Origin of the sequence: Armatimonas rosea (assembly GCF_014202505.1) — a bacterium.
In the GTDB taxonomy this organism is placed as follows: domain Bacteria; phylum Armatimonadota; class Armatimonadia; order Armatimonadales; family Armatimonadaceae; genus Armatimonas; species Armatimonas rosea.
This window is the reverse complement of record NZ_JACHGW010000001.1, coordinates 1,353,790-1,467,356: the sequence shown is the minus strand read 5'-3', so window position 1 is coordinate 1,467,356 and position 113,567 is coordinate 1,353,790. Positions and strand designations below refer to the sequence as shown.

105 protein-coding genes and 1 tRNA gene (2 of these 106 only partly in view) are annotated in these 113,567 nt (G+C 62.9%); 49 read left to right on the top strand and 57 right to left on the bottom strand.

The genetic code is table 11. From position 1 onward, the window contains the following. Positions 1–645: the 5' portion of a PDZ domain-containing protein gene (locus HNQ39_RS06790; RefSeq protein WP_184193186.1), read on the bottom strand. It extends 441 nt beyond the left edge of the window; only the first 645 of its 1,086 coding nucleotides appear in the window; the start codon lies at positions 643–645; the stop codon falls past the left edge of the window. Beyond that, positions 642–1,406: a phytanoyl-CoA dioxygenase family protein gene (locus HNQ39_RS06785; RefSeq protein WP_184193185.1), complete on the bottom strand. Its 765-nt coding sequence runs from the start codon at positions 1,404–1,406 to the stop codon at positions 642–644. The genes HNQ39_RS06790 and HNQ39_RS06785 overlap by 4 nt, the downstream gene beginning before the upstream one ends. 192 nt (positions 1,407–1,598) lie before the next feature. Here HNQ39_RS06785 and HNQ39_RS06780 point away from each other — a divergent pair, with 192 nt between their 5' ends. From HNQ39_RS06780 to HNQ39_RS06755, 6 genes are read left to right on the top strand one after another with little or no spacing between them, the layout of a single operon-like run. Further along, entirely contained in the window at positions 1,599–2,216 is a 618-nt protein-coding gene (locus HNQ39_RS06780) for a winged helix-turn-helix domain-containing protein (RefSeq protein ID WP_184193184.1), read from the top strand. After that, positions 2,167–5,745 carry a hypothetical protein gene (locus HNQ39_RS06775; RefSeq protein WP_184193183.1) on the top strand — a complete coding sequence of 1,193 codons (3,579 nt, stop codon included), beginning with the start codon at positions 2,167–2,169 and terminating at the stop codon, positions 5,743–5,745. Before HNQ39_RS06780 ends, HNQ39_RS06775 begins: the two co-directional genes overlap by 50 nt. Then, the gene (locus HNQ39_RS06770; RefSeq protein ID WP_184193182.1) at positions 5,730–9,917 is read left to right on the top strand and encodes a fibronectin type III domain-containing protein; all 4,188 of its coding nucleotides are present in this window, start codon (positions 5,730–5,732) and stop codon (positions 9,915–9,917) included. Before HNQ39_RS06775 ends, HNQ39_RS06770 begins: the two co-directional genes overlap by 16 nt. Then, positions 9,914–10,558, top strand: a complete 645-nt coding sequence (locus HNQ39_RS06765) for a choice-of-anchor R domain-containing protein (RefSeq protein WP_184193181.1) — start codon at positions 9,914–9,916, stop codon at positions 10,556–10,558. Before HNQ39_RS06770 ends, HNQ39_RS06765 begins: the two co-directional genes overlap by 4 nt. Next, positions 10,555–11,655 carry a DUF4352 domain-containing protein gene (locus HNQ39_RS06760; RefSeq protein ID WP_184193180.1) on the top strand — a complete coding sequence of 367 codons (1,101 nt, stop codon included), beginning with the start codon at positions 10,555–10,557 and terminating at the stop codon, positions 11,653–11,655. Before HNQ39_RS06765 ends, HNQ39_RS06760 begins: the two co-directional genes overlap by 4 nt. A 28-nt stretch (positions 11,656–11,683) precedes the next feature. Then, positions 11,684–12,622 (top strand): phage tail protein, encoded by a 939-nt coding sequence (locus HNQ39_RS06755; protein WP_184193179.1) that lies wholly within the window; start codon positions 11,684–11,686, stop codon positions 12,620–12,622. Positions 12,623–12,628: 6 nt separating this feature from the next. On the opposite strand, the gene HNQ39_RS06750 is transcribed toward HNQ39_RS06755, so the two are convergent. Beyond that, entirely contained in the window at positions 12,629–14,752 is a 2,124-nt protein-coding gene (locus HNQ39_RS06750) for a glycoside hydrolase family 9 protein (protein ID WP_184193178.1), read from the bottom strand. Positions 14,753–14,888: 136 nt separating this feature from the next. Between HNQ39_RS06750 and ald the strand changes: the two genes are divergently transcribed. The 5 genes from ald (at position 14,889) to HNQ39_RS06725 (ending at position 18,956) form a co-directional block, all read left to right on the top strand. Then, positions 14,889–16,004: an alanine dehydrogenase gene (gene ald, locus HNQ39_RS06745; RefSeq protein WP_184193177.1), complete on the top strand. Its 1,116-nt coding sequence runs from the start codon at positions 14,889–14,891 to the stop codon at positions 16,002–16,004. A 164-nt stretch (positions 16,005–16,168) separates the two neighbouring features. Beyond that, positions 16,169–16,984: a sugar phosphate isomerase/epimerase family protein gene (locus tag HNQ39_RS06740; RefSeq protein WP_184193176.1), complete on the top strand. Its 816-nt coding sequence runs from the start codon at positions 16,169–16,171 to the stop codon at positions 16,982–16,984. Between the two features lie 258 nt (positions 16,985–17,242). Further along, a complete protein-coding gene (locus HNQ39_RS06735; RefSeq protein WP_184193175.1) occupies positions 17,243–17,788 on the top strand; it encodes an RNA polymerase sigma factor in 546 nt (181 codons plus the stop codon). After that, positions 17,785–18,210, top strand: a complete 426-nt coding sequence (locus tag HNQ39_RS06730) for a hypothetical protein (protein WP_184193174.1) — start codon at positions 17,785–17,787, stop codon at positions 18,208–18,210. The genes HNQ39_RS06735 and HNQ39_RS06730 overlap by 4 nt, the downstream gene beginning before the upstream one ends. Before the next feature lie 17 nt (positions 18,211–18,227). After that, positions 18,228–18,956, top strand: a complete 729-nt coding sequence (locus HNQ39_RS06725; protein WP_184193173.1) for an SDR family oxidoreductase — start codon at positions 18,228–18,230, stop codon at positions 18,954–18,956. Between the two features lie 63 nt (positions 18,957–19,019). Here the strand turns inward: HNQ39_RS06725 and HNQ39_RS06720 are convergent, their stop codons facing one another. Continuing rightward, complete coding sequence (locus HNQ39_RS06720; protein WP_184193172.1) at positions 19,020–20,228, bottom strand: hypothetical protein; 1,209 nt, start codon at positions 20,226–20,228, stop codon at positions 19,020–19,022. 55 nt (positions 20,229–20,283) lie between these two features. Between HNQ39_RS06720 and HNQ39_RS06715 the strand changes: the two genes are divergently transcribed. From HNQ39_RS06715 to cobA, 10 genes are all read left to right on the top strand, one after another. Then, positions 20,284–20,511 carry a hypothetical protein gene (locus HNQ39_RS06715; protein ID WP_184193171.1) on the top strand — a complete coding sequence of 76 codons (228 nt, stop codon included), beginning with the start codon at positions 20,284–20,286 and terminating at the stop codon, positions 20,509–20,511. Between the two features lie 3 nt (positions 20,512–20,514). After that, positions 20,515–20,934: an HNH endonuclease gene (locus HNQ39_RS06710; protein WP_184193170.1), complete on the top strand. Its 420-nt coding sequence runs from the start codon at positions 20,515–20,517 to the stop codon at positions 20,932–20,934. A gap of 34 nt (positions 20,935–20,968) precedes the next feature. After that, the gene (locus HNQ39_RS06705) at positions 20,969–23,221 is read left to right on the top strand and encodes a beta-galactosidase (RefSeq protein ID WP_184193169.1); all 2,253 of its coding nucleotides are present in this window, start codon (positions 20,969–20,971) and stop codon (positions 23,219–23,221) included. 137 nt (positions 23,222–23,358) lie between these two features. Further along, a complete protein-coding gene (locus HNQ39_RS06700; protein ID WP_184193168.1) occupies positions 23,359–23,640 on the top strand; it encodes a PQ-loop domain-containing transporter in 282 nt (93 codons plus the stop codon). Beyond that, positions 23,633–24,322, top strand: coding sequence for a phosphoadenylyl-sulfate reductase (locus tag HNQ39_RS06695; protein ID WP_184193167.1), 690 nt, complete (start codon positions 23,633–23,635; stop codon positions 24,320–24,322). The genes HNQ39_RS06700 and HNQ39_RS06695 overlap by 8 nt, the downstream gene beginning before the upstream one ends. 117 nt (positions 24,323–24,439) lie before the next feature. Then, positions 24,440–26,017, top strand: a complete 1,578-nt coding sequence (locus tag HNQ39_RS06690; protein ID WP_184193166.1) for a nitrite/sulfite reductase — start codon at positions 24,440–24,442, stop codon at positions 26,015–26,017. An 86-nt stretch (positions 26,018–26,103) separates the two neighbouring features. After that, entirely contained in the window at positions 26,104–27,012 is a 909-nt protein-coding gene (gene cysD, locus HNQ39_RS06685) for a sulfate adenylyltransferase subunit CysD (RefSeq protein WP_221289850.1), read from the top strand. Beyond that, complete coding sequence (locus tag HNQ39_RS06680; RefSeq protein ID WP_184193164.1) at positions 27,013–28,539, top strand: sulfate adenylyltransferase subunit 1; 1,527 nt, start codon at positions 27,013–27,015, stop codon at positions 28,537–28,539. A 16-nt stretch (positions 28,540–28,555) separates the two neighbouring features. Next, a complete protein-coding gene (locus HNQ39_RS06675; RefSeq protein WP_184193163.1) occupies positions 28,556–29,827 on the top strand; it encodes an NTP transferase domain-containing protein in 1,272 nt (423 codons plus the stop codon). Beyond that, positions 29,781–30,506, top strand: coding sequence for a uroporphyrinogen-III C-methyltransferase (cobA, locus tag HNQ39_RS06670; protein ID WP_184193162.1), 726 nt, complete (start codon positions 29,781–29,783; stop codon positions 30,504–30,506). Before HNQ39_RS06675 ends, cobA begins: the two co-directional genes overlap by 47 nt. Positions 30,507–30,508: 2 nt before the next feature. On the opposite strand, the gene HNQ39_RS06665 is transcribed toward cobA, so the two are convergent. The 4 genes from HNQ39_RS06665 to tsaD are packed head-to-tail and all read right to left on the bottom strand — an operon-like array spanning position 30,509 to position 36,053. Beyond that, positions 30,509–32,674 (bottom strand): putative bifunctional diguanylate cyclase/phosphodiesterase, encoded by a 2,166-nt coding sequence (locus HNQ39_RS06665; protein ID WP_184193161.1) that lies wholly within the window; start codon positions 32,672–32,674, stop codon positions 30,509–30,511. Then, positions 32,592–33,749: a tetraacyldisaccharide 4'-kinase gene (gene lpxK, locus HNQ39_RS06660; RefSeq protein WP_184193160.1), complete on the bottom strand. Its 1,158-nt coding sequence runs from the start codon at positions 33,747–33,749 to the stop codon at positions 32,592–32,594. Before lpxK ends, HNQ39_RS06665 begins: the two co-directional genes overlap by 83 nt. Next, entirely contained in the window at positions 33,739–35,019 is a 1,281-nt protein-coding gene (locus HNQ39_RS06655; protein WP_184193159.1) for a 3-deoxy-D-manno-octulosonic acid transferase, read from the bottom strand. Before HNQ39_RS06655 ends, lpxK begins: the two co-directional genes overlap by 11 nt. Further along, complete coding sequence (gene tsaD, locus HNQ39_RS06650) at positions 35,016–36,053, bottom strand: tRNA (adenosine(37)-N6)-threonylcarbamoyltransferase complex transferase subunit TsaD (protein WP_221289835.1); 1,038 nt, start codon at positions 36,051–36,053, stop codon at positions 35,016–35,018. Before tsaD ends, HNQ39_RS06655 begins: the two co-directional genes overlap by 4 nt. Positions 36,054–36,109: 56 nt before the next feature. Between tsaD and HNQ39_RS06645 the strand changes: the two genes are divergently transcribed. Then, a complete protein-coding gene (locus HNQ39_RS06645) occupies positions 36,110–36,694 on the top strand; it encodes an RNA polymerase sigma factor (RefSeq protein ID WP_184193157.1) in 585 nt (194 codons plus the stop codon). Beyond that, entirely contained in the window at positions 36,691–38,172 is a 1,482-nt protein-coding gene (locus HNQ39_RS06640; protein ID WP_184193156.1) for a hypothetical protein, read from the top strand. Before HNQ39_RS06645 ends, HNQ39_RS06640 begins: the two co-directional genes overlap by 4 nt. Positions 38,173–38,175: 3 nt before the next feature. Here HNQ39_RS06640 and HNQ39_RS06635 read toward each other — a convergent pair whose 3' ends face one another. The 8 genes from HNQ39_RS06635 to rimO form a co-directional block, all read right to left on the bottom strand. Next, on the bottom strand, positions 38,176–38,814 hold the full coding sequence (locus HNQ39_RS06635) for an EI24 domain-containing protein (RefSeq protein WP_184193155.1): 639 nt from the start codon (positions 38,812–38,814) through the stop codon (positions 38,176–38,178). A gap of 66 nt (positions 38,815–38,880) precedes the next feature. Further along, positions 38,881–39,579 carry an RNA polymerase sigma factor gene (locus HNQ39_RS06630; protein WP_184193154.1) on the bottom strand — a complete coding sequence of 233 codons (699 nt, stop codon included), beginning with the start codon at positions 39,577–39,579 and terminating at the stop codon, positions 38,881–38,883. 142 nt (positions 39,580–39,721) lie between these two features. Continuing rightward, positions 39,722–40,441 carry a tetratricopeptide repeat protein gene (locus tag HNQ39_RS06625; protein ID WP_184193153.1) on the bottom strand — a complete coding sequence of 240 codons (720 nt, stop codon included), beginning with the start codon at positions 40,439–40,441 and terminating at the stop codon, positions 39,722–39,724. A 57-nt stretch (positions 40,442–40,498) separates the two neighbouring features. Next, positions 40,499–42,472 (bottom strand): alpha-amylase family glycosyl hydrolase, encoded by a 1,974-nt coding sequence (locus HNQ39_RS06620; protein WP_184193152.1) that lies wholly within the window; start codon positions 42,470–42,472, stop codon positions 40,499–40,501. Beyond that, on the bottom strand, positions 42,469–44,553 hold the full coding sequence (locus tag HNQ39_RS06615) for a penicillin-binding transpeptidase domain-containing protein (RefSeq protein ID WP_184193151.1): 2,085 nt from the start codon (positions 44,551–44,553) through the stop codon (positions 42,469–42,471). The genes HNQ39_RS06620 and HNQ39_RS06615 overlap by 4 nt, the downstream gene beginning before the upstream one ends. Further along, on the bottom strand, positions 44,553–47,084 hold the full coding sequence (locus HNQ39_RS06610) for a transglycosylase domain-containing protein (protein ID WP_184193150.1): 2,532 nt from the start codon (positions 47,082–47,084) through the stop codon (positions 44,553–44,555). The genes HNQ39_RS06615 and HNQ39_RS06610 overlap by 1 nt, the downstream gene beginning before the upstream one ends. A gap of 18 nt (positions 47,085–47,102) precedes the next feature. Beyond that, positions 47,103–49,079, bottom strand: a complete 1,977-nt coding sequence (locus tag HNQ39_RS06605; protein WP_184193149.1) for a hypothetical protein — start codon at positions 49,077–49,079, stop codon at positions 47,103–47,105. 17 nt (positions 49,080–49,096) lie between these two features. Then, a complete protein-coding gene (gene rimO / locus HNQ39_RS06600) occupies positions 49,097–50,449 on the bottom strand; it encodes a 30S ribosomal protein S12 methylthiotransferase RimO (protein ID WP_343075955.1) in 1,353 nt (450 codons plus the stop codon). A gap of 180 nt (positions 50,450–50,629) precedes the next feature. Here rimO and HNQ39_RS06595 point away from each other — a divergent pair, with 180 nt between their 5' ends. After that, on the top strand, positions 50,630–51,892 hold the full coding sequence (locus HNQ39_RS06595; RefSeq protein WP_184193147.1) for a hypothetical protein: 1,263 nt from the start codon (positions 50,630–50,632) through the stop codon (positions 51,890–51,892). Here the strand turns inward: HNQ39_RS06595 and HNQ39_RS06590 are convergent. From HNQ39_RS06590 to HNQ39_RS06560, 7 genes are read right to left on the bottom strand one after another with little or no spacing between them, the layout of a single operon-like run. Further along, positions 51,889–52,836, bottom strand: a complete 948-nt coding sequence (locus HNQ39_RS06590) for an ABC transporter ATP-binding protein (protein WP_184193146.1) — start codon at positions 52,834–52,836, stop codon at positions 51,889–51,891. The two genes, HNQ39_RS06595 and HNQ39_RS06590, sit on opposite strands and share 4 nt — an antisense overlap. Then, positions 52,833–53,831: an ABC transporter permease gene (locus HNQ39_RS06585; RefSeq protein ID WP_184193145.1), complete on the bottom strand. Its 999-nt coding sequence runs from the start codon at positions 53,829–53,831 to the stop codon at positions 52,833–52,835. Before HNQ39_RS06585 ends, HNQ39_RS06590 begins: the two co-directional genes overlap by 4 nt. Then, positions 53,828–54,757 (bottom strand): ABC transporter ATP-binding protein, encoded by a 930-nt coding sequence (locus tag HNQ39_RS06580; RefSeq protein ID WP_184193144.1) that lies wholly within the window; start codon positions 54,755–54,757, stop codon positions 53,828–53,830. The genes HNQ39_RS06585 and HNQ39_RS06580 overlap by 4 nt, the downstream gene beginning before the upstream one ends. A 25-nt stretch (positions 54,758–54,782) precedes the next feature. Beyond that, positions 54,783–55,622: a signal peptidase I gene (gene lepB / locus HNQ39_RS06575; protein WP_184193143.1), complete on the bottom strand. Its 840-nt coding sequence runs from the start codon at positions 55,620–55,622 to the stop codon at positions 54,783–54,785. A gap of 39 nt (positions 55,623–55,661) precedes the next feature. Continuing rightward, positions 55,662–56,546: a signal peptidase I gene (gene lepB / locus HNQ39_RS29595; RefSeq protein WP_221289833.1), complete on the bottom strand. Its 885-nt coding sequence runs from the start codon at positions 56,544–56,546 to the stop codon at positions 55,662–55,664. 20 nt (positions 56,547–56,566) lie between these two features. Continuing rightward, positions 56,567–57,601: an ATP-binding protein gene (locus HNQ39_RS06565; protein ID WP_184193142.1), complete on the bottom strand. Its 1,035-nt coding sequence runs from the start codon at positions 57,599–57,601 to the stop codon at positions 56,567–56,569. Further along, positions 57,598–58,299, bottom strand: coding sequence for a response regulator (locus HNQ39_RS06560; RefSeq protein ID WP_184193141.1), 702 nt, complete (start codon positions 58,297–58,299; stop codon positions 57,598–57,600). The genes HNQ39_RS06565 and HNQ39_RS06560 overlap by 4 nt, the downstream gene beginning before the upstream one ends. A 109-nt stretch (positions 58,300–58,408) precedes the next feature. Here HNQ39_RS06560 and HNQ39_RS06555 point away from each other — a divergent pair, with 109 nt between their 5' ends. Genes HNQ39_RS06555 through HNQ39_RS06545 form a run of 3 tightly spaced genes read left to right on the top strand, consistent with a single transcriptional unit; the run spans position 58,409 to position 60,198 of the window. After that, complete coding sequence (locus tag HNQ39_RS06555) at positions 58,409–58,801, top strand: winged helix-turn-helix domain-containing protein (protein ID WP_184193140.1); 393 nt, start codon at positions 58,409–58,411, stop codon at positions 58,799–58,801. A 4-nt stretch (positions 58,802–58,805) separates the two neighbouring features. Beyond that, positions 58,806–59,519, top strand: a complete 714-nt coding sequence (locus HNQ39_RS06550) for a hypothetical protein (protein ID WP_184193139.1) — start codon at positions 58,806–58,808, stop codon at positions 59,517–59,519. A gap of 4 nt (positions 59,520–59,523) precedes the next feature. Then, positions 59,524–60,198, top strand: coding sequence for a hypothetical protein (locus tag HNQ39_RS06545; RefSeq protein ID WP_184193138.1), 675 nt, complete (start codon positions 59,524–59,526; stop codon positions 60,196–60,198). A 12-nt stretch (positions 60,199–60,210) separates the two neighbouring features. On the opposite strand, the gene HNQ39_RS06540 is transcribed toward HNQ39_RS06545, so the two are convergent. After that, the gene (locus tag HNQ39_RS06540) at positions 60,211–60,903 is read right to left on the bottom strand and encodes a hypothetical protein (protein WP_184193137.1); all 693 of its coding nucleotides are present in this window, start codon (positions 60,901–60,903) and stop codon (positions 60,211–60,213) included. A 95-nt stretch (positions 60,904–60,998) separates the two neighbouring features. Between HNQ39_RS06540 and HNQ39_RS06535 the strand changes: the two genes are divergently transcribed. Continuing rightward, positions 60,999–61,619: a hypothetical protein gene (locus HNQ39_RS06535; protein ID WP_184193136.1), complete on the top strand. Its 621-nt coding sequence runs from the start codon at positions 60,999–61,001 to the stop codon at positions 61,617–61,619. Here HNQ39_RS06535 and HNQ39_RS06530 read toward each other — a convergent pair. Genes HNQ39_RS06530 through HNQ39_RS06520 form a run of 3 tightly spaced genes read right to left on the bottom strand, consistent with a single transcriptional unit; the run spans position 61,616 to position 63,617 of the window. Beyond that, on the bottom strand, positions 61,616–62,053 hold the full coding sequence (locus HNQ39_RS06530; protein WP_184193135.1) for a hypothetical protein: 438 nt from the start codon (positions 62,051–62,053) through the stop codon (positions 61,616–61,618). The genes HNQ39_RS06535 and HNQ39_RS06530 overlap by 4 nt on opposite strands. Positions 62,054–62,064: 11 nt before the next feature. After that, complete coding sequence (locus HNQ39_RS06525) at positions 62,065–62,514, bottom strand: hypothetical protein (RefSeq protein ID WP_184193134.1); 450 nt, start codon at positions 62,512–62,514, stop codon at positions 62,065–62,067. Next, the gene (locus HNQ39_RS06520; protein WP_184193133.1) at positions 62,511–63,617 is read right to left on the bottom strand and encodes a hypothetical protein; all 1,107 of its coding nucleotides are present in this window, start codon (positions 63,615–63,617) and stop codon (positions 62,511–62,513) included. Before HNQ39_RS06520 ends, HNQ39_RS06525 begins: the two co-directional genes overlap by 4 nt. Positions 63,618–63,711: 94 nt before the next feature. Here HNQ39_RS06520 and HNQ39_RS06515 point away from each other — a divergent pair, with 94 nt between their 5' ends. Next, a complete protein-coding gene (locus tag HNQ39_RS06515; protein WP_184193132.1) occupies positions 63,712–64,953 on the top strand; it encodes a hypothetical protein in 1,242 nt (413 codons plus the stop codon). On the opposite strand, the gene HNQ39_RS06510 is transcribed toward HNQ39_RS06515, so the two are convergent. From HNQ39_RS06510 to HNQ39_RS06500, 3 genes are all read right to left on the bottom strand, one after another. Further along, a complete protein-coding gene (locus HNQ39_RS06510; RefSeq protein WP_184193131.1) occupies positions 64,950–65,600 on the bottom strand; it encodes a lysophospholipid acyltransferase family protein in 651 nt (216 codons plus the stop codon). The genes HNQ39_RS06515 and HNQ39_RS06510 overlap by 4 nt on opposite strands. 81 nt (positions 65,601–65,681) lie before the next feature. Further along, on the bottom strand, positions 65,682–66,344 hold the full coding sequence (locus tag HNQ39_RS06505; protein ID WP_184193130.1) for a prepilin-type N-terminal cleavage/methylation domain-containing protein: 663 nt from the start codon (positions 66,342–66,344) through the stop codon (positions 65,682–65,684). A gap of 86 nt (positions 66,345–66,430) precedes the next feature. Further along, a tRNA-Gln gene (locus HNQ39_RS06500) sits at positions 66,431–66,501 on the bottom strand. Positions 66,502–66,598: 97 nt separating this feature from the next. Here HNQ39_RS06500 and pdxS point away from each other — a divergent pair. The 4 genes from pdxS to HNQ39_RS06480 are packed head-to-tail and all read left to right on the top strand — an operon-like array spanning position 66,599 to position 70,277. Then, positions 66,599–67,492 carry a pyridoxal 5'-phosphate synthase lyase subunit PdxS gene (gene pdxS / locus HNQ39_RS06495; RefSeq protein WP_184193129.1) on the top strand — a complete coding sequence of 298 codons (894 nt, stop codon included), beginning with the start codon at positions 66,599–66,601 and terminating at the stop codon, positions 67,490–67,492. Between the two features lie 6 nt (positions 67,493–67,498). Continuing rightward, positions 67,499–68,065 (top strand): pyridoxal 5'-phosphate synthase glutaminase subunit PdxT, encoded by a 567-nt coding sequence (pdxT, locus tag HNQ39_RS06490; RefSeq protein WP_184193128.1) that lies wholly within the window; start codon positions 67,499–67,501, stop codon positions 68,063–68,065. Next, complete coding sequence (locus tag HNQ39_RS06485) at positions 68,065–69,270, top strand: WD40 repeat domain-containing protein (protein ID WP_184193127.1); 1,206 nt, start codon at positions 68,065–68,067, stop codon at positions 69,268–69,270. Before pdxT ends, HNQ39_RS06485 begins: the two co-directional genes overlap by 1 nt. Continuing rightward, complete coding sequence (locus HNQ39_RS06480; RefSeq protein ID WP_184193126.1) at positions 69,267–70,277, top strand: LuxE/PaaK family acyltransferase; 1,011 nt, start codon at positions 69,267–69,269, stop codon at positions 70,275–70,277. Before HNQ39_RS06485 ends, HNQ39_RS06480 begins: the two co-directional genes overlap by 4 nt. Positions 70,278–70,371: 94 nt before the next feature. Here the strand turns inward: HNQ39_RS06480 and ribD are convergent, their stop codons facing one another. The 16 genes from ribD to HNQ39_RS06400 all read right to left on the bottom strand — a co-directional run bounded on the left by ribD (position 70,372) and on the right by HNQ39_RS06400 (position 89,066). Further along, positions 70,372–71,496, bottom strand: a complete 1,125-nt coding sequence (ribD, locus tag HNQ39_RS06475; RefSeq protein WP_184193125.1) for a bifunctional diaminohydroxyphosphoribosylaminopyrimidine deaminase/5-amino-6-(5-phosphoribosylamino)uracil reductase RibD — start codon at positions 71,494–71,496, stop codon at positions 70,372–70,374. After that, the gene (locus HNQ39_RS06470; RefSeq protein ID WP_184193124.1) at positions 71,486–71,860 is read right to left on the bottom strand and encodes a hypothetical protein; all 375 of its coding nucleotides are present in this window, start codon (positions 71,858–71,860) and stop codon (positions 71,486–71,488) included. Before HNQ39_RS06470 ends, ribD begins: the two co-directional genes overlap by 11 nt. After that, positions 71,857–72,522 carry a ribulose-phosphate 3-epimerase gene (gene rpe, locus HNQ39_RS06465; protein WP_184193123.1) on the bottom strand — a complete coding sequence of 222 codons (666 nt, stop codon included), beginning with the start codon at positions 72,520–72,522 and terminating at the stop codon, positions 71,857–71,859. Before rpe ends, HNQ39_RS06470 begins: the two co-directional genes overlap by 4 nt. Positions 72,523–72,525: 3 nt before the next feature. After that, positions 72,526–74,502 carry a protein kinase domain-containing protein gene (locus HNQ39_RS06460; protein WP_184193122.1) on the bottom strand — a complete coding sequence of 659 codons (1,977 nt, stop codon included), beginning with the start codon at positions 74,500–74,502 and terminating at the stop codon, positions 72,526–72,528. Next, positions 74,492–74,695, bottom strand: coding sequence for a hypothetical protein (locus tag HNQ39_RS06455; RefSeq protein WP_184193121.1), 204 nt, complete (start codon positions 74,693–74,695; stop codon positions 74,492–74,494). The genes HNQ39_RS06460 and HNQ39_RS06455 overlap by 11 nt, the downstream gene beginning before the upstream one ends. Before the next feature lie 26 nt (positions 74,696–74,721). Then, complete coding sequence (gene aroB / locus HNQ39_RS06450) at positions 74,722–75,828, bottom strand: 3-dehydroquinate synthase (RefSeq protein WP_184193120.1); 1,107 nt, start codon at positions 75,826–75,828, stop codon at positions 74,722–74,724. Then, complete coding sequence (locus HNQ39_RS06445; RefSeq protein ID WP_184193119.1) at positions 75,825–76,355, bottom strand: shikimate kinase; 531 nt, start codon at positions 76,353–76,355, stop codon at positions 75,825–75,827. Before HNQ39_RS06445 ends, aroB begins: the two co-directional genes overlap by 4 nt. Positions 76,356–76,434: 79 nt before the next feature. Then, positions 76,435–77,919 (bottom strand): hypothetical protein, encoded by a 1,485-nt coding sequence (locus tag HNQ39_RS06440; protein ID WP_184193118.1) that lies wholly within the window; start codon positions 77,917–77,919, stop codon positions 76,435–76,437. Positions 77,920–78,217: 298 nt separating this feature from the next. After that, positions 78,218–78,874, bottom strand: coding sequence for a hypothetical protein (locus tag HNQ39_RS06435; RefSeq protein WP_184193117.1), 657 nt, complete (start codon positions 78,872–78,874; stop codon positions 78,218–78,220). Positions 78,875–78,990: 116 nt separating this feature from the next. Continuing rightward, positions 78,991–79,701 carry a hypothetical protein gene (locus HNQ39_RS06430; RefSeq protein WP_184193116.1) on the bottom strand — a complete coding sequence of 237 codons (711 nt, stop codon included), beginning with the start codon at positions 79,699–79,701 and terminating at the stop codon, positions 78,991–78,993. Between the two features lie 288 nt (positions 79,702–79,989). Continuing rightward, complete coding sequence (locus HNQ39_RS06425; protein ID WP_184193115.1) at positions 79,990–80,805, bottom strand: hypothetical protein; 816 nt, start codon at positions 80,803–80,805, stop codon at positions 79,990–79,992. 24 nt (positions 80,806–80,829) lie between these two features. After that, positions 80,830–81,492 carry a hypothetical protein gene (locus HNQ39_RS06420; RefSeq protein WP_184193114.1) on the bottom strand — a complete coding sequence of 221 codons (663 nt, stop codon included), beginning with the start codon at positions 81,490–81,492 and terminating at the stop codon, positions 80,830–80,832. A gap of 136 nt (positions 81,493–81,628) precedes the next feature. Beyond that, positions 81,629–83,095: a type IV pilus assembly protein PilM gene (gene pilM / locus HNQ39_RS06415; RefSeq protein ID WP_343075954.1), complete on the bottom strand. Its 1,467-nt coding sequence runs from the start codon at positions 83,093–83,095 to the stop codon at positions 81,629–81,631. A 114-nt stretch (positions 83,096–83,209) separates the two neighbouring features. Next, positions 83,210–86,356: a polysaccharide biosynthesis tyrosine autokinase gene (locus HNQ39_RS06410; protein WP_184193112.1), complete on the bottom strand. Its 3,147-nt coding sequence runs from the start codon at positions 86,354–86,356 to the stop codon at positions 83,210–83,212. 10 nt (positions 86,357–86,366) lie between these two features. Then, positions 86,367–87,701: a sigma-54-dependent transcriptional regulator gene (locus HNQ39_RS06405; RefSeq protein ID WP_184193111.1), complete on the bottom strand. Its 1,335-nt coding sequence runs from the start codon at positions 87,699–87,701 to the stop codon at positions 86,367–86,369. A 3-nt stretch (positions 87,702–87,704) separates the two neighbouring features. Then, entirely contained in the window at positions 87,705–89,066 is a 1,362-nt protein-coding gene (locus HNQ39_RS06400) for an ATP-binding protein (protein WP_184193110.1), read from the bottom strand. Positions 89,067–89,142: 76 nt separating this feature from the next. Between HNQ39_RS06400 and HNQ39_RS06395 the strand changes: the two genes are divergently transcribed. The 3 genes from HNQ39_RS06395 to HNQ39_RS06385 all read left to right on the top strand — a co-directional run bounded on the left by HNQ39_RS06395 (position 89,143) and on the right by HNQ39_RS06385 (position 91,199). Continuing rightward, positions 89,143–89,916: a methyltransferase domain-containing protein gene (locus HNQ39_RS06395; protein ID WP_184193109.1), complete on the top strand. Its 774-nt coding sequence runs from the start codon at positions 89,143–89,145 to the stop codon at positions 89,914–89,916. Between the two features lie 61 nt (positions 89,917–89,977). After that, positions 89,978–90,493, top strand: coding sequence for a RuvC family protein (locus tag HNQ39_RS06390; protein WP_184193108.1), 516 nt, complete (start codon positions 89,978–89,980; stop codon positions 90,491–90,493). Positions 90,494–90,635: 142 nt separating this feature from the next. Next, on the top strand, positions 90,636–91,199 hold the full coding sequence (locus HNQ39_RS06385) for a Uma2 family endonuclease (protein WP_184193107.1): 564 nt from the start codon (positions 90,636–90,638) through the stop codon (positions 91,197–91,199). Between the two features lie 20 nt (positions 91,200–91,219). Here HNQ39_RS06385 and HNQ39_RS06380 read toward each other — a convergent pair whose 3' ends face one another. After that, positions 91,220–92,437 (bottom strand): FAD-dependent oxidoreductase, encoded by a 1,218-nt coding sequence (locus tag HNQ39_RS06380; RefSeq protein WP_184193106.1) that lies wholly within the window; start codon positions 92,435–92,437, stop codon positions 91,220–91,222. Positions 92,438–92,474: 37 nt separating this feature from the next. Here HNQ39_RS06380 and HNQ39_RS06375 point away from each other — a divergent pair, with 37 nt between their 5' ends. The 7 genes from HNQ39_RS06375 (at position 92,475) to HNQ39_RS06345 (ending at position 97,974) form a co-directional block, all read left to right on the top strand. Further along, entirely contained in the window at positions 92,475–93,416 is a 942-nt protein-coding gene (locus tag HNQ39_RS06375; RefSeq protein WP_184193105.1) for a hypothetical protein, read from the top strand. Positions 93,417–93,519: 103 nt separating this feature from the next. Next, on the top strand, positions 93,520–94,725 hold the full coding sequence (locus HNQ39_RS06370; RefSeq protein WP_184193104.1) for a ParB/RepB/Spo0J family partition protein: 1,206 nt from the start codon (positions 93,520–93,522) through the stop codon (positions 94,723–94,725). A 10-nt stretch (positions 94,726–94,735) separates the two neighbouring features. Beyond that, positions 94,736–95,497 carry a hypothetical protein gene (locus HNQ39_RS06365; RefSeq protein ID WP_184193103.1) on the top strand — a complete coding sequence of 254 codons (762 nt, stop codon included), beginning with the start codon at positions 94,736–94,738 and terminating at the stop codon, positions 95,495–95,497. A 19-nt stretch (positions 95,498–95,516) separates the two neighbouring features. Beyond that, positions 95,517–95,852, top strand: a complete 336-nt coding sequence (locus tag HNQ39_RS06360; RefSeq protein ID WP_221289832.1) for a translation initiation factor Sui1 — start codon at positions 95,517–95,519, stop codon at positions 95,850–95,852. A gap of 141 nt (positions 95,853–95,993) precedes the next feature. Next, positions 95,994–96,515 carry a sigma-70 family RNA polymerase sigma factor gene (locus HNQ39_RS06355; RefSeq protein ID WP_184193102.1) on the top strand — a complete coding sequence of 174 codons (522 nt, stop codon included), beginning with the start codon at positions 95,994–95,996 and terminating at the stop codon, positions 96,513–96,515. Next, complete coding sequence (locus HNQ39_RS06350) at positions 96,505–97,131, top strand: anti-sigma factor family protein (protein WP_184193101.1); 627 nt, start codon at positions 96,505–96,507, stop codon at positions 97,129–97,131. The genes HNQ39_RS06355 and HNQ39_RS06350 overlap by 11 nt, the downstream gene beginning before the upstream one ends. Then, positions 97,132–97,974, top strand: a complete 843-nt coding sequence (locus tag HNQ39_RS06345) for a hypothetical protein (RefSeq protein ID WP_184193100.1) — start codon at positions 97,132–97,134, stop codon at positions 97,972–97,974. 33 nt (positions 97,975–98,007) lie between these two features. On the opposite strand, the gene HNQ39_RS06340 is transcribed toward HNQ39_RS06345, so the two are convergent. Genes HNQ39_RS06340 through HNQ39_RS06315 form a run of 6 tightly spaced genes read right to left on the bottom strand, consistent with a single transcriptional unit; the run spans position 98,008 to position 105,540 of the window. Beyond that, positions 98,008–99,363, bottom strand: coding sequence for a hypothetical protein (locus HNQ39_RS06340; protein ID WP_184193099.1), 1,356 nt, complete (start codon positions 99,361–99,363; stop codon positions 98,008–98,010). 4 nt (positions 99,364–99,367) lie between these two features. Then, on the bottom strand, positions 99,368–100,456 hold the full coding sequence (locus HNQ39_RS30505; protein WP_184193098.1) for a Gfo/Idh/MocA family oxidoreductase: 1,089 nt from the start codon (positions 100,454–100,456) through the stop codon (positions 99,368–99,370). A gap of 2 nt (positions 100,457–100,458) precedes the next feature. Then, a complete protein-coding gene (locus tag HNQ39_RS06330; protein WP_184193097.1) occupies positions 100,459–102,027 on the bottom strand; it encodes a DHA2 family efflux MFS transporter permease subunit in 1,569 nt (522 codons plus the stop codon). After that, on the bottom strand, positions 102,024–103,670 hold the full coding sequence (locus HNQ39_RS06325; RefSeq protein WP_184193096.1) for an HlyD family secretion protein: 1,647 nt from the start codon (positions 103,668–103,670) through the stop codon (positions 102,024–102,026). Before HNQ39_RS06325 ends, HNQ39_RS06330 begins: the two co-directional genes overlap by 4 nt. Then, entirely contained in the window at positions 103,667–104,935 is a 1,269-nt protein-coding gene (locus HNQ39_RS06320; protein WP_184193095.1) for a TolC family protein, read from the bottom strand. The genes HNQ39_RS06325 and HNQ39_RS06320 overlap by 4 nt, the downstream gene beginning before the upstream one ends. Next, positions 104,932–105,540 (bottom strand): TetR family transcriptional regulator, encoded by a 609-nt coding sequence (locus HNQ39_RS06315; protein WP_184193094.1) that lies wholly within the window; start codon positions 105,538–105,540, stop codon positions 104,932–104,934. The genes HNQ39_RS06320 and HNQ39_RS06315 overlap by 4 nt, the downstream gene beginning before the upstream one ends. 113 nt (positions 105,541–105,653) lie before the next feature. Here HNQ39_RS06315 and HNQ39_RS06310 point away from each other — a divergent pair, with 113 nt between their 5' ends. From HNQ39_RS06310 to HNQ39_RS06285, 6 genes are all read left to right on the top strand, one after another. After that, positions 105,654–106,679 carry a sugar kinase gene (locus tag HNQ39_RS06310; RefSeq protein WP_184193093.1) on the top strand — a complete coding sequence of 342 codons (1,026 nt, stop codon included), beginning with the start codon at positions 105,654–105,656 and terminating at the stop codon, positions 106,677–106,679. A gap of 3 nt (positions 106,680–106,682) precedes the next feature. After that, positions 106,683–107,738 carry a HEAT repeat domain-containing protein gene (locus HNQ39_RS06305; protein ID WP_184193092.1) on the top strand — a complete coding sequence of 352 codons (1,056 nt, stop codon included), beginning with the start codon at positions 106,683–106,685 and terminating at the stop codon, positions 107,736–107,738. After that, positions 107,728–108,282, top strand: a complete 555-nt coding sequence (locus HNQ39_RS06300) for a GNAT family N-acetyltransferase (RefSeq protein ID WP_184193091.1) — start codon at positions 107,728–107,730, stop codon at positions 108,280–108,282. Before HNQ39_RS06305 ends, HNQ39_RS06300 begins: the two co-directional genes overlap by 11 nt. A gap of 23 nt (positions 108,283–108,305) precedes the next feature. Then, positions 108,306–108,971: a hypothetical protein gene (locus tag HNQ39_RS06295; RefSeq protein ID WP_184193090.1), complete on the top strand. Its 666-nt coding sequence runs from the start codon at positions 108,306–108,308 to the stop codon at positions 108,969–108,971. Then, the gene (locus tag HNQ39_RS06290; RefSeq protein ID WP_184193089.1) at positions 108,972–109,403 is read left to right on the top strand and encodes a hypothetical protein; all 432 of its coding nucleotides are present in this window, start codon (positions 108,972–108,974) and stop codon (positions 109,401–109,403) included. A 120-nt stretch (positions 109,404–109,523) separates the two neighbouring features. After that, the gene (locus tag HNQ39_RS06285; protein ID WP_184193088.1) at positions 109,524–109,973 is read left to right on the top strand and encodes a hypothetical protein; all 450 of its coding nucleotides are present in this window, start codon (positions 109,524–109,526) and stop codon (positions 109,971–109,973) included. Between the two features lie 557 nt (positions 109,974–110,530). Here the strand turns inward: HNQ39_RS06285 and HNQ39_RS06280 are convergent. The 4 genes in view from HNQ39_RS06280 to HNQ39_RS06265 are tightly spaced (at most 6 nt apart) and all read right to left on the bottom strand, a layout consistent with a single transcriptional unit that may run on beyond the window. Beyond that, positions 110,531–111,070 (bottom strand): HD domain-containing protein, encoded by a 540-nt coding sequence (locus HNQ39_RS06280; protein ID WP_221289830.1) that lies wholly within the window; start codon positions 111,068–111,070, stop codon positions 110,531–110,533. Continuing rightward, complete coding sequence (locus HNQ39_RS06275) at positions 111,036–111,626, bottom strand: Uma2 family endonuclease (RefSeq protein WP_184193087.1); 591 nt, start codon at positions 111,624–111,626, stop codon at positions 111,036–111,038. The genes HNQ39_RS06280 and HNQ39_RS06275 overlap by 35 nt, the downstream gene beginning before the upstream one ends. Before the next feature lie 6 nt (positions 111,627–111,632). Further along, a complete protein-coding gene (locus HNQ39_RS06270; protein ID WP_184193086.1) occupies positions 111,633–113,363 on the bottom strand; it encodes a S1/P1 nuclease in 1,731 nt (576 codons plus the stop codon). Continuing rightward, positions 113,360–113,567: the 3' portion of a DUF6941 family protein gene (locus HNQ39_RS06265; protein ID WP_184193085.1), read on the bottom strand. The gene runs 188 nt beyond the window's last position; only the last 208 of its 396 coding nucleotides appear in the window; its start codon lies off the right edge, out of view — the gene reads right to left on this strand; the stop codon is at positions 113,360–113,362. The genes HNQ39_RS06270 and HNQ39_RS06265 overlap by 4 nt, the downstream gene beginning before the upstream one ends.

The following is a 113,567-nucleotide window of genomic DNA, read 5'->3' as shown; positions in this document are numbered from 1 at the left end:
GTTGAGCCGTGCGAGGCGCTCCCCGACATGCAGGCCCGCTTTCTGCGCGGGGGAGCCCGGAGCGAGCGCCAGAACCTGGTTGTCGTCGCCGAGGGTCAGGCCCAGCACGGAGGGCGGCGGATAGCGGTAGAGCGAGAGTTTCTGGAATGTCTTAGCGGCGAGCTGCTCCGTGATCGCGGCATCCTGGGCGTAGTGGCAGTGGTAGCAGGCCTCGGCGGCGCGAGGCGTGCGGGCAAAGCGTGGGTAGCGCTGGGCGATTGTCTGGCCTGGACGAGCGGGTGGGATTTCTTTGGGCCAGGGAATTGCTTGGACGCGTGTCAGAAACGCGACCAGCGAGGCGACCGAGCCCTGGTCGCGGCCGCCCCAGCGGGCGAGAGTCGTGCCCAAGGGAGTTAGCACGAGCCCCATGAGCTGCTGCTCGTAGTCAAAGGGAAAGAGGCTCAGGTCGATCCCCTTGAGGCTGCTGTAGTGGACCGAGAGAAAGCGCTCGGTGAGCAGGTGGGCCAGCGCGGGGCTCTCGGCACGCAGGATCGGGGCGGCGCGCTTCTCTTTGGGGCAGGCAAAGAGCACAAAGAGCGGCCGGTGCAGCGCCCTCGCCTCGACAAAGACCGCATCTTTCTCTGTGCGCCAGCTTACTTGCTTCATGCGAGCACGGAGGCGACTTGGGCGTCCCAGGCCGCGCCATCGGCGACTAGCGCGGGGCGCTTGCCAGGCTCAAAGCCACTGCGCGCCTCGCCATTTTGATCCGTGTTGAGGAAGTGTAGGGCGACTCCCGCGCGCTCGTGGTCGGTCGTGTTGGCACCGGTCGCGTGGGGCGTGCCGTAGCAGAAAAAGATCACTCCCCCCGCCTTTATCTCCACAGGAAGGGCCTTGGTTTCGTCGGGCCAGCACCGGATGTGGTGGTCGGAGAAGCCATCGCGCTCGTGGGGAAGCGGCTCGGCGAAGGCGCGGGGGATGACTTGAAGCGTGCCGTTCGCAAGAGTCGCATCGTGGACGGCGGTCCAGAGCGCGGTCCCCTTGAGCGGATCGGGGATCTGGAAGTAGGCATTGTCCTGGTGCCAGTTGGTCCCCGTCCCGTGCTTGCCCGGCTTGAGAAAGACCTGATCCAGGTGCAAGAGTGCGGGAGCGCCGATCAGCGCCTCGATCGCCGCGACCACCTTGGGAGCAAAGGGCATCGCCTTGAACAGCGCGGAGTGCGGCCACATCGGGCAGAGCTGGAGATTGACCTTCGTGGTCGAGTGTGTCTTGCCGTCGCCGTCGGTGGCGACATTGCGAAGCTTGCCCTCGGCCTTGAGGCGCTCCAGCTCGGTGCGCATCGCCGCGACCTCCGGTGCGCTCCAGAAATCCTCGACCGTGAGCCAGCCCTTGGCGCGGAAAAAGGCGACCTGTGTCTTGCTAAGTTCCATGCTCTCCAGCATACCCCAGAGGCCCACGCGCGGCTCCTTGAGAAATACTTCAGAAATTGCTTGACAAAAATATGTCGCCATATTATACTATGGCGACATACAAAACACTGCCGTTTAACTATTCTATGGCAAAGACGAAAGGAAATCGGATATACTTGGGGAAGCGCTAGCAAAAATAGCATCGGCAATTTAATGGCAGAAAACACCCCAGAGCGACCCATCATGGTGCTGGACACCCCAGCACGCCTCAAGGCGATCTCACATCCCTTGCGGCTGGGCATTCTCCGGGTTCTGGGCGAGGGCTCCCTCACCAATGAGGAGCTCGCCAAAGAGCTGAAGGTGGCATCGGGGAAGCTCTACTTCCACACGATGAAGCTCCTAGAGGTTGGCATGATCGAGCTGGCGGGGACACGGCAAAAAGGCCCCCTCACCGAGAAGCTCTACCGCGCCGCGATCGGGGGGTTTGTCGCTCCCGACGAAGACCGAAGCTCGGCCTACTTTTCTGCCCCGCTCCAGGCGGCGCTGGATCTCTACCGCAACACCTGGAATGAAGTTGGAGACCCTCACGGCGTGGTTGCCTACCACTATATTACAAACCACACTCCCGAGAATGAAGCGAAGCTGATCAAGCGCCTCTTCGAGCTCAGCGATGAGTTCCAGGCGCTCTCCGTTCCCGCCGAGACTCCCGGAAGCCGCCAGGTCTCGCTGATGTACTTAATGCACGGTCTCTCCCCCAAGCCAAATCACGAAACGGGGACCCATGAGAGCACTGAAACTCCTTCCGATAGCGCTGACGCTAAGCCTTCTTAGTGTCGCCCTGGCTCGTGCCGCCGACCCACCGCCCGAGCCCGATAAGATCCTGCTGAGTATCCCCGATGCCGGGGGGCTCCGGATGGTGGTCAAGACAGGCAACAAGCTCGCCGTCCATGTCGCCGGCCACGACCTCCCCGAGGTTCCCCTCGACTCGATCCCCAATGTCCCCGCCTTCAGCGCCGACTCCGCCGGGTATGTCAATGGCGGCTCCGAGACCCTCAACCGGGAGCACACGCTCCGCAATCTCTTTGGGACCGGCCTTGGGCTAAAAATTCAGGCAAGGACCAAGCTCACCGCCAACCCCTCTGGGATTGTCCTGGAGAAGGCGGGAACCTCGGGCTCGGGTGGGGTGGCGCTGGTGCTTCCCGTCAAAGACAAAGACGGCAACCCTATCGAGGTGGATGTCGCGCCGCTGACGATCCAGCGCAACGGGGCGATCAGCTTCACAGTGACATCGAACCTGCCCGCCAGCAAGCTCCCTATCAAGCTCCCCGGGGGGATTCTCCTCTCCGCCAGCAGTGTCAAGGTCAGCTACAGCCACACGCCGGGCAGCGACGACGACGATGCGAAGATGGAGCTGGGCGATGTCACGGTCCAGGCCCCGATTCCCGGCATGCTCACCGGCGACAACAACCCCGTCCCCCTCACCCTCTCCGTGGCGAGTGCCTCCGTCAACACCGATGGCCAAGTGAGCTTTAAGGGCGCTCAGCTCAAGACCGCCCCCGCGGGGCAGGCCCCAGCCCAAGTGGCCAGCACCCGCAGGCTGGTTCCCGCCGCCGTGGCGCGTGGCCGCCGCGACGGCATCAAGTTCCCCTACACCATCTCCCTGATGAAGCCCGCGGACTTTAATATCGTCCTCAAGAGCCCGTCGGCGGTGACTCTGGACATGGAGAACAATCTCCCCAAGGGCTTTACCCTCACCTGCGATATCGAGCTCCCGCAAGACTTCACCCGTGTCCCAAGCACACCGCCCAGCGCCGACGATAGCAAGCGGGTGACGGCGGAGGAGGTCAAGTTCGATCTCTCGACCAATGGCTTCCAGGCCGAGCTAAAGAAGCCCGTCACCGCACTCTTCAAGGGCTTCAAGGTCGCGATCACCGAGGCGACCCTTGACTTCTCAGAGGCGGGAAGCCCTGCGGGAGTCCCCGGTGGCCCCAGCTGGGAGGGGGTCTTTGTCAAGAAAGCAACCCTGACCCTACCCGAGACCATCCAGCAGGACCCGAGCGCCCCGGTCGATCCCAGCGCCGCTCCGGACCCCAGCGCGCCCAAGACGCCGGGTAGCTCGGTGCCGGTTACGGTGAAGGTCTCCAATGCCTGGATCGACAACAACGGCTTCACGGGCACGGCGGAGGTGAGCGGCGGCAAGCTCAGTATTGAGGACTTCCCTGTCGATCTGAAGAAGCTCAGTGTCAAGGTCCAGCGCAACAGCCTCAAGGAGTGTACGATCGCGGCCTCCCTGGCCCTCAACGGCCTTGGCGGCCCACCGGACCCGTCGGGGAAGGCGGCCGCCGCCCCCAAGCTCGATGTGGACGGCTCGGTGAGCAACACGGGGCTGGCCTCGCTCCATGTCAAGACCGGCAAGGTCTACCTGGATAGCTTCAACGCCATCTTAGAGATCGAGGATGGCACGGTTCTACACACCCCCGCCAGCGGCACCAAGCCCGCCGCGACAACCCTGGGGCTCTCAGGAAACTGGAGCTTCACCGAAAAGGCCCCCGAGTCGGTGCAGGGAGTGGCGGTTCAGGTCAAGGGCTTGCAGATCGACTCCCAGGGCAAGTTCGCCCTCGACTCGCTCTGGATCGACCTGCCCGCCTCCACAAAGCTCGATATCGGGCCGGTCTGCCTGGAGGCCGACCAGATCGGCTTTGGCGGGATCGGACCAGGCACCCAGCACGCCTGGGTGGGGCTAACTGGCAGTGTCGAGCTCAGCGGCGACCTCCCCGTGCAGGCCTCCGCGGACTTCGATGGGCTGACGATCTTCGACAACGGCGATATCAATATTGGCCGTATCGGGATCGACTGCGACGTCAAGAACATTGTCCATGTCAGCGGCTATATCGAGCAGACCGATGGCTACATCACCCGGACCGTCGCGGGGCGGTCGGGGGGTAAGGCCCTGAATGTCGGCGACAAGATTCCGCTGATGCTCAGTGGTAACAAGCCCCTCAAGGTGGTGGACGGCCAGGTCTCGATCTCCCTGCCCATCCTCGGGGGCGACCCCGACAGCGACTCCGGCCCCGGCGGCACGGTGGAGTTCCTGGTCGCGCGCAACTGCTGGTTTGTGATGGGCAGCTTCAGCAGCACCAGCCCGCTCATTCCCCTGGGGCAGTCCGGGCTCGCGCTCTACGGCTTCGGCGGCGGAGTCGGCTACAACATTACGTCCGAGGTGCCCGGAGCGGTCGGCATTCCGGGGCGCTCCTACCAAGTAGTCCCCGATCTCGCCGCGATTGACGGCAAGCCATCGGCGAGCGGCCTGCCCAATATCATTGCGCTCGCCAGTGTCCGGCTGGGCACCGTGGCGACTCCCGCACCGGTCTGGGGCGATATCACCCTGGTCGCCGATATCGGTAAGCTCACCTTCACCCTCCAGGGCGACTGCTACCTCGCCGACCCCATGCCCGCCGAGGTCCCCGCGAGCCCCGACAAGATGAACCGCGTGCTGAGCGCGGCGATCAGCTACGACGGCCTCAGTAACACCTTCCAGATCCGCGGGGTCGCCGATCTTTGTATCCCGAAAAAAGACGACAAAGACGCCATGGGCAAGCCCTACAAAGATGCCTCGGGCAAGGTGATCGACAAGACCCTGATGCGGCTCCACGCGCCGTTCCTCTTCAAGATCGGCAAGTACGACCCCAACACCGACAAGGGCTTTGAGCAGGACACCAACAGCCGGGTCTTCTTCGCCAAGCTGGGCGGGCCGATCAACCTGGGACCGGAGACCACCCAGAACGGAGTCACCGCGCACCGCAGTCTGTCCATCAGCGACCCGGTGACCCTCAAGATCCGCGGCCTCGAGCCCATCCAAGGCGCGATCAGCGTGGACCTGAACAAGGGCGAGTTCCTCGCGGGGCTCAAGATCCACCAGACCTTCCACGCCGACTCGGGCGGGGCACAGACCTACGATGCGACGATCGCGGATGTGCATGTGGCGACCATCAAGTACCAGTACACACTCGACGGGGAGTTCGATGCGCTAGGCTGGCTCAAAGTCGGCTTCGCCGGTCTGGGGAGTCCCAAGCCAGGGAGCCCGGCCCTCGACGATAACCTCAATGCCTCTGGGGAGTTCTATCTCTACGCCCTGCTCAAGGGCAAGGCATCGGGCATCCGTGTCGATCCCGCGTGGGGCTTTGCCTTCAATGTCCCCGATATCGGAATCTCTGCGGTGCTGGAGGCGGACCTGACAGGCTCGGCCACCAAAGACAAGCTCTCTATCCACGGTCAGGCCTACGCCGACCTCGGCTTCACGATCAAGGGGCACACGCTCTCGCTGCCCTTTGCAAAGGATATCGAATGGACCTACAACTAAAGACGCTCGCGCCTGTCTTTGCGCTCACGCTGGCGAGCGGGGCCTGGGCCCAGAACCAGCTTGAGCTCATGGCGGCGCGCACGGTGGTCAAAGAGCGCCCCCAGGTCCGGCTTCTCTGGATGGTCACACAGGGCTGGCTACCGGAGGGGGGAGTCAATCTCTACCGCTCCGACCAGCCCACCAAGCCCCTCAACGAGAGCCCGATCAAGCTGGATGCGAAGTTCAATCTCGATGCCAAGCTCGCGCCGGGCACCCGCTCGGGAGCCGCAAACAAGCTCTTTGGTCAGGCGATTGCGCGCACCAGCACCGAGACAACCCTCTCCAGCAAGGAGGCCTTTGCGGACTTCAAGCAAAAGCTCCAGGATGTCCAGTCCGAGCCCGGGGTGCGCGGCTCGCAGATGGCGGCGAAGGCTGCCGCACAGGCTCCCAAGGTGATTGCCTACCGCAAGCGCCTCGCCCCGCCCAAGGCCCCCGCGGACCTGAAGGGAGGTGTCCCGCTCACGGTGGAGGAGCAGATCAACAGCGCCCGCATCCAGGTGCTTCTCTCCGCCCTGACCAGCTACGAGGCGGCGCAGAAGTTTGGGCTGGCCTTTATCGACAAGACCGCCCGTGCCGGTGTCGCCTACACCTACACCCTCCGCGCCGTGGACAAGCAGGGCAAGGAGCTCCCCGGCGATATCGCCACGGTCCAAGTGCCCGCCTCAGGCAGCCTCACCCCACCCGCCCCTGCGGAGCTCAACGGCGTCCAGCTGAGCCAGACCAGTATCGCCCTGCACTGGGAGCCCCTCACCGCCACGGAGGAAGAGGCGCTGGTCGGGGCGACCTACGCGGTCTACCGCGAGGGCAAGAAGCTCAACGAGACCCCGCTGCGTATCGCCTTCCAGCCCACGGTAGACACGACCGGCAAGCTCGATGGGAAGCATATCGCGCCCATGGTGAGCTTTATCGACTCCACGGTTCCCCTTCCACAGACGGTCGGAGCGACCAATCTCAACTACAGCGTGATCCTCACCGATGCCTTTGGCCGCGAGAGCACCCCGGCCAAGCTCGCGGTCTCGCTGGAGGACCTGCGCACCCCTGGCCCCGTCACCAACGTGATCGCCGTTCCATCGCGGACCACCCCCGGAGCCCTGCGGGTTGTCTGGGCACCCCCCAGCGACGACACCGGAGATGCGCCCCTCAGCCCACTGAGCTTCGACCTCTACCGCACCGAGAGCAACCAGCCCGAGGTGGCCTTGACAACCCCGACCACCCGGATCGGCAATACCCCCATTAGCACGTCGCTCCTCCAGGCCCCCGAGCTCAAGGACATTACCCTGCGAGACTTCCTCAAGGTCATGCCCCAGTGGGAGGCGATGCTCACCACATCGGTGGACCTGAGCAGCTTAGGCAACCTGGGCGGCGGGATCATCCCGGCGATATTTAGCAAGGACGAGCTTACTGCCCTGCGCGACCAGCCCCTCACTGAGGTTCTACGTCGGCTCACCGACCTCCAGACCAGCACCACAGACACGGTGCGGGCCAATGCGGCAAAGAACTTCCTCACCGTCCATGCCCAAGACCCCAACGCCCTCCGCTTCTTCCTGGACACCACCGGGGTTCCCGATAAGAACTATAGCTACCGGGTCGCGGCGTGCTACACGACCAACCCGAGCCACCATGGGACGCCTGCCCAGTCCGCTGTCACCGCGCTTCCGAGCACGGCGGCTCCCGCGGCCCCTGCTGCGGGCTGGAGCCTGAGTGCGACCTTCGCCAAGGGGGCTGGGAGCTTTGGCTATCTCCAAGACGGCACCTCTCCCACCCTGCGCACCAGTGGGCGTGTGGGGGCGGAGACCATGACCTCTGTCTTGGCCGCAAAGCAGGCAAAGAGAGCCGGGGCAGGCAAGCCGGGGGGCTTCGTTGCAGGAAACGATGCCAAGGCCAAGTTCGGCCCCTCAGGCACGAAGCTCTTTAAACCCACGACGACCAAGGCGATCGCGGGCAAGGTGACGGTCAAGTGGCAGCCTGCGGTGTTCACCTCGCCGACCACCTACCGGGTCTACCGGGCCGTGGCGACCGGGCTCTTTCCCACGGCACCGATAGCCTCGGCGGGCCAAGTTCCCCAGCCCAAGGCCCCGCTCAATCCCAAGCTTGGCATGCCCCAGAAACCCGGCTTCAAGGACATTGTCCAGCAGCGCCTCGCACCCGTTAAGTACTTCGAGAACTACCCCAGTGTCCCACGGCAGAACTACGTGCTCCTGGGCGAGACCACCAAGACCGAGTTCACCGACACGCTCGGGGTCTCGCAGCGGACGCACTACCACTACCGGGTTGTCCCGGTCAGCCGCTGGGGAGTCGAGGGCCCGGAGACACCGGTCACCGATGTCTTGGTGCCGGCAACCCTCCCGCCCAGCACCCCGACACTCCTCAGCGCAGTGGTCGATGAGCTCCAGGACGACGGCCGGGTGCGGCTGGCGATCAGCCCGGGCCCGGCCAATGAGAACATCACCCGCTACGCGGTCTTCGCCAAAGCGGTAGATGCAGCCGCAAGAGTGGTGCAGCGCGAGCAGTCGCGCACCCATGTGGCCTCGACACAAAACCTACCGATCCGCCAAGCCCCTACGCTCTCGCAGAGCAGGCTACGCAACCTCAGCATGAAGGACCTGAAGGCCAATGGGGGGGCGCTCCTGAGGACCCTCCTAGACCCTCAGGGCTATGTCAAGATCGGTGAGGTGGCGGCATCGGCCAATCGGGAGCAGCCCCTGACCTTCGTGGACACCAAGACCCCACCGCGCGTCCCCATGGCCTATCGTGTCGTGGCGATCAACGAGGACCAGATCGGCTCACAGCCCTCCAATGTGCTGGATGGCACGGCGCTCAAAGTCCGCTGTGAGTCCCCGCGGAGCTTTACCAGCGTGCTGGCACACGACAGCACCACCGGCACTCCCCAGGCAGAGCTCCACTGGCAAGCCCCCGCCAGTGAGGTGCCAGCGAGCTATGTGCTGGAGCGTGCCACCCAGAAGCTCACCGACACCGCGGCCCCCAACTTTATCAAGCTCCCCTCCCCCACCGGGCTTCAGCTCCTGGATGGTGATGTCCGCAGTGGCCGCAAGTACACCTACCGCCTGCGCGCGGTCGATAGCGAGGGCCTCTTCTCCGAGCCCCTCACCGCCACCGTGGTGGTCCCCGCCCTCGCGGCTGCTAGCTTTGGCGACCCCGCCCCCAGCACCACCCCAGCACCGCCGCCGCCTGTCGCGCCGGTCAAGCCCAACCCCGTGGAGCCGACGGGCGAGCTACTGCCCCGCAGCAAGAGCGCCCAGTTTGGTAAGTGGTACCGCTACGACACCGACAACCGCTGGGCCTTCTCGATCCTGACGGCGGAGTACACCACAGCAGCCTTTGTCTGGGGCCCCAAAGACGACACCAGGCTCTTCTACCCTACTCCCCAGGAGAAGTTCATCAAGCTGACGCTCGCGGTCAAGAACATCGGCAAGGACTCCTACGAGTTTGGCTACCAGAGCCTGATCGGGCATGGGGTGAGCGCCGATGGCAACAACGGCCCGGACTTCCAGAACTTCAAGCGCACCGACAACGGCAACCAGAGCCAGCAGCTCCTGCCCGCCGGCAAGACCACGACAGTCGAGGCGATTGTCACGGTCAGCGCCACGGGAGCGGCCAAGGCGATCCATGTCGGCGAGACGGTCTTCCCGCTCGGTGAGGGCAACACGGTCGCCAGCCTGCCACCGTTCTTGTCCAAAGATGGTGTCACGGTCGCCGCGGAGGTTCCGGCCCAGCGCGGCCAGGCCTATCCCGGCGCACGCTTTGAGGCCGCCTTTGTCGGGATCACCCGCAGCTCGGCCATGTTTGGCGACCAGGCGCTCGAAGACGGCAAGGAGTTTGTGATTGTCACGCTCGCGCTCAAGAACAAGGCCATTGAAGAGTCTAAGGCGGAGTACCAGACCTTCACCTTGACGCTCTACGACACCGACGACGACAAGTACACCGCGGACAAGCCCTACAAGGAGACCAAGCCCGAGCCGGTCACCGCACCGCTGGCTCCCACCGGCACCGACGGCGACTCGCGCCTTGTCCGCTATCTCTTCACCGTCCCCAAGGGAGCGAGCTTCAAGCGCATGACCCTGCGCGAGGGAGATGCCCGCACCTATGTCTACCCACAAGGAGAACTAAAATGAAAGCTCAGCAGCTACTCACCGCTCTCGTCTTTGCCACACTCGCGGCTCCTCAGGCCCACGCCGATGTTATCTTCAATAACTTTGGGGCAGGCAATGCCTACAACCCAGGGGCTTGGGAGATTCGCGGCATCAACAATATCTCCCGCCAGGATCGGGCCAAGTCCTTTGTTCCCACCCAGACCTACAGCCTGACGAGTATCGAGCTGGCGCTCTACTACGAGACGGGCGATAACCGCTTCACGACCCTGATCTGCGCGGATAGTGGCGGTCAACCCGGAGCGGTTCTGGGCAGTGTCAGCCAGCCCGCCACGGCTGCCCCCGCGTTCACATCGGCGATCTACTCCTCCAGCTTCTCGGGGATCACGCTCAGTAGTGGCACGACCTACTGGGTGGTCCTTCAGGCCCTCACCCCCGCCACGGGCAATGGAGGGTTCTGGTGGGGCTCCAGCCCGACAGGCGATAAAGGGCACTCACTCTACGAGGCCGATGTCGTCTCAGGCATCTACTCCTGGAGCGCACAACCTAGCTCCTCGGCTCCCGTCGTGCGGGTCAATGGGACACTCGCCGCCACCCCCGAGCCGAGCGCACTGGCGCTTCTCTGCCTGGGAATCCCTGTGTTTTTAAGGAAACAAGCCAAATGAAAGCTCTCTCGCTCGCCGCGACACTGCTCTTGATCGCTCCTGCCCTTGCTCAGAAGCCCAAGCCAAAGGCTCCGCCCGCGAAGCCCCCTCAGGCGAAGCCCGCACCGAAAAACGAGACCAAGGGGCAAGGACAGCTCCAGGGGGTCAATGGGCAGTTTGGCGTGGTCTACTCCCTCCAGAACGAGCTCAACGTCTCGATTCTCTCGGCCAAGTACACGCTAGAGCCCTTTCGTTGCTACAGTGCTACCGCTCCCAAGACCGAGGAGAAGCTGGTCGTGCTCAACGTGGCACTGAAGAATGTCTCCCCGAAAGACAACTGGTTTAACTCGGATGGCTTCTTCACCCTGGTAGATGCTCAAGGCAATCTCTATCCCAACGCGAGCTGGGCACTCCAGAGCAACCCCGATGCGGAGTTCGCCCCCACGCTACGCCCGGGCCAAGGCCTGGGGCAGGCGACGCTCAACGATGCGGTGCAGGCAGCGTTTGTTGTCCCCGCCAAGGCACGCATCGTCAAGGTGATGATCAACCAGGGCCGCCTAGGCCGCGCCGATGAGAAGGTCTTCCGGTTCTTTGTTGCCGGTGCGACCAAGGAGGAAGCGGGCGAGGCGGGCGATCCGAAGAATACCGTGGCCGCGCTTCCGGCCAGCGCAGCTGACTCCAGCGACGCATCCGGAGCGACTCCGCTCGCGGAGGGCAAGGGCACTCCTGGGCAGTACGTGCCCTCAGGGAACTTTCTGCTACGCCTCGATAAGCTCGCCCTCTCCAGCGCGGAGCTGAACGGCAATCCCCCGGAGGAAGGCAAGCAGTTTGCGGTCGCGACAGTCACGGCCAAGTTTGCCAACAAGGGCACGGGCTCGGTCTTCGATATCACCGGCGGCGACTTCCCCCTCCATGCCCTCACCGATACCGATGGCGAGAGCTACAAGCCCACGGCCTACTACAAGGCCAGCCGCGACGAAGACGCCAGTAAGGAGTTTAAGTTCGGCGACGAGTACACCTTCCGGATTGTCTTCCAGGTTCCCAAGAGCGCCAAGCTCAAGAAGCTCACCCTAGGCTGTGGCGGCGCACACAAGTGGGCCTACGAAGGAATTTTTTAGAAGCGCGGATTCTGGGTAAGATAGAGCCATGAAACAGCTCCTTCTTCTGGTTTTGCTCTGTCTTACCCTGCCCACAGCCCACGCACAGAAAAGCCGAGACTTGTCATCGGGGCGTATCGGGCTTGAGATTGAGGGACAGTTTGTCGGCTGGGTCAAGTCCGCCGATGGGGGCGGCCCCGTGGCCGATGTGGTCCAGGAGAAGGCAGGCGGTGGCCAGGCCCCTAAGAAGCACCTTGCCGGAGTCCACTACGACCCCATCCACGTGGAGTGCTACATAGATGCCCTTCCCGCCCTCGCGGAGTGGCTACGCGATACCAAGACCCAGGGCAAGCCCCGCCGCAATGGCGCCCTGATCGTCGCTGACTTCAACTACAAGGCAGTCACGCGCCTCGAGTTTCAGAACGCGCTGCTCACAGAGTTTAGCCTTCCCGCACTGGATGCGACCTCGAAGGAAGCGGGACTCATCAGTGTCACTTTCCAGCCGGAGAACACACGGCCCGTTGACGGCAAGGGGGCCAGTACCGCTGCCCTCTCGGGAAAGACCAAGGCATTGCTTGCCAACAACTTCCGCCTGACGATCCCTGGGGTTGACTGCTCCCGTGTCAGCAAGATCAGCGCCATAACCTACCGTCAGAAAGTCGCCGCGGGTGGCGCTGGTGCCTACCGTGAGCTCTCCCAAGGGGGGCAGCTGGTCGAGATCCCAGACCTAACCCTGGCGGTCGCCGAGAGTGCCGCAGGTCCGTTCGCCAGCTGGCTCCAGGACTTTGTGGTCAAGGGCAATAACACCGACTCCCAGGAAAGAGAGGGCAAGCTAGAGCTGCTTGCCCCCGACCTTAAAGAGGTCCTCCTGACGATCAACCTGAAGCACCTGGGAATCTACCGAATCGCCGACGACAAGACCAGCACTACTTCCCAGCTGGTTCAGCTCTATCTTGAGGACTTTGAGCTTATCCTAGCAGGGAAGTAGTGCCGCTTACTGCCCCGCGTTGTAGAGGAAGCCGTGCATCACGACATTCCAGACCATGGTCTCCCAGGTCGTGAACTCGTTGCTATTAATCAGAGACCAGCCCTGGGCATAGCGCCGCTGGCCCGGTAGGTTGTCCCAGGTCGGGTAGAGCTTATCGGAGACCGCTTTCTGGTAGCCGACCGCGCTCCGGTTCATGGTGGGACCATAGACCAGAATCCCAGGGACATTCCCCTTGGGCTGGCCTTGGTGGCTAGCGTTCAGCCCGTCGCTGAGGCCCTCCTTCGTGAAGTAGGAGTCGCACTGGAGCGGGGAGTTGAGCTGGGAGCTCCCTAGCCCTGTGTAGTACGAGATCCCCAGCGGATTCAGCCCTAAAGCATAGTCGGCGTACTGGCTGACCGCATTGAAGTAGCGCTGCTTCTTGACCGGGTCGGTGGTGAAGAGCCAGGCGAAGGCATAGAGGTCGGCGTAGCGCCCCTGCGCTGTCCCCGAGCCCCAGCCCAGCGACTTGGTCACCCCCTGCGGGTAGGGCAGGTTCTCCGGGGGCGGGCCCATGTAGCCGCCGCGGTCGGCAAACTGGAGGATCTTCGCCCGGAGCGCGTAGGCAAAGGCACTGTCCACGGAGCGTCCGTGGGCGAGTAGATAGCTCACAAAGTGTGCGGTCTGGCAGAAGGCATTGCTATTTCCTGGCTGGTACTGCTCGGGCCAGACCCCCACGCTCAGCACAATCGCGTTCGCGGCGCTCTGGAAGAGGCTATGGTAGCTCAGCTCGCCCGTCGCCAGGTAGAGCTGGAGCGCGGCATAGAGGAAGCAGGTCTTGGGAGCGCCGACATTGGCACGCTGCAGGAGAAAGCCCCAGGCCAGCTCGGCGCGTGCCAGGAGCGCCTGGGCGCGTGTGGGGTCGTAGCGCTGGACCAGCCGCGCGGCCTGAGCGAAGATCCCCGCGCAGGTGGCGGTGTGCTCCACCTGGACCTCCCATGTGCCGTAGAGGCGACGGTCGTTGGCGGCGCTGTCGATCCCGTAGTTGACATTGGCAAAGGTCTCGGTGCCCACACAGACTCCCCCACAGTCCGGGTCGGCGACCTCGGTCACCTGGAGGTTCTCCCAGAGCCGCACGCCCCAGAGTGCCTCGCTCAGGAAGTCCGGCATGCCATCGCCCGACTCGGGGATGTTGTACTGGTTATCGACAAAGTTCCCCGGAAACGAGTCGAAGTACGAGAGCATCAGCACGGAGATAATCGTGTGAAAGGGCCGCCGATCAAAGTCGCCCGCATCGTGGTAGCCCCCCGAGATCGGCTTGCGCGGTGTCAGCGGCGAGGCGCTGATAAAGCCACTGCGGGACCAGATCGTCCGCGTATCGACCACCTCAGCATGACAGCACGGGCGCGTGTACTGCGTGTAGGGAGCCTCCAGCGCGATCCCACAGCGCTGGTGGTAGAGCCCCCGGGTGATCGTCCGCGCGAGCTGCCGGCTGTACTCGTCCCCGATCCCAAACGAGTAGGAGCGCCCACAGCCCGGCACGGAGATAAAGTACGGCCCGCCCGGCGGCACCGCATCGAGCCGGAGCCGATAGACCTGCTCCCCCGAGCTCACCGCTGTCCCCGAGACTGTCGTATCGTTGCCCACGTAGCTGCCCATGCCCTGGTAGACGACCGTCCCGGTGGGCTCATGAACCACCTCGTAGGGCGGCAGCGATGGTAGCAAGAGGGAGCCCCCATCGCCCAAGTAGACCCCGAAGTTGGCATAGCGCGACGTGCACCGCTGGTTGTAGCCCACCTGGTTGACCTTGATCGACTCACAGCGTGTCTCCCAGCTCCGAAAGGTCCAGGTGCGGGTGCCGTAGGGGGTGCTCAGAAAATAGGTCCTCCCCTCTTGGAAGGTCTGTGGGAGGCGCAGAAAGACCCAGTAGCGCATGGTCACGGGGTAGAGATTGGGCCGCCCAAAGATCGCCTTTTCTTCGTCCCAGGGCATGGCGTAGCAGCTCACCACCGAGGGCTGGCTGCCGTCCAAGCTCCAGGCGGCGGGGTTCTGATCCGGCAAGGAGACCGCCCCTGGGGCGTTGTGCAGTCCTGACTCTAGAATAACCACGAGAATATCCGGCGTTGCGGTGGAGAGATCGACGAGGCGAAACATATATAACTTTCCTACTATAGACTGTAATTTGTATCTACCTAAGTTATTCCATATCCCCAAGCCGCTTCCCGTATAAATTCCTCTCAGCCTTCTGCCTCAAAGTAGACTGTCCCAATTAATTGGGTATACTCTTGCTATGATAGTTGGAGTAATTCGCGAGATAAAAGACGACGAGAACCGGGTGGGGCTCCTACCCGCGGGCGTCGAGGCGCTGGTAACCGCAGGCCACACCGTTCTGGCCGAGACCTGCTGTGGCTCCGGGATCAACTTCGAGGACGAAGACTACGCCGCGGCCGGAGCGCAGATTGTCTCGTCGGCGGAGGAGGTCTTTGCCCGCTGCGAGATGGTGGTCAAGGTCAAGGAGCCCCTGCCGCAGGAGTGGCCGCTGATGCGCGCGGGGCAGATTCTCTTCACCTACTTCCACTTCGCCGCCAGCCGCGCCCTCACCGATGCCTGCCTGGAGTCCGGCGCGATCTGTATCGCCTATGAGACGGTCGAGACCCCCGATGGCCTGCTCCCGCTGCTCGCCCCGATGAGCGAGGTGGCGGGGCGCATGGCGGTGCAAGAGGGCGCCAAGTACCTGGAGCGCGCGATGGGTGGCCGTGGAATTTTGCTCGGTGGCGTCCCCGGTGTCGCGCCCGCCAATGTCGTGATTATCGGGGGCGGCATGGTCGGCACCGAGGCGGCGAAGATGGCAGCAGGCCTTGGGGCCAATGTGAGCCTCTTTGATGTCTCGATCCCGCGCCTGCGCTACCTCGACGATGTCATGCCTAAGAACGTGACGACCCTCTACTCCACCCTCGCCGCGATCCGCGAGAAAGCCCTCCAGGCCGATCTCCTCATCGGGGCCGTGCTGCTTAAGGGCGCAAAAGCCCCGACACTGGTCCCCCGCACCGTGGTCGCGCAGATGAAAAAAGGCGCCGTAATCGTAGACGTAGCCGTGGACCAAGGCGGCTGTATCGAGACGACCCACCCCACTACCCACCAGAACCCGACCTACTTCGTGGACGGTGTCCTGCACTACGGAGTCGCCAACATGCCCGGCGCGGTCCCGCACACGTCGACCGCCGCGCTCACCAACGCGACCCTCCCGTATGTTCTCTCCCTCGCCAAAAAAGGCTGGAAGAAGGCCCTCAAGGACGATGCCGGGCTCCGCAAGGGCCTCAATATTGTCGAAGGCAAGCTCACCTACGAGCCCCTCTCCGAGGAGTTCAATATCCCCTTTGTCGCCCCGGAGAGCCTACTGGGATAGTTAGGGCCATCTCCTCGGCTCGTTCCTCGTCTCCCCTCTTCCCGGGTGCCCTCTGGGCGTTGCTCCTTCGTCGCGGGAAGAGGGGCTAGCAAAGATGCTTCCAGGCCCATTCATGGGTCTTGCCGCAACGGCGGGCCGCTTTAGCCGCCCGTATAATAACCACCATGAGATTAGGTGGCCCCGTTTTCGGGGATATTTCGACACCCCAGAGATGGGTCGCCGCGGTGCAGGCGGCGGGCTACCGGGCGGCGTACTGCCCGGTGAAGAACGACGCATCCAAGACAACCATTGCAGCCTACGCCCAAGCGGCGCGAGAGGCCGATATTGTGATCGCGGAGGTCGGGGCGTGGAGCAATCCCCTCTCCCAAGACCCACAAACGCGGCGCGAGGCGCGGAAGTTTTGTAAGCGGCAGCTCGCGCTGGCGGACAAGATCGGGGCGGTGTGCTGTGTCAATATCGCGGGGTCATTGGGGGGAAAATGGGACGGACCCTGTGCCGAGGATTTAACCGAGGCGGCGTTTGCGCAGATTGTCGAGAGTGTCCAGGAGATCGTGGACGCAGTCCAGCCCGATCGGGCGGTCTACACGCTGGAGACCATGCCCTGGATGTACCCGGACTCGCCGCAGAGCTACCTAGACTTGATGCAGGCCATCGACCGCAAGAGTGTCGCGGTGCACCTTGATCCGGTGAACCTCATCAACTGCCCCGCGCGCTACTTCAACAATGCCACCCTCCTGCGCGAGTGCTTTGCGCTACTTGGGCCGCAGATTGTGGGAGTACATGCCAAAGATATCGCGCTGCGGGAGAACCTCACGGTGCATCTCGACGAAGTGCGCCCCGGCCTGGGCGAACTGGACTACAGCGTCTTTTTGGAGGAAATGAGTGCGCTCCCCCCCGACACGCCCTTTATGCTGGAGCACCTGCCCAACGAGGAGGAGTACCGGCTCGCGGCGGCGTTTGTGCGGGCACAGATGCCGTGACGGAGATCGTCCGGCTCACCCAGAGGGTACCCGGGCCTTCGGCCGCCTCCTCGTTCCTCGTCGGTACAAGATTTTTCCGAGCGAAGCGAGGCGGCGGAGGGACGACGCCCCATAGCCGGACGATCTCCGTCCTAGGCTCGCGGCGGCGTTTGTGCGAGGGTGTGCTAAAATTCTTTGATGAGGGCCAACTATTGGCGGCTCCTTCCCGATAGAAGCTTTACAGTGGAAGGAATTCGCAACGAAACGGAAAAGGGAAGTATGGCACTCCGCGCCTCATCGGAGCGTAGCCTGTTGCTCCGTGCCCAGCGCGGCGACCGTGCTGCCTTTGATGGCCTCGTCCAGCTCCATCAGACCCCGCTGCGTGGGTTCCTCCGACGCCGCCTTCCCAGCGACGCGGTCGAGGACGTGATCCAGGAGACCTTCTTGGCGGCTTGGTCTGCCCTCCCCGCCTTCGAGCCGCGGGTGCGCCTCAAGACCTGGCTCTACCGAATCGCGCTCCATAAAGTGGCCGACAGCATGCGCCGCTCGTCGCGCGAGGTCCCCTTCGACCAGCTTGCACAAGAGCCGGTGGACACAGGCTTGGCTGCCACAGAGAACGCGCTCTGGGCACGGGCGCTCCTCGCACAGCTCCCCGATGAGCAGCGTCTCCTCCTGGAGCTCTACTACTTTGATGACCTAACTCTCGCCGAGGTCGCTCTGGTCCTGGACCGTAACCTCAATACGGTAAAATACCACTTCTACCAAGCACACGCGCGCAGCCTCCGGCTCAGTGGAATGACAAATCAGGAAGAAGCACACCCATGAAAAATCTCTCCACGTGCAACGACGAGGCCCTGCTCTTGCTGGTGCACCGTGAGCTCCCCCTCACCGGACGACTCCGCCAGTACCTCCACCTCGCGGGCTGTCCTGCCTGCCGTGCGCAGCTCAAGGCCTACGCCCAGGTGTCTTCCCGGCTTGCCCAGGGCCTCACCCAGCCCGGCCAGCAGCCTCGGTTTGCGGCTCTCACCAGCGGCCCCGCCTACCCTGCGCCCCTTGGGATGCTCCTCGGGCTCATCGTGCTGATTGTTGGTGCGACCACGGCCTTTGTCGTGGAGTGGCGCTCCGCCAACCCTGTCCCCCGCCCCGCCGCTGCCTCGTCCCCGACCACCGCCGAAGAGTGCAACACCACACCCCCTGTCGCCGGTAGCCCTGCCGTCTCAGACCATCCCCCACGTAAGAAGCGCTGACGGGTATACTCTCCGTTATGGAGCGCATAGGAAACGTCGCCCTCATCACGGGGGCCTCGCGTGGCATTGGAGCGGCAACGGCTCTCTTGCTTGCGGAGCAGGGAGTCGATATTGTCATCAACTACCGGAGCAAGGGGCCGCGCGCCGAGGAGGTCGCCGCGCAGGTGCGGGCACTCGGGCGGCGTGCTCTGCTCGCGCAGGCCGATATCACCGAACCCGAGGAGCGCACTGCGATGGCGGAGCGTGTCCACCATGAGTTTGGGCGGCTAGACCTGCTGATCCTCAATGCCAGCGGTGGGATGGAGAAAGACAGAGACGCCGACTACGCGCTCCGGCTCAACCGGGACTCCCAGCTAGCCACGCTCGATGCCCTCTTGCCGCTGATGCCACCGGGAGGCCGCGTGGTCTTTGTCACCAGCCACTGGGCGCACTTCTACGGGACACACCCGGTCGCCCCCGCCTACGAGGCCGTGGCGGCGAGCAAGAAAGCGGGCGAGGACGCGCTCCGGGCCCGCATTCCGGCGCTGGAGGCCTTGGGCATCCGCCTCACGATTGTCAGCGGCGACGGCATTGAGGGGACCATCACGGTCAAGCTCCTGGAGCGCCTCCAGAAAGGCACTCTAGACAGCAGCCGCGATCTCCCGACAATCGCTGAGTTTGCTGCCGCCATTGTCGCCTCCGCCACCAACAACAACCTAGAGTCGGGGCACATCGACTTTATCGGCTCCACCGAGCCCACCCCCTAACCCCCGCCGGGCGGGGGGACAAATAGGAAGCAGATTCCTTGTATTCCCCCTGTTGCACGGGGGTTAGGGGGTAAGTCGCTGCCGAATCTGGGAGAGCGTCCCGCAGGTCAAGTAGAGCTCATAGGTGAAGACCATGCCGGGCGTGATCGCAAACTTGGTCAGCGGCGCAAAGTACGAGCAGCTCCCGTGCTCCGGCTTGCCGTCGCCGAAGCGGTAGCAGGTCAGCTCATCGGCGATAGGCACCTTCGCCCCCACCCCGAACTCATCTTTGTCCACGTAGGCCGCCCAGTGCTCGGGGAGCTTGCGGCCCTCGTTGGGCCAGCCGGGCTTGCTGCGCGCCGCTTCGTTGCCCCCAACCACCAGCGTGTCGAGGTCGGGCTCTAGAAAGATCGCGGGAATCTCGTGGTGACGGCTGGCGTGGGAGTGGGTCCCGGAGTAGGTCAGGCGGTACTTCACCTGCGCGAGCTCGCCCTTGAGTGTGATCCACTGCTCGAAGATCGCCTCGGGCAAGTCCGTACAGCCCGCCCAGTTGCGCCCCATGGTCTTGGCGTAGAGCTCGGTCTTGCCGATCTTGAGCGCCAGCACTTTCGCCGCCGTCCCTTTGTAGTCCCCGCCCTGCACCGGGTTCCAGCGCCACGGCTTGTTTCCCCAGATCGAGCCGTCGTCGTCGCCGTAGTAGCTCTGCTGCACCAGGCGCCCGTGGTCCCAGTGGTTGAGCAGGTTCCGCTCGGACTTGGAGAGCGAGAGCCAGCCAAGCGCCGCCCCCGACGACACTTTTACCCCGATTCTCAGCTTGCCGTTGTCGAGGTAGGCCCACTTCTCGGCGGGCGGCAGGACTCCGGCGGGCTCGGCGTCTTTGAGGTTCGTGAACCTCCACTCGCGCACCAGCTTGCCGGTGGCATCTTTGAGGCGGAGCCAGGAGAGCGCCAGCTCGCCTTGGCCCTGGCAGGGATCGAGACGGAGTGCCGTGAGCGCGCCCTGCACGGGCAGAGTCGCCTTTAGCTCCTGCCATGTCTCGCCGGGCGTGTAGCCCACTAGGACACTGCGCTCCGCCGCAAACCCACCGCGGGCATCGCCCCAGAACACCTCCGCCGAGCCGCGTGTCTTTGTCCGCTGCCGCCACTCCAGTGTCAGCGACCCGCTCACCGACGGCACCTCGCTCGCGATCAAGTACGGATCGCCGCCCGTGGTACGCACCACGAGATTGCCCTTCCGCGCCCCAAGATGGCACTCATGCGCCGCCTTCCAGCCCCCTAGCTCTTGCTGTCTCATACCAACGGGTTCCCCAAACCTACCAACTTTTCCTGCGAGTGCTATAATTTGAAGCATGAAACTACACGCCTATGATGAGCTTGTTGAGCTTCTCGCATCGGCTCCTGGTTTAGCAAGCTTCCACCTATCTGAAGAGTCTCGTACACGTGCTTGGGAGCTTGCGAAGCGCGAGCGTGACGGAAACCTCACGGAAGAAGAGCGCCAAGAGCTCGAGACATTTTCTCAGCTTGAGCATGTGGTAAGGCTCGCCAAAGCCCGTGCCCTATCCCCTATCGCCGCCTAGCTCATGAGTACCACCTACATTCCCACTGAGCTTCGCCGCCGCGTGCGTGAGCGGGCAGGTAACTGTTGTGAATATTGCAAAATCCGAGAGATCACAACCCTCCTCGGCTGTGAGGTGGATCATATCATTAGCGAAAAACATGGTGGCCTCACGATCGAGAGTAACCTAGCCCTTGCCTGTTTTGAGTGTAATCGCGCCAAGGGAAGTGATCTGGGTTCTTATCTTACTGCCGAGGCGACTCAGCTCACGCGATTTTTTCATCCTCGGTGGGACGACTGGACTGTACACTTTCTCTATCAGCCAACAGGTGAGCTCGTCGGCCTGACTCCTGAGGGTATTGTGACAGCCCGTCTCTTTGATTTTAATAGAAGCATTCGTGTGGCAGAGCGTGTCGCTCTCAACCTGCGAGGGCTCTATCCCTGAAGCTAGTTTTCTTGTACAGTGTATAATTCAGGCCATGTCTTCCCGCTTTGAGATCGGAAAAGCCGATTTTCTCCTCGATGGTAAACCGATTCGCCTCCTGTGTGGCGAGCTCCACTTCGCCCGGATTCCGCGTGAGTACTGGGCGCACCGCCTGAAGCTACTCCGTGCGATGGGCCTCAATACGGTGGCGGTCTATCTGTTCTGGAACCGCCACGAGCCCCACCCCGGCAAGTTCGACTGGTCGGGGATGGCCGATGCGGCGGCGTTTATCAAGCTCGCTCAGCAGGAGGGCTTTCTGGTCTGCCTGCGGCCGGGGCCGTATGTCTGTGCGGAGTGGGAGATGGGTGGCCTGCCCTGGTGGCTCCTCAAGAAGAAAGACATCCAGCTACGCTCGTCGGCGGATGCGGACTACCTCGCCGCGGTCGAGCGCTACTTAAAAGAGGTCGGGCGGGTGCTGGCACCTCTGCAGCTCCCCCATGGCGGCCCCATTGCCTTGGTCCAAGTCGAGAACGAGCTGGGGGCGTACGGAACCGACCGGCCCTACATGGAGGCGGTGCGCAAGTTCTTACTGGCAGCAGGCTTCACCGATGTCCCGCTCACCGCGTGTGACTGGTCGTCGAACTTTACGCAAAACGCGCTCCCGGGCGTCCTCTCCACCGTGAATTTCGGCAATAGCGCCGAGCGCAATGTCGCGGAGTTCAAGCGCAAGCGCACCGGGGATGGCCCAGTCTTTGTGAGCGAGTACTGGAGCGGCTGGTTCGACCACTGGGGCAAGCCCCACGAGACTCGGCCTATCGCGGGAGCGCTCCAGGACCTGGGCTGGATCCTCGACAACGGCGGCTCGTTCTCGCTCTACATGACCCACGGTGGGACGACTTTCGGGCCCTGGGCGGGCGCGGGTGGGCCACCCTACGATCCGATTGTCACCAGCTACGACTACAACGCGCCGCTCGATGAGGCTGCCAAGCCCACGGAAAAGTACCACGCGCTCCGGGCGCTGCTGGCCAAGTGGCAGCCCGACGGCAAGCCGCTCCCGGCGATCCCGGAGCCTCTTCCCGTGATCGCAATCCCCGAAGTAAGCCTGACCGAGCGAGCGCCGCTCTTTGCCAGCCTGCCCCGTGCGATCCGCGCCGAGAAGCCCGCCGCGATGGAGAGCTACGACCTTGGGTTTGGAGCCGTGCTCTACCGCACCACGCTCCCCGCTGGGCCTGAGGGCGTGCTCAAGCTTGCCGAGGCGCACGACTGGACTCAGGTCTTTGTGGACGGCGTGCGTGTGGGGGTCCTGGACCGGCGGCGCAACCAGTCCACCCTGCGCCTCCCCGCGCGCGAGAAGCCCGCCCAGCTCGATGTGCTGGTCGAGGCGATGGGGCGCATCAACTTCGGGCGCGGCATCCACGATAGAAAAGGTCTGGTCGGGGAGGCGAGCCTCGATGGCAAGCCGCTCATGGGCTGGGAGGTCTTCCCGCTCTCTTGGGGCGAGTCGCCGCTGGCAGGCCTGCGCTTCTCCGAGAAGGCTCCCACCGAGGGGCCGGCGTTCCATCGGGGGAGCTTCACCCTCACCCAGACCGGCGACACGTATCTCGAAATGAAGGGCTTCCGCAAGGGGATGGCCTGGATCAATGGCAACGCGCTCGGGCGGTTCTGGCATATCGGGCCACAGCAGACCCTCTACTGCCCCGGCTGCTGGCTCAAGAAGGGCAAGAACACACTAGTCGTGCTGGACCTGGAGACTCCCACTAGGGCCACAGTGGTAGGTAGGACGGCCCCGATTCTCGATGAGCTCGTGGTCGACCTGAGCCAGCGCCATCGCAAGCCAGGCCAGACCCTGCGGCTGGAGGGCCTCACCCCCACGCACACGGGCACCTTCGGCCCCGGCGGCGAGTGGCAGGAGGCACGCTTTGCCGCACCCGCCAAGGGACGCTACCTCTGCCTGGAGGCACTCAGCGCCCACGACAACAGTGTCTACACCACCCTCACCGAGCTAGAGCTCTTGGGGCCAGACGGCAAGCTCCTGCCACGCAGTGCCTGGAAGATCGCCTACGCCGACAGCGAGGAGCTGATTGGGGAGAGCGGGACGGCGGACAATGTCTTTGACCTCCAGCCGGTGACCTTCTGGCACACGGCCTGGAGCAGCGATAAGACCGCGCACCCGCACCAGCTCGTGGTCGATCTGGGGAGCGAGCAGACGGTCACCGGAATCCGCTGCCAGCCACGCCAGGACAACGACCACGGGCGTATCAAGGCCTACCGGGTCTTTCTCAGCACAACTCTCTTCCCCGGCCTCTGATCCCGGCTGACGTGGAGGTCAGGGGCACCGCTTCGCTCCTGGCCTCCGGCCTCGATGTCGCTCCGCGACTTGTGCCTTTATCAAATTCTACTTTTTTGATTGCATAAGTAGAATAATGCGAGTACACTGTCTCCAGTATGTCTTGGCCGATTGTTCTTGGGCTTGTCGCGACCTGGCTCGTGGAGGCGAGTGCGCTACCGCAGCTCTGGCGGCTCCACCAGCAAAACGACACCGACGGTGCGTCTCTTCTCTGGCTCTGTCTCCACCTCCTTGGGCGCTTGGTCGGGCTGAGCGCGGCAATTGTCGAACACAGCGAGCTCTTTATTGCCTTTTTTCTGGTGGGAACGCTTGTCCGTGGTGCGCTTCTAGCAAAGATACTCGCCTACCGCTCACAGCACCGGAGCCTGCAGCATGTCTGACCATCGCGTGGACGGAGAGTCGCTAGATGCAGCCGCGCTGCTCACCGAGGCGGTGGGACACTTCGGCGACGGCCTCAAGCTGGCCTGTAGCTTTGGCGCGGAAGATGTCGTGCTCCTAGACCTGATCGCGCAGAACAAGCTCCCGATCTCAGTCTTCGTGCTCGACACGGGCCGGCTCCACCAGGAGACCTACGACCTCTGGGAGCAGCTCAACCAGCGCTATGGTATTAAGATTGTCGCCTACACGCCCCAGACCGAGCCGCTCCAGCAGCTCCTCCAGCTCAAGGGCCCGGGGAGTTTTTATCACTCGATCGAGAACCGCCGCGAGTGCTGCCACCTCCGAAAAGTCGAGCCGCTCTCCCGCGCTCTCGCGGATGCAGCGGGCTGGATCACCGGACAGCGCCGCGAGCAGTCGGTCACCCGCGCGAGCCTCCCAAAGTGGGAAACAGACGCCACCCACGGCGGTATCGCCAAGCTCAACCCGCTGGCGGACTGGACCGAGGCGCAGGTCTGGGACTACATCAAGGCCCACCGCGTCCCCTACAACAAGCTCCACGACCAGGGCTTCCCCAGTATCGGCTGCGCCCCCTGCACCCGCGCCATCGAGCCGGGCGAGGACCTGCGCGCCGGACGCTGGTGGTGGGAAAACCCCGAACAGAAAGAGTGCGGCCTGCATAAATAATGCCGCCCATACCGCATCATGGCCGGAACGGCCTTTGTGTCGGAGCCTGCGACGATAGCAAGACGCCCCCGTTTATGGGGGCGAGACGCCCCCCTCCAACGGGGGCGGGAGAATATTATGAACGACGTTGAACGAATCAAGAAAGAAAAAGGCGGGCTGGAGGTCTGGAACGACCTGCAGCGGATCGCCGCCGAAGGCTACGCGGGAATCGATGCCGACGATATGTTCCGCCTGCGCTGGCTGGGGCTCTACGAGCAGAAGCCCAAGGACGGCTTTTTCATGCTACGGATTAAAGTACCCGGTGGCCAGCTCAACTACGACCAGCTGATCGCTGTCGCGGAAGTGACCCGGGACTACGCCCGCAATATCGCCGATATCACCACGCGCCAGAACTTCCAGTTCCACTGGATGGCCCCGCAGGACTTCCCCGCGATCTTTGCCAAGTTCAGCGCGGTCGGGATCAGCACGCTTGGAGCGTGCGGCGATATCCCACGCAACGTCACCGGCTGCCCCGTCGCGGGCCTCGATCCCAACGAGACCTTCGATGCCCAGCCCTACGCCCAGGCGGTCCATGAGTACTTCCTCGGCAACCCGGAGTTCGCCGACCTGCCGCGCAAGTACAAGATCTCTATCACCGGCTGCTGCGAGCACTGCTCCCAGCCGGAGATCAACGATATCGCGGCGACAGCCGTCATCAAGAACGGAGAGAAAGGCTTTCACATTCGGGTCGGGGGCGGTCTTTCCACGCGGCCGTTCCTCGCCCAGAAGCTCAACTTCTTTATTCCCGCCGACAAGCTGGTCGATGCCTTCCGCGCGGTCACCGAGGTCTACCGGGACTCGGGCTACCGGGAGAACCGTAAGAAGGCACGTATCAAGTTCCTCGTCGCCGACTGGGGCGCGGCCAAGTACGAAGAAGAGGTGCTCAAGCGCCTGAGCTGGGTTCCTGAGCCCGCCCTCACCGAGGCCGAGTGGCCCGAGCCGACCAACAACTTCCGCGACCATGTGGGGGTGCATCCACAGAGCCAGCCCGGGCTGTTCTGGGTCGGGGCCAATGTCCTGACGGGGCGCATGAACAGCGAGCAGCTCTTCGAGGTCGCACGCCTCGCCAAGGAGTACGGCACCGGCGATACCCGCACGACCAACCAGCAGAACCTGCTGATTGTCAATGTGAAGGAGGCCGATGTCCCCACTGTGGTCGCGGGCCTGGAGGCGATCGGCTTTCCCGTGGTGGCGTCCCCGATCCGCCGCGCCGCCGTGGCCTGCACGGGCAGTGAGTTCTGCAACCTCGCCCTCACGGAGACCAAGAACCTCATGTGGCAGATCGTCCGGCACCTCGACAAGACGGTCTCGCTCGATGAGCCCCTGCGGATCAACCTCAATGGCTGTCCCAACGGCTGCGGCCAGCACCATATCGGCGATATCGGCCTCCAGGGCTGTGTCGTCAAGCTCCCCGAGGGCGGTTCCGTGGACGGCTACGATATCTCGCTCGGCGGTCGCCTGGGCCGCGATGCGAAGTTTGTCCGCCCGATCTGGCGTAAGGTCCCCGCGACCGATGTCCCGGTCGCCCTGGAAAATCTGCTCAACGGCTACCTCAACGAGCGCGACGAGGACGAGGACTTTGGGAGCTTCGTTGACCGTGCCAGCGACGACGAGCTCGGTGCGCTGATGCGCACGGCGTTTGTGGAAGCGGCATGACAACCTCTCCCCCCCAGCCCCCCTCACCTAAAGGCAAGGGGGGAGCCAGAGGGGTCGCCGAAAGCCCCTTGCCTTTAGGTGAGGGGTTGGGGAGAGGTTCTCTAGAACCCGCCCTCGCCACCCTCGAATCCGAAGCCATCTATGTCCTGCGGGAGACCTACGGACAGTTTGAGCGCCCCGTGCTTCTCTTCTCCGGCGGCAAAGACTCTATCGTCCTGGCACACCTCGCCGCGCGGGCGTTTGCGCCTGCCCGGATTCCCTTCAAGCTCCTGCATATCGACACGGGGCATAACTTCGAGGAGACCCTGACATTCCGAGACAACCTCGCTCGGGAGCTACGCGCGGATCTGCTGGTGCGCTATGTCGAGGAGACGATCCGCGCCGGGCGAGTCACGGAAGAGAGCGGCCCCGAGGCGACACGCAACGCGCTCCAGACCCGGACACTTCTCGATGCGCTCGACGAGCTCCGGGCCGATGCGGCGCTAGGGGGAGCACGGCGCGACGAAGAAAAAGCGCGGGCAAAAGAGCGCTTCTTCTCCCACCGGGACCGCTACGGCCAGTGGGACCCGAAAAACCAGCGCCCCGAGCTCTGGAGCCTCTACAACGGGCGAAAAGCGCCCGGCGAGCACTTCCGGGTCTTTCCCCTCTCCAACTGGACGGAGCTCGATATCTGGCGCTACATCAAGGCCCGTGAGATCGCCCTGCCGTCGCTGTACTTTGCCCACGAGCGCCGGGTCTTCAACCGCCGGGGAACCTGGCTGGCAGAGTCCGAGCTGCTCCCCTTGCTTCCGGGCGAGAAAATCGAGACGCGCCGCGTCCGCTTTCGGACGATGGGCGATATCACGGTCACCGGCGCGGTCTTCTCCGATGCCAGCACACTCGACCAGATTATCGAGGAAGTGCGCACGTTTCGGGTGACCGAGCGCAGTGGTCGCGGCGACGACAAGCGCTCCGAGGCGGCGATGGAAGACCGCAAGCGCGCGGGGTATTTTTAGATGGAACTCTTGCGATTCTCCACCGCGGGGAGCGTGGACGACGGCAAATCGACACTGATCGGGCGGCTACTCTTCGACTCCAAGGCCATCCCCGATGACCAGTACGAAGCGATCCAGCGCGCCAGCCAGAGCGACGATGGCGGGGTCGATCTTGCCCTCCTCACCGATGGCCTGCGCGCCGAGCGGGAGCAGAAGATCACGATCGATGTGGCCTACCGCTACTTCGCCACTCCCAAGCGCCGCTTTATAATCGCTGATACGCCGGGGCACGCCCAGTACACGCGAAACATGGTCACGGGCGCCTCGACTGCACAGGCGGCGGTGATCTTGGTAGACGCGCGCAATGGGCTCTTAGAACAGTCGCGACGGCATGCGGCCCTCTCGGCGCTGCTACGCGTTCCCCACCTAGCCGTCGCGATCAATAAGATGGACCTGGTCGGCTTCGATGAGGGAGTCTTCCGCCAGATCGAGGCGGAGTTTGCGGCGTTTGCGGCCAAGCTGGGTGTCACCGCGACCGCGATTCCTCTCTCGGCGCTGGCGGGCGATAATGTCGTGGAGCGGAGCCAGAACACCCCCTACTATAGTGGGCCGTCGCTGCTGGAGTGGCTAGAGAGCCTGCCGGTCGCCGAGACCCGCGGCGATGAGCCGTTTCGTTTTCCCGTGCAGTGCGTGATTCGGCCCCACCAGAACTTCCGCGGCTTTGCCGGCCGTGTCGCGGGGGGCAGTGTCCGCCCGGGAGACTCCATTATCGCCCTGCCCTCGGGGAAGCGCTCCGTGGTGAAAGAGATTGTCACCGCCGACGGCAACCTCGCAGAGGCGAGCTCGGGTGAGTCGGTCGTGCTCACGCTCACCGATGAAGTCGATATCAGCCGCGGCGATCTCATCGCCTTGCCCGAGAACCCACCGACAGTTGCGCGGCGCTTCACGGCGACTGTCTGCGTGCTCAGTGAGGCGGGGCTTGCCCCCGGACGGCCCTATATCGCCACACACACCACGCGTCAGGCAACGGCAACAGTAGAAAAAATTGAGTACCGGCTCGCGGTCGAGACACTCGAACACGAGGAAGCACGCAGCCTGAGCCTCAATGAGCTGGGGCAAGTGACCATCGCCCTCGCGCAGCCGCTCCTGCTCGACCCCTACCAGCAGAGCCGCGAACTGGGAGGCTTTCTGCTCCTCGACCCCGCCACCAGTGTCCCGGTCGCGGCGGGCATGGTCACCGAGCTCCTCCCCGACTCCGCCCACGAAGCCGCCGCCGAGCCCTGGAGCCGCACCGAGCGGGAGCTGCGCCACGGCCACCGCGGTGGGCTAGTCGTGGTTCCCAGCCGCGCCGCTGCCGCCACCTTAGAGCGACGGCTCGCAGCGCAAGGCTGGCACACCGCATTTGTCGAGAGCGCCCCCGGCCCCGAGCTCGCGGAGAATGGGTTCGTGGTCCTAACTCTTGGCGAACCAAGCGCCTCAGTCGAGAGCCAGCTAGAGGCCCTCACTCTCCCGGGGAGCAACCTCATTGGCTTTGCCGAGGGAATCTAGCGATACACTAGCCATTATGTCTGAAGCCGTCATTCTCGCAGGAGGGAAGAGCCGTCGGATGGGAGCGGACAAAGCGCTCCTCAAGCTCGGCGACGAGACCTTGCTCACCCGCACGATCCGCCTGCTTCAGGAGAGTGGGCACACCCGCATCACGATTGTCGGGCGGGAGGCAGACCTGCAGAATGTCCACTTCCTCCCGGACAGCCTCCCCGATGCCGGGCCGCTCGCCGCGCTGGCAACGGCCTTGGCTCAGGCAGAGGGCCCCCTCCTTGTGGTTCCCTGCGACCTCCCCTTGCTCTCGGTGGAGGCGCTCCGCTGGCTCGGCACGCAAGAGACGGGTGAGCTTGGGGTGGTCGCGGTCACCCCCGACGGCATGCCGCAGCCGCTCTTTGCCCGCTACACCCCCGCGCTCCTCCCCACCCTCCAGCAGGCGCTAGAGCGGGGCGACCGCTCGTTCAAGCCACTTCTGGCCTCCGGGCTCCTGCGCCTTGCTCCCCTGCCCGCCGCCCTCGCCTCACACCTGGAGAGCGCCAACGACCCAGAGAGCTGGCAGCGCCTCACCCAGAGCCCCGAGCGTCCCAAGCCCAGCTACCAGCCGGTCTATCTCGACCTGCGTGGGAGGCTTGTGGTTGTCGTGGGCGGTGGTTATGTCGCGGGCGAGAAACTCTCCGTGCTCTTTGAGAGCGGGGCGGTGCTTCGGGTCGTCTCCCCGGAGCTCTCCCCGGAGCTCCAGCGCTGGCACGCGGAGGGGCGCTTTGAGTGGCACCCTAAGCGCTGGGAGCCCACCGATCAGGCCGAGGCCTTTGTCGCCATCGGGGCCACGAACGATAAGACCGTCAACCGAGCGGTCTTTCAGGAGGCGGATCGGCAGGGGCGGCTGGGGAACTCCGTGGACGATCCCAAGTTCTGCAACTTTATCCTCTCCGCTGTCGCGCGCTCCGGGCCGATGCAGGTCGCGATCTCGTCGGCGGGGTGCAGCCCCGCGCTGGCCCAGCGGGTGCGGCGGCGCATTGTCGAGGAGATCCTGACCCCCGAGCTGGGCGAGCTGGCGAGCTTTCTGGGGAGCTGGCGCCCCCGGGTAAAAGCAGCCCTGTCCACCTTTGAGGCCAAGCAGCAGTTCTGGGAGGCAGTCTTAGACTCGGAGATTCCGGCGCTCTTGGCAGCGGGCAACCTAGACGAGGCCAACCGGCGGATGGAGCTGAGGGTTGCCTGTCCCTTTCAAGCAGAGCGAGGAGCGTGTGATGAGCGGTTTTGTCTATCTGGTGGGTGCCGGGCCGGGCGACCCTGAGCTACTGACTCTCAAGGGCCTGAAGGCACTCCAGCAGGCCGATGTGGTCCTTTATGACCGGCTGATCGCCCCAGAGCTGCTGGACTATGCCCCTGCGGGTGCCGAGCGGCTCTATGTGGGCAAGGACCTCGGCTCACCGTCGCAGCCCCGCCAAGACGCGATCCACGAGGCGCTGGTCGCCCATGCCCAGCAGGGGAAGACAGTCGTGCGGCTCAAGGGCGGCGATCCCTTTGTCTTTGGGCGCGGCAGTGAAGAGGCGGCCTACCTACGGCAGCACGGCATCTCCTACGCCGTGGTCCCGGGAGTCTCCTCCGCGATTGCCGGTCCCGGCGCGGCAGGGATTCCCGTCACCCACCGTGGTATCTCCGCTGGGTTCTGTGTCTTTGCCGGGCAGGAGGGCGAGGCCAACCACCTCCCCGAGAGCCACTGGCAGGCGGCGGCCCTAATCGGCACAGCGGTCTTTCTGATGGGAGTGGCACGCCTGCCCAAGATCTTGGAAAAGCAGCGCCAGTACGGCAGGCCCGAGAGCACCCCGGTCGCGCTGATCGCCTCCGCAACGTGCCCCGAGCAGCGCGTGGTCACCGGAACCCTGGCTACCATCGAGAGCCTCGTCAGCGAGATCCTCCCCCCCGCGATTATTGTCATCGGGGACGTGGTCGGGGTGCGGGAGCTCCTCTAGGGCTACGCCGCCCGCTCGTGCAGGTTCGGCTTTAAGAAGCGCCGGCTCAGCTCCTCGGCGTCCACGGGCGGGCTGAAGAGGTAGCCCTGGAAGTGCCGACAGCCTAGCTGGTGGAGAATCTCGCACTGCGGTGCCGTCTCCACGCCCTCGGCCACGACCGTGATTCCCAGATCATGCGCGAGCTGGATCAGGGCCTTGACCACCATCTGGTCCCGCACGCTCCCCACGATCGACTTCACAAAGGAGCGGTCCACCTTCACCACCGTGAAGGGGTACTGACGCAGGTGCGAGAGCGACGAGTACCCGGCCCCGAAGTCATCGAGGGAGAGCGCGATCCCCATCTGCTTGAGCGCATTGAGGATCACCAAAGCGCCATTGGTATCGACAAGGAGCGCGGTCTCGGTGAGCTCCAGCTCCAGGAACTTGGCGGGAAGGTTGTGCTTTGCCAGCACCTCCCCGACTTGGTGCGGTAGCTCCCGGTTGCGGAGCTGCTGCGCCGAGAGGTTCACCGCCACACGGAGCGGGCAGCCCATCGCGGCCCACGCCGCGGCCTGCGCACAGGCCGCATTGAGCACAAAGTCGCCCAGGGGCTGGACCAGGCCGGTCTCCTCCGCGATCGGAACGAACTTTGCCGGCGAGACTAGGCCGCGCTTGGCATGGCGCCAGCGCACCAGGCTCTCCACCCCGATCATCCGACCTGTCCCCACATCCACCTGGGGCTGGAAGAACAGCGTGAAGTTCTCGCTGGGGGCCACACGGGTCAGGTCGTGGCGCAGGTCCGCCTCCAGCTCGAAGCGCTCCCGCGTGCTGCGGTTCATCTGCGGGGTAAAGAAGCGAAAATCGCCGCGTCCCTCTTCCTTGGCACGGTACATCGCCACATCGGCGTTCTTCACGAGGGTGTCCGCGTCCTGGGCATCGGTGGGGTAGCGGCTGATCCCAATACTGGTCGAGATCACCAGCTCCTGCCCTTCCAGCAAGATCGGCTCCGTGAGCGCCTTGAGCAGCGACTCAGCCATCTTAGCGGCCCCATTGACAATATCGGCGTGGTTCTCCTCGCACATGATCAGGACAAATTCATCGCCGCCCACACGGGCCAGCAGGTCTTTTTGCCCAATCGTGGTGAGCAGGCGCCGCCGCACGACGAACTGTAGAAAGCGGTCGCCAAAGGCATGCCCGAGCGTGTCGTTGATCTGCTTGAAGCGGTCCAGGTCCATGTAGACCGCCACCACCGAGGTATGGTTCTTCTGGGCGCGCTCGATCGCCAGCTCTAGCTGCTCGCGCAGGCGGCGGCGGTTCGAGAGGCCAGTCAGAGGATCATGGAGGGCTTGCTGGAGCGTGTTCTGCTCGGAGTTACGCCGGGTCTGCGCCCCCGTAATCGCCTCCGTGGCGATCTTGAGGTAGCCCTGCTCCTCCACAGACCACTCCCGCGGCTGACGTCGGCTCTCCAGCGCCAGGTACCCCCAGAGGTCACCGTCGATATTGATGGGAAGCACAAACAGCGTGAAGATGCCCTGGGTCTCCAGCACGCGGCGCTCTTCCTGTGGGAAGCTGCTCACCTGCCCCAACACGACCCCTTCGTCCCCGAGAACCTGCACCCAGCGCGGGAAGCTCTGCGAGAGCGGGACATCTTTACGGGCGGGGTTGTTGATCTGCCCGGTAGTCCCCGGGCCACACCACTCCGCGAGCAAGCGAGAAAATAGCTCGCCTTGGTCGGAGTAGCACTGGCTGAGGTAGATACGGTCCGCGCGGGTCGCCTCCCCAAGGAGGGGGAGAGCATCCTCCAGCGCCTTCCCACGTGAGTCGGCCAGGAGCAGGCGCTCCACCTCGACCAGCGCCTTGAGGTAGCCCTCACGTCGCTGAAAACCCTGCTTTTCTTGCTCGTGTGTGAGGCGCTCCTCGGCGACCTGACGCTGCGCTTTCTGTCCTTGCCCCTGCCACAGCGCGAGCCCCGTTCCCAGTCCCAGAGCAAGAACGGCCGGGGGAATCAGGCTCTTACTCACCAAGGGAAGGCGCAAGAGCAGGAACAAAAGAAAGAGGCCCAGCCCAACCAGAGGTGCCAGCACAAACGGCGAGACCCGAACCAGCTTATCCGTCGCCTCCACTTTCTTTGGCGGAGGGCTCGGGCTTGGTCGCTTTGTGCTGCTGCGTTTCTTCTCTTGGACGGCCATAAAACCAGTTTAACTTCCTGCGAAAACTCTCCTGGTCTGCCACCTGCATCTGAATCCGGAGTGCCCAGAGGGGCGGTCCCTCCACGGGCCAGAGCTGCAGCAAGCGAGTCAGGTCTTTCTCCGTCGTGACGAAGGTTCCCTGGGGGGCTTGGGCAATTAGAGCGAGAGTCTCTTCTTTATTGTAGGTATGATGGTCCCCAAACTCACAGGAAAATTTTAAAGAAAGTTGAAGCTGCTCTAGGGAATGGAGAAATGCCGCCCCATCGGCGATCCCAGAGAAGGCCACGACGTCCTGGCCGGCAAGGTTTTCCAGCGGCTTCTGCCCCCCTGTACGGCTCACCCAAGCGGTCGGTGCATGGGTGGCGGTAAAGAGCGCCGCTTGGGGAGCCAAGCGCTGGACGAGCTTCTTCGCCGACTCCAGTGCCTCGCCCGAGACCTGGTCCGCACGGGTGAGCACGACAATTCCCGCACGGCGCAGGTGAAACGGCGGCTCGCGCAGGAGCCCACGGGGGAGCATCCAGCCATTATCAAAGGGACGGCGGGCATCCAAAAGAACAATATCTAGGTCCCGGTGGAGCTGCCAGAACTGCAGGGCATCGTCGAGGAGGAGCACATCGGGGGCGAACTCCGCGCAGGCCAGCGCCCCCGAGACCCGCCGGTCCCGCCCGACAATCACGGGAACATCGGGGAGGAGCTGGGCCAGGAGGGTGGGCTCATCGCCCGCAACCTCGGCGCTCAGAAGGAGCGTGCCCTCGCCGCGGCTGACGATCTTTGCCCCGGGCTCTCTCTCATGGCTCCCCCCGTGCCCCCGCGAGAGCAGCACCACTCGCAAGCCTTCGTCGCGCAGTAGCCTCCCCACCAGCGCCGCCATCGGGGTCTTGCCGGTCCCCCCCGACGAGAGATTCCCGATGGCGATCACGGGCACGGGGAGCCTGTAGCGCTTACGAATCCCCAGGCGGTAGGGAAGCAGGTAGAGCTCCAGCCCCAGAAAGTGCAGGCCCGCAAGGGGAGCCATGGCAAGACAAAGCAGCCCTCCCCGCAGGCTCTTCTCCTCCAAGAGCTTCTCAGGCTTCAAGGAGCGCCTCCACCGCGTCTAGGCAGCGCACCGAGACCCCCTGGTTACGCTCGATCAGGCCACGCGCCTTTACGGCTGTCTCCGCCTTCTGCTCGGGCGAGAGCGCCAGCCAGTGGCAGACCGCAGCGGCCAGCCCCGCGGCCCCCTCCACCTGCTCTGCCACCCCTTCGGCGATCGCCAGCGCGGCGATATCCCGCTGGTTGTTCATGTGGGAGCCAAAGAGCGCCGGGACTCCCTGGGCCAGCGGCTGAAAGACACTCTGTCCACCCCACGGCGCGAGCGACCCGCCGATAAAGGCCACATCCGCCACGGCGTAGACCCGCCCGAGCTCCCCAAAGGTATCCAGGATCAGGGTTGGCCCCTGCTCTCGCTTGCTGCGCTGGACGGCTCCCGGCAGGTGCGCCTTCACCGTCTCCACACGCTCCAGGTGGCGAGGCGCAACAATGAGCTGCAGCTCGGGGAAGCGCTCCCGCACTTTTTGCGCCGCCTCCGCCACCAAAAGCTCTTCGTCGGGGATGCCGTCTTTGCCGTCGCGGGTTGAGCCACAGATCCAGACAGGAGCGCCCTCCGGGATTCCCAGCTCTGTACGGAGCGCCCTGCGCTCGTCGCTACTGAGCATGCTCACCGACTCATCGAACTTTGTGTTGCCAAAGGTCTGCGCTCGCTCGCTCGGCACCCCCACGAGCCCCGCTCGCCGCGTGTCTTCGTCGGACTGCATCGCAAAGAGATCTACCGCGCCAAGGCCGTCTTTGAGGAGCCCACGTGCCTTCAAGCCGCGCCGCAGCCCCTTGTCGGAGATGCGCCCATTGAGCACCGCGACCTTTGCTCCTTGACGCTTTGCGGCCAAGAGAAAGTTCGGCCAGATCTCCCACTCCATCAAGAGGACCGCATCGGGCTGCACGTGCTGTAGCGCCCGCCCCACCGCCCAAGGGAAGTCCAAGGGGAAGAACGCCACCGCAGACGCATCCGCGATCCCCTGCGCCACCTCCCGCCCCCCGCGCGTTGTCGTGGTCAAGAGCAAGAACGCCTCGGGGTAGCGCTTGCGTAGCTCGCGCAGGATCGGCTTGGCCGCCATCACCTCCCCCACCGAGACCGCATGCACCCAGAACCGCCTCGCCCCCTCGCCGCCAGCACGGGGCGGCACCGATGAGGGAAAATCCCCAAAGCGCTCACGCCAGTGCACCGGGTCCTCTTTGCCCGTTGCCAGCCGGAAGAGATAGTAGAGCAGCAGCAGCGGCGAGAGCAAGAATAGCAAGAGATTGTAGATCATGGCTGCCCCGACAGCGCCGCGAGCGGCTCCGAGGCGCGGGTCTCAAAATCGAGCGATGAGGTGCGGCCATTTTGCAGGTACCAGTAGCCCGCGCAGGCGATCATGGCGGCGTTGTCGGTGCAGAGGGCGACAGGCGGGTAGAACAGCGCCAGCCCGGCCTTGTCGCAGCGCTCCTGCATGACTTCCCGCAAGCGGGTGTTGGCGGAGACACCGCCGGCCAATAAAACATGCTCTACGCCGAGCTCTTTGGCGGCCGCGACGGTCTTCTTGCTGAGCACATCCACCACCGCCTCTTGAAAACTCGCCGCGATATCGGAGAGGGAGGGGAGGTTCTCGCCCTGCATGGCGTAGCGCACCGAGGTCTTGAGGCCAGAGAAGCTAAACTCATGGGTCCCGGGGAGCAGTGCTCGTGGAAAGGCGATCGCCTTGGGGTTCCCCCCCTCGGCGGCGCGCTGCATCGCGGGGCCGCCGGGATAGCCCAGCCCCATCAGCCGGGCGCACTTATCAAACGCCTCCCCCGCCGCATCATCGCGCGTGCGCCCCAGCAAGACATAGTCGCCGTGCCCGCGCAAGTGAAACAGATCCGTGTGGCCGCCACTCACGACGAGCGCCACCGCGGGATAGTCCGCCCCGCCCCTTTCTCCCCCATCCATGGGGGCGGGGGGGGCTACAAGCCAGTTGGCATAGAGATGCGCCTCGATATGGTGCACGGGCACGACCGGCTTTTTTAGCGCCATCCCGAGCGCCTTGGCCGCCGACGTTCCCACCAGAAGCGCCCCCAGCAAGCCTGGTCGGTTGGTCACTGCGATGGCATCGATCTCCGCCCAGGTGACACCCGCCTCCGAAAGGGCTTGGCGAAAGACCGGCAGAAGTGCCTCCACGTGGCGGCGGCTCGCCAGCTCGGGCACGACCCCGCCAAAGCGTGCGTGCTCCTCCATCTGCGAGGCCACGACATTAGACAGGAGCCTGCGCCCATCTTCTACGACAGCGGCGCTTGTCTCATCGCAGCTTGTCTCGATCCCAAAAATAATCACGGGTAAAATTATACGGGGCATTTGTCGGCTTTGCGCGAAGGAGAGAGTGAAAGGAAATGAAGAAGATGCCCCCTCCCCTTGCTGCTACCTGGAATGCGCTCTTCCCGCCCGCCTCCACGGTGAGCGCGACGGTGCTGGCGAATCGCTACCAGGCCGAGATCTTCCGTTATGCTGTCCGGCGCGTCACCGACTCCGCCGAGGCGGAAGACATCACCGCAGAGGTCTTTGCCGCCGTTGTCGCACACCCAAGCCGTGTCCCAAAACTCACGACAGACACAAGCGACGACCTCACACGCGCCTATCTCATCGGTATTGCACGGCGCAAAGTGACCGATAGCCTCCGCAAACGTAGCCGTCACCCCCAAGAGACACTCTCCCCTGAGCTAGCCCTGCCCCACTCCCTGGAAGAGAGCCTAGAGAAGCGTGAGGGCGCTCGCCAGCTCCGCAAGATCCTCGATGCCCTGCCTGCGGACTGGCGGGAAGTGCTCCTGCTCAAGTATGTCGAGGAGCTCAGCCTTAAAGAGATCGCAGTGTCTCTTGGACGCTCCGAAAAAGCCATCAATAGCCTGCTCCAGCGTGCCCGCACCGAAGCCCGCAAGCGTGGAGAGAGCTACTTTAACCTCTGGGAGGAAACGAAATGAAAGATGCCCTGAACGCCGCCTATCCTGATGCAGCCGTTACCGATACACTTGCCGCTCGTGTCGCCGCTCGCCTGGAGCACCCCGCCAAGCCGAACCGTCGCCGCTTTCTTGCCCCGGCTCTCGCTCTCGCTGCCGTGGCAGGCATCGGACTTTTCACAGTGCCACGCTGGCTGACCCCCAAGCCCGTCTATGCACTCGACAAAATTAGCAAGGCACTTCAAAATACCAAGAGTGTCCATATCAGAGTATTCAGCGGCAAGCAGCTTGTCAGCGAAGAGTGGCACAGTAACAACCGCCACCGCATTGATCATTGCTTTAGTGGCCCTTGCAAGCCCTACTCTCTGACTGTCGGCACGCAGTCGTATGGAATTAGCGATGAGAAAGATATAGTTGTTGAAAGTGAGATCATCCCTTATGAGTTCTCCGTGCCCACCCTTGCCTCGACTCTTAGAGCTCAAAATCTGAGCGATCTCCCGCCTGACTGGGTGACCTTTGAGGGAGTCCAGATTTTGGGTACACGTACCGTCCATGTCTACAAGATCACGCTCCCTGAGGGAGCTTACAATCTAGGGAGTTCGGTGAAGGAATCCTCCTACCTCCGGCTCTTTGTCTCTCCTGAGACAAACCTGCCCATTCGCTTGGAAGAGCATCGCACGCAAGCAGGCCACTGGAGCTCCAGCTACAAAGACCTTGAGTTTGACATTGACATTCCCAAGGCGACATTCAACACAAACTTCCCAGGTAAGAAGCTCGTCAAATCAAGCGACTATGCTACCGAGAACTTCTATAAGGAGATACATAAACCCAGCATAGGCAAAAGAGCCACGACCAGCAAAAATGGAGTAACCGTCCTGAGCTTTCCTTTAATGGAGGCTCTCGGACTGGTCGTCTGGTACACCGTGGATGACGAAAATTCGCTACCGGAGATCGCTCTCTCGGGTAAAGGTAATACCTGCCCCTTGCTTGCTCAAGGCGTTGTAGGAGATAGCATCCTCACACTGCGTGAGCGCTATAAGATCCAAGGCAAGCGTCTGCGCTGGGCCTATTTCCGCCAGACTTTTGTCGCACCAATGGGCAATGGCGACTGGCAGCTGCACTTTCAGTTCCCTGATGGCAATGTGACCGTCGTACCAGAGATTGCTGGATTTGGTAGCACCATTCCTACCGGGGATGTCGGCGATGAGATTGGCAAAGCATTCCCCACTCTCTCGGGAGAGCGGGCACGTGATCGAGCGGAGTACTTCCTAGACGGGCGTTGGAAAGACGATGCTCCTCTAGTCGAGTCCGTCATGCAGAGTGGTTTCGATCCACGCGATGGTGCCCTGCTCTGGCTAAAAGTAGCAATCCAGCAGGATGACAAGTGGCTCTCCTCCCCTAAGCACGCACGGGACTGGCGGCGCATGGCGGAGATACTTGATCAGCTCAAGCGCCACGACGAAGCCAAAGCCTACCGTGATAAGGCGGACGCTGAGCGCTAGCCGCTAGCTTAATTGTCGGCGAGCCAGCAGGGTTCCGCCGACAATGAGCCCTGGTGCGAGAAATAGGCCCACAAAGGGAATCAGCGAGAGCAGCCCAGCAACAATGGCAAACGAGACGATATGCGGGTCGGGCTTTTTGCGTAGCTTCTGCACCTGTGCGCCAAGTGTCAGTCCACGGCGCAGGAACGCGGGCGAGGTGTAGTCTAGCAGGCTAATCACTCCCGCCCCTAGGGCTCCCAAAACCGGCGCAAGCGGGCCGCTCACCGCCCCTAGGCCAAGGGCTACCAGCGCAATGGTCGCATTGAGGACAAGCCGCTTGCAGGTATCCCCAAAGAGCTGCCAGAAGCTCAGCGGGCACGTGGGAAGCGAGCCTCCCAGCAGCCGCTCTGTCTCCTTGCTCAGTGGGTCGAAGACAATCCCCAGAAAGCTGCTACTCAGCAGGTAGAAGGCAAAGGGAAAGAGCACCAGGTAGAGCAAAAACGCCGCCAGCCGCGCCCCCTCTTCCAGCCCCGCTCCATAGCGCTGCCAGCCCAGCACGCCCAGAACCAAGTACAGTACCGAGGCAATCAGCCCCGGAACCAGAGCCAGCGGCCAGAGGCGCGGGTGCTTGAGCAGAAAACCAATCCCTTTGAGTGCGTCCATAAAAACAAAGACAACCGCCACGGGGAGCGGTTGCCTTTGATTACTGTGAAAAAGTGGACGCGTGCCCTACGCGAAGGCGAACCGTCCCGCCTCGGCGTGCTCACGGAGCCGCTTGAGGCCACGCTCTGCCTGCTTGCGGACGCAAGCGGCGTTGGTTCCCAGCTCCTCCGCGATCTCATCGTGGCTGGCTCCTTCGGCGCGGCGCAGGACCACGAGTGCCTCATGGGGCTTGAGCAGGGTCAAGAGTGCCTCGCGGATCGCCCGCTGCTGGATACGCGCCAAGACGGTCTCCTCCACACGGGTCTCGGGGTCGGGCAGGTCCCGGGTCTCGCCCTCTTCGGTATCATCCAGGGAGACTGCCTGCTTATCTTGGCCGCGGCGCACCAGGTGGCGCTGTCGGTCGATCAGCAGGTTGGTGGCGATCCGTGCGATATAGGCTCCGGTCGGCTCGGTGCCCGCGGGGCTCTGGAGCAGGCGGATCACGACCTCTTGGGTCAGGTCCTCCAGCTCATTGGCCGCGAGCATGCGTGCCTGCCGTGCCAGTGTGGCCGCGCAGAGCGACTTGATCTGCCGTCGTAGCAGCTCCGCAGCCGTGTCGCGCTCACGCTTGGAGCTCTGGGCATCGCGGATCACCGCAAGAAGTTCTTTATTGGTCTGTCGCTTCGGTGCGGCAGAGACAGTGGTAGTGGGAGCGGGCTTGGGTGTGGCCTGATCGTGCCATGCCTTGAGCCCCTGGAGTGCTTGTAGCGCCTGTGCATTCATCATTTGGATTCTCCTCTCTAAGCAATCAAAAACAGCTAACCGCCGCCCTTCTCCTTACCAGGTGGGGGACCTTGTACCTGTGCTGTTGCCGGAAGAACCATCCCTGCAAGCAACAGTGCCGCAGTCAGTAAAAGCGTTAATTTCTTCATTGTTGTACTCCCAAGTGACTCTCCCATAATACCGCGAGCGGCGCGAACTTTCTGACAAATTCCACTAAAGTGTCCCTCGTTGGGGCAAATTTCACAGCACGCTCCCAGAGCCGCTGTGCGCTCTCCTTGTCTCCCCGCTCTAGCTTTACATACGCCCAGGAACAGAGCATATCTACCCTCTGGTGCTCCGCCAGGGCATCGGCGAGCTTGTACTCCGCATCTGCAAGCTCCAAGTAAATCTTGTCTCCCGTTCGGCGGTAGCGGACAATCCGGGTGTAGCCCAGGTTCTGCCGTAGCATGCTCGCCACCTCGCGCGTGAGCCACGCACCATCGGGCTCGATCGCACAGAGCTGGGCGAAGATTCCCTCGGCCTTCTCGATACTCTCTGCGGTATTGTCGGTCAGGGCGGCGATGGCCAGGTCCACCCAGGCGCGGAAGTAGAGAGGATCTAGCTCCAGTGCCTGCTCGTAGGCCCGCATCGCAGCGACGGCGTCCTGGTCCTCGTGGAGGGCTTTGTAGCCTTCCCGGTAGAGCTCGACCGCCGCCTTGTTCTCGGAGTGGTCCGGCCAGATCGTCCCCTGTGTCCGCCGTCCGATCAGCAACACGGGAAAGCGCTCATGAAAGGCGGCCGGGAGCGGCTCCTCCGCGACCTTACCCTCAGGGAGGAGTCGGGGGAGGGCGGCGAGGCTCTCGTCTACTTGTGCGGCGCTCTTCATTGCTTTCCTTATTTGGTTAGACGAGAGCCTGGTGAAGAATGTGACAATCCTGGAGATTTATTTTTTCTTCTCCAAGACCAGAGCCGCGCGGCTCGGCAAGTAGACCTGGATGCTCTGCGCCGCATGCCCCACCGCAACCGGCTCCCAGACATAGTTTCCCTCGGCTGCGATCCGCCCTTGCCCCCCAAACGTAGCCCGGTCGGTATCGAGAAGAAGGGTGTAGTCGCTGGGCTCGGGGATGGGAATCCGCAGGTCGGAGAGGCTCTGGGTGGGGTGAAGGTTGACCGCGATAACCAGCCCCGCACTCTGGTAGACCAAAAGCTGGCTCTCTTCGTGGAGCGCGAGAAGGCGCGGCGGCTCAGTGGGCTGTGGGAGGTGCATCAAGGCTGCATCGAAGGTGTTGAGGAACTGGTAGCGCAGAAACGGGCTCTCCACCAGGGACCACTGGCGACGGGCATAGTCGCCGCTCCAGCCGTTGCCCTCACGGGGAAAGTCCACCCACTCCGGGTGCCCGAACTCATTGCCGATAAAGCCTAGCCAGCCCTCGCCCGCCAGCGTGTAGGTAAGCAGGCGCAGGAGCTTGTGGAGCGCCATCCCACGGTCGATCACGACACTCTCGCGCCCAATCGCCATCTCCGTGTACATCTGCGCGCCCATCAGCCGAAAGGCCAGAGTCTGGTCTCCGACAATCGACTGGTCGTGGCTCTCGGCGTAGCCGATATGCTTCTCGTCCCAGCGGCGGTTGGTCAGTGTCCCCCAGAGCTCCCCCACCGACCAGGCCTCGTCGGGGAGGTCCTTGGTGAGCTTGATCCAGAAGTCCGGCACGCCCATCGCCAGACGGTAGTCAAAGCCCACGCCTCCCTCAGAGACCGGCCGACAGAGCCCCGGCATCCCCGAGACATCCTCCGCGACCGTGACCGCCGCAGGGTTGAGGGCATGCACCAGCGTGTTGGCCAGCTGCAAGTACCCCAGGGCTTCGTTGTCCACATTGGCACTGAAGTAGTCTGGGTAGCCCTCGAAGTCCCGGATTCCGTGGTCGAGGTAGAGCATGCTGGTCACACCGTCGAAGCGGAAGCCATCAAAGCCGTACTCCTCCAGCCAGTAGCGGACATTGGAGAGGAGGAACCGCAGCACCTCAAGCTTGCCGTAGTCGAAGCAGCGGGAGTCCCAGCCGGTGTGGTAGCCGCGTGGGCCATCGTGGAAGTACTGCCACTCGGTGCCATCGAAGCGACTCAGCCCCTCGAGGAGATTCTTCACAGCGTGGCTGTGCACCAAGTCCATCAGCACTCGTAGTCCCAGAGAGTGTGCCGTCGCGATCAGCTCCCGGAGCTCGTTGGGCGTCCCAAAGCGGCTGGAGACCCCAAAGAAGCTGCTGACATGGTAGCCAAAGGAGCCGTAGTACGGGTGCTCCTGGATGGCCATGAGCTGGACCGTGTTGTAGCCCAGCGCCGCGATCCGGGGGAGGATCTTCTCCGTAAACTCCGCAAAAGTCCCGACCTTGGGCTCTTCCTGCGCCATCCCCACGTGTGCCTCGTAGATACGCAGCCCCTCGCCAGCGACTCCTCTACTCATGGGGAGAGGGAGGGAAAGCGGGGCAAACCAGACCTCGCCACAGAAGTCTTTGGTCGTGGGGTCTTGGACCGCGCGGCGGATGTAGGCGGGAATGCGATCGAGGCGGCTGTCGTCGGCACCATGGACATGGACCTTTACCCGGCTTCCCTGCACAATCGCTCCGGGAGGAAGTGTCACACTCCAGGTCCCGTGCTCGTCTTGAGAGAGAGGGGTTGCCCCGCGGTCCCAGGCGTTGAAGTCCCCAATCAGCGCCAGGCTCTTTGCGGCGGGAGCCCACTCACGGTAGGTGACCGAGGTATCGGCGTTTTTGGTGAACCCGAAGTAGTGGTGCCCGCGGCTGATCGCCCCGGTCAGCGCTCCCAGGCGCGCTTGGGCCTGGGTGAAACGCTCCAAGCGTGCCTGGATGATCCCTGTGTAGGGTGCTAGCAAGGGGTCGCGTTGGACAAGCTCGGGTATCATCGGCGGCTGTGGCGACGGCGAGAGGGTCCGACCTCATCCTTTTCCTTCGCCTTATCCGTGGGCTTCTCGGCAGGCGGGGTGTCTTTACGGAAGTGTGCCTGGATCACCTCGCGTGCAATGGGGGCGGCGGCATCGCCTCCGTAGTAGTTCTCGCCCTTCGTGGGCTCTAGAAACACGCAGACCGCAATCGTCGCCGGCTCGCCGTGGCGCTGGGCATAGCAGGTAAACCAGCCGTAGTTGGCTCCCTTGCCCCCACCGCGCCCTCCCCGCTTCTCCGCGGAGCCGGACTTGCCCGCCACCTCGATCCCACCGCCAACTTGGGCCTTGGTCGAGGTCCCTGACTGCACACAGGCACGCATCCCTTGCCTTACCGCCTCCAGCACGGACGACTTGACCCCCAGGGTCGAGACCACCTTGGGCTGAACCTCATACAGCACTTGGGTAGGATCGTCGGCGTCCACGGCCTTCTTCACAAAGTGCGGCTCCCAGACCGTCCCTCCATTGGCGATTGTTGCGGCAACCGAGGCCATCTGAAGCGGGGTCGCATTGACATCCCCCTGGCCAATCGACATATTTGCCGTGTCGCCGCCCATCCACTGCGGCGACATTTTATTGGCAAACCGCCGGTTCCAGCCCGCCGCCTTCTTCTTTTTGTAGGTGGGATCGGGGACTATTCCCTGGCTCCAGCTATAGACGGGCATGTCCAGCGTGGGGGTCTCTCCCAGCCCAAACTTATGCCCCCAGGCAGCCAGCTTTGTCGGACCGAGGCGCTCGCCAACCGTGTAGAAGTAGGTGTCGCATGAGCGTGCAATCGCCCCTGTGAGCTCGATGCCGCCATGGGTTCCATCGCAGCGCTTCCACTGCTTGCCGATAAACTTCCCGCCCGCACAGGTAATGGTGGAGTAGGGCGTGATCTTCTCCTCGGCGAGCCCGGCAACCGAGGTAATCAGCTTGAAGGTCGAGCCGGGCGGAAAGGGGCTGATCGCGCGATTGGTCTCGCCGCCACCGACCTTGGTCTTGTACTCTTCGTTGGTCAGGCGCTGCGTGCGGAGATTGAGGTCGTAGGTCGGTGTGCTGGCCATGGCGAGCACGCTACCATCCCGTGGGTCCAGCGCGACCACGGCCCCTACCTTCCCTACAAGCATCTTCTCCGCAACATCCTGAACCTGCTTATCGAGCGCCAGGACCAGTGTCGCGCCGGCCTTTGCCGGCACCTTGCCAATCTCCTTACGCCGCCGCCCCTTGCCATCGACCTCAAAGGCCTCGTTGCCCAGGGTGCCTCGTAGGTAGAGATCGTAGAAGCGCTCCAGGCCTTGCTTGCCGATCAAGTCGCCGCTTCGGTACTTTTTCTCGGGTGGATAGGCAACGATCTTCTCGTCCTTGAGCTCATCGCTACTCACCGAGCCTGTAAAGCCCAGGATATGTGTCGCGAGATTGGGAAAGGGATAGGAGCGAATGGGCACGACCTCCACCGCCAGCCCCGGTAGATCGTCCTGGTGCTCGTAGAGGCGTGCCATGAGCCCCCGGTCGATATTCTCCCGGATAGGAATCGGATCATTGGGCATACCACGCTTCTTCTTGATCGTGGTAAAGAGCACCTCGACCGGGACCTCCACCAGCCGCGCTACCTGCTCCAGATAGGCCTTGGTCACAGGATCAAGGGGCTTGTCGGTCACGGGATTGAGCGGAACGTCCACGGTCGGCTCTGGAGATGCGGGAGTCTTTCCAGCCCCCTTTTTCCCCTTCGCTGTCTTCACTTTGGGAAGCTTTGCCGGACGCGGCATCTCGTCGGGGCGAAGAAAGACGGCAAACTGGGTGGCGTTGGCGACCAGAGTCCGGCCCTTGCTGTCCTTGATAATGCCACGTGGTGCGGTGGTGCGCATGGTGCGGCTACGGTTGAGCAGCGCCCGCTCACGGTACTCATCGCCGCGTACCATCTGCAGGAGCCACAGCCGCCCGATCAGCAGGGCAAAGAGGACCGCCAGCGTCCCCCCCATGCCCAGGACACGCCCCATGCTAATCTCCTCAGACGGCAAGGGGGCGGTGGGGAGAGGCGTGAAGCGGCGACGGCGCGATATCATCAGCGGTCCTCTTCCCCGGGTCGTGGCTTGTGGAGGGTACATGTGCGGAGACGGGTCCCTTTGGGGAAGCGCCTCGTGACACGCTCGGGGCAGTAGCTATTGGCGAGCTTACTGCTCTCTGTACAGATCGCGAGCTCGATCTCCGGGACAGGTGTCTCGGGCTTTCTCTCCTCCTCCACCCGCGAGCGCGGCTCGGGGGTTGGGGGCGGTGTCTCCCGCCGTCGCCGACGAGGCTCCGGAGTGGGAGTGGGAGTCGGTGCGGGAGTGGGAGCAGGCGTTACCAGCACAGGCCCGGGAGTCGCCAGTGCGGGAATCGGGGTGGAGTGGGTATCTGTCGTCCCCTCCGCCGTGAGCTCGCTCTCCGCTGGTGCCTTGTGCAGGCTACAAGGATTGATCTTGATTCCCTTGGGAAAGCTCTTCTCCACGACATCGGGGCAGTAAGGAGTCGCACGCTTGCTGGTCTCCTCACAGATCGAGATCACCACCTCGCCGTCCTCATTCAGACGATCCGCCTGGGGCGTGGGTGGGGGCTGCGGGGTTGCGCCACGCAGCTTCTGGAGCTCCTCGGGTAGCGGAATGGGCTCCAGTCCAGCGCTCTGCTGGATGGGGACGGCAGCCTCCATAAAGCGGCCCCAGATCGGGGCGCAGACATGCCCCCCGGTGGCGTCGCTGTCCATCTTGAGGTAGACCGGCCCCATCTTGGGCTTGCCATTCTCATCCAAGATGGGCTTGCGTGTCTTTGGATCGAGCTTGACTTTCTCTTGACGGTTACACGCCCAGACCGCGGTCACAAGCTCCTTGGTATAGCCCACAAACCACGTATCAAAGTTATCGGTGGTGGTTCCGGTCTTTCCCCGCGCCCCCGGAACGGTATTGGCCCCCTTACCGGTCCCACGCTCCACCACGGCCTCCAGGCAGCGGCCAATGCTTGCCGCCGTGGACTCGCGGATCACGGACTTGGCAATCTGGGGCTCGTTGCGCTCCAGGACATTGCCACGCCCATCGATCACCAGCCGGATCGCCATGGGCTCGGCATGATCGCCCGCGTTGGCAAAGGTCGAGAAGACACTGGCCATCTCCAAGGGAGTCGCCGACGATGTCCCGAGACAGATACTAAGGTCGTTTTGCGGGAACTTGGACTTGATCCCCATTCGCTCAGCCAGCTTGACCACGGTCTTCCAGCCAATACGCTGGATGAGCTGGGCAGGGATTGTATTGAGCGAGTGGGCCACGGCATGCTCGATCGTGACACTGTTGCCATGCCCGCCCGAGCCGCCGTAGTTCTTGGGCCAGACCTTCCTCCCCAGCTTCAGAGGCCTATCGATCATCTCCGAGTCGGGGCCGTACTTGCCCGTCTCAAAGGCCGCCGCATAGACAATCGGCTTGAAGGTGGAGCCGGGCTGCCGTCCCTTGCCGTAAGTCGTGAAGTTGACCTCGCTCTTCTCATCGACCCCGCCCGCCATGGCACGAATCCAGCCCGTGTGCGGCTCAAGACAGATCATCGCGCCATCGGTGACATTGCGTCCACGCTCCGCACGGATGCTACTACGGAGGATCGCATCGGCGCGCTGTTGCATCTCCCAGTTGAGGGTGGTGTAGATCTTCAGACCTCCCTGGAGCACGACCTCATTGCCATGACGGAGCTTGAGCTGGCGCAGGACATAGCGCACAAAGTGCGGTGCCTTGTACTCTTCCGAGACCACCTTGGGCTCGTTGGGGAGAACCTTGATCTCCTCGTGACGCGCTTTATCGTACTGCTCCTGGGTGATCTTCTTGAGCTCCAGCATCTTTCCCAGCACGACATTGCGTCGGTCAAGAGCGGCCTCCAGGTGGCGAAACGGGTAGGTCTTCGGAGGGCTCTGTACCAGCCCCGCGATCAGCGCCGCCTCGGAGATCGTGAGGTCCTTGAGCTCCTTGCCAAAGTAGAGCTTGGTGGCCATCTTGACCCCGTAGATCTGGCCGCCGTAGTTGACCTCGTTGAGGTAGCGCTCCAGGATCTGGTTCTTGGTCATGCTCCGCTCTACCTGGTAGGCGAGCAGTGCCTCCTGGAGCTTGCGCTCGACTGTCTTCTCCCGGTTACGCAAAATGACATTGCGCACGAGCTGCTGGGTGAGAGTGGAGGCTCCCTCGCCCCGCCGTGCCCCCGAGGCATTTTTATAGAGCGCACGGGCGATCCCCCGGAGGTCGATCCCGGGGTGCTCGTAGAAGCGCTGGTCCTCGATGGAGATCGTGGCATCCCGCAGGATCTGCGGGATCTGGTCGATATCGACTCGCTCCTGGAAGCGGGTGTAGATCTCCCCCAGGAGCACCTTGTCTGTGGAGTAGATCTGGGTGATCCCTCCCGCGGTTTCACGGCTCAGCGCGGTGGAGTCGGGCATGGCCTGGGCGACCTTGCGCACACGGACACCCGCATAGAGCACCCCGGAGATGATCGCCGCAAAAAGTAGTGCGGAGAGAACCCCCAGAAATGCTCCTAGCCGGCTAACCCAGAGGCGGAACCCGCCCCGACGTCTTCTGTGTGGCCGCCCCATCGAAACTCCTCCTGTAAACTAACGCTTCAGGTACTTGCGCTTGGTTCGATCCGTTCCCATATCGCGCTTCTTGGTATCGAAGCGCCACTGCCCTGTCCCCGCCTTCTGCACAAAACAGAAGTAGTTCGACAGAATCGAGGCCAGCTTACGGCGCGTCACACGACGAACCACATTGACCTCGGTGAGGAGCTGCAGGAAGTCGAGCCCCTTGGGGTACTCCTCCAAAAGCTCACAGACAATGTCAAAGGTCGCCACATCCCCGGACTCCTCGGCCTGCTCACGGGCGCTGAGAAGCTCGGCGTAGCGCTCCGGGCTCAGGTAGAGCTGAGGATCGGTCTCCTCCAGCACCTCAACACGGAACTCATAGGGACGCGTGGTCGCGCTCAGCCGCAGGCAGCCTCCGGAGTCGGCGGCGAGCTTCTCGTAGAGGCCAAAGAAGTTAAAGGCCAAGCGGTGCTCGTTGTTGACCCAGAGATCGTGTGTCGTGCCATCTTCCTCACGCAGAGTGACCTCGACCAGCGGGGCGTCCTCCGGGAAGAAGCCCGCAGGAATCTGGCAGAGCGGGAAGGTCCCGATCTCTTTATGGTGCGCCTTCACCACGAGCAGGACACCATCATCGGGGATGGGGCTGGTGTTGGGACCTTCGTCATCGCCCGCATCCTGTGCCAGCGGTGAGTAGATATCCTGCCGCAGGCTCCCCGCAAACCCTTCGTCCTCGATCTCCTCGTCCATGATCTCGCCGTCCATGGAGACAAACTGTAGCTCGGGGAAGGCCAGAAACTCAGGCAGATCGTAGATAAAGGGCGGGAGGGTCCCTGCCTCACGGAAGCGCCCCGCTCCCACATAGAGGAAGCGTGCATCGCTCTTAAGGCGGGCCTCAAGCAGCGTGACATCGTTCTTATACGACGGATCGCCGGGGACGACCTCGTACTGGAGAGCCAGGAGCTCGGAGACCTCAACCGGGACGCCGCGCTCGGAGACGACCGTGGCAATGGCAGCCAGGTCCTCCTCGCCAACCGTCAGGGGCTTGACTTCGTCTTCGACCACCACCGGCTCAGGGACTGCCTCAAGCACGGGCTCCTGAGCGGTCTCGGCCACAGGCTCTGCGACACTCTCCACCACGGGCTCGGCAACGGCAACAACCGGAGCTGGTGCCTCCTCGACCTCTTCGGCCAGGTGACTTGCACGATCGGCGAGCAGGCGCTCAAGCCGCTCGGCGGTCTCGCGGGTGATCCAGCGGCCACGCCCCTTCTCCGCGCTCAGCCAGACCAGGCGGCTATCGGCCAGACAGGCAGCCAGGTGCGCGGCGGGCTCGTAGTCCGCGCCCAGCACCGACCAGGCGAGAACGCCGAGCAGGCGGTGCGAGACCGGGCGTCCCTTGAGCGCGGCGACTGTCTTGTAGCTCGCCTCGGCATAGGCATTTTTAGCCCAGCCCACCTTGCTGGAGAGAGCCTGGTAGGGAGCGAGGCTCTCGGGCTTGAGCTTGTTGTCCAGCGCGACCTCATCGAGGTTCTCGCCATCAACCAGCGGGAGCCACTCGGCTAGGCCATAGGAGCTTCCGGGGCCTTTGACATAGAGGTGCTCGTTGCCCAAGACTTTTGAGAGGAGGCCAAAGTAGGTCTCGGAGGGGCGGTTGTAGATCACGGAGAGCTCGGTGGCAAGCTGTGCAGTCGAGAGCGGTCGGCCCGCAGCCCGGATGACGTCCATCAGGTTGCGCTCCAGCGAGCGGGTGACATCCATGTAGCGTGCGCTGAGGTTCCAGAGCCGTGCCATGTAGACAAAACGCGACGACTTATCCAGGGCCGTGCGCACGATCGCAAAGCCGATATTGGGGTTGTTGATCTCCTGTGCAATCTCGGAGATCTTCGATGCCTCCCCACGCTCAAGGAGCGCATCATAGACCAGATCCGAGAGATAGGAATCTGCCAGTAAGTTATCCCGCTCCACATCCGTGAGCGGCCGCACCGCAACCTCGACCTTATTGGCCGTAGGCATTTTTTTCGTAGCCAACGTTATCCTCCAGAAACTTCTGCGAATAAATCATAGGGCTCTGCCTGTGTGATCCGAACACGCACCCAGTCGCCTGGCTGCGCACTCGTTCCGACCACGCGAACAGTGCCATCAATCTCGGGGGCATCGCGCCAGGAGCGTGCGATCCGCACGTCCCCGTCGATTCCCTCCACCAAGACAGCGAGCTCTCTCCCCACCAGGGCCTGGTTTGCGGCCAGGGAGAGGGGCTGCTGCAGTGCCATCAGCGCTCGTCGCCGCTGCCGGGCGATGCGCTCAGGCACGCGCGGCCGTAGCTCAAAACCGGGGGTACCTTCCTCCGGGCTGTACTCAAAGACCCCCAGCCGGTCAAAGCGTGCCTCACGGACAAACCGGCTCAGGTTCTCAAATGCCGACGCGTCCTCGCCGGGGAATCCCACGAGGAAGGTCGTCCGCACCGCAATATCGGGCATCGCGCCCCGCAAGCGCTCCAGTAGACGATAGTACGACGAAACCGAGCCCCCGCGTTTCATCCGTTTTAACATTTGGTCGTCGCCGTGCTGCAGCGGAATATCGACATAGTGCGCCACATTGGGGGTATCGGCCATGGTCTGGATCAGCCGATCGGTCATCATGGTCGGGTAGCAGTAGAGCAGCCGCACCCACTTGAGGCCCTCGATCTTGCCCAGCTCGGTGAGCAGGCGCGGCAGGGCGAGCTCTTTGTAGAGGTCCATGCCATAGGCCGTGGTGTCTTGGGCGATCAGGTTCAGCTCCACCGCCCCACTATCGACCAGGCGCTTGGCCTCGGTGACGATACGCTCTAGCGGCTTGGAGCGGTGCTTGCCGCGGAAGCTGGGGATCGAGCAGAACGTACAGGCATGGTCGCAGCCCTCGGAGATCTTGAGGTAGGCGGTCCAGGGGGCCGTGGCACGCACACGCGATGGCGGAATCAAGGGGTACTTCTCGGTGAGCGGCTGCACCAGGTTGTTGGTGTCCAGCATCGGCAAGAGCCGCGCCCCCCGCTCCTTAAAGACCACATCGGCGATCTGCGACGCGCTCTGAATCCCTAGGAGAGCATCGGCATTGGGAAACTCTTGCGCAAGCGTGCTGGAGTAGCGCTGGGCCAGACAGCCCGCCACGACGACCTTGGAGATCTCCCCCCGCTCTTTTCGCCCGAGTGCCTCGCGAATCGCCGCAAGGCTCTCTTTCTTGGCGCTCTCGATGAAGGCACAGGTATTCACCACCACCACATCGGCAGCAGCATCCCCATCTACGAGCTGTCCACGCCCATTTTCGGTAAGTGCTCCAAGAAGCTCCTCGGAGTCCACTAAATTTTTTGGACAACCCAGACTAACCAGGCCGATCCGAACCTTCTCCACGTCTACGCCTCAACGTCCTCTAAAACATTAAAAAACCGCAACCACCCATTCAGGCACAAGCGGCGATTTTAATATTATACGTCCCGCAGACAATTCTGTCAATTATTAATAATTTTCAATAACTACCAGTGTAACACGATATTTACGCAGTCCTTGGCAGGGGGCGGTACAATGGGCATCGTGCTTCCCCTCTTGCGCCTCTACCTCCCCCTCGCCCTCAGCTTTGAGCTCATGATGCTGGAGGGGCCGTCGGTGCAGTGGGCGATCGGACGCCTGCCGCAGATTCCCACCAACCTCGCGGCCTGGGGGCTGACCATGCAGCTCTCCCTGCTGATCGAGAGCCCCGTGATCATGCTGCTAGCCACGGCCACAGCGCTGGTGAAAAACACCGACACTTTTCTGGCGCTCCGCACCTTCATGCTGCGAATCGCTCTGGGCTGCACGATCGTGACCGCGGCAATCGCCTTCACGCCGCTCCTAGACTTTATCTGCCTGAGCCTGCTGGGACAGCCCACCCCCATTGTGGAGGCCAGCCGCCTGCCGCTCCAGCTGATGCTCCTCTGGAGCGCGGCGATTGCCTGGCGACGCTTCCACCAGGGCGTGCTCGTGCGCCAGGGCCGCACCGCGCTCGTGACCTACGGCACCGCGATCCGCCTCGCCAGCGTGGTCCTGCCCGCTCTCGCTTTGGTTGCCTGGGGAAAGCTCTCCGGCGCGGCCACAGCGGCGATTGCGATCATGGTCGGGGTGCTCGCCGAGGCACTCTCGGCCAGCAGCTTTGCCCGCCCGGTGATCCGCTCGCTGCCCACACACACCGACGATGACCCGCTGAGCCAGAAGGCAATCGCGGCGTTTCACACCCCGCTGGCCATGACCACGCTCCTGACACTCGCGGCGCAGCCCCTCACGAGCGCGGCGATCGCACGCCTGCCCTTCGCCACCCAGACCCTCGCCGCCGCCCCTGTCATGTTCTCGGCGCTGCTCCTGCTCCGCGGCTGGGGCTTTGCCGTCCAGGAGATCACGGTGGCACAGCTCAAAAAAGGCACCACTCCTGAGGCGACTCTCTCCCGCTTCGCCAGCTTGATCGGGGTTAGCTCCACGCTTGCCACACTGCTTCTCGCGCTCACGCCCCTCTGCGAGCGCTACGCCAGCGCCCTGGGCGTTCCCGCAGACCTGCACAGCCTGGTGCGTCAAGGCATTCTCTGGGGCGCACTCCTGCCCCTCATCGCCGCGATTAGCTCGTTCGTGCGCGGGGTGCTGGTCGCCCGCCAGCACACCCAGCCCATCTACCGAGGAATGGCGCTAGGCTTGACAATCCAAGTGCTCGTGCTGGTTGCGGGTGTCGTTGCCAAGTTCCCCGCCCTCCCGCTCGCCGCGCTTGCCTTTACCCTCGGCGGTATCGCGGAGACGGCCTACTTGATGGCAGCACGCCGCCTCACCCGCTAGGCATCACCGACGAGATAACGGAAGACGGCTTCGAGGTTGTTGTCCGGGGAGTGGAAGCGCTCGATCTGGAAGTTGCCGGCCAGCGCGATCTTGGGAAGAGCCCCATAGAAGATGTCGGGCTGGTGGGTCTCAACCTCGATGAGCTTCTCGTCCTTGGGGTCCACACGCGCGGAGAGTACAAAGGGCTGGAAGATCAGGTTCGCGGCGAGCTCGCGGGGACGGTCCGTGATAATGCGAATGTGGTGGGGGTGCTTGTCGATCTGGTCGCGGATATCGTGGATATTGCCCTGAGCGAGCACGCGGCCCTTGAAGATCACGAGGATGCGGTCGGTGATCTGCTCCACTTCGTAGAGGATATGGCTAGAGACTAGGACACACTTGCCCCGCGCGGCAAAGCTCTGCATGAGCTCCACCATCTCGCGGCGCCCCACGGGGTCAAGGCCATTGAGGGGCTCGTCCATGACCAAGATATCCGGGTCGTGGACAATGGCCTGCGCCACCTTGATGCGCTGGCGCATTCCCTTGGAGTAGCCGCCAATCCGCCGGTCGCAGCGGTCCGCCATCCCGACCTGCTCCATGACCTCTTGGATCCGCTTCTTGGCGGTCGCCCCCTGAATCCCGTTCATCGCGGCAAGTAGGGTCACGAACTCGCGGCCGGTGAGCTCCTCGTAGAAGTTGTCGATCTCGGGGCAGTAGCCCAGGTGCGAGGCGAGCGTGGGGTTGGCAAAAGGCTCCATCCCCATAGCGATCACACGCCCGGTGTGCGGCTTGAGCTGCCCCGTGACCAGCTTGAGCAGGGTAGACTTCCCCGCGCCATTGGGGCCCAGCAGCGCTGTCAGCCCAGCGGGGAGCTGGAACGAGACATCGTTGAGGCCGATCACCTGCCCGTGCCAGCGGGAGACCCGCTCCAGGGCGATCATGGGAGCACTTGTCGGCTGGCTCATCCGCTGATAATCTCCACGGCACGTACCTTCTTGTAGGCGGCTGCCAGCGGCAGGAGCACAAACGCCCCGCCCAGCGCGACCAGCGGCCAGGTATGCGGCGGCATCAGGCGGCGCTTGTGTCCCCCCACCGCGGGAAAGGGATCGTCTTGGGGCTTCACGTGCAGGATATTCATCGCCAGCCCCTCCGTGATCCCCCCGACATTGGCATCCCGCAGGGTCATCGCCCACTGGACCGTTGTCTTCGCATTGGGATCGTCGTTGTCCTGGTTCAGGTAGGCATTGCGCGCCATCACCGAGCCCGCCACGAACGTGATGATTCCCACCACAAAGTAGAAGCCCGCGTAGGTCGCTCCCGCCATACGCCCGCTCTTAAACCACGACGAGATCCCAATCACCAGGCTTGCGTTCAGCACCGCCGGCACGAGCGATGCCAGGAGCAGCCGTGGCAGGAGATAGGGGTTTAGCTTCAGGAAGTCTTCGTCGGAGTAGTTGCTAAAGAGAAAGATATAGACCAGGAGCGCGGGGATGACGGTCGTGCACCAGAGGAGCAAGAACACCCCAAACCACTTCCCCACCAGATAGTCTATCTTGGTCAGGGGGCGCGAGAGGTAGACCAGGAGCGCATTGGCCTGGTTGTCCGCCGCGATTGCGCCTGCGCCGATCACGAGGGCCTGGATAAAGACCAGCAGCCCGCGGAGCCAGCCCTCCGAGATACAGAGCGCGATACAGCTTGCGTAGGTAAAGGTTGTCTGCTGGCGCCCGCTTCCCATGCCGGTCTCGCGCATGCCCTGGGCCAGGTTGTGGTTGAAGAAGAACACCAGCCCATAGAACAGGTGGATCAAGACAATCATCAGCACCGGCATCCAGAAGGCAATCTTGCGGATATTGGTGCGGATCACCGACTGCGCGATCACCCACCAGCCCGCCCGGACCGTGCGCATGGGGCCGTCGTAGTTGCGGTACGAGCGATCCGCAATTAGGTTCTGTGTACTCATCCCGAAACCGCCTCCAAAAAGACATCTTCCAGACTGCGCTCCGCCGGACGGAAGCCGCGCACCTGCGCCGCCGAGGCCACGGCGGCCTCGAAGATCAGGCGGTGGGGCGCGGGCTCGGTCTCGGGGAGGGCGAAGCGGCAGGAGCTCCCGAGCTGGGAGACCAGGCTCGCGCCCCGCTCCTGCATCGCGCCCACAAAGCCGTCGGAGAAGAGCCGTAGCTCCACATCAAACTGGACGCCGCCGGTCTGCTTGAGGGTGGCGATCGGCCCTTGGCGCACCACCTCGCCGCGGCGCATCACCACGACCGTGTCGCAGGTCTTCTCGATATCGGGGAGCAGGTGGGAGCAGACGACAACCGAGAGGCCCTTGCCATGGCTCACATCGCGCACCAGCTCCAGCATCTCGTCGCGGCCCGCGGGATCGAGGCCATTGGTCGGCTCATCGAGAAAGAGGAGCTTGGGACCGTGTACCAGCGCCTGTGCCAGCTTCACCCGCTGCCGCATCCCCGTGGAGTAGGTCTCGACATTGCGGTAGCGCGCCTCCCCCAGGCTACACCACTCCAGCACCTCGTGGGCGCGGCGGATCGCCTGCTCGGGGGGCATCCCTGCCATCTCCCCCGCGTAGGCCACGAAGGTCACAGCGTTCATTCCGGGGATATGGCAGTCCTGCTCCGGCATCAGCCCGATTTTTTGGCGGATACTCTTGCCCTGCGTGGCCACATCGAGCCCCATCACCTGGGCACGCCCCGCTTGGGGAGTCACAAATCCCAGGAGGGTCTTGATGAGGGTTGTCTTCCCCGCGCCATTGGGGCCAAGGAGCCCCACACAGCCCTCGGGAATCTCCAGAGAGAACTGGTCCAGCACGGTCTTGGCACCGTAGCGCACGGTCAGGTCCGAGACAGCGGCGATGGGGATGGTATCAGGCATACGTTGTGGGCTATTGTACCCGAGACTACGGCAGTTTCCGGGCGCGTCCCAGAGGAAAGTAGGTAAGCCGTGCAACCCCCACCATGCGCTCCCGCTCCAGCAGGCCCCAGTAGTGCGAGTCTGCGGAGTTATTGCGATTGTCGCCCATCATGAAGTAGTGGCCGGGGGGAATCTGTGTGACAGGCATGTCGTAGCCCGGGTCTTCGTTGAGATAGGGCTCGTCGAGGGGCTTGCCATTGATGCGCACCTCGCCGGGCTCCAGGACAAGCGCTCTCTCCGCAACACCAAGCTTGTGGGCCAGGGTCTTTCGGGGGAGCCAGCTGTGGTTGACAAAGGCACCGTCGCGGGTAAGCCGCACCGGGGTATCGGCGGCAAGCTCCAGGCGCTGGCGGAGGTAGTCGGCGGCGGGATGGACACGGGGGTCGGTGTTTTCGGGGCCGATTGTCTCGCCTCCCACCCGAAGCCGTGCGCCACGCACCTCGATCGTCTCGCCAGGAAGGCCAATGCAGCGCTTGATAAAGTCCGTCCCCTCTTTGTTGTCGTCGGTGGCGCGTGCCGGGGCGGCAAAGACAATCACATCGCCGCGCTGGGGGTCGTGCAGGCGGTAGCTGAGCTTATCCACGACTAGCTTATCCCCGACTCCCAGGGTGGGCACCATCGACGGCGACGGAATATAGAACGCTTGGGCTCCGAAGGGGCGGATCAGCAAGAAGAAGACCGCCAGCACCCAGCGGGCGGAGTCACAGCTCTCGCTAAGAAGGCGAAGAACGCGAGCCTTGCTTGGGCGCAGAGCGAGCTGAAGAAGGGTGACTGCCGCCAGCGCAAAGACCACCCCAACAAGATCAAGTTTAGCCAGAGCTTCCATAGCACTTGATACGCTACAGAAGCCCTGGGTGTTACACGACTAGAGCTTCCCGATACGGGTAATGGGCCAGAAGGTGACAATTCCCCGTCCGACAATGCGCCACTGTGCCAGCTTGCCCCAGACATGGGAGTCGGCGGAGTGGTTGCGGTTGTCGCCCATCATGAAGTAGTGGCCGGGGGGGATCACATTGTCTTCCTGGTTGGGGATCGTGGTCATGTTGTAGCCGGGGTCCTCGTTGATGTAGGGCTCGTCGAGCGGCTTGCCATTGATCAGCACCTCGCCGGGGGTGAGCTCCACTTTGGCCCCGGGCTGCCCAAACTGCCGGGCGATATCGGCGGGGAGAATCTTCTCTTTTTTGTCGACCAGCACATAGTCTTTGTAGAAGCGCACGGATTTTTTCTCGTCGATTCCCAGCTTATCGCGCAGGGTCTGCTGCGCCGTCCGCCCATTGGGATCGTCACCGGGCGACTCATAGACCTCGTCGCCGATCTTGAGCTTTGCCCCGTGCACCTCAACCCGCTCGCCGGGGAGGCCGATACAGCGCTTGATGTAGTCTTGCTCCAGGGTCGCGCTTCCGGTTGCCTCAGGGGGCGCGGCAAAGACCAGCACATCGCCGCGGTTGGGGTTATGGAGCCGAAACGAGACCTTATCGACAATCAGCCGGTCTCCGATCTCCAGGGTCGGCACCATGCTCTCGGACGGGATGTAGAACGCCTGGGCCACAAAGGGACGGATCAGCAGAAATGCCAGAGCGAGCACGAAGGTGACCGTATCGCAGGTCTCGGAGATCGTGCGTGCCCAGCCTTCCCGGAGGAGCTTCACGAGCATCAGTCGAAGGATCGTAAAGCCCGCGATCACCGCGACCACGATAGTCGGGCTAATATTGGCGAGCTGGTCAGTCAGGGGGACAGGTTGTTCATTCATAGCGATCAGGGGGGCTAAGCCTACTTAGCCAGCGGGAGTGTCACAGTAAAGCGAGACCCCTTCCCCAATTCGCTATCGGCGACAATGGTTCCTCCGTGGGCCTCGACAATATGCTTTACGATAGAAAGGCCTAGTCCGGTTCCCCCTGTTGCGGTTCCCGCCTCACCCGGGAAGCGGCGCGCACGGTCGGCGCGCCAGAACCGCTCAAAGATACGGGGTAGGTCCTCTTTCAAGATCCCAATCCCCGTATCCGCGATTGTCACCGTGATGCTCTCCTTCTCCCGTGTGACCGTGACATCGACCCTCCCACTGGAGGGCGTGTACTTAATCGCATTGTCTACCAAGTTAAAAAAGACCTGCTCCACCTCGCTCCGGTCCGCCTCGATCTCCAGAAACGGCATGGTCTCCGGCAGGTGAACCGTCACCTTTCGCTTGGCCGCGTAGGTAGCCAGGCGCTCTACGATATCTAGCAGGAGGTCGGCGAGGTCGAAGCGCTCTCGGGCGGGGGGCATGGTCTCGGCGCGGGCGAGAAAGGTCAGGTCCTCCGAGAGGCGCACCAAGCGGTCCACCTCGCGGATGATATTGCCCAAAAACTTCTCGCTTACCTCCGCATCGTTGAGGGCACCGTCTTGTAGGGTCTCCGCCATCGCCCGAATCGACGCCAGCGGGGTGCGCAGCTCATGGGAGACATTGATCACAAACTCCGTGCGTACCGTGCGCAAGCGGGTCAGCTCGGTCTGGTCGGAGAAGAGGACCATGGCTCCGCCCGCGGTGAGCCCTAGCGCACGGGCCTTGACAAAGCGCTCTTTACCGTTCACTAGCCGCACCTCGGTCTCCTGGGGTTGTTTCGTGGCGCGTGCCGTGTCCACAAGCTCCACGAGCGAGCGCTGGTGGGTCGCCTCTAAGAGGGAGCGCCCGACCACCCGCTTGGTATTGCCATCGGCGGTCAGGTAGCCCACGGCGGTGTCGTTGGCGTAGATGATCTTATTGCTCTCATTGACACGCAGGAGGCCATCGGGGACCAGGGCCGCGAGCTGCTCTAGGCGCTTACTCATGGCTGAAACTTGTATCCTACGCCGCGCACGGTGAGCAGATGCTCTGGGCTCGAGGGATTGGGCTCGATCTTCTCGCGGAGCCAGCGGATATGCACATCGACCGTGCGCTCCTCGACCACCTCGCCCGTTCCCCAGACCCGGTCCAGCAGTGTCGCCCGGTCAAAGACACGCCCCGGGTGTGCGGTGAGGAGCACCAGGAGATCGTACTCTTTGCGGGCGAGCTTCACGGGCTTGCTCTTGAGCGTGATCTCGTGCTTCTCCAGGTCCACGACCAGCTCCAGCGCGGCAGAGACCAGCTGCGGTCCCACCACACTGCTCTCCCCCTCGCCGCCGGAGCGCCGCAGGAGGGCCTTGATGCGGGCCACGAGCTCGCGCATTCCAAAGGGCTTGACCACGTAGTCATCCGCCCCGATCTCCAGCCCCTGCACCCGGTCGCTCTCCGCGATCCGAGCCGTGAGCATGAGGATCGGCACGCGCTCCCCCTGCTGCCGGATCAGGCGACAGATATCAAAGCCGCTCCCCGAGGGCAACATCACATCCAGCACGATAAGATCCGGGCGCTGGCTCCGAAAGAGCTGTAGCGCCTCGTCGGCATCCCCCGCGGTAAGGACATTGAATCCCTGCGCCTTTAAGTTATAACGGATCGCTTCGATAAGGGTTGGCTCATCGTCCACGACCAGGATCGTTTCTCCTGCCATTGCGTCTCTATTATCCCGCATTGCATCCCCCTGGCGTTAAGCCTCTGTTAAACTTATTTCTCGCCAAAAGGAATCTGGTAAAGAAAACAAAATCTGTTAAACTAGCTCCATGGCAGGCAAGGCAGGAAAAGAGAGTAAAAAAAGCAAGGGCGAGCTCGCCGAGGTGCTCGCCGAGCTCGCCTCGCTACGTCGGGAGATTGAGGCCCTGAAATCTCCCACAGTAGCGGCGCTCGGGGCCACGCGAACGGCAGAGCAGGTCGCCAAGCGCGCCAGTGCCTTCACCCCCGTCCAGCGCGCACGCCTGATCGAGGCACTCCTCCAGAGCGGCCCCCAGCCCCCCCCACAGCTCGGTGCCACCGTCGGGCTGGCCACCGGCTCGCTCTACCACCACCTGCGTGAGCTGGTCGCCGCCGGGATCGCCACCGTAGAGGACAAGACCTACTGCCTCACCCCCGATGGCCAGCAGCTCGCAGAGGCCCTCTTTGCTCTGCCCCACGAATGATGCCATGAAGCAGCGGCAGCGTGACTGGAAAGAGAACCTCCGTGCACAGCTTGGGACGCCGGAAGGGGAGGCTCGTCTGGCTCAGCTCACCCCCGATGAAGCCCGAGAGCTACTACGCGAGTGGATCCAGACACCTCCGCCACGCGAGTTTCGCCTTCGAAGCGTCCTGGCACTCCTCGGCGGACTGGCGGCGCTCGCCCTGGTTTGTTCGCTGACCGTCAGCAACCTGCCGCGGGAGATCATTGCCTTCCTGTTTGGCAGTGTTGCGTTCTGCGTCCTGATCTACAGGATGCTCAACAACGAAGGAGTACAGCTCGGAAACCCTAGACGTCGGCTCTTGGAGATACTCCGCCGGCTCGCCCTAGAGCCACGGGAGACACAGGACCTCTCCACCTTGCTCTTTCTGGCGCACCACTCGCCGCTCGATCCCCCGGCGCTGGTAGACAGAGAGCTCTGGGATGCGCTCACCCTGCGCCTCTCGATGATCACGCAGGCGGAGGCGCAGCAGCTCACCCAAGAGGAGCGGGACTTTCTCGTCCTGCGCCTGAACGCTCTGCGTGGGGTCGAGTGCCTGGAGAGCCAGGAGCGCTTTGTGATCGCCGCGCTCTTTACTCTGGCGGCGTCAGGAGACCGCCGTGCCCGCGTCCAGGCCCATGCCTACCGCTTCACCACCAGCTCACCGGAGGTGAAGGAGGCGGCCGACGATATACTGAGATGACCCTATGAGCCTCCAGAGCCTCAATACCCAGGTTCCCCTGCCCACCCTGCTCACCGACTATGTCCAGCAGACACGCCGCGAGGCACGGCGCCGCCAGGGCTTGTCAGCTCTGAGCGTTTTTTTCTTGGTGGGCACTCTTGGTGCGCTGAGCCTGATCGCCACGGACTTCTTCCCCCTGTTTCTGCTCGGCGGTGTCTGTCTTATCGCCCTGCGCCTGGAGAGCTACATCGCCCCCGCCTGGGTTCGCCAGGGAGCGCTTGTTTTAGAGGCGCTGACCGAGGTCCCCAAAGACGCGCTCCCGGAGCTCTTTGCGCTCGGGGAGGCGCTGGAGAGCCTGCCCAAGCTACGCAAGCGCACCCGCCGCCGCGATCCCAATGCCCAGCGCGCCAATCGCCTTGTGTTTGAGATCCAAGAGGCACTCTTTGTCGCGCTGACACGTCTTCTCGCCTACCGAAGTCCTGAGGAGCTCGAGACCCTGGGCACCGCACAGCGTGCGTTTCTCCGCCGTGCGATCTTTCGGACTGCGGATGCCAACTTTATTACCTGTGCACTTCTCGTCCTTGCGACCCTGCAAGACACCGAGCTTCGGGCACAGGCGGAGGAGTTCTCCGCCTGCCACCCTTCCGAGAGGATTCGCGAGGCCGCCAGCGAGTATCTTCTCTCCCTGGCAGCCCCTTAGGCCTACCAGAGCCTAGTTCCCACCGCGCCGTCCTTGCGGCTGGGGGTGGTCCTTGATGTACTTCTCGACCATGGCCTTCTGCTCCGCAGTCAGAATCGCCAGCGCCTTGGGATTGACTCCCCCATTGCCACGCATGGCCTGCATGAGCTCGCGCATCTTGTCCTGATCCTGGTTCTGGCGGGCTTCCTGCATCTCCTTCATCTTGGCCTCGCGATCCTTCTGAACCGCCGCCGCGACCTCCGCAAGAGACTTCTTCTGCACGTCGGTGAGCATCAGCGCCGAGCTGAGCTGGACCGGGATTCCCACGGTGCGCAGGAGCTGGAGCGCCTTGAGCACCTCGGGAAGGGCCTTCTTCTGGTCGTCGGTGAGCAGGGCGAGGATCTCGGTCTCGGCCTTCTTGCTATTTTCCTGGTTCTTCTTCTGCAGCTCCTGAAACGCCTCGGGACCGGCGCCACCGCTGTCGCGCAGCTCTTGCATGGCTGCCTGCATCTTGTCCTGAACCTTCTTCTGGATCGCCGCGATCTGCTTCTGAACCTCGGGGCTGAGCTTGAGCTCCGTGCCAAGCGCTTCCGCAGGGACAGTCGCGAGAGTTAGAGGCTGGTTACCACGCATCATCCCAAATCCACCACCGGGCGGCTGGGCGAAAGCACCAGTGCTTACGAGGGCCACGACGGCCAGTCCTGCTCCAAAACGATAGATACTCATGATAAAAGTACTCCTTGTCAGCCGCATCGTAACAAAGCTAAACCACCTTGTCAATAGCGTCCCTTTTCCCCCCATAAAGTGCGTATTAGAGAGGGATGATCCGCTTTAGAGATACCTCAGATTGGGCCTGTCAGAACCTCTCAGCAGAGCAGCAGCTCGTGCTTCTTCAAGGGCAAGCTCTCTCGTGTGCTCCCCAGCTCCGACACTGGCAGGCAGGCATCTGGCTCTTTCCTCTGGGGATGTTCTTGCTGGCAGTGGGCCAAGCTTTTTGGGGAGCTCTGGCACTGCTCTTGGCGACTCTCGGCTGGCTCCTCACCCTGCGTGCACGTCGGCTCTGGCGAACAACACGGCACCAGGTGGGAGTCCTAGCGGAGTCTGTGCGGGGGGTGGATGCGGTGGGGCCGCTCCTGGACTTTGCCCGGTGGCAGGGGCGAGAGGCAGTGGAGTGCCATGCGGCTCTGGAGCGCCTTCTCCCGCGGCTAGACACAGAGCGGGCACACCAGCTCACGGAAGAGCAGCGCCGCTACCTGCGCCAGAGTGCGGAGAACCAGGACCCGACCGTGGAGTTTACGGTTGCGGCGCTCTTGGTGCTAGCCTCCGCCGACGACACAGCAACGATTCCCATTGCCCGAAAGCTAGCGGTCTCGTCGTCGAGCCAGCGCATTCGGGATGCCGCCCATCTCAGCCTGGAAGAGCTGGGCGGCAAGGAGCCCTAGAAGATCACTTCTTCAGTGTCCCCTTCGATCCAGGTGAGCTTTGCGCTAGCCAGCCCGGGAGTAAAGACAACCCGCAGGCCCTTGACTCCCCGTACTTCGTCGCTGGTGCCATCCTCGCGGACCCCCAAGCCAAAGTAGAGCCCCTCGAGGCTTGTTGCACTTACCGCGGAGAGGGAGATGCGCTTGCCCTTAGCGATAATCTCCACGGAGCCGGGGAAGAGGCTGATATTGCCCCCCTCTTTTCGCACCAAAATCGCGGTGATAGTCCCCTTCTCCGAGTCGATATCCACCGAGAGGCTCTCAATCGAGCCCGTCAGGATCGCTTGGCCGTTGTGCAGGACATGAAGCCCATCGGCGCTATCCGACTCGTAGGCGATCCAGGTGAGGTTGGTGTCTAAGGAGGCTACCTGGGCGGCAGCAGGTCGAGTTGACATGTTCGTTCTTTCTACAAAATACTGTGTGTGATCACTTCGTCGCGCAGCAAGAAGCGGGACTTATAGACACTGGCATAGGCCTGGACAAAGTTATCGACCGCGTTGATATCCACAACAATATCCACCACACGGTCGGTGATGTCATCGCCGTTGAACCAGACACGCAGGTGGCGCATGTCCACCGCGGGGTGCAGGTTCTCCATGACAATGGTGTAGCCAGGGAACTCCATGGTGATGCGGCCGGGGAAGATATCAAAGGGCAGGTCCGGGTTATCCGCGGGGCGGATCAGGGCGGTGAGATCCGCCCCCTCCCAGATTCCCCCATGCACCTCATCGCCCCAGTCGTCGCGGCCGGCGCGAAGCTCGATATAGAGCTGGGCCGCCTCGACCGTGTAGCCGTTGTTGATCAGGCTGGTGGAGTCCCAGTCGCCGCCGGTTTGGAAGATCAGCTCATTTCTCAACGACGACGTCCTCCTCCAAAGCTGCTACGACCGCCGCCAAACGAGCTCCCGCTGGAGCGCCCAAAGCTCCCGCCAAAGCTGGGGCGGCTACTGGAGAACCCTGAGCTCCCACTGCCGAAGCTAGGGCGGCTTCCCGAGCTACTCCCCCCGAAGCTAGGGCGAGACCCCGACGAGCTCCCGCCCCCAAAGCTGGGCCGGGACCCCGATGAGCTCCCACTACCAAAGCTAGGGCGACTGGCAGAGCTTCCGCCCCCGAAGCTCCCCGTGGGCCGGGAGCCACTGCCAAAGCTCGGGCGGGAGGCGCTAAAGCCTCCGCCTGAGGTGCGGCCGGCAGAGGTGCGGCCAAAGGAGCCAGAGCCTCCCGACGAGCGCCCAAACGAGCTGCCCATCGAGGCACTGCGGCGCCCCACCGACGAGTAATTAAAGCTGTTGCGGTTGGTCACCAGCACACGGTTCACGGGGTTGGAACGGTAGTAGGAGTTGTAGCTATTCCAGCCGTAGTAGGGCCGTCCCCCGATATTGATCATCAGCCCCGGCATTGCTGCATAGGCAAGCCCCACACGCCACGGGCTGTAGCTGTAGTAGCCGCCGTAGTAGTGCATCCCCGGGTACCAACCCATCGCGACATAGTCGGTCCACGACGGTGCAATGCCCATGTAGACGGGGCGGGTGTAGGCATAGTTCTGCGGGAACGGGTACCAGAGCGCGCCCTGTGCCGCCGCATTTTGCAGCCCCTGGCCTTCACGGATGTACAGAGTGGGAGCCGTATTGCCATCATTAACAAAGTACATGTCGCCACTGGTTCGTCCGAACTTCATGACATACATGTTCTGGTTCTCAAACGGCACCACAATGGTCTCACCGGAGGCAGCATAGAGCTGGTAGCCCCCCTGGTCAAAGACAGCGCGGGTGATCGGCACTTGCTGACCCGCAGGCACGTCACGCCAGTTGTAGACCTCGTTGCTGTTGGGTGCCCCGGCGGTCATCGCGGGTGGGGCGGGCGGCGCAACCGGCGGAGCCATGGTCACGGGACGCGGTTGCGAGCAGCCTGCCAGACCCACGGTGGCCAGCCCTAGAACTCCAAAGCGCATTGAATTTGTCATCTTGTGAAACCTCATACTCTATACGTGTCAGTTTACCCCGAAAAGTTGCATCCCAAGCGTAACCCCCGCCCCCGAAACGACGTCCTGAAACACTATGAGAAACGCCACACTTGCCGCAAAAGTCGCCGTTGCCTTCCTGGCTCTGACGCCGCTCTCTGCCCACGCCTGCCTCAACGATAGAGACTCTGACGCCCTGGCCTTCGAGGCAAAGCAGCTCCCGATTGCACGCCCGGGAGCATCGCGCGAGGCACCCGATATCCCCGGAATCGTGGAGGTGATTGTCGGGCGCTTCCCCCGCAACCCGGCGCTCTACTACCAGCTTCGGATCGAGCGCTGCCAGAGAGAGCTGGCGACAGACCCCAAGCAACTTCCCCTCTATGATGATATCTCGGTTGCCTACGACAAGCTTGGCAAGAGTGGCGAGGCGCTGGCTTGGATCGAGAAGAAGCGCCCTCGCATCCCCGCCAGCGATACCGAGGCGCTCTACCGCTACTTCGCCAACGCGGGGACCTTTCGCGCCCACCGCTGGCTCCGCGACGGTGCCAAAGAGGAGCGGATCGGGGAGCTGGAGCAGGCGCGCGCCGAGATCGCCAAGGCCATTGCGCTCAAGCCCGATGCCCACTTTGGCCGCGAGGCCGCCCAGCTGCAGGCGATGGACTGGATTCTCAAAGAGCGCACGAAGCAGAGCCTGGCCTATTTTATCCACCGCAATGCCCCCTCCGGCAACCTGCGCGAGCCGGCAACCCTCACTAGTACACCAGACAAGACACTCCTGGGGCTGGCAGGGCTGGTGGTCCTGGGCAATGCCTGGGAGAGTGTCGATGTCTTTGGGGCGCTGGCCGGACAGCTCAACAAGCGCGGCGATGCCAAAGTCGCCTATCTCGCGGAGCTACGGTGCCGTGAGCTGATTCGCGTGGGGAAGAAGTCGCTCTTTGAGGGGGCCAAGCTCCCCGAGGCTCCCCACCGCAGTGGTGAGGATTATCTCATCACACCAGCCTCACGCCACTGGCTTGGCATTACCAACCAAGACAATGTCGCCACCAAGTTCAAGGAGCTGCGCGCCGCGGCGGAGACGTGGCAAGCCGCACGCACGGCGTTTATGGAGGCGCGCTTCAAAGCAGGCCGCCACCCGGACACCGACCCACACTTCTGGGACGGCTACCAAGACTCCCCGGCACCATCACTGGATATTCCCTGGCACAAGGAAGCCAGTGCCAACTTCGGAAACTGGCTGATGCGCTACGGAGCAATGGGAGTTTTTGTGCTTTTCTGGGGCAGCATCATCGGAGCTGTGATCTACCTCGTTCTCCCGACGAAGCGCCGCCGCAAGCGCTAGTCGTGCTTTTGGGGCTTGCCTTCGGGGACGGGCTGGCCTAGCATGGCCGCGAGGCGCTCGGTGAGGCGGCGGGTGGCCTCCTCGATCCCGCCTTTCTTGCCATAGAGGTCGGAGAGGTCGAGCGGCTCGCCAAAGATCACGGTGACCGGCACCGGGGACTTGCGCAGCTTGATGTGGCCGTAGGGGAGCACTTTGTTGGTGTTGATCAGCGCCACAGGAACCACAGGGACTTTTGCGCGCAGGGCCACCAGGAGCGCCCCCGGATGCAGCGGCTGGAGCGTCCCCGCCTCGTTGCCGCCGCCCTCGGGGAAGATCACGACCGCCTCGCCCGCCTTGAGGAGCTCCTCGGCGCGTGTGAGGGCAGCGCGGTCGGCGGAGTCGCGCTTGACCGGGAAGGCGTGCAGGCGCGGCAGGAGCCAGGAGAAGAAGCGCATCGAGAAGAGCTCGGACTTGGCCATGAACCACGCCGGACGCGTCGTCGCCACACCGACCGTCGGGGGATCGAGGTCACAGATATGGTTGGGGCACAGCAAGACCCCGCCCGTGCGCGGCACCCGCGCCGCGCCCTCCACCCGCAAGCCCCCATGGGTTGCCAGAATCAGGCGCACGATGCTCTGACAGAGCGCCAGCAAGAGCCGATATCCCATGAGCCAATTTTAGGGGGAGCACCCCTTTCTGACAAGGGGCCAGAAGTCTCATATTTTGGGACGATCTCCGTCGAGGCTTTCCTATTGAACCCGCAGGCTCCAGAGGTTGAGGTAGTCCGCATTGATCAGGCTCTTGGCATGGCCGTCGAGGAACGAGACATTATTGCGGTAGTTGGTCGTGTTCTCTCCTAGTAGCGGCTTGCTCCCGTGCCAGTAACCGACCGCATCGAAAAACAACCCGATCCCCGCGGAGCCGACCGTCTTGCCATCCGTGGTCACGGCCTCCATGCTGGAGATCGGCTTTTTCAATAAAATCAGCTCGGTGCGGGTGATGTAGCTGGAGCCCCACTTCTGATAGCTGCTCGGGTGCGACGGCAGGTAGGTCCCTTCGTAGGGGCCGCAAAAATCAAAACCTCCATCCGCGGGGCAGCGCCAGATCTCTTTGCTCTTCATGTAGGGCATCAGAACCTCGTGCTGGGGCCGCATGTTCGCCACATCCAAGTTTCCACTCCACGCATCGCCGTTGAGGTCGGGAGGATCGCCGCCCCAGACCGGAAAGTCGTCGTTGTCTTGGGCGTACATCAGGTTCGCCATCCCGATCTGCCGCAAGTTGGACAGACACGCCGTCTTGCGCGCCTGCCCGCGTGCCGTGGCAAAGACCGGGAAGAGAATGGCAGCCAGGATCGCGATAATGGCAATGACCACGAGAAGCTCAATGAGCGTGAAGGGGCGACGTGTGTTCATAGCTACTAAAACGTCATTGGGAACAGTTCCGTTACTGTGGGAGCCGATTTTTTTCCGAGGAGCTGGCAACAGTGCCAAAAGCGAAATTCCCGGGCAGGGATTCGAACCCCAATTAAAGGCACCAAAAACCTCTGTCCTGCCGTTGAACGACCCGGGAGTGCTCTCTGACTTTCTCAGGAAAGCGCTGGAATTATACCACGGTTGATTGTGTTGTATCCAGCGCGGTAGAATCAAGAACGAGGTTTTTAAAAATAATGGCAGAGATAACTGAGAAGTCCACCTGGAGTACAAAGGTCGGGCTGGCGGAGATGCTCAAGGGCGGCGTGATTATGGACGTCGTGAACGTGGAGCAGGCCGTGATCGCACAAGAGGCGGGCGCGGTGGCGGTGATGGCACTAGAGCGTGTCCCCGCCGATATCCGCAAAGACGGTGGCGTGGCGCGTATGAGCGACCCGCGCATGATCAAAGAGATCATGGCCGCTGTCACCATCCCCGTGATGGCAAAAGCACGTATCGGGCATATTATCGAGGCGCGCATCCTAGAGGCACTCGGCGTGGACTTTATCGACGAGTCCGAGGTGCTTACCCCCGCCGACGAGCAGTTCCATATCCACAAGCACGACTTCTCCGTGCCCTTTGTCTGTGGGTGCCGCAATCTAGGCGAGGCCCTGCGCCGTATCGGGGAGGGCGCGGCGATGATCCGCACCAAGGGCGAGGCCGGGACCGGCAACGTGGTCGAGGCCGTGCGCCACATGCGCTCGCTGATGGGCGGGATTCGCAAGATCGCCTCCATGGACGAAGCCGAGCTGATGACCGAGGCCAAGGAGCTCCAGGCCCCCTACGAGCTCGTGCTGCAAGTGGCAAAGACCGGGCGCCTTCCCGTGCCCAACTTCTCCGCGGGTGGAGTCGCCACCCCCGCCGATGCCGCTCTGATGATGCACCTGGGCGCGGAGACGGTCTTTGTGGGCAGCGGTATCTTCAAGTCTGGCGACCCCGCCGAGCGCGCCAAGCGCATTGTCGATGCGGTCACCTTCCACAAAGACTACGCCAAGCTCGCCGAGATCTCCGAGAACCTGGGAGAGCCGATGGTCGGGATCGATATCCGCACCCTCAAGGACAGCGAGCTGCTCGCGACGCGCGGCTGGTAGGTGTCTGTGGCAACCAAGCGAATCGGTGTCCTTGCCCTGCAAGGCGACTACGAAGCCCACCTCAAAGCGGTCCACGCGGCGGGTGGGCTGGGCTTTGAGGTACGTACCCCCGAGGAACTCGCGACCGCCGACGGCCTGATCATCCCCGGCGGCGAGAGCACCACCATGGGGCACCTCATGGCACGCTTTGGCATGGACACGGCTCTCAAGGCATTTGGCAAGCCGATCTGGGGAACCTGCGCGGGGATGATTGTCCTGGCGCAGCGCATCACCGCCGGGGAGAAACGGGGTGGCCAGCCCCTGCTGGGCCTGATGGATATCGCGGTCGAGCGCAATGCCTTCGGGCGGCAGATCGACTCGTTTGAGACCGATATCGAGACCAGCTTCGGCACCGTGCGCGGGGTATTTATCCGCGCTCCGTTTGTGAGCGAGGTGGGCGAGGGTGTCGAGGTGCTAGCCCGCTACCAAGACCGGGTCGTGCTCGTGCGGCAAGGCAAGCTCCTGGCATCGGCGTTCCACCCAGAGCTCACCGACGACCCAACACTCCACCGTGCCTTTATCGAGAGTACCTAATGCCTCTCCACGGTACGCCCTTGCGGTACCTGGCGACTCTCGCCCTGCTTGGTCTCGTGCTGGGGACAGGGATGGGACAGGGCCGCCAGCTCCCCAGCAAACCGCCCCTGCAGCCCCGTCCCTCCCCCATCCCGGCGCTGGACACCGAGCCGCTCGCCGGGGATAGCCGCCCGCGCTGGAAAGAGCGCTGGAGCCGCATGCTGCCGCGCCCCCTCGCGCTCAGCCTCTCCCCAGATGGCCAGGTCGCGCTCCTCGACTCGCTCCACCAAGTCCAGCTCCTCACGCCCCACAATGGGATGCGCCTCTGGAGTAGCCAGCCTCTCTTGCTGGCCAATACCGTGGTGGCGGTGCGGGGAGGGCGCGTGCTGGTCGGGGCGGTGCACAACCCGCAGGTGAAGAAGGCTTGGCTGCTCAATGCCCGCACGGGCCAGGCAGATGCCTTTGAGCTCCCCGGCACGCTCTGGAGTATCGCCGCCACCCCCGATGGGAGCCGCGCGTTCTTTGGGACGGGAGCCAACCTGATCCTCGCGACCTCCCTCCTGACCAGCCAGCCCCCGGTCACCTGGAAGCTCAGCGCCCTCCCCGAGACCCTGGCTCTCTCCACGGATGGCTCGTCCGCTGTCCTGGGAACGTGGCTCCCGGCCGGCGTGCGACGACTCGGGGGCTGGGCGTATGGCGACCCCAACCCCGCCCGCTGGCAAGAGGTCCAGGTCTCCGCCGACGGTGCCACCGCCATTAGTCTCTCCGGCCACGGTGCCCGGCGCTCCGAGCAAGACCTCCAGCTGGCGGGCTACGATATGGAGTCGGGGATGCGGCTCTGGGAGAAGCGCATTCCCGGCACCCGCGCACGGGCCCAGGTCTCCGCCGATGGCCAGCGGGTCGCGCTAACCTACCTCTCCACCACCCAGCGCGGCGGCGAGGCGCACCTGGTCCTGCTCAACCGCGATGGGTCGCCCCGCGGCGACGAGAAAGGCGGGCGCTTCTTCTCGCCTCAGCTCGCCGCGCTCTCGGCCCAGGGCGAGCGGGTGACCGTCCTCGATGGCGACCGGGCGCTCTTTGTCCTCGACGGCGACGGCAAGACCCGCTGGCGGCTCGCGCTGGAGAACCATGCCCCTATCGAGAAAGTCCTCACCAGCCCCGACGGTGCCTTCCTGCTCCTGGTTCGCACCGATGGCACGATCACCCTCTACGAGGCCCTCCCATGAGCCTAGCCCAAGATATCGCCGCGTTTATCGCCCCCTCCGCCCAAGCCCCCCCCGCCCCCACGAGTGGGGGAGCTGTCTTTGAATCTCTCGCGCTGCGGCTCTTTGCCTACCAGTACGCCCACAACCTTCCCTACCAGCGCTTCTGCAACGGCCGTGGTCAGACGCCCGCCACCGTTGAGCGCTGGCAGGACATCCCCGCCGCCCCCGCCGCCGCTTTCAAGCGCTTCGCCCTCACCTGCGTCCCCGAGAGCGAGTGCCCCGTTGTCTTTCACTCGTCGGGGACCACGGGTAGCGAGACCAGTCGGCACTTTATGAGCGCGGAGGCCCTGGAGCTCTACAAAACCTCACTGCTCGCAGGCTACGAGCGCCACTTCCCAAGCCAGCCGCTCCTTGCGCTCATGCCCCCGCCCGACCTGGCCCCCCACTCGTCGCTCTCGTTTATGCTAGAGACCCTCGGGGCCGAGTTTATCTGGGGGGAGAGTAGCACCTCGCAGCTGCAAAGCACGCTCTCAAGCCTCGCGACTCCCTGCACCGTCTTTGGGACTGCCTTCGCCTTTGTCAACTACTTCGATGCCACACCAGGCGAGCACTTTTCTCTCGACGAGAGCTCTCTGGTGATCGAGACGGGAGGCTTCAAGGGGCGGAGCCGAGAAGTCGAGAAATCCGAGCTCTACGCGCTCTTTGCGGAGCGCCTGGGCGTTGCGCCGGCGCACTGCTTCTCGGAGTACGGGATGAGCGAGCTGGCGAGCCAGTTCTACAGCCAGGGGGTCGATGGCCCCAAGCTCGCCCCGCCGTGGCTACGCACCCGCATCCTCGATCCCGTCACCGGCAACGACACCGCTCCGGGTCAGCCGGGTCTTCTGGCTCACTACGATCTGGCGAACTACAACTCCGTCCTTGCGATCCAGACCGAGGACATGGGAGTATGGGACGAGCGCGGAGGCTTTCAGCTCTTGGGCCGTGCACCTGGTGCCGTGTTGCGTGGGTGCTCCCTGCTGGCGGAGTAGCCCCCGCCCAGCGCTTTTAGCCTCCCCCAGCTCGCACCGCTCGCTACCCCCTCCGGCTTCGCGAAGGGGGTAAAACGCGCCGCTGGTCTCGTGACTACGTCCCCCTTCGCAGCGAGGAACGAGCGATTGCCGGAGGGGGTAGCGAGCGGTGCGAGCTGGGGGAGGCTAAAAGCGCCACATCCGGGCCGTAGCGGCGGACGCGGAGGTTCTGGAGCTCGATAGGCGCAGATAGACCGGGGCCGTCGAGCGGCGTTGGGGCGTGGGCACCGCCGATCAGCTTGGGGGCGATAAAAAACAGCGCTCGATCCACGGCTTGTGCTTGCCAGAAGGCCGCCGCGAGGGCACCGCCGGACTCCAGGAGGAGCTCCAGCAAGCCGCGCTCGGCGAGAAATTGCAGGGCGGGAAGAACGGCGACACGGCCCGAGCTATCGGCGGGAAGTGTGACCAGCTCGGCGTCCCAGCCCGGCTTTTGCGCTTGGCAGGTCAGAATCAGCGTGCCGGGGCGGTTGAGGCGCGCGGTCTTGGGCGTGCGGAGCTGAGAGTCGAAGATTACAGGGGTGGGGTTGGTACCGCGCACCAGGCGCACCGTCAGCTCGGGGTCGTCAGCGAGGACCGTTCCCACCCCCACGAGCACCGCATCGGCCTGAGCGCGGAGCTTGTGGACCACACGTCGGGCGGGTGCGCTGGTGATTGCCAGGGGCGCGGTGTGGCTTGCAGCGAGCTTGCCATCCAGGGTCATAGCCGCCTTGTGGGTCACAAAGGGCAGGCCCGTGCGCTGGTGCTTCAGAAACGCCCGGTGCGCGTCGATAGCTGCGTCCTCGCACACACCGATGGTCAGCTCGATCCCAGCGGCCTGGAGCTGGGCGAAACCGTCACCGCTCACCTGGGGGTTGGGATCGAGAGTTGCGGCGACGACCCGCGTGATTCCGGCCTCGATACAGTGGTGGGTGCAGGGGACGCGCGGGGAGCCATCGGGGCGCTGCCAGTGCGAGCAGGGCTCTAGAGTTGTGTAGAGAGTCGCGCCGCGTGCTCGCTCCCCCGCCCGTGCAAGCGCCATCGCCTCGGCATGGACTTTTTCGGTGTGGTAGGTCCAGCCCTCGCTGATCAGCGTACCGTCTTTGACGATCACCGCACCGACGGCGGGGCTGGGGTGGGTCTTCTCCCGATTAGTGAGGCGCAGGGCACGCCGCATCCAGAAAACATCGGGGTCACTGGGCATTGCGCTGCTTCTGCGCCTCTTCGGCGACATTGTCTATCACCTGCTGGATCACCTGGCGCTCCGCCTTGCGCATCGCCACAAACGACTCCAGTGCATCCAGAAGGGCGATACAGACCAGGCTCACCCCGAGCCCATAGAGCGAGATCAGGAGCATCAGCTTCTGGAGCGCACCCACCCGCCCCACAAAATCACGCCCCACAAAGATCAGCGCCAGCGCCAGGAGCAGGCAAAGCAGCGCCATTCCCGCCGTCCGAAAGAGCCGTGAGCGTGGCGAGAGCGCGCCATAGCCCTTGGAGTAGAAAAAGATCGTCAGCCCCACCGTGATCGCGAGGAGGACTCCAAAGACTAGGCTTACGCTTATCATGGCCCCAGCACCTCACGCAGCGCGGCCACACCGGCCGCCACGCCCTCGGGATGATTGAAGATCGCGGAGCCCGCGACCAGCACATCCGCCCCATCGCGGGCCAGCCCCGCCGCGGTCTTGACATTCACACTGCCATCCACACTGATCTTAAAGCTCGCCCCCGCCTCGGTGCGGAGCTGGGCCAGCTCCCCGACTTTTCGAGCGGCGCTAGGTAGAAATGCCTGCCCCCCAAAGCCCGGGTTGACCGTCATGACCAGCACCAGATCCAGATCGCCCAAGACATAGCGCAGGGTCTCCGGCGGGGTTGCGGGGTTGAGAGCGACTCCTGCCAGACAGCCCGCCTCACGGATCGCGGCGAGGGTGCGCTGGAGATGGGGAGTGGCCTCTTGGTGGACCGTGATCGCGTGGGCACCGGCGGCGACAAAGGGCTCGATATAGCGCTCCGGCTCGACCACCATCAGATGCACATCAAAGACCGCTTCCGGGCAGAGCGGCTTGAGCGCCCGGACTACCTCTGCTCCAAAAGTCAGGTTGGGCACAAAGCGGCCATCCATGACATCCACATGGAGCCAGTGCTCCCCGGTAGCCAGTGCCGCCTGGGCCTGCTCACCAAACCGGGCGTGGTCGGCGGCCAAGAGCGACGGTGCCAGTAAGACTCCCACGGGCTACTTCCCCTTGACCGGGGTTGTCTGCGCCCGGAGATCGTCGTTGTCGTAGAGCTTGATCGTGATGGGCCGCCCTATTCCGGTGACCTCCGCAGTCAGGCTCTGACCAGGCTCGTGGTTCTTCTCGTAGCCCGTGTGGGTCCCCTCGGAGTCCTCGATCTGGATCACGATATGGTGCGGCTGACCGTCTTGGGGCACCTTGTAGGGCACACGGAAGGTACGCTGGCGGGTGTCCTCTGGGTCGGGAAGCCCCACTCCGTCCCCGGTGCCTGTCGGAGTGCGCGGCTCAGGTGTCGGAGGCGGTGTCGGCTCAGGAGTGGGCTCGGGCTCGGGGCCTTTTGAGACCACAAGATCGATCTTGGTTCCGCGGGCACGCCGCTCGGAGCCATCCCCACGGGGGAGCTGCTGGAGAACAACCCCATTGGGCGTGATGGGATCAAAGCGCCGGGTTGTCTCCCCAATCTTCAGGCCGGCTTTCTCGAGGTCTTTCTGCGCCTTATCGAGGGTTGTCTCCTCCACATTGGGGACGAGCACCATCTCGGGGCCGCGGGAGACCTTCACGTAGATCTCTTTGCCCTCGACAATGCTCTTCTTACCGTCGGCGAGCTCTTTCTGGTCGTAGATAACCCCCGCCGGCTTGTCGTCGCGAAACTCCCCTTCCTCGGCAACCAGCTTGAAGCGCCGCTCATTGGCGATCGCCTTGGCCTCGGTGAGGGTCTTGCCACGAAGCTCCGGGATAATGACCTCGTTTGCGGGACTTAAGAACGGACGGATCCAGTTAAAGACCACTGCCCCGGACCCCACAAGCGCCAGGAGCAGGAGCAAGTTGATCGCCAAGAGCACCCCACCTGTGCGGCGTGGCGGGAGCGGGGCCTCGTCGTCGTCGGGAGCCACCTTTCGCAGCTTCTTGCCGGTAGGCGCAGGCGCTTCCGGAGAGACGGGCTTGGAGACACGAGGGCCTGTCTCCGGCTGAGGGGCCGCCGCAACCGGCATGACGCTCACCGGAGAAGCGGGTGCCTCCTCGGCAGAGCGAGGCTCTGGGGCCTGCTCCTGAACCTCCAGCGGTGACCAGGCAAGGGAGCGACCAAAGCGCAGCGCCTCTCGCACCTTGCGCAGGTCTTCCAGGAGCTCCGTGGCGCTGTGGTAGCGGTCCTGCGGGCGCTTGGCGAGGCCCTTGAGGATGATCCCCTCCAAGGCGCGCGGGATTGCTTGGTTGAGGGAGCGAGGCGCAGGCGGGGCCTCTTGGGCATGGCGCAGTGCGATGGTCACGGGATTGTCCCCACGGAAGGGAAGCTCACCGGTCAGCATCTCAAAGAGAACCACTGCCAGAGCGTAGAGATCGCCAGACGCGGTGGGCATGGTACTGGTCGCCAGATCGGGAGCGGCATAGGGAACGATCCGCATTAAGAGGCTGGTATCCTCGCCCACGAGCTGTGTGTAGGTAGGCGCGATCCCAAAGCCGGTGACCTTAACCTGTCCCTCGGGCCCAATTAAGATGTTCTGCGGACAGAGATCCCCGTGGGCGATCCCATGCCCATGGGAGTACTCCAGCGCCTCCGAGGCCGTGATAGCCACATCGACCGCGCTCGTGAGCTGGAAGGGTGCCGCTCGTCGAATGCGCTCTTTTAAGTCGATCCCACGCACAAACTCCTCCGCGTAGTACAGAGCAATCCCCTCGGAGTCGCTCCCCACATCGTAGGCACGCGTAATCGCGGCATGGTTTAGAGTGAGAACCTCGGAGAAGCCTGCCCGGAGAGCCTCAAGAAGCGCAGGACGATCCTGGAGCTCGGAGCGCAGAGTCTTGAGTGCGACAATCCGGTTGAGCTGCTGGTCACGGGAGCGAAAGGCGGTTAGAACCGGCCCCTCTCCCACACACTCCAGCACCTCGTAGCGTTTTCCAACGATACGGTTGATCAGGCGCACACGGTCTTTATCTTTGGAACGCCCCTCAGCGCCCAGCGGCTCTTCACTCGACACGGTTGTTCTTTCCCTTCTGGCGGGCAATAGGGAGCACCAGAGCAATGGTGCCTCCCATGAGGAGGATGCTATAGAGAGCGGTCAGTGCTCCCATCGGCAAGCGGAGCTGTAGAGCCGGGGCAAAAAAAGCCAGAGCTACCACGACAAACCAGCAAGCACAGGCCCCCTCTTTTACTCTCTGTTCTCTCGTCATTTGCGATTCACTCTGCATTGTACCCCTCACACCTCCTGTCGGTGGCGTACCAGCCCGGAGCGCACCAGCTCCAGGGGCACCGGGCAGAGACGCACGGCACCGAGTGCCTCGGCGAGCACAAAGCGCGCCTCCCCCACCACGGCCTTTTTATCCCGCGCGGTGAGTGCCAGGAGCGCCTCGTCGGAGATATCGGTGGGCAGGGCTTGAGGAAGTCCCAGAGCCTCCAGCGCCTCTCGAAGAGCGCCGGTCACCTCTCTGGGAGTCACGCCGGCCTCCTCACCAATGAGGGCCGCAGAGACCATGCCAATGGCAACCGCCTCCCCATGCTTGTAGCGCCGGTAGTGGGTCGCTCCCTCAAGGGCATGCCCGATCGTATGGCCAAAGTTCAAGATCGCCCGCAGGCCGGTCTCCTCCCGCTCATCGGCGGTCACGACCTCGGCCTTGAGCTGACAAGAGCGCGCCACGACATGGGCAATCGCCTCGGGATCGATCGCTTGGAGCGGTTTGGCATGGCGTGTAACATAGCCCAGCAGCTCGGGGTCTTGGATCACACCGTACTTGACTACCTCCGCGAGCCCCGCCCGTACCTCACGCCGTGGCAAGGTGGTGAGCACATTAGGGTCGATGACGACAGCACGGGGCTGGTGAAAGGCTCCTACCAGGTTCTTTCCCTCGCGAAAATCGACACCGGTCTTTCCGCCGACGGAGGAGTCCACCATGGCCAGGAGCGTGGTGGGTACCTGGAGATAGTCCAGGCCGCGCAGGTAGGTCGCCGCGACATACCCCACCATGTCCCCCACGACCCCGCCGCCCAGTGCTACAAGAAGTGTCTTGCGATCCAGCGCCGGCGTGAGCTCGTAGAGACCTTCGTACAGACGACCAATCATTCGGAGGTTCTTGTGGTGCTCACCCGCCGGGTAGCAGAGCGTGTCCACCTGCAACCCCACCTCCTCAAGACTGGCCTGAACCTGCTGTCCCCAGCGCCGAAAGATCCCAGGCTGGCTCAGGACCACCACACGTGAGGAGCGGGCGACTGCCTTCGCTTGCTCCCCCAAGGTGCTGAGCGCCCCCGAGCCGATCTGAATTTGGTAGTCGCGCCCCTCGGAGAGCGCCACGGGCACCACTTGGCTCATACCAAACCTCGCTGATGCTGGCGAATGATCTCATCTACCAGTGCTGCGGGTGGGCGTGACGAGGTATCGACAATGCAGTGGGCAGCGCTCTGGTAGAGAGGACCACGCTCTGCCAAGAGACTCAGAATACGCGCCAGAGGGGGCTCCGGCTGGCCGCTGGTCAGGAGAGGGCGCTCCCCTGGCCGACGGCTCACACGCTCCGCTAGCACCTCGGGCTGTGCCGTGAGATAGACCACGAGGCTCCGGGTCCGCAGAGCGGCGACATTCTCCTCACGCAGAATCGCCCCGCCGCCCGTGGCGATCACTTGGCGCTCCCCAAGGGTGATCCCAAGGAGGACAGAGGTCTCTTTATCGCGAAAGGCAGCCTCGCCGTCACGGGCAAATAACGTCGGGATCGAGCACCCTGCCACTCTCTCCACGAGAGCATCGGTATCTTGAAATCGCCAGCCTAGCCTCTGTGCGAGCAGGCGTCCCACGGTACTCTTCCCGCTCCCCATGAATCCTATTAGTGCAATGTTATCCAGCATTTTGTCTGACGCATTGTATCGCAAGCAAAAAACCGGGTGGCGAAGACGCCACCCGGTTCTGCGAACCCATCAGGCTAGCTTAGAGGTTGCTACCGGAACCCGCTCCTGTGTTGGTCTCCTCGATGATTCGGGGAGTTACAAAGATCAGAGTCTCAACACCGGTCACGGTCTTGGATTTCTGCTTGAACAGATCTCCAATGATCGGGAGGCTTCCCAGCAGAGGCATGCGAATCTCGCCGCCATCTTCCTGCTTGGTGATAAAGCCACCGAGCATCATGGTGTCACCACTCTTGATACGCCGGAAGGTCATCACACCTTGGGTCGTCTGCCGTGGGGGTGTCCCTGAGGTGATAGCCGAGGTGAAGGACTGCAGCTGTGGTGTCAGGAGCATACTAATCGTGCCGTCGCCGTTGATATGCGGGGTCACGCTAAAGAAGTTGCTCGACGAGATCGGGAACAGCTGATTCGCAACCACCGGCTGTCCACCAAACGGCGGCTGGATAACCGTCGACTGCTGGATGTAAGCAAGGTCGGTCACAAACACCGATGCAGGTGTATTGTTCGAGGTGCTGATGATAGGTGCTTGCAGGACGTTATTGGTCTGCTTGACATAGGCTGCCCGCAGGTTCGCGACTGCATTACCCGATGCATAGGCAACCGTCATCGTGGGCGAGCTTCCCGCCGCAGGTGCCATGCTCAGATCGAGGTTGTTGGCCGGGCTGAACTGCCACTGAATACCGAAGTTCTCGATATCCTGCATATTCACGGTCACAAACTCAGCACGAATCTCCACCTGCTTAGGAGCCACATCAAGAAGACGAATCAGCGCCTTGAGCTCATCGATATCAGCGGGGTCACCCTGAACAATCAGCGTGTTATCGGCATCGCTGGAGAGGATGTTATCGATCCCTGGAGGTCGCAGAGAGCGCTGCTGTTGTCCATTAGCGCCACCAGGACCACCTTGGCCCAGCCCACCCTGACCAAGTCCACCTTGGCCAAAGCCAGCACCACCACCCTGGGGTCCTCGGCCACCGAAGCCGCCGCCACCAAAGCCACCGCCGCCGAAGCCGCCGCCACGCTGACCAGCACCCAGAGCACCGGTTCCAGAACCCTCTGTGGGAAGACCCGTGACAGGCTTCTTATCGGACTCCATCAGCGACACATTGGGAGGCCCAACAGGCTGGGAGTTCTTGTTTGCTGCCATTGCCTCCGGAATAACCATCTTACTAACAATATAGTTGTAGGTCGGGTCATCCAGCATCTTGACAAAGTCAGAGGGGGGAAGGTACTTCAGCTCGATCTTAGTAAGCTGTGACTTACCGCGAACGGGTGCAGCCGGTACGACAACAGGAGCAGCCTCAGGCTTCTTCTCAACAGGCACTTCAGTCCCCGCAGGGCGGAGATAGTAGATACCATCGCTCTCTTCAACCGTAGCTCCCGCAGCCTTGGCAATCGCCCGCAACGTCGCCTCGACGCCCTTATCAGTCAGCTTGATCGTCACATTCTGGTACTTACCCGGAATGATAACGACATTCTCCAGCCCACTCTGCTGGGTCAAGACCACGACTGCATCTTCCAGACGTGCATTCCGGAGATTGACATCGATGTTCTTTGTGACATCTTTGCCCGTGGTTGTCTGTGCTCGAGCCGTAGTTACAGTTGTAGCCAGGGGAATCGAAAGCGCACATACCGTTAGCAAAGCGCTCCGTCGCCAGGAATTTTGCATACATATCCTCCAAATTTCAGCAGTACTCCGGCCTTAGCCTGATTTATTAGGAGCACTGCCAGGGGTAATTACTTACCCCTGGAAAACCACCTTGAGCTCATTAAGGGAAAGGCTCATTAACGAACAAGCACGAAGGTTAGCGCCCGAAGCCACCGAAGCCGCCCATGCCGCCGCCCATCATGCCGCCGCCCATGCCGCCCATCATGCCGCCGCCCATGCCGCCCATCATGCCGCCGCCCATGCCGCCCATGCCCATGCCGCCGCCCATGCCCATGCCGCCGCCCATGCCGCCCATGTTACCAAAGCGGGAGAAGAAGGAGATGGTCTGCACGCCACCAAGGACAAGCTGAAGATCCAAGGGATCAAGATAGGTGAGGTTGATACGCTCGAAAGCAGCCGGAGGCCGGACAGGGTTCGGATCTTCCGGGGGAGTCCCACCGAGATCCTGCGGATTCTGGGTAACCGTACGAGGCTTCACAATCCAGACATCGTTCTCTTTGGTGTAGGTGAGTGGTATGCTCGAAGCACGCATGATCAGCTTGAAAGCATTCTCAAAAGGCTGATCCGTGATCTTGAGGGTCACAAACCCAGCGACATTGTTATCAATAACATAGTTGTTGATATTGGCCTGCTTAAACATCGCCTCAAGAGCACCACGGAGACCTGCATCCTTCAAGTCGATGGTGATACGCGGCATGTCCTGCCCGGCCTTCTGTGCATAGGCACTTGTCGGGCTGAGGACAGCCACTGCGCCTAAAGAGAGTGTCAGAGCCAAAAATTGCATTTTGTTCATCTTATTTACCTGTCTTGCTTTACCCCGCAAATCAGTATGCACCGTCTATTTTGGTGCATTATACCTGCTTGATGCTTCAGCGCCAAGCAGGATTTTCACAATGTTCCAGAGAGCGCCTACTGGATCGGTGCTCCACTACCACCACCGCTGCCCTTAGCTCCTCCGCCAACGCCACCGGGACCACGTCCACCAAAGCCACCAGGCCCCATACCAGCAGGTCCCATGCTCCCAGAGCCCATGCCGCCCGGTCCCATACCCGAGCCTGCATTGGACCCAAATTGCTGACGTAGCGCATCGCGAACCGCTGGTGCCAGAGCAGAAAGTTTGACCTCGACCGTTCGCCCATCTCGAGCACGAAGAATCAGATTATCCATAGTAATCGACTCAACCACGAGGGGGGGAACGTTGGGAATCCCACTCTCGACCTCAGCGCCGGGCTGAACAATCGTAATATCCGAGTCCGGGGGGTTCCCTGACTCCAGAATTGCAGTGATACCACCGTTGTAGAAGACACCCGCAATTCGTCGAGGAACCGGCGGTAGCGGCGGCAGATCGATATCCGGATCGCCTGTCAAGGTCGTCGGGGGAACGTACTTTGGAGGTGCCTCGGTTCGATGGTTAATCACGTAGTCCCAGGCAGGCGTGATCTGAACCACCTGCTTGAAGATAGACTCAAAGGGGTCCTTACGGGATGCCAGTGCAACCATCCCCTCACGGATAGGAGCAGGTTTAGCTCCCGCCGCATCGCCTCCCCCCATACCGCCACCCGCACCGGGCATCGACATTGGGGCCATGCCACCACCACCCGCACCCCAAAGCTTCTTCATGCTCTCAGGTGCACTGTCAAACGAGCTCACACGTCCGCCCTTGCCGCCCCCCATAGCGGTAACTCCAGGCCCTCCCCCCGGCTTCGGGGCAATTCCTGGTGCCATCGGGTTACCAGGAGCCTGCATTCCACCAGCGACTGGTGCTGCAGCGCCAGGCGCTCCCGGAGCAGAAGAGGGCGGGGTGTCCCCACCCGAGGAGCCACTATTGCAGCCCATGAGAGCTACGCCCCCGAAGACTGTCAGGGTCAACGCGAATGTTGCGATTTTCATCTATTTCCTCATCGCCTCTTAATCTAGCGGCGCGCCGCCACCTGGGCCCGCCGTTCCGGCAGCACCGGCTCCCGACGGAGCACCGCCACCCGCCATAGGAGGCATACCACTACCACTCAGGCTTCCGCTCATCATTCCCGGAGGCATACCGCCCCCCATGCCCATGGCACCGCCGCCCATTCCACCACCGGCACCACCACTCGCCGCAGGGAAGGTCGGGCCAGCCTTATCTCCTTGGGTAAACTCAAACACCTGGAAGTTGTAGCTTCCCAGCAGGCGAGGAGAGTTCCCTTGCAGGCTAAAGCCCGTGACAAGCACAAGGCGATCAAAGTTATTCCAGCGCTCGACGTGGCGCAAGATGGCATCAAAGTTCCCCGAGACCGTCACTGCTCCCTTGTTATCCGCAAACAAGGGACTATTGGACTGGTTGGGATCATCGGGCGGGGAGTAGAGGCTGTAGTTGGCCTGGACGATCTGGACACCCTTATCCGCACGGATAAACTTATCAAGCTTGGGTCCTAGGACATAGAGCTGCTCTTTTTGAATCTGCTGCCAAGCCGTGTAGAGGTTCGAGATATTGATCGTCGGCATAAACCGGCGCTCGTAGCGTCCCCAGTCCGCCTTCGCTGCTGCAACCTTAACAAGAGCATCTTTGTAGCCCTTGTCCGCCATCGGCTTGCGATCCGCAACAGACTGGCGATCTTTATAGCGCGTGTCTTGGGTCGCAATTTCTTTGTTTTTCGGATCGTTGATGGTGAACCAGAGTGTCAGCGCAATAATCGCCGAGAGGACACCAGAGATGATCCAAATCTGAGGGATTGTAAGTTTGTTCATGTCGTTATTCCTGGCTCCTCACGCCTACTGGTCGACCGCGCCGCCCTTGCCACCCATACCACCAGGAGGCATACCACTACCACTCAGGCTTCCGCTCATCATTCCCGGAGGCATACCGCCCCCACCGGGGAAGCCTCCCATACCACCGCCAGCACCACCGGCAGGGGCCGAAGGCGGGGTGACATTATGAATCAGCTGAGCAGATACCTGAACGGGGAACCCACGTCGTGCATCCGGAGGCAGCTGCTTCATGGCCTGCATGGTCCGCCAGTCGGGCATGCCCTTGATACTCAGTGCCTTGATATCCGGGTTTCCAAACAAGGTGAGATAGAAGCGCCCGACATCCTCGAGCTTAGGTACGAAGGCATTGACACTCAGGCTATCTCCCTGCACCGCCATGCTGTTGTACTCCACACCACGGTAGGTATAGCGTGCGACATTGCGGTAGACCAAGCCGGGGAACTTGTTGTAGAACTGGATGTCCTTCACAAAGTCAACCTTCGCCTGAAGCGGAGCAATCTCGGCGAGCTTGTTCTTTGTGTTCTGCTCCGTGGTCTCGACCGCAGTCGCATCAAGATCGGCCTGATCGGCCTGAGCCTTGATGTCGTTGTAGGTCTTCTCTTGAATGGTAAAGCGATAGACCAGAGGTGCCGCAATACAGGTAGCCAGAAGAACACCCGCCCACACGAGGTTGGCTCTCTTCTTTTTCTGTTCCGCTATATAAGCTGGTAAGAGGTTGATGCGCAGCATCGTTTTCCTATCTTCCCGTTATCCGTTTGCTCAGTAAGACCGCTACCAAGGCAGCGGCCTTCAAAAATTCTTTTTACTCTTTGCCCAGGACGGCATCCCGCGCCGCGAGGCCCAGTGCAACCACCAGTGACGGTGCCAGCTCCATCCTCCGGGTCACGGAGACCTGCTTGGAGGCCACGTTGAGACCGGCAAAGGGATCGGCCACGGTTGTGGGGATTCCAAGGTCGTGCTCAATGTACTGGTCCAGGTTCTGCACCCGAGCAGACCCACCACACAGGACGATCAGGTCCATCGTGTCGTTGGGATACTTCGAGCGGAAGTAGTCCACCGAGCGACGCAGCTCCATCACAAACTCACCCAGCATGGGCAGGATCGCATTGAAGACCTCTTTGCGACGCTGGTAGTAAGGATCGTCGGGCTCCGATGGAACCACGGCACTCTCAACTGGGGGAGGAGGATCGCCCCCACCCGCTTCGGTCTCGGGTGTATCGAAGGGATTGGCAAAGGGATTCGCCGCCGAGGCAAAGGGGTTATCATCGGCGATGTCAAAAGGCGATGCCGCAGGCGCAGCAGGAGCCTCACCACCTCCAAAGAGGGGTGGAGGCAGCGGAGCGCTCATATCGACATCGAAGATGGAGGAGACCCCGCCATCGACATTGTTCGACGACTCGCCGTAGAGCATCTCTTCGGCTTGGCCACTCTTGACCAGGTCCATCAGGATGACCGCATGCGCTCGTTTTTCATCCTCGGCCGCATCCATGGAGAGCCCCATGCGATCCGCAATGGCGCGGGTCAGGTTGTCTCCCCCAAGCGGGATGGTTCGTGGGTAGCGCAGAGCCCCCGACTTGAACACCCCCACGTCGGTCTGGGATGCACCGATATTGACCACGACGACGTTCTTGCTCTGGAGACCCTCACGAGAGAGATCGATCAGCGCACGACCTGCGGCCAGCGGCTCGACATCGATCACCAAGGGGGTCATCCCCGAGGCGGAGACCGTATCGATATGATTGCGGATCATGTCGCGCTGGGCAACCGCCAGCAGGACTTCCATGTTGGGATTGTTAGGATCGTTGTCCGACTCAGGGTTATCGATCTTCTGGAAAGACATCTCCACATCGCTGGCAGCGAAGGGGATATGGCGCTCCACTTCCCACTTCATGGTCTCGGCCAGCTCGCTGGGAGTCATCTTGGGCACCTCGATCACACGAACCACCATCCCGGCGGCTCCTGCAACCGACGACACGCACTTGGTCGCCTTGATGCCATTTTTCGTACGCATCTGCTTGATCGCAGCCCCCAAGGTCTTAGGGTCGGCGATCACCCCCTGCTGGACCGTGCCCGGCGGGGTATTTTCGACAGCCATGGCCGTCACACGCAGGCTACTGCCCGCGCCGCTGACCTCGACCATCTTGATTGTCTGCGTCCCGATGTCCAGCCCAACGAACGATCCACCGCTCGGTTTGGCACGAACAACCGGTTTGGGGCGTGGAGCAGCCTTCGCTCCCCCGCCTGGTTTCCCTCCGCCCAATCTCGCCACTACGCTATTCCTTCCTTCTCTCTGAGACAGAACATGGGCAATTATACGGTGTTGCCTTTTTCCATGTCAAGCACAAATCACAAAGGGGCCGTCGAAACGGCCCCACAGAGAGTATTATCGCCCCCGCTTGAACCAGCCTAGAATTCCACCCAGGCCTGCCGTTTTCCTCTTTTGCCGTGGACTTTCTTCATCGTCTTCGTCAAAATCTTCGTCGGCGTCGTCGTAGTCCTCGTCGTAGCCATCGTCAAAGTCCTCCAGATAGTCCTCGTCGTCCTCGTCACTGTCGAACTCAAACGTGATCTCGTTGTCGTCCTTAACGGGCTCTTTGACGGGCTCTGGTGGCGTAGCCGGGGGTGACATCGGTGAGGTTCCCCAGTTGGTCTTCCGTGGCTCGGCGACACTCCGGGGAGCCTCTGGGAGCTTGATAGGCTCGAGGGGCTCGTCGCGCTCTGGGGTGCGTGCCGGCTCCATCGGGGCACTGGCAAACGTGATCGGAGGCGGCTGCGGAGCAGGCGTGGTTGTCCTTGCGGGAGTAGCCACGGCATGGGGTAGCTCGACCACGACCGCACGGGGCGACTCCACCACCGGCGCGGCAACCGGCGCCGGGGCGGTGACAACCGACATCACCGGCGTGCTCGGCTCAGGGGCCACAGGAGCCGCCACCACAATGGGTGCGGCCTGGGCCACAGGCGCACTCGGAGCAGCGGCAGGAGCCGACACAACCGGAGCAGGCGCCGGGGGAGGCGTGCCCACCCCTGGGTTCTTGAGCGACGGCATGGGAGCGGGTGCGAGTGCCTCGGGCTCCTCGTCTTCATCGTCGTAGTCGTCGTCGTCCATGCCCTCGGACATGAGCTGCTCGAAGCGATCTTCTTCGTCAATGGCTGCGGCCGCCTCGTCAGGCACACCACCCATCGCACCGGCCGCCTTGAGACGCGGGTAGTACTGGTTGTGGTAGTGCACCGAGTCCACGCTCTCGCTCGGCGCGGCATTGAGGACGACCCCGATCAGGTTGGCGCGGGCCTTGGTGAGCATGCCCTTGACCTGCTCGACCGCCCCACGCGGGACATCGCCGGCGCGGATCACCAACATGGTCGCGTCCACAAACGAGGCCAGCACCGAGGTGTCCGAGAAGGCAATGGCGGAGGGCGCATCGACAATCACGATATCGGCGACCGCCTTGAGGCGCTCATGGAGCTCGCGCATCTGGGCCGAGCCCACCAGCTCACTGGGGTTGAGCGGCAGCGGCCCTGAGGTCAGCACGAGCAGCGACTCGATCTCGGTGCGCTGGAGTGCTTCGTCGATCGCCTGGCTCGTCCCTGCCAGCAGCGTGGTCAGTCCCTTCTCATTGGGGAGCGAGAAGACCTGGTGCAGGCTGGGGTGGCGCAGATCGCCATCGACCAGGATCACCTTCTTGCCCGCCTGTGCCATCGTGATCGCCAGGTTGGTCGCGGTGGTGGTCGCGCCCTGGCCCGGCTTGACTGTCGCGATCAGGAGCGACTTAAACGGGTGCTCCAGCTGGCTAAAAAGGATATCGGTGCGCAGCAGCCGGTAGGCCTCCGCGGTGGGCGAGAGCGGGTCGAGGTAGGTGACCCGCGGGGCGCGCCGTGGGTCGGGGAGCTGCGCGGGAATCTCTCCCGCCACGGGCAGCCCCAGGACATCCTCGGCGTCTTTCTTGGTACGCACGGAGTTGTCGAGGGCATCTAGGCCGATCACCAGCGCAATCCCGAGGAGCAGCGCCAGGGTCGTGGCGTAGACCAGGAGCTTGATGCCATTGGCCCAGGTATTCTTCGACGGGAGCACATAGGCCCGTGTGATCTGGATCGTCCCCGAGCGGCTCGACTGGATATTCTCCATGGTCGCGCTCTGGAGCTCCTGGTTGATCCGGGCCAGGTTCTTGTCCAGCCCCTCGATCTCCCGAGCGAGCTTGCTGTACTCCGCCTGAAGCGCAGGGGAGCGTCCCAGGCGAACCCGTAGCTTCTGGAACTGGGCCTCCGGTGCGGCAAGCTGTGCCCGCGCGCCCTCAAAGTTGGCCCGCGCGGTCGCCAGAGCGTTCTGCGCCGTGAGGTAGTTCGGGTTGGGCTGCGACTGGGTAAAGTTTTTGTGGTTCGCCTTGGCCTGTGCCTGTGCTGTCGTGAGGGCCGCGCGTGCCGTCAGAAGCTCCGGGTCGCTCTCACCCTTGGTGGCGGAGAGGCGCTGCACCTCGACAGAGAGCCTCTCCACATCGGCCTTGGCGCGCTTGTACTCCAGGTTCTCGTCGGCGGGGAGGTTCACCGTGATGGTCTTGGGCGTGCTGGCGGCGTTGGCGACCGCGGCATTGAAGGCCTGCTCGGCGCTATCACGGATTCCCTTGAGCTCAGAGATGCGGCTCTCCAGGGTCTGGTAGGACTGGCCGGTGACATCTTGCCCCAAGAGGGCCGTGAACTCGTCCTGGTTTTTAAACGCCGCCATCCGCCGAACCGCATCTTGGCGAGCGAGCTCTGCGGCGTCTTTCTGCTTGACCAGCCGTGCGATCGCGACTCGGGTGGCACCCTGGGCGTTGGTGGCGTAGTAGTCCAGAAACGCGACCGAGAGCATGTTCAGGTAGAGCAGTGCCTCGCTCTCCTGCTGGAAGTTGCCCATCACCTGGATCTGGTTGTCGAACTGGCGGGAGTTCTCCGTGTCCATCAGGCTGATAATGGGCTTGACATCCACCTGCTGGCGGTAGATATCCGCGAGCTCGCCGGCCTCTTTCTTGACCCCCTCAGGGAAGTAGGCACCGTGGCGGTCGCGGGGGGCGGCGAGGCGTGCCACTTCGTCCTGGCGGAACTTGCGGCGCTGCGCGGCGATCGTGGCATCGCGCTGATTCTCGGGGAGCTCGCCATCGCTGACCAGCTGGCTCACTTTATCGGCGATCTGGGCATCGTAGGGCGCGAAGTACTGGTTGCGCTCCAGGATGCTATAGACCTCTTTCTTGCGCGACTCTTCGTCCTTGCGCAAGAGCTCGGCGGCCTGCGTGTAGATATTGTTGTTGCCGCTCAGCTGGGTCGCGAGCTCCGAGATACGCTTGCTCGTATCGGTCTGCACCATTGTGGTCTCGCCATTGTTTCCCATGGCAACACTCGGCCCGGCCTGCTGCAGGGTGAGGCGTGCATCCGCGACCACGCCGGCCCGCTGGTTCTGGATAAAGATCCCAATCACCACCAGAACCGCCGCCACGAGCGCCAGCCCGATCACCAGGTAGATACGACGGTTAATCAGCCGCCAGATTCGCCAGAAATCCATTGTTTCGTTCTTATCCGTTCACCACTTTGAGCTGCGGCTGTCCCTCTTGCCGGTGCTGGGGCTCCGTCTCCTGCACCAGGGCCTCGGGGAGGGCATCGAGCTCGATCCGTTGCGCATCGGGGGCCGACATCACCACGGCATACTCCACGACATTTTGTAGCTCGCGGATATTGCCGGGCCAGTGCTGCCGCGCCAGACACGCCAGCGCCTCGGGGGAGAAGCCCAGCGGAAAGGCCTTGCCGTTGTCGCGCGCGATCTTCTCCAAAAAGTGCAGTGCCAGCGCCGGGATATCGTCGCCGCGCTCCCGCAGAGGCGGAAGCCAGACCGGGACGACATGCAGCCGGAAGTAGAGATCCAGGCGGAAGCTGCCGTCTTGAACCGCCTGCCAGAGATCGCGGTTGGTTGCCGCAACTACCCGGACATCCACCTTGACGTTCTTCACGCCCCCGATTCGGCAGATCTCCCGCTCTTGCAGGGCCCGCAGTAGCTTTACTTGTGTCAGGTGCGGAATGTCCCCGATCTCATCCAAAAAGAGGGTTCCCCCATCGGCGAGCTCGAACTTTCCGGGCTTGGCCGCGGCGGCACCGGTGAAGGCGCTCTTCTCGTGGCCAAAGAGCTCGGACTCCAGGAGCGTGTCGGGGAGAGCGGCGCAGGAGATCGCCATGAAGGGGCCTTTTTTGCGCGGGCTTGCCTCATGGACCAGCCGCGCGGCCACCTCTTTCCCGGTCCCAGACTCCCCTAGCAGGAGGACGGTCGCCTTGCTTGCGCCCGCCGCCTTGAGCAGCTGGCTCGCCATCTTCTGGGTCGCGGGTGCGGAGCCGATCAGCGAGACATTGGGGATATTGACCAAGCTGGGGAGCGGAGCCGGGTTGGGCGCACTGGCCAGCACCGAGGCGGTCTTGCCCGTCCCGGGGGCGGAGCGGGTGATCGCCTCCAGGCTCACATCGGGGCCTGCGGCGAGGGCACGGTCCACGGCATCGCGCACCTGCTCCACATCAAAGGGCTTGGTAATGAAGTCAAACGCGCCCAGGCGCATCGCCTCGACCGCGGAGCGCACGGTCCCATGCCCGGAGATAATCAGCGCCCGGAGCCCCGGGTGGTGCTTGCGCACCGACTCCAGGACCTCCAGGCCGTTCATGTCCGGCATGAGGTAGTCCGTGATCAGCAGGTCTAGCTTGTGCTGCGCCTTGGCCTTGCGAATGGCGTCCCGGCCCCCGTCGGCCACGAGGACCTCGTGGCCATCCCGGGCTAGGACTGCGGATAGGACACGCCGCAGGTTGGGCTCGTCGTCCACGACCAGCACGGTCGCGCCGCTGGGTTTTATCTCGTCGTTCTCAGCTGCCATTCTCTATTGATCCTCAGTTTTTTGGGCATGGGGAAGACAGATCTCAAAGCACGCGCCACCCGCTGCATGGTTCTCCGCACGAACTGTCCCCCCTTGTGCCTCGATCGTCTTGCGTACCTGCGCCAGCCCTAGGCCCGTCCCACGGGCCTTGGTCGTGAAAAACGGCTCCCAGAGGTGCTCGATCACATCGCTGGGCAGGCCGGGGCCATTGTCCTCGACACGGAGCAACCAGCTCGCCTCTCTCGCCTCTAGGGTGAGGGTGATGCGGCTATCGATGCGTGTGTTTCCGACACTGGCCATCGCCTGGGCGGCGTTGATCAGCAGGTTACGGAGCGCCCGCCCGAGCTGCGCGGCATCCACCTGCACCGGGGCTTCGTCGATTTTATAAAACTCCTGCACCTGGGAGCAGCCAAGGCGTGCCAGCTCCTCGCGCAGGAAGCTCACCTCGCTCCGGACAATATCGACGAGGTTGTGCTCGTAGAGTGCAGGCGGGGTTGGCCGCGCAAACTCCAGCAGATCCGTGGTGAGCTTGCCGAGCCCATTGACTTCTTCCACAACGATGTTCAGAAAATCACGAACGGTTTCATCTTTGCTGTCTTGGAGGAGAAACTGTGCCGCGCCCTTGATCGAGCCGAGCGGGTTGCGCAGCTCATGGGCGATGGTCGCAGCGAACTGCCCCATCGCGGCCAGTGCCCGTGAGCGCTCCATCTCGCGCTCCAGCTTGGCCTGGTCTTTCGCCGCCTGCGTGAGATCGTCGATTGTCTGGCGCTGGGCGATCACGGCCCCGGCTTGGGCGGCAAAGAGGGAGAAGACCCGCAGGTCGCTCTCGGTGTACTGGGTGGCGGGGGCGTGGCGGGAGACACATAGGACCCCAAGCGCCTCGTTGGTGACTCCCAGCAGCGGCGCACAGAGCGCGCTCTCCACCTCGGGGCGCTTGGCGATATCGCCCTCGGCGAGGAGGGGGTGGGTGTGGGGATCGCGGTTGACCAAGATCGGCTGGCGTGTCTCCGCGACCCGCCCGGCGATCCGCTCCCCTACCAGAAGGGTGACAGAGTCCGAGACATCGTTGGGCAGCCCGACCGAGGAGACCATGTGCAGCAGATCGGTCCCCCGCTCGCGCAGGAAGACCGAGCCGGTGTGGGCATCCAGTGCCGCCACAGCCCGCTCGGTGACATTTTTCAGGAGCCGCTCCAGGTCGGTGTGGGCGGCGGAGCGCCAGAGCTCGTAGAGGGCCGCCAGCTGCCGCTCCCGTCGCTCCAGCTCCGCCACAGCGGGGGAGGGCTGGAGCGGGTGGGTCGCGACCATCCCCACGGGACGGCGGGTCTTGACGCGTACAGTTGTCTGTCTTTTTACTATCTCGGCCATCGGTGAAATTGCCTGTCTCTCTGGTAGTTTCGGCAGGTTTGCCGCAAGAATGGAGAGGAGGGCGTATAATTTAGCCGTGTCTCAGGTAAATCAGTACCAGTCTCTCCCCGCGATCTACGATGCGCTCATGGCCGGGGTCCCCTACAGCGTCTGGCTCTCTCGGATGGAGCGTGCGGTGCGCGAGCGGGATCGAAGCCCAAAGTCTGTGCTCGATGTCGCGTGTGGCACGGGGGCGATCACCGAGCTCCTCTACCGGCGCGGGTACCGGCCGCTCGCCGGCTTTGATATTGCCCCGGAGATGATCCAGATCGCCCAGACCAAGGCCAGCTCCAAGCGCTACGAGATCCCCTACCATGTCGCCGACCTCGCCGAGCTGGACTTGGGCGGGCAGCAGTTCGACTGGCTGGTGAGTGTCTTCGACTCCCTCAACTATGTCACGGAGCCCACGCGCCTGCGCGAGGGGCTCCAGCGCCTCTTTGCCCACACCGCTCCGGGGGGAGTCTTCACCTTCGATATGAACGCCGCCTACGCCCTGCGCCATGGGCTCTTCACCCAGCACGAGAAGAACGGCCCGATCGAGCACGACTGGAAGTCGCACTGGGACGAAGAGACAAAGCTCTGTCGGGTGGAGATGGACTTCTGGGTGACCGATCCGCACACCAACACCCGCCGCTACTTCCACGAGACCCACCAGCAGCGGGGCTACACCCTGGCGGAGATGCGGCTCTGGCTCACGGAGGCGGGCTGGACACAGATCGAGGTCTTTGGCAACTACGGCGATAAAGCCCCCAACTCCCGCTCCGACCGCTGGCTCTTCGTTTGCGAGAAATCAAGATTGGAATCGTTATAGTGACCGCTACGGTAGAAATGCAGTTCGCCACAAAAAATTTGTAGAAACGAAATGCCCACAAATGATTGAATTCGCAGATGAACATATGGTTAAGGGGCGTGCAACTGAGGCGCTCGCAGCTTATCAAGAAGCTTGGTCGCACATGGCTGGCCAACTTGACGTTATACAACAAGTGTGGTTATTGCTTTCGATCGCAAATTCGGCCATTCGTGCAGGAGACTTTGAAGAAGCGTTCGATGCGCTATCTGCTCTTCTGGAAGATTACTCCACATCAGGTGTCGTTATTGGCAACCCGCTTTTTCACTTACTGGTTGGCCTATGCTGTCACGGGCTCCAGGAGGATCCCGATGCTGAAGTTGACAATTTTGCTCGCGCACTGATATGTGGTGGGCAGGAGATGTTTGTACAAGAAGACCCCAAGCATCTACATAAAATTAAGACAGTTTTAGAACCACCTGCTGAAACGGGGACATGGGATGGGTACAATGGCTGCTCTCGTGACTTGTTGAATGGCGCGACGGGCTATCTTCGAAAGATGCTCACGGAGAAAATTGGTACGCCTCCCCCTTATCAATGATGAGATTAGCGAGCTGACCACCCAACGGAGCACTACATTTCAGAATACGAGCTGTTGCACGCAGGGCCACAAGCAGCGCAGCGGAGACCGTCAGCACCACTACCGGCAGGGAGATGGCAGTTTAGGGAGGTACAATACCGCCATGGCTGGACAGAAAGTCCCCCTCCTCCAACCCGACGAGTACCTTGCCTGGGAGAAGACCCAGAAAGAAAAACACGAGTACATCTCAGGCGAGATACTGGCAATGGCCGGTGCCAGCTACCCTCACAATGTCTTGGTCGCCGAAGCGGTTCGCCTGCTAGGAAACGCTCTGGCAGCGAGCGCGTGTGTCACCCTATCCTCGGATCAGAGAGTGCGGATTCGAGAGGCGGGGCCGTTCTTCTACCCCGATGTGAGCGTCGCCTGTGAGCCCTTTCTGGACGACGAGAGCTGTCTGCGAAATCCGGTGGTGATTATCGAGGTGCTCTCAGACTCGACCGACCACTACGACCGGGGAGAGAAGTGGAGCCACTACCGCCAGCTTCCTTCCCTGCGGCACTACGTCCTGCTATCCCAGAAAGAGACGCTGGCGGAGCACTACAGCCGCGCATCTGGGGAGCAAGCGATCTGGCAGTTTGTCGAGCTCCGTGGCCCGGAGGCGCTCCTTGACTTGGTCGCCCTGGACACACAGCTCCCCCTCGGTGCGCTCTACCGCCGCCTGGAGTAGCGTGGGGCCGGCGGGTAGGCTTATCCGTGGGCAGCGAGGATCACCCTCGCCGCACTCTCTCCCGAGCGCAGCGCGCCCTCGATACTACTCGCCTCGGTGAACTCTGCGGCAAAGTAGGTATGGGGCAACGCGGTGACAGTGCCGGGGAGAGTCGTGGCCACGCCCCGCGGCTGCGCAAACTGGGCGTAGGGAGTCCGGTAGGCACGCAGGGGCCGGTAGGTCGCCAGCGCCGACTGTGCCGATCGATCCCCCATAAACATGCGGTGCAGGTCCGCCAGAGCAGCGGCAAAGAGCGCCTCGTCGTCTTGCTCGGGCACGCCTAGCACCACGGCCGCCAGCAGGCACTCGCCGTTGGGGGCGTACTCGGGGATGGTGTTGGTCAGAAGGGCAGCATGGTTGACAACGGGGTCCTGGTTGGCGTGGAGCAGGAGCCGCTTTCCCTGCCAGAGGGGAACTTTGCCCGCAAAGTAGAGCGTGGTCACCCCCACCGCGCCCGTCGGGGTCGACAGCCCGGTCAGTCGCGCTGCCTCGGGTGCCTCGGTCGCCACGACCAGCGCATCGGCATCCAGCGACGAGAGACTGCTAACGGGGGACTCAAGGCGAATCTCCAGGCCGTCGGCGAGCTGCTGGGCGAGGGCACCCATGCCCCGTGCCGGAAGCGACGCCTCACCCTCTGCCAGCATCTTCCAGCAAAACTGAAACACCCGCGCCGAGGTCTGGAGGCTCCGGTCCAGGAAGATTCCCCCAAAGAACGGGCGGATAAAGTTCTCCACAAAGAGCGGCGAGAACCCACGGCGCTTAAGAAACCGCTCCGTGGTCTCATCGGGGCCGTCGAGGAGCGCGGAGAGTGGCTTGGCCCCGACCTCGCCTGAGAGCCGCCAGGTCCGCCACTTATCGAGCGGTGTGACAATCCCGGTGAGCACCGACGGCAAGAGTGCCTCGGGGTCGCGGGCGGGGTCGGCGAGGGTGTGGCGGCGGTCTCCCTGGGCGATCAGCGCCCCTGGAGCGAACGCCCGCAGGTCCAGCGCGTCGTAGCGCAGCTGGCGCTGCGCCGCGGGGTAGGCAGTAAAGAACACCTGGAAGCCCCGGTCGAGCGTGAAGCCCTCCACGGTATCGGAGCGCACCCGCCCCCCGATCCCATCGGACTTCTCATAGACCACGACCTCCACCCCCGCCTCTTGGAGCAGGCGTGCACTTGTCAGCCCCGCCAGCCCCGCCCCCACGACAATCACTTTCACGGCGTTATTGTACCGGGGCTTTAGGTACAATCCCGCTATGTTCCCCCTCCCCCCTGGCCCCCCCGCGTTTTTCGGCCCTCTGCCGGTTCGGCTCCAGACCGCCCTGAGCGGTGCGGCCACGCAGCTAGAGCCCGAGGTTACCGCGCCCCTCGCTGCGGGAGCCCGGCAGGTGCGTGTGCGGCTCGATATCGGCAACAATGCCATCTACCATGGGACGGTCAGCCGCTCGATCTACGACGACTCCGAGGTGCAGAACCTGCGGTTTGGCGAGGCCTTTGGCACGAGCTGGGGTGAGTGGAGCTGGCAGGCGAGCGTGGTCCAGCGCACCGGGGGGATCCTGGATCCCCTTATCCGTTTCTGGCATGAGAATGTTGTCCCCTTCAATGACCCGTACTTTAAGAATGTCCCCAATGGCCAGGTCAAGGGCGAGGTCTACGACAGTGCGTCACTCTTTTCCTACAGTGGCTCGGCGGCGGCGCTAACCCAGGTGACCCTTGCGGCAAAGCGCCCCCTGGCTCCGGGCATCTCGGGGCGGGTGGTGGTCAAGCTTCCCGTGAGCGGGCGGAGCCTCTTTCTCGATAGTGGCACTCTCGACCTGGGAGCGGGTCTGCTGGGGGAGCGTGCGCTCACCCGGCGCTGGCGGCTCCATGGGAACCTCAACCTCGTGCGGGCGGGCGCGACTACCTTTGGGACGCTCACCGGGGGCTCGCGCTGGCTCACGGGGAGCACCCTCGCGGCGGAGTTTGCGAGCTCGCCCCGCACCAATCTCGTGGTTCAGCTAGAGGACACAGCCTTCCCCTACGAGCGTGATCTTCGTGGCAGGAGTGGGCGGCGCCAGCAGACAAGCTTTGGTGCCTGGGTCCAGCAAGACGCCAGCACGCGCTGGCATGTCTCGTTCTCGGAGAATATCTACCCCTTCCTGGTGACAAGCTACACCCCCGATGTCATGGTCTCGCTGGGATTTATTCGAGTGCGCTAAGCAATCCCCGTGAAAATTACGGAAATCAGCCTAAGGATTCTTGCTGTATACCCGACCATATAAGACCAGATGGACTGCAAAGTCCACGGGGAGCCTTGCTTCTATGTCGTTTCAGTTTCTGCCATTAGAGAAAATACGTGCAGCGGAGGATCAGCCGCGCAAGACATTCTTCCAGGAATCTCTGGAAGAGCTCGCTGCCTCGATCAAGGAACGCGGTGTCCTTGAGCCCATTGTCGTCCGGCCTCACAAAAAGTACCCCGGCTTCTATGAGATCATCATGGGAGAGCGTCGTTTCCGCGCCAGCCAGCTGGCCAAGATGGAGACGATCCCGGCGGTCATTCGTGAGATGAACGATGAGGACGCCGCTGCGGATGCGCTTCTGGAGAACTTCCAGCGGGAAGACCTGAACGCCATTGAGAAAGCCCGAGCGATTCAGGGCCTGCTCAAGTTCATGTCCTACGAGAAGACCGCACGGACCTTGGGGGTCTCGGACACCACCATTCGCCGCTTGCTGGACCTCCTGGAGCTTCCCGAGGCGATCCAAGCGGAGCTCATCACCCGCCCCGGCACCCTACCGGTCTTTGGGGAGGGGCACGCCCGTGCTCTCCTAGCGCTCAACAGCGACCCCCAGACCCAGATGCGCCTTGTCGAGAAGATCAAGTCCGAGAAGATGGGAGTTGGAGCGCTGGATCAGATCATCCGCGCCATCCAGCAGTACCCCACCAAGAAAGAGATCTTCCTGCGGGTCTCCGGCTCGGTCGCCGACCAGATGATCCGCTCGTTCCGTGCAGGAGAAGAGAAGGCCAAGCCCTACAAGGGGCAGACCGCCAAGGATCACATCAAGGGGATCGACCGCAAGATCAATGACCTCTCCGATACCCTCGATGCCCGCGTTGTCGACTTTATCTCGGTGGAGGAGATGAACCACTTGCTGGCCTCCCTCACCCAGATGACCAAGCAGATCGAGTCGTTCTCGGGCAAGGTTCGCCAGGCCCTGGAGAAAAAAGACTACGGCTTCCGCGAGGTCTATATCCACTGCCCGCTCTGTGGCCGAATCGAGCTGGTGGGCGCGGTGCGCTGCTCCATCTGCTGGACCGTGCTACGGCGCTGTACAGACTGCGGCAACTACGATGCTGCCAATGGTCGCTGCTCTGTCTTTACCAAGGAAGTGAGTGCGGATGAAGCGGAGGCTCCCCGGGAGTCGTCGCTCTCCTACCGCTGTGTCGAGTATCGCCCCAAGTTCGCTCCCAAGGGTCTCCCTGTTGTTGGGGAGAGCCGTGGGGGTGGTGCAGGGCTTAGAAAGTTCTAGGTAGAGTTCGATGCGAATTGGACAGAAGCTCCGTGAGGCCATCACCTCCAGCTTTATTGAAGTGCGGCTGGACGAGGACACCCCCGCGCCTGTCGTGCCCGTGGCAGCGACACCGGTCGCCCTGCCCGAGCTCGTGCCCCAGCAAGTCGTCGCTCCCGAACCGGAGCCCGTGCGGGAACCCGAGCCCGATCCGCTCGCGCCCCCGGATATCTCTGCCACCATCACGCCCGACGGTAACCTCAACGATCAGGTGATCTACGGGAGCGCCAACCTCTCTCAGGCCCCCTTCACGGCGGAGCAGGCGATCGAGGTGCTGATCGAGATGCCCTACGGGGTCACGGCGCGTGGGCGCTGCCAGGCGATGGAGCAGGCGATCTCCGTGACCACCAATGATCCGTCGAGCGCCGGCCACCTGGTGGTGAGCGATGCCGCCCAGAAGATGGTCGCCCTCAACCAGTACCTGACCCGCAACCGCGAGCAGCTCAAGACCTTCCGCCGCAATATCGCTGAGGAGATGGAGCGCCTCCACGAGCGCCTCAACCAGCTTCGCATCCTGGTCGATGAGACCAACGCCAACCACCAGGCCCTCGAAGAGGCAGCTCGTGTCCGGGTGGATAACCTGACCGGTGTGATCGCCTTCTTCGATGAGTTCCAGGCCTACCTGCGCCAGCAAGAGGAAGAGAACAATCCCCAGGAGACCGGTGAGTTGCCTGCCTACCTGCGTGAGGACACGGCGCGCAAGCTCCTGAAGATCGACAAAGAAGCCGCCTGAGTGTGATATAGTTCCCCCTGTGGGACTTGTCTACTCCACCGAAAAAGGCCGCCTCTGCCCCGACTGCGGCGAGGCGGTGTGTGTCTGTAAAAACAACCCCGTCCGTCCCCTCGGCGACGGGGTTGTTCGCGTGGGGCGGGAGACCAAGGGCCGCAAGGGCGCGGGCGTGACCACGATCTCCGGGCTCCCCCTCGACGATACCGCGCTGGCGGGGGTCTGCACCCAGCTCAAGAAGCGCTGCGGCACGGGTGGGACCGTCAAAGACGGCATCATCGAGATCCAGGGCGACCACCGAGACCGTATCGTCGCGGAGCTAACCACACAGGGCTACCGGGTGAAACGCGTCGGGGGGTAGCCAGTTTGGGAGCGTCTCCCCGCGCCCACGGGGCGCTCTCTCCTATTGTGCCGGGGACTTTCAGCCCCCGCACAAAAATAAAAAGCTCCTGCCCGAATAAACTCCGCGCCGCGCGTATCTAAGCTTGCGATGGAGTGTGATGTGGCCTGGAGTCCCCAGAATGCAAGAGAGACGCAGCGGCAGGCGGCGTTTGCTCGGCTCTGGGAGCAGGAGCGGGAGCGGGTCTGGCGGCTGAGTGTGGCGCTCTCGGGGAGCCGCGACGATGCCGATGACCTGACCCAGGAGGTGGGAGTGCGGGCTCTAGAGGGCTTTGGCCGCTTCCGCGGGCTCTCGTCGGCCTCCACCTGGCTCCATCGCATCACCGTCAATGTCGCCCTGCGCCATCGTGAGCGGCGGCGAGAGAGTGTGGCTCTGGACACAGACGCCGCCTCCGGAGAGGTCGGCCCCGAGCGGCAGGCTGTCCACGCCGACACGCTCCAGCGCACCCAGGCCGCTATCGAGCGCCTCCCCGATGAGCTCCGCACGCCTTTGGTGCTGGTCGCTTGGGAAGGGCTCAGCTACAAGGAGATCGCAACCCTCATGGAGATTCCGATAGGGACGGTCATGTCGCGCTTGCACACCGCGCGGCAGCGACTGAGAAAGGAGCTCGGCGATGCGCTGTAGTCCCGTCCTCGTAGGTGCCCTCGCCGATGGCGAGCTGCGCGGCTGGCGTGCCTGGCGCGTGCGCCGCCACCTAGCGCACTGTCCCGCCTGCCAGCAAGAGCTCACGGCACTGGAGGGCCTCAACCAGACCCTCGGCCAGGTATCCCCGCTACCGGCACGCCAGCCGATCCCTCGTCCCATTGGAACTGTCCGGCCCACCCTCGCGGCGCTCGCGCTGGCCTGTACGGCAGCGGCTCTTGTCGTGCGCCTGCAGGTCCCCTTGGAGGCCGAGCTCCCCCAGGAGACGCCTCGGCCTGTTGCGGTGCCGGTGCGCCCGTCCCCGCCCTCCCCCCGCCAAGTGGCCCTCGTGCCGCCCCACGCGGTTGTCTCCAAGATGCCGTCCTCCGCGCCGCGCCACGTGCGGCGCAAGCGGTACCGCCGGCCAATTGCCGTAGCCAAGGCGACGCCCCCGCCTAAGCCCGAGACCGAGCAGATCATCGTGATCGCCACAGTCATGCCCCCGCCGGAGCCTGTCACGGTTGTTCTTGACAACAACGACGACGACGGCGGGACAATCCATATTGAATCCACCATCCCTGCGGCCTACGTGGTCGCGATGCAGAAAGAACAAAACTAAATGCGAACCTTTCCTCTTCTTTTTCTGGGGCTTGCCCTCCTTGCCCCGCTGACCGCCTCTGCACAGGAAGCACCCGCCGAGGCTCCTGCAGTTCTCCTCGGCCAGCGCGCCGCTGCCCCTGCCAAGAACCCAAACCTTCCTGTCTCCGTAAAGGATAAAACCACCAAGCAAGCCCGTGAGGCGCTGGAGAAGACCAAGATCGACCTGGAGCTCCGAAATGCAGAGCCCGAGCAAGCCTTCCAGCAGCTCATCAAGCAGATCGGGGTGGACTACGATATCGACACCGCGTTCTACCCGTTTGGCGGAACCGAGATGGACCTGCCCGAGCGCGCTCTGAACATGAAGCTCACCAAGGCATCGGCGGCGCGTGCCCTCGACTCGTTCTGCCAGGCACTCGGGATCGGCTGGTGGGCGGAGAAAGTCGACGATACCGTGATGGTGCATGTCGTCAAGCTCCAGGGGACGATGGGCAAGATGGACATGCTCGCCACCCTCGGGGTCAATGTCCCCATGATCGCCGCGCAGGCCGCACGTGGTGCGGAGCTTGGCATCGCGATGGCGGGGCTGGACATGGGGCTCTTGCCTAGCAAGCTGGTCAAGGCCGATGCAACCTCACCGCGTGATGTCAAGACCCTGATCGAGGACCTGTGCAAGCAAGCGGGCTTGGTCTTTGCGATCGACAGCGACGTTCCCAGCGCCAGCAAGGTCCTCGCCTTTGAGAATGTCCCGATCAAGACCGCTCTAGAGACACTCTGCGCCACGGCCAACCTGAGCATGAGTGTCTCGAAAAAAGGCGAGAAGACCGTTGTCACGTTCTCCAAGGCGGAGGGGCACAAGGAGTAGCCTTCCACGCCCCCTTCCCCCCACGTGTGGGGGCTAGGGGGCGAGCCGGGCGTCGGTGTCGCGGATGATGCTACTGACCGCGGTTTTATTGAAGCCCTTGAAGCCTTCCCAGCGCTGGAGAATCTCCAGGTGGCTGCCCAGAGCGCCGGTCGTGGCGAACTTCTCGGCCTGCTCGCTCGTGAGGTGCCCTGCGGCAACCAGCGGCGCGAGGCGCTCGTGGGGAACGAGCCAGGGCTCCCCGACCGTGAAGGCTTGCCAGAGCATCGGCAGGTCGGTGAAGGGGGCCATGACACCAAACCCCGCGACAAGGGCATCGTCTTTGACTTTTTGGCAGAGAAACTCACACTCGATATGGTGCATCCCCGCCCGCGCAATCGACGAGCCATGGAGCGCGCACCAGAGACCGATGGTTCCCAGGGTCGTGCGGGGGGCCAGCTCCACGGCAGCGAAGTCCAGGTCCAGCTCCTCCGGGGCGATATCGACATCGGCGAAGATCACGACCCGGCTCTCGGGGTGCTCTAGGACCTGTGCCCCCCACCCCGCCTCGGCACCCGCGTAGAAGCGCTCGCGGCAGAGAAAGCCCATCGCCACAAAGAGCCGGATCAGCGCGGGAAAGGCGGCGCGGGAGCAGCGGTAGGTGTGGTGGTCGTGGTTGGCCCAGCCGATCCCCACGGCCTCCTGCCGGGCATACTGCCAGCGCGCCGCGGCGTTGCGTGCCAGGTAGTAGACCCGCTCCGCCGCAAAGAACTCCTCGGTCGCCCGGCCACGGCCCAGCACGGCGGCATGTTTCTCAAACAGTGCTTGGGCTGCCGCAATCGTGGCGAGCTCGTCGTCGGTGCGGGGCCGCTGCGCAAAGTCAGTGCGGGCGGCGTCAAGGCCATCAGGGGCAGGCTGCGGCGCAAAGCCGCGGTAGCCAACACGGACAATCGGCATGAGCTCCCCATGGGGCAGAGTGAGGTGGGCACACTGGTAGCCCGAGTCGTTGTCGCCGTGGCAGGCCTCGATGGCGAGGTCATTCTTCGCCGCAAACGCCGCGATACTCTCGACACCAAGAGCCAAACACGGCGTCGTCCGCTTGGCCTTCACCCGGAGCCGCGGCAGGCGTGCGCCCGGATGCTCCCAGACCTCATCGCCCTCGGGGAGCGTCGTTTTCACCAGCCCCAGCGCCTCCCAGTGCTCCGTCAGGCCCTCACTTGGCGGCAGAATCCAGTGATCCACTAAGGCAAGAATATCCACCCCAGCATCCTCGGCGAGGCGCTGGGCCAGCTGCGCGACAAGCGGGTTCTGGTCGGCGAAGCGGGTAAAGAGCTCCTGGAAATACGCGGCTGCCTCGGGGCAGCGCGGCCAAGGGCCAGCGGTGTTTTCGGTTGGTGTCGAGGGCGTACTCATGGGTTTAGTGTACCCAGATGTGCCCCCTGCGTATCGCCTCGGCGGCTTCTTGGTAGCGGACGCCATCATGGAAAGTCAGGTACGGGGCGTGTGGCTCTCCGCGAATGTCGGCGACAAAGTCTTGGGCAAGGGCGGCCCAGCGGTCCTGGCAGCCGCCGTCGAGGGCGGGGAGAGCGGCGGTGAGGCGCGACGGGATGGGAAGCTCTTTTCCATCCAAGAAGATACGAAAAGCGGCCTCGCCGTCGGCGATCAGGGTACCTCGCTCACCGACAAGACGGAGCTGTCCCGCGGTGACCGAGGGGCCCGAGACCAGCGCGACCGAGACCTCTCCAGTGGGGGTATCGAAGCGCAGCTGGGCTTCGTACGATGTATCCGCATCGCACTCTCGCCACTCGGCCTGCGCGAGCTCATCGGGAGTGAGCGTGTCGGCGCGAGCGCCCCAGTCGCGGAAGTCGTGGATGCCGGGGAGAACCGGGGCTTGGGAGATGGCAAAGGCGGCCTTGCCGGTCGCGGCGCAGACGGGACCGGCGAGGACACGCTCTAAGATCGAGAGCAGGTGAGGGAAATGCCCATTGAGGAGCCCACCGCCCTGCTCCAGCGAGAGCGCCCACGACCAGGGCAGGGGCGGCGCAAGGTGAGCACGAACCTGGTAGGTTGCCTTTGTGATCGCCCCGATGGTCCCCTGCGCCACGAGCTCGGCCAGCCAGACAACACTGGGATCGTAGCGCCGGGTTGCGGCAAAGGCATGGCGTAGGCTGGTGCTCTCCACAAGAGAGCAGAGCGCCCGTGCCTCCGCGGTGGTGGTCGCCAGCGGCTTGTCGCAGTAGAGGTGGCAATCAAGCGCCACAGCGGCTTCTATCACGTCGCGGCGGAGGGCAGCGGGGGTGGCGAGGGCGATAATCTCGGGGCGCAGGCGCTCCAGGGTCGCGCACCAGTCCGTGGAGGCATGTGGCACGCCCAGTGCGGTGGCACGTGCCTCCACAACGGGCAGCTCTCGCCCACAGAGCGCGACCACCTCGACACCCGCGTGTTGCAGGGCGCGGGTGTGCCCCTCCCCCGCAAAGCCCGCTCCGATCACCACCGCCCGTAACACAGCTAGTGGCCTCCGCCCCCACCGCCGCGGCCCGTCTGGGCCGGGACGGGACGTTTGAATCGTAGCACGATAGGTGCAGCGGCGGCAAAGCTAAGCAGGATCAGGAAGAAGCCATCGTTGAAGCCCATGGTCTGTGCCTGAAGCCCGACCTGCCGCGCGATCCCGCCCAGTGCGGCCCCCTTGGCGAGCACGGGGCTCATCCCATGGGCCACCAAGTTCGCGGCAAGGGCCGACTGGCGCTCGGCGAGGGCGGCGTTTCCCGCGTGGAGCGACTCGGAGAGCATGGCCTGGTGGAAGCGGGTCTGGTTGGTCAGGTAGGTGCCAAGGATCGCGATCCCCAGCGAGCCGCCGAGCTGGCGTGTCAGCGAGATCAGCCCCGCCGCCTGCTGCACTTCCTGGGGCTTGAGCACGGAGAAGGCGATCTGGTTGATCGGGGTGAAGAGAAAGCCTAGCCCAAAGCCGCGGATAATCAACGTGAAGGTCAGGCTGTCGGTGCCGATCAGGGTCGAGAGGTGCCCTAGGTTCCACATCGAGAAGCAGAACAGGATCATCCCAATCCAGATCAAGACCCGCGGGTCGGCCTTGCCTTGGAGACGTCCACAGATCAGCGCGGAGACCATGGTCGCAAAGCCGCCGGGCATGAGCGAGAGCCCGCTGGCCGTGGGAGTCAGCCCGAGCACGAGCTGGGTGAAAAGCGGGTAGAGGAAGATCCCGCCGTAGAGCCCAAAGCCCAGCACCAGAAAGAGCACGAGTGTGGCGCGGAGCTGCTGGTTCTGGAGCACCTTGAAGTCCACGACCGGCGCGGTGTTCTTGGGCGAGAGCTGCCAGAAGACCAGCGCGACCAAGGCGATAGTCCCAATCGCGGTGAGCTTGACGATCAGCTCGCTCTGGAACCAGTCGTCCTTGTTGCCCTCTTCCAGGACATACTGCAGGCACCCCAGCCCCACGGTCAGCAGGCCAATCCCCAGCCAGTCCGCCGGCCGCTTGCCACGGCCAAACGGCGAGTCCTCCAGAAACGCGGTCACGGGGAGCAGTGCCAGCAAGCCGAGGGGAATGTTGATGTAGAAGATCCAGTTCCAGTTGTAGTTGTCGGTGATCCAGCCTCCGAGGGTCGGGCCGACTGTCGGGGCGACCACGATCCCGATCAGAAAGATCGCCTGGACAAGGCCTTGCTCTTGCGGGGGAAAGATCTCCCGGAGGGTCGCCTGCGCGGTCGAGAGGAGCGCGGCGCCGCCCGCCCCTTGGAGGATGCGGAAGAGGATCATCTGCCCCAGCGTGGTCGAGGTCCCACAGAAGAACGAGGCGACAATAAAGAGCACGATAGACGCGATGAGGTAGTTGCGCCGCCCAAAGCGCCCCGCCAGGAACGCCGTCATGGGCAGCACGACCACGTTGGAGAGGATGTAGCCGGTAGCCACCCACGCGATCTCCTGTGTGGTCGCGTTGAGGTTCCCTGCCATCTGGGGCAGCGAGACATTGACAATGGTGGTGTCGAGCACCTCCATCACCGCCGATGCCCAAAGCCCCAGCAGAATCCACCACCGGTACGGGCTAACCGTGCTTGGCATCATTTCTTGCCGTCCCAGCCCTTGAGGATGCGCTCGGAGTGCTCGGTTTTATCCGCGGTATCGACCACAGCGACACAGCTCATGCCCTGGGAGAGGCCGTCGAGGTCCCCATCGAGGGCGATTCTGACGGGGATGCGCTGGACCACCTTAGTGAAGTTGCCGGTCGCGTTGTCGGGGGGGAGCAGGCTCATGGTTGCGCCGGTCGCGGCCCCGATCACCGCGACATGGCCGATAATGGTCTTGTTGGGTAGCGCGTCTACGTGGACCGTCACCGGCTGCCCGATCCGAAGGTCGCGCACCTGGGTCTCCTTGAAGTTCGCGGTCAGCCAGACAGTCTTGCCCTGGGTCAGGGTGAGGATGGTCTGGCCTGGCGCGAGTGCCGCCCCGACATTGGCCGTCTTCTTCACGACAATCCCAGCCGTGGGCGAGCTGAGGGTGGTGTTGGCGAGTGCCTTGCGTGCACTGGCGACCTGCGCGGCGGCCTGGTCCACCTGGGTCTTGGCGGCGTTGACTGCCTCGCGCTTGGCGGTTACCTGGGACTGTCCCGCGTTGGCCGTGGCGAGCTCGGCGGCGAGCTGAGGATTTTGTGCGGTGGTCGCGGCGAGGTTTCCGGCCTGCACCGCCACTTGGCCGCCGCCTGCCCGCGCCAGCCCGACTCCGGCCTCCGCCACCTTCGCCTGCTCCTTCGCGGCCTGCGCGGCCTGGGTTGCAGCGGCGTGGGCGGCGCGTGCTTGGAGAACCTGAGACTCGACACTCTTCACCTGCGACGCGGCCTGCTCCACCTGGGACTCAGCCTGTGCCACCTGCGACTGCGCCTGCGCCACTTGCTCCTTTAGCGCCGCGAGGTTGGACCGTGCCCCCTCGGCCTGGGAGTGGATCGCCTCGAACTGCTGGCGCGTCACGGCGTCTTTTTCCAGCAGCCCCTTGTAGCGTGCCTCGTCGCGGCTGGTCTTCTCGACATCGGCCTCGGCACCCGAGAGGCGCGCGGCGATCACGTCCACGCCCTTTCGCGCGGTCTCGACTGCTCTCTTTGCTCCGGCCAGCCCGGCACGGGCGGTATCGGCCTGTGCCTCCAGCTGGTGGACCGTTGCGGCGGCCGCCTCGGCCTGCAGCCCGACCTGCGCGGCCTGGGCCTTTGCGGCGGCGAGCTGCCGCTGCGCTTGAGTGAGCTGGCTGGTACTGGTCTTGTCCGCGAGGGCGACCTGGGCCTGCGCGCTCTGGGTACGGGCTTGCTGGATCGCCTCGGCGGAGCGGGCACGCTGGATCGCGGCATCGGTCGAGCGGCTCTGGAACTCCAAATTCGCAATGGCCTGTGGCACCTGGCTCTTCATCGCCGCGAGCGCTGCCTCCGCCTGAGCGAGCGCGGCCTTTTGCGAGTCACTGTCCAGGGTTGCCAGGAGCTGCCCCTCTTTCACTTCATCGCCCTCCGAGACCGTGATCGCCGAGAGCGTGCCACCGATCACCGGGCTGACATTTACCAGGTTCCCCGTGAGGTAGGCATCGTCGGTCTGGACATGCGTCCGGCCCCAGACGTACTGCTGCGCGCCATAGACCGCGCCACTGCCCAGCACGAGGACCAGCAGAATCAGCGGCACGGGCGAGCGGCGCTTGGGGGTCTCTGGGGTAGGAACGGGTGCTTGACTCATCTTGTTTTCTCTCCTATGGCGCTCTCAAAGCGGGCGCGGGCGCTGTGGTAGTCGTAGAGGGCATCGACTGCGGCGTTCTCGGCACGGACAAGCGCGGCCTGGGCATCGCTGAGCTCTAGAAAGAGCCCCACTTGCCCGGCGTAGCGCACCTGGGCCAGATCGCGGGCGGCGCGTGCCTGCTCGGCGGCGGCGCGTGCGGTCTCGATCTGCTTCAGGGCGGTGCGTAGGTTCAGGTAGGCCTGCCGGGCCTCCAGCGCGGCGTTGCCCTTGGTGATCCCCACCAGCCCCTGCGCGCTCTCCGCCCGCAGCCGGGCTTCGTCGGTGCGAGCCCGGGTGAGCCCCCCATCGCTGAGCGGGATGTTCAGCGAGATTCCCACCGCCGCAGTGCGCTGGCGGGGGTACTGGAACGATGTGGTTGGGTAGTAGTTCCCCGTTGCCTGGAGCGCGACACTGGGCTTGTCAGCCACCCGCGCCAGGGTCACGCCGAGCTCGGTCGCACGGGCCAGGGTCTCCGCCTGCAAGACATCGTCGCGGCTCTCGGCGAGCCTGTTGACCGTGGTCTCGTCGGGGAGGTCGGGGACGGTCGCCACGTGCTCTAGCTCGATCTTGGTGTCGAGCGGCAGGTGCACCGCATCGTTGAACGCCGCCCGAGCCACGGCTTCGCCGTTCTTGGCGACCTCGACCGCTTGCTCGGCCTGGACCAGTGCGGTGTTGGCGCGGAGCAGGTCCACTTTCTGGCCGATGCCGCCGTCGAAGAGGGTCTGTGCCTGCTTCTGCTGCGCCTGTGCCGCCGTCAGCGCCGCCGCGGCCACGCTCACCTGGTCGCGTGCCTTGAGCAGGCCAAAGTAGGTCAGCCGGGCTTGGAGCGTCTTGGCGCGCACCGCTCCCTCCACCCCAAACGTATCCGCGAGGCTCTGGAGCCGCGCCTGGCTGGTCGCGGTACGTACCTGGCCGTAGAGGTCGAGCCGCTGCGCCAGCGTGATCGCGAGAGTCTCGGTGTGATCGGGCAGGGCGGTGAAGGGCGCGGCTCCGGGCGTGAAGACAATCCGAGTCGGGCTGTCGAAGCGCAGGGCGCTGGCACTGGCCGAGAGGGTCGGCTTGAGCGCCGTGGCCGTGGCATCCGCGCGCTTGCTATCGGCCTCCACGGCGCGCTTGGCGTTCTTGACACTCGTGCTCCGCTCCAGCGCCTGGGCCACCGCCCGCTCCAGCGTGAATCTCTCGACTCTCTCTTGGGGCGCTTCCTGCACCCAGACTATCGGTATCACTTTTCTCTCCTCAAACCATGGATCAGAACCGTCACCAGGGTCTCTACCAGCGTGTCGGACGTGACCGCTCCACTGCGGAGCAGGTCGTCGTAGTCCGGGTCCCGGACCACACTGACAAAGGCCTGGAGCGCGGTGCGGGTATCCAGGTCCACGGCGATCTCGCCACAGGCCTTTCCCGCCTCGACAATCTCGCCCAGGTTGTCCATCATCTGCCGAAATGCCGCCTGGTACGCCGGGTTGGTGCGGATCACCGCCACGGGCGCGCCGCCAAACGAGACCATCCGACGCTCAATAAACTTGCTCCGCAGCGCCCAGCGAAAGTAGGTCTCCAGCCGCGCGAGTGGGGAGAGGGTCGGGTCGAGCTGTGCCAGACTCTCCTGGCCGCGCTGGATATTGCGCACCACCGAGGCTACCGCGATCGCCTCTTTATTGGGAAAGTGGGCGTAGAGGGTCGGCTTGGTCACCCCCGCCCGTGCCGCGAGCGCATCCATGGTCAGCGCCTCGTAGCCGGTCTCCAGGGTCAGCTCCCGCGCCGCATCGAGAATGGCATCGGCGCGCTGCTGCCGCTGGCGCTCACGCAGGCTCTCACAAATCACTTTACTCACCAGTTAAATTTTTTACCGCAGAGTAAATCATTTGTCAAATAAATCTGAGCGAAGCGAACGGCCGAAGACCCCATAGCCGGACGATTTCCGTCCTGGCGTTGTACAATAGCCCCATGAAACGAGTCGTTACCTTCGGCGAGGTCATGCTTCGCCTCTGCCCTCCTGGCTACCTGCGCCTGCTCCAGGCCACGTCTTTAGAGATGACCTTCGGCGGTGCCGAGGTCAATGTTGCGGTCTCCCTGGCGCAGCTGGGCCTCGATGCCCGCTTTGTGACCCGCCTGCCCAAGAACGATGTGGCGCAGGCCTTTATCAACCAAGTGCGCGGCCTCGGCGTCGATACCACCAAGATCCTCCGGGGCGGCGAGCGCATGGGCGTGTATTTTGTGGAGAAGGGCGCGTCGCAGCGGGCCTCGACCGTGCTCTACGACCGGGCCAATAGCGCTATCGCCGAGATCACCCCAGACGAGCTAAACTGGGACGAGATCTTCGAGGGCGCGACCGCGTTCCATACCACCGGAATCACGCCCGCTCTCTCCGACAGCGCGGCGGCGGCGGCGATCGTGGGCGCGAAGGCGGCCAAGGAGCGCGGTATCTCGGTGAGCTGCGATCTTAACTACCGCAAGAAGCTCTGGAGCAGCGAGAAGGCCGGGAGAGTCATGGGCGAGCTGATGCCCTACGTGGACTGGTGCATCGCCAACGAAGAGGACGCGGAGACGGTCTTTGGGATCAAGGCGGCGGACACCAACCTCACCAGCGGCGCGCTCTCCCACGACGGCTATATCGAGGTCGCACAGAAGCTTGTCGCGCGTTTTCCCAACCTCAAGGGAGTCGCCATCACCCTCCGCGAGTCCTACTCCGCGAGCCGCAACGGCTGGTCCGGCATGCTCTACACCGACAGCACCGCGCACTTCTCCCGCCACTACGATATCGACATCGTAGACCGTGTGGGTGGCGGCGACTCGTTCGCGGCGGGCCTGATCTACTCGCTGGTCAATGGCAAGTCCGCCCAAGACGCCATCGAGTTCGCCATCGCCGCCAGCTGCCTCAAGCACTCGATTATCGGAGACTTCAGCTACATCAAGCTCGCCGAGGTCGAAACCCTCCTCAAAGGCGACGGCTCTGGGCGTGTCCAGCGCTAACCGATGATCACCGAGCTGATTTCTTGGCTCCGGGAGAAGGGCGCGCCCCTCCACCCCGGAGCCACCGACCAAGAGCTAGCCCAGCTCACCGAGGCGCTGGGTGCTCCCCTCCCCGACGACATTGTCGCCCTCTACCGTGACCACAACGGCATGGGGGAGTGGCTCTACTCCGAAGAGGAAGAAGACGAACACGAAGCAGATGAGGGATACGGCGGGCAGTTCTTCCGCCTGATGACCATTGCCGAAGTGTTGGACGTAGGCAATTTCATCTATGACGATCTCGCTTTCTCCGTTGCCCTCCGCGCGTGCATCCCTGACCGCTGGGGTTGTTTCTGGACCGACGATGAGTCTAACCATCTTTTTCTTTGGCTTGACGGGCCTCTCCAAGGTCGGGTCGGTCTGCTCATGCACGCCGATACCTGCTACCCGGTTCTCTTTCGTTCGCTAGAGTCGTTCCTTCGTGCTCAGAAACGTGCAGGCCATCGTGGCTTTGCTTATGGTGCCCTCACAGGCGACTATCCTCCTCAACAAACGACAGCTTCGCCGGTAGAAGAGCAAGGCGTCGTGGCTCAGCTCCAGTTACTACTGCAAGATGAAACAGACTCCGACGAGCGCCTGATGGCATCACGCTTGATCTGCCTTCTCCTGCCGTGGGAGCAAAGCGCCGAGCTCATCCCGCTATTGGACGATAGAGACTTCTACGTTGCAGAAGACGCTGCGGAGAGCCTGGGAAAACGCCGCTACGGCCCTGCGGTCGAGGCGCTACGACGGGCAATTCTTGCCAAGCGCCCCAATGTCCCCTCCGCCGCCGCCAAGGCGCTCTGCCAGATCGCGACACCTGAGGCCATTGAGGCGATCTTCGCCAGCCCCGCAGGCTACTTCCGCTCCGCAAGCGATCCCTGGAGGGTGGCGGAGGCAATGATAGAGGCAGGCTATCGGTTCCGGCCGGGGTCGCCCAAGCCCGAGTACTGCGCCCCAAGCTCGGATACCTGGCACCCGTTCACGTTTCCCTGTCCCAACAAGATTCTCTATCCCGAGAGATTCCAAGATGCCTCCTAAGCTCACGGAGACGCTGGAGACCCCGCGGCTCTGGCTGCGCTGGCCGGAGCCGGGGGAGGCGGCGATGGTGCTGGAGTCGATGGCGCACAGCTGGCCGGAGCTGACCCCGTGGCTCTACTGGACACGCACCGGGCTCCCGACTCTGGAGCAGTGCGCCCAGCGGCAGAGCGAGGCGCGGGACGCCAACGCGCAGGGTAAGGCACTGCACTTTAGCCTCTACCAGAAAGCCGACAGCGCGTTTGTCGGGAAGCTCTCGTTCTTTGAGATTGAGTGGGGCGTTCCCAAGGCGGGAGTCGGCTACTGGCTCGACACGCGTTTTGTGGGCCTTGGCTTGATGACCGAGGCAGTCCAAGAGCTCACTCGCTATGGGCTGGAAGAGCTGGGTTTGGCCCGCATTCAGCTCGACTGTGACCCACGAAATACCGCATCGGCGCAGGTTGCAGAGCGCTGTAGCTACCTCTACGAGGGCTGCTTAAAAAACTGGTCGCGTGATCTGACAGGAAACCTGCGGGATATGGCGGTCTATGCCCGTACACCGGTATAATTCCTCGGAAGGATCACCGTTCTATGAAATGCATCACTGCGCTTGCCGCGCTCTCTCTTGTTGTTGGCACACTCTCTCCCGCACAGGCGCAGGAAAAGGTCGTTCTAGAGAACCTCGGGATCACGTTTAAGACCGTCCCCGGCTACGATATCGTCCCCCCGGAAAAGCTGGCCCCCGGCCTAGACTTCGAGCTCCGTGGACAGTGGTCTAAGAGCAAATTGGGCTTCCAGTCCAACAATAGGAGCCTGACCATCCACGTGGTCGATGGCATGGCGATCCTCGCCCTTCCTGCCGATAAGACAGGCCTCTACAAGCCCGGCGAGCTCCCGGAGGGCGATGCCAAGACCATCACGGCCATTATTGAGAAGATCATCCCCGGCTTTGTGGTGCAGAAGACCGCCAAGGTCAAGCTCGCCAACCACGATGCCCTTGCCTGCCTCTTCAGCCTGGATGTGCCCGAGGCCAACGATGAGGTCACGGGGCGCCTGGTCTTTGTGGCGACCAAGAACAAGGTCTTGCTCATCCTCTTTGGCACCACCAACGAGCAGTGGGACCTGCGCTCTAAGGACCTGGACAGGATGTTAGGGACCCTGAAGTTTATCGGGGAGGAGCCTGCTCCCACCGTGAAACCAGCCGCCCCCGCCGAGAAGCCCACTAAACCGGCCCCGAAGAAGGCCAAGGGCAAGTAGGTGCTCCCCGAGAGCTGGCACGGGGTCTGGCGCGGCAGCCTGACCCTGCGCCCGCCCCTCAAGAACTTCCCTCCAACCTCCCCCATGGAGCTTCGGATCGCGCCGAAAGAAAAGGGCCGCTGGAGCTGGGTGATCGCCTACTCCGGCCAGCCCGAGCGCGGCTACGAGCTTGTGGCCGTGGCGGAGAAGCCTGGTGCCTTTGCGATGGATGAGAAAAATGGCATTCTGCTGGATGCCGTTCTAGAAGACAACGAGCTTCTCTCCGCGTTTGAGGTGGACGGCCTGCTTCTCCTCACCCGCTACACCCTCTTGCCCTCAGGCATACGCTACACCACCCAAACCTTTCAAAAAGGCGCGGTGGGGCCGCATAAAGTGGCAAGCTGGAAGCCCAAGAGCCTCCAGAGCGCTCTCCTCAAGCGCGCAAGCGGCTAAGAATGGTTAACTTTATATAGCCAAGCAACTCAGAGAAGAATTATTATTGCGGATCCTCATCAAGTTCATGTATTTAATAAAGATGTCCACAAAAATATACTAGAAATTAAATGTGACGATATGGATTTAATACAAATCGAAAAACAAATAAAATTTCAATTAAATGACAATCCATTGATTAGATTCGGAACCAAATTCAATCTAGAATACTTTATTTACCTCAAATCAAGCATTGATTTCAAAATAAAATTACTAGATTTATTCAATGATTTTTATACTTGTCATTATAAAGAAGATGTTAACGCTATGGCTTCGGTATTAAAAGGCATGTTTCCTAGTGATATCGCTGAAATTTGTAATAATTATAATGATGGGTATATTGACGAAAATATGTTTCATAAAGCATTAGATAAATGCCAGGAAAACATTGAGAAGGTGAAATATGAAATAAATCATCATAAAAATCATGGAGAATTTATAAACCACTATATTAATTTCATTGATTTATCTTTAAAAATAGCGTTCATGGTTTTATCTCATGATTACAGAAAAATTATTTACATTTTATAGATTTTGAAATTATTGATAATGATGGCAGTATATATGATCAGGTTGACATATTCACCATGGGTGAACTTTACCTATCAGGGACCTACATGAAATCCCATAATGACATGAAAATACTATTTTGGAATTGGATATTAAAAGAGATCTTTCCTATCTTAAGCCTTGACACACAGAGTAATTAGGCAAATCCACACCAGTTGTCAAACCGTTCTTAAAAGTGGTTCTCCTGGTAGTTTGGTGAAACTTTGCCCATCGGAGCGGTAGCCTCGCTTGTGTGCGTGAAATTCACCGTTTGTTTGATTATGGGAGATGGGGAAGCCTCTTCCTAAAAATCTATAACAGAACTCCTAGACGGTCTCAGTTGCCTGTAGTCGATGCAGTCGGCGGAACCATAGCAATGCACAAGCGAGCTTGATTTGGGCCAGATAGAGTTCGGCTTTCTTGTCCCAGCTAACCAAGATACCTCGGCATCCGCTACGCCACCCAAACCTTTCAAAAAGGCAAGGCGGGGCCACATAAAGTCGCGAGCTGGAAGCCCAAGAGCCTCCAGAGCGCCCTGCTCAAGTGCGCAAGCGGCTAAGCTCGGCCGCGAGGTTCTCCCGTGCCCGTGCCTCGCGCTCGGGGAAGGGGCCAAAGTAGAGCCGAGGGCGCTGCAAAAAACGCTCCAGCACCGCCGCACGCCCGGCTCGATAAGCTGTGTCAGGGACATGCGTGTACTCTTGCCGGATGAGAGCCGCGTAGCGCCGGTAGGCGCGCGGCGCAGCGCCTAGGATCCAGAGATCGGCATCCAGGAGGAGCCGCATGTCCTCGCCTTCGTCCAGCAGCTCGTGCCTCTTGGTGGCGAGGATGAGCAAGGCGGCCCGTGGATCGCCCACGACCAGCGCCGCGCTCTGCTCCTCGTTGTCGTGAGCCTTGGGATCGTAGACCGCATCGTGCCAGAGGGCGGCGGTTCGTAGTGAGCTGGGTAGCTCCGGCCCAAGCCAGCGGTGGAGCGCCCCTAGCACCGCCCGCAGGTGCCGCACCGTGTGGTAGCGCCGGTGCGGCTCGGCATAGCGTGCCAGAACCTCAGGCGGGATCACGGCTCTCGTCAGAGAAGACACCGTCGTAAACCTCTGCGAGAGGAACCTCAGCCCCTAGGAATTCCAGTCTCAGCGTATCATGAAGCCCCTCTATGCTTCGGTAGGTCCAGAGCCCATTGGCCTCGCGCTTGTACGACTCCACGAGAGCCCTATCCTGTGAAACCAGAATATACTCCTGCACCGAGGTGATCTGCCGGTAGAGGAGAAATTTACGGCCACGATCCAGTGCCTCGGTGCTCGGTGAGAGAACCGCAATCACGATCTCAGGATTTGTCAGGATATCCAGCGTGTTGTCGGCGTAGGTGCGTGTCGCACAGGTAATCACAAGATCGGGATAGAGGTAGTGCCCCCCAAGAACCTCTACCCGCATCTCATTCGCCATCGCCCTGCATCCCCGAGCTCGCAGGAGGGGCTGAAGAGCACCAAGCAGGTTGCTCACAATATCAACATGCTCAACCGATGCCCCGGCCATCGCGACAATCACCCCGTCAATTCGCTCACTGCGATGCTCCGCAGTGCGTTCCCGTTCGAGGTACTCTTCGGCGCTGACTTGTGGCTCTAGCTTAAAGGCGTACATCCTCCGCTATTTCTCCGTGGGCGGAGCGACATGGCGCAGGGTGAAGTTGAGGACATCGCGCAGGTGCTCGTCCCAGTACGGCCAGGTGTGGGCACCGTCGAACTCCGCGAACTCGAAGGGCAGGCCGCGCTCAATAAGGCGGCGCTCCATGTCCCGGTTCATCTGGATCAGGAAATCGTCCTTGCCGCAGTCGAAGTAGAGCACCGGACCGCGCCAGGTGCCGTCTTTGGCCGTCAGCTTCTCGATCTTGGGCCAGACCGCATTGGTGGTGTAGCGCTTGTCCGTGTCGGTGGGGTAGATCTTCTGGACAAAGTTCATGATCGGCTTGCCCTCGCCCCAGCCCACGACCCCCGAGAGCGACGCCGCAGCGCAGAACTTACCGGGGTTGTCCAGCGCCAGGTGCCACGAGCCGTAGCCCCCCATCGAGAGCCCCGCGATCGCACGCCCCTCGCGCTTGTTGATCGTCCGAAATGTCCCTTCCACCTCGGGCATCAGCTCTTTCTCGAAGTAGGTCTGCCACTTCCCAAAGCCGGGCGAGTCCAGGTAGAACGAGTCGCCCTGGGAGTCCGGGAGCACGACAATCAGCGGCAGGTCGGCGAGGTAGGCAGCGGTCCCTGCGTTCTTGAGCCAGTCGGTGTGCTTGCCAAACGCGCCATGGAGCAGGTAGAGCACGGGGTAGCGCTTGGTATTGCCGGACTGCCAGTAGTCCTTAGGGAGCAAGACCGTGCAGGGCACAAAGCGCCCCAGCGCCTCGGACTCGATATGGAACGTGAGCGCTCCCTTGCGCGCCGCCGCTTTTTGCTCGTCGGTGACCACGGGCATCACGGGCGGCGGGGTCTGGCCGCGCGGAACAAACTCGGGGGCGTAGGGCAGGCTGCTGTTCTTGGCGCGAAAGGCCGCGGGCGGGGTCGGGCGACCGGCCTCTTGCCAGGCGCTCGCGATCAGGCTCGCCAGCGCGACGCCCCCTTTCTCCAGACGCTTGACCGCAATGGGCTTGGCCACGGGCGTGAAGGCGCTCCAGTAGGCATCGGCGAAGGTATCGCCGCCCGCCGCCGCGCTCGCTTTTTTGTCCGCCGCTAGGATCGCCGGGACCTCGTTGATGCTCGCCTGTAAGATCGCAAACGCCGCCCCGACCGGGTCTTTTTGGAGGGTGATGGTCCCCGGCTTGAGCTCGGAGTAGGCGACACTCTTCTCCAGCATCACGGACTCAAAGCGCGCATGGATTCCCTTCTGCGACGGCTCCGAGAGCTGGCCGTCGTAGTTCTCCGTGGCGTGGAAGGGCACGTGGGCATCGGCGACATAGTGCGAGAGATAGGCCGCCTGCACCATGGCATCGTCCCAGCGCTTCTCCCGCATCGCCAGCACGAGCAGCTGGTAGATACGGCGCACGGTCCAGGGGTTCATGCCATCGCTGCGGAGCTTCATGTAGTCGCGCAGCTTCTGAACCGCGGCAAAGTCCTGGGGAATCTTGCTGAGATCCGCCCCGAAGCCAAAGCGCTCGCCATCGAGGAAGTGCCGCGGCGCCTCCGCGCTATCGGGACGGTTGCGCCAGCGGTCGGGGTGCGACGAGGCAGCGGCGAACCAGTCTTTGTTGAGGAGAAAGAGGGTCTTGAGCGACGAGTCTGGCAGGGAGTCCACGGCGAGCTTGGCGACATAGGTATGCCCGACGCCTCCCCAGGCGTGCGAGACCGAGGCAACCGCGACAGTCGCCAGGAGTGAGAGAGCGAGCTTTTTCATTTGCGTAGTCCTTGCTGGGTGATCGTGAGCTGGAGGCGCTGGAGCATGGTGTCGTCGTGGCGGATCTCCAGGGTGTGTACCCCAAAGTGATGGAAGGTCAGGTCCAGGGTGGGCAGGAGCTTGGCGGTCACGGTGTCTTCCTCGCTCGGGAGCGTGAAGTCCAGCCAGTTGGGCGAGTCGAGCGCCTGACCACTGGGCGAGAGC

Coding starts and splice junctions, on each gene's coding strand:
- HNQ39_RS06785 (WP_184193185.1), bottom strand. CDS start 1,406: ATGGAACTTAGCAAGACACAGGTCGCCTTTTTCCGCGCCAAGGGCTGG.
- HNQ39_RS06780 (WP_184193184.1), top strand. CDS start 1,599: ATGGCAGAAAACACCCCAGAGCGACCCATCATGGTGCTGGACACCCCA.
- HNQ39_RS06775 (WP_184193183.1), top strand. CDS start 2,167: ATGAGAGCACTGAAACTCCTTCCGATAGCGCTGACGCTAAGCCTTCTT.
- HNQ39_RS06770 (WP_184193182.1), top strand. CDS start 5,730: ATGGACCTACAACTAAAGACGCTCGCGCCTGTCTTTGCGCTCACGCTG.
- HNQ39_RS06765 (WP_184193181.1), top strand. CDS start 9,914: ATGAAAGCTCAGCAGCTACTCACCGCTCTCGTCTTTGCCACACTCGCG.
- HNQ39_RS06760 (WP_184193180.1), top strand. CDS start 10,555: ATGAAAGCTCTCTCGCTCGCCGCGACACTGCTCTTGATCGCTCCTGCC.
- HNQ39_RS06755 (WP_184193179.1), top strand. CDS start 11,684: ATGAAACAGCTCCTTCTTCTGGTTTTGCTCTGTCTTACCCTGCCCACA.
- HNQ39_RS06750 (WP_184193178.1), bottom strand. CDS start 14,752: ATGTTTCGCCTCGTCGATCTCTCCACCGCAACGCCGGATATTCTCGTG.
- ald (WP_184193177.1), top strand. CDS start 14,889: ATGATAGTTGGAGTAATTCGCGAGATAAAAGACGACGAGAACCGGGTG.
- HNQ39_RS06740 (WP_184193176.1), top strand. CDS start 16,169: ATGAGATTAGGTGGCCCCGTTTTCGGGGATATTTCGACACCCCAGAGA.
- HNQ39_RS06735 (WP_184193175.1), top strand. CDS start 17,243: ATGGCACTCCGCGCCTCATCGGAGCGTAGCCTGTTGCTCCGTGCCCAG.
- HNQ39_RS06730 (WP_184193174.1), top strand. CDS start 17,785: ATGAAAAATCTCTCCACGTGCAACGACGAGGCCCTGCTCTTGCTGGTG.
- HNQ39_RS06725 (WP_184193173.1), top strand. CDS start 18,228: ATGGAGCGCATAGGAAACGTCGCCCTCATCACGGGGGCCTCGCGTGGC.
- HNQ39_RS06720 (WP_184193172.1), bottom strand. CDS start 20,228: ATGAGACAGCAAGAGCTAGGGGGCTGGAAGGCGGCGCATGAGTGCCAT.
- HNQ39_RS06715 (WP_184193171.1), top strand. CDS start 20,284: ATGAAACTACACGCCTATGATGAGCTTGTTGAGCTTCTCGCATCGGCT.
- HNQ39_RS06710 (WP_184193170.1), top strand. CDS start 20,515: ATGAGTACCACCTACATTCCCACTGAGCTTCGCCGCCGCGTGCGTGAG.
- HNQ39_RS06705 (WP_184193169.1), top strand. CDS start 20,969: ATGTCTTCCCGCTTTGAGATCGGAAAAGCCGATTTTCTCCTCGATGGT.
- HNQ39_RS06700 (WP_184193168.1), top strand. CDS start 23,359: ATGTCTTGGCCGATTGTTCTTGGGCTTGTCGCGACCTGGCTCGTGGAG.
- HNQ39_RS06695 (WP_184193167.1), top strand. CDS start 23,633: ATGTCTGACCATCGCGTGGACGGAGAGTCGCTAGATGCAGCCGCGCTG.
- HNQ39_RS06690 (WP_184193166.1), top strand. CDS start 24,440: ATGAACGACGTTGAACGAATCAAGAAAGAAAAAGGCGGGCTGGAGGTC.
- HNQ39_RS06680 (WP_184193164.1), top strand. CDS start 27,013: ATGGAACTCTTGCGATTCTCCACCGCGGGGAGCGTGGACGACGGCAAA.
- HNQ39_RS06675 (WP_184193163.1), top strand. CDS start 28,556: ATGTCTGAAGCCGTCATTCTCGCAGGAGGGAAGAGCCGTCGGATGGGA.
- cobA (WP_184193162.1), top strand. CDS start 29,781: ATGAGCGGTTTTGTCTATCTGGTGGGTGCCGGGCCGGGCGACCCTGAG.
- HNQ39_RS06665 (WP_184193161.1), bottom strand. CDS start 32,674: ATGGCCGTCCAAGAGAAGAAACGCAGCAGCACAAAGCGACCAAGCCCG.
- HNQ39_RS06655 (WP_184193159.1), bottom strand. CDS start 35,019: ATGATCTACAATCTCTTGCTATTCTTGCTCTCGCCGCTGCTGCTGCTC.
- HNQ39_RS06645 (WP_184193157.1), top strand. CDS start 36,110: ATGAAGAAGATGCCCCCTCCCCTTGCTGCTACCTGGAATGCGCTCTTC.
- HNQ39_RS06640 (WP_184193156.1), top strand. CDS start 36,691: ATGAAAGATGCCCTGAACGCCGCCTATCCTGATGCAGCCGTTACCGAT.
- HNQ39_RS06635 (WP_184193155.1), bottom strand. CDS start 38,814: ATGGACGCACTCAAAGGGATTGGTTTTCTGCTCAAGCACCCGCGCCTC.
- HNQ39_RS06630 (WP_184193154.1), bottom strand. CDS start 39,579: ATGATGAATGCACAGGCGCTACAAGCACTCCAGGGGCTCAAGGCATGG.
- HNQ39_RS06625 (WP_184193153.1), bottom strand. CDS start 40,441: ATGAAGAGCGCCGCACAAGTAGACGAGAGCCTCGCCGCCCTCCCCCGA.
- HNQ39_RS06620 (WP_184193152.1), bottom strand. CDS start 42,472: ATGATACCCGAGCTTGTCCAACGCGACCCCTTGCTAGCACCCTACACA.
- HNQ39_RS06615 (WP_184193151.1), bottom strand. CDS start 44,553: ATGATATCGCGCCGTCGCCGCTTCACGCCTCTCCCCACCGCCCCCTTG.
- HNQ39_RS06610 (WP_184193150.1), bottom strand. CDS start 47,084: ATGGGGCGGCCACACAGAAGACGTCGGGGCGGGTTCCGCCTCTGGGTT.
- HNQ39_RS06605 (WP_184193149.1), bottom strand. CDS start 49,079: ATGCCTACGGCCAATAAGGTCGAGGTTGCGGTGCGGCCGCTCACGGAT.
- HNQ39_RS06590 (WP_184193146.1), bottom strand. CDS start 52,836: ATGAGCCAGCCGACAAGTGCTCCCATGATCGCCCTGGAGCGGGTCTCC.
- HNQ39_RS06585 (WP_184193145.1), bottom strand. CDS start 53,831: ATGAGTACACAGAACCTAATTGCGGATCGCTCGTACCGCAACTACGAC.
- HNQ39_RS06580 (WP_184193144.1), bottom strand. CDS start 54,757: ATGCCTGATACCATCCCCATCGCCGCTGTCTCGGACCTGACCGTGCGC.
- lepB (WP_184193143.1), bottom strand. CDS start 55,622: ATGGAAGCTCTGGCTAAACTTGATCTTGTTGGGGTGGTCTTTGCGCTG.
- lepB (WP_221289833.1), bottom strand. CDS start 56,546: ATGAATGAACAACCTGTCCCCCTGACTGACCAGCTCGCCAATATTAGC.
- HNQ39_RS06565 (WP_184193142.1), bottom strand. CDS start 57,601: ATGAGTAAGCGCCTAGAGCAGCTCGCGGCCCTGGTCCCCGATGGCCTC.
- HNQ39_RS06560 (WP_184193141.1), bottom strand. CDS start 58,299: ATGGCAGGAGAAACGATCCTGGTCGTGGACGATGAGCCAACCCTTATC.
- HNQ39_RS06555 (WP_184193140.1), top strand. CDS start 58,409: ATGGCAGGCAAGGCAGGAAAAGAGAGTAAAAAAAGCAAGGGCGAGCTC.
- HNQ39_RS06550 (WP_184193139.1), top strand. CDS start 58,806: ATGAAGCAGCGGCAGCGTGACTGGAAAGAGAACCTCCGTGCACAGCTT.
- HNQ39_RS06545 (WP_184193138.1), top strand. CDS start 59,524: ATGAGCCTCCAGAGCCTCAATACCCAGGTTCCCCTGCCCACCCTGCTC.
- HNQ39_RS06540 (WP_184193137.1), bottom strand. CDS start 60,903: ATGAGTATCTATCGTTTTGGAGCAGGACTGGCCGTCGTGGCCCTCGTA.
- HNQ39_RS06535 (WP_184193136.1), top strand. CDS start 60,999: ATGATCCGCTTTAGAGATACCTCAGATTGGGCCTGTCAGAACCTCTCA.
- HNQ39_RS06530 (WP_184193135.1), bottom strand. CDS start 62,053: ATGTCAACTCGACCTGCTGCCGCCCAGGTAGCCTCCTTAGACACCAAC.
- HNQ39_RS06520 (WP_184193133.1), bottom strand. CDS start 63,617: ATGACAAATTCAATGCGCTTTGGAGTTCTAGGGCTGGCCACCGTGGGT.
- HNQ39_RS06515 (WP_184193132.1), top strand. CDS start 63,712: ATGAGAAACGCCACACTTGCCGCAAAAGTCGCCGTTGCCTTCCTGGCT.
- HNQ39_RS06510 (WP_184193131.1), bottom strand. CDS start 65,600: ATGGGATATCGGCTCTTGCTGGCGCTCTGTCAGAGCATCGTGCGCCTG.
- HNQ39_RS06505 (WP_184193130.1), bottom strand. CDS start 66,344: ATGAACACACGTCGCCCCTTCACGCTCATTGAGCTTCTCGTGGTCATT.
- pdxS (WP_184193129.1), top strand. CDS start 66,599: ATGGCAGAGATAACTGAGAAGTCCACCTGGAGTACAAAGGTCGGGCTG.
- HNQ39_RS06485 (WP_184193127.1), top strand. CDS start 68,065: ATGCCTCTCCACGGTACGCCCTTGCGGTACCTGGCGACTCTCGCCCTG.
- HNQ39_RS06480 (WP_184193126.1), top strand. CDS start 69,267: ATGAGCCTAGCCCAAGATATCGCCGCGTTTATCGCCCCCTCCGCCCAA.
- ribD (WP_184193125.1), bottom strand. CDS start 71,496: ATGCCCAGTGACCCCGATGTTTTCTGGATGCGGCGTGCCCTGCGCCTC.
- HNQ39_RS06470 (WP_184193124.1), bottom strand. CDS start 71,860: ATGATAAGCGTAAGCCTAGTCTTTGGAGTCCTCCTCGCGATCACGGTG.
- HNQ39_RS06455 (WP_184193121.1), bottom strand. CDS start 74,695: ATGACGAGAGAACAGAGAGTAAAAGAGGGGGCCTGTGCTTGCTGGTTT.
- aroB (WP_184193120.1), bottom strand. CDS start 75,828: ATGAGCCAAGTGGTGCCCGTGGCGCTCTCCGAGGGGCGCGACTACCAA.
- HNQ39_RS06445 (WP_184193119.1), bottom strand. CDS start 76,355: ATGCTGGATAACATTGCACTAATAGGATTCATGGGGAGCGGGAAGAGT.
- HNQ39_RS06435 (WP_184193117.1), bottom strand. CDS start 78,874: ATGAACAAAATGCAATTTTTGGCTCTGACACTCTCTTTAGGCGCAGTG.
- HNQ39_RS06430 (WP_184193116.1), bottom strand. CDS start 79,701: ATGAAGAAGCTTTGGGGTGCGGGTGGTGGTGGCATGGCCCCAATGTCG.
- HNQ39_RS06425 (WP_184193115.1), bottom strand. CDS start 80,805: ATGAACAAACTTACAATCCCTCAGATTTGGATCATCTCTGGTGTCCTC.
- HNQ39_RS06410 (WP_184193112.1), bottom strand. CDS start 86,356: ATGGATTTCTGGCGAATCTGGCGGCTGATTAACCGTCGTATCTACCTG.
- HNQ39_RS06405 (WP_184193111.1), bottom strand. CDS start 87,701: ATGGCAGCTGAGAACGACGAGATAAAACCCAGCGGCGCGACCGTGCTG.
- HNQ39_RS06400 (WP_184193110.1), bottom strand. CDS start 89,066: ATGGCCGAGATAGTAAAAAGACAGACAACTGTACGCGTCAAGACCCGC.
- HNQ39_RS06390 (WP_184193108.1), top strand. CDS start 89,978: ATGATTGAATTCGCAGATGAACATATGGTTAAGGGGCGTGCAACTGAG.
- HNQ39_RS06385 (WP_184193107.1), top strand. CDS start 90,636: ATGGCTGGACAGAAAGTCCCCCTCCTCCAACCCGACGAGTACCTTGCC.
- HNQ39_RS06375 (WP_184193105.1), top strand. CDS start 92,475: ATGTTCCCCCTCCCCCCTGGCCCCCCCGCGTTTTTCGGCCCTCTGCCG.
- HNQ39_RS06370 (WP_184193104.1), top strand. CDS start 93,520: ATGTCGTTTCAGTTTCTGCCATTAGAGAAAATACGTGCAGCGGAGGAT.
- HNQ39_RS06365 (WP_184193103.1), top strand. CDS start 94,736: ATGCGAATTGGACAGAAGCTCCGTGAGGCCATCACCTCCAGCTTTATT.
- HNQ39_RS06350 (WP_184193101.1), top strand. CDS start 96,505: ATGCGCTGTAGTCCCGTCCTCGTAGGTGCCCTCGCCGATGGCGAGCTG.
- HNQ39_RS06345 (WP_184193100.1), top strand. CDS start 97,132: ATGCGAACCTTTCCTCTTCTTTTTCTGGGGCTTGCCCTCCTTGCCCCG.
- HNQ39_RS06340 (WP_184193099.1), bottom strand. CDS start 99,363: ATGAGTACGCCCTCGACACCAACCGAAAACACCGCTGGCCCTTGGCCG.
- HNQ39_RS06330 (WP_184193097.1), bottom strand. CDS start 102,027: ATGATGCCAAGCACGGTTAGCCCGTACCGGTGGTGGATTCTGCTGGGG.
- HNQ39_RS06325 (WP_184193096.1), bottom strand. CDS start 103,670: ATGAGTCAAGCACCCGTTCCTACCCCAGAGACCCCCAAGCGCCGCTCG.
- HNQ39_RS06310 (WP_184193093.1), top strand. CDS start 105,654: ATGAAACGAGTCGTTACCTTCGGCGAGGTCATGCTTCGCCTCTGCCCT.
- HNQ39_RS06305 (WP_184193092.1), top strand. CDS start 106,683: ATGATCACCGAGCTGATTTCTTGGCTCCGGGAGAAGGGCGCGCCCCTC.
- HNQ39_RS06300 (WP_184193091.1), top strand. CDS start 107,728: ATGCCTCCTAAGCTCACGGAGACGCTGGAGACCCCGCGGCTCTGGCTG.
- HNQ39_RS06295 (WP_184193090.1), top strand. CDS start 108,306: ATGAAATGCATCACTGCGCTTGCCGCGCTCTCTCTTGTTGTTGGCACA.
- HNQ39_RS06285 (WP_184193088.1), top strand. CDS start 109,524: ATGGATTTAATACAAATCGAAAAACAAATAAAATTTCAATTAAATGAC.
- HNQ39_RS06275 (WP_184193087.1), bottom strand. CDS start 111,626: ATGTACGCCTTTAAGCTAGAGCCACAAGTCAGCGCCGAAGAGTACCTC.
- HNQ39_RS06270 (WP_184193086.1), bottom strand. CDS start 113,363: ATGAAAAAGCTCGCTCTCTCACTCCTGGCGACTGTCGCGGTTGCCTCG.